This is a genomic window from Spirosoma harenae (genome assembly GCF_054776975.1).
In genome coordinates this window covers 1-115,343 of record NZ_BAAHBD010000003.1, presented here as the reverse complement: position 1 = coordinate 115,343, position 115,343 = coordinate 1, and the positions used below count along the sequence as shown (strand labels likewise).

Here is a 115,343-nt window from a genome sequence, read left to right as displayed (position 1 = left end):
GGTAAAAACAGATCAACACTGCGCTCCGGCGCGTTCGCTCGTTGGGTTTGATGCCCAGCCGATACCGAGCTGTCGACGCCATTTTCTGGTGCGCAACTTCCCCCGGCAACGGTTGCTGCAGCCGCTGGCGAAGGTGTTCGGTAAAGGTATGAAACGAGGTGTCGATCATTAATGAGGTTGATGTTTGAAGGTCGATGTTTGAAGTCAGAATAGCATGTACAACTTCAAACCTCAAACTATAAACTTCGGACTTATTTATACAACTTAACTAATTCTTCTGCGCAACGTTCACCATCCATGGCGGCTGAAACAATACCACCTGCATAACCGGCTCCTTCGCCACAAGGAAACAGTCGCCGAACCTCCACATGCTCACACGTATCTCTATGACGTGGAATTCGCACGGGCGATGATGTACGACTTTCAACGCCGATCAACTGACCTTCATTGCTTAAATAGCCTTGCATCTTTCGCCCGAAATCCCGCAACCCCTGTCTTAAAGGCTGAGCAATGTGATCGGGTAACACCTCCATCATATCGACTGACGCTAAACCCGGCTGATACGATGTTGGCAATAACTCGTTTGACGTGCGGCCATCCACAAAGTCGGCAATACGCTGTGCAGGAGCTATCTGCGAAGGTTTGTCAGGATGTTCGGTTCCCATTCGGCAGGCCCAGCGTTCCAAATCCTGTTGGAGTGCTAAACCAGCCAGTGGTCCTTCGTCGGTGTAAGGTAGCAAATCTGTATCGGTAACGGCAACCACTAAGCCCGAATTAGCATATTGCGAGTCGCGCCGAGAGGGCGACATGCCATTCACAACCAACTCCCCCGGAGCGGTAGCCGCTGGAACAATAAAGCCCCCCGGACACATACAAAACGAAAAGACTCCTCGTTCTACCCCCTTAAACCGAGTTTGAGTAACCAAACTGTAAGAGGCCGCAGGCAAATAATCTCCCCGATCTGGCCGATGGTATTGGAACTGGTCAATCAATTGCTGCTGGTGCTCAATACGAACACCCATGGCAAAGGGTTTGGCTTCGACGCGAATAGTACGGTCGCGCAGAAGGTGGAAAATGTCGCGGGCGGAATGACCCGTTGCCAGAATAACACCAATGCCAGTTAGAGCATTTCCGTTAGCTAATACAACCCCTTTTAGTTGGTGGCCTTCTTGAATCAGGTCAACTACTTTAGTATCGAAGTGGACCTCCCCGCCGGCACGCAGAATGCTTTCGCGCAGAGCAGCTACCACGTTTGGAAGTTTGTTTGTCCCGATATGAGGGTGAGCGTCAACTAAGATCTGGTCAGTGGCTCCGTGTGCAACGAATATTTCCAGAATCCGCCGGACATCTCCTCGTTTGGTTGAGCGAGTGTAAAGTTTACCGTCGGAATAAGTTCCGGCCCCTCCTTCACCAAAACAGTAATTCGACTCTGGGTTAACAATATGATCTTTATTAATGGCGGCCAAATCGCGTCGACGGGTGCGAACATCACTTCCTCGTTCGAGAACAATTGGTTTAATACCTAATTCGATCAGCCGAAGGGCGGCAAACAAACCGGCTGGGCCAGCACCTACCACAATAGCCTGTGGTGCCTTGCTGACGTCAATCTGCGGCTTTTGATATTGGATAAGCGAGGGAGGAGTTTCGCCAATAAATACATCTGTTTCGACCTGTACCCGAACCTGTCGATTCCGCGCATCGATCGATTGCCGTTTTTTTCGAATGGTAACTTCTTCAGAGTCAGGTAACGAAAGTTGCCGCAATACCTGTGCCCGAAACGCTTCATCATCGAAAGCCTGTTCAGGGAGAAGGGTTAAAGAAAGTTGACGAATCATGATTGATTGGGCCGGTTTTTATCCGGCAGTATCATCTATAGTGTGTAACAGGTGTTGTTAACTTTGGGTTCGCTTGCTTGATCAACTGCTATTTTTCGTTTTAATTAAGGAGTATAGACGGGCGAAAAATGACTATTTCTTTAATCAGGATGAGCAAATTAGCCTGAGTTGACTCCCGTGTCTGTATCCTCACAGACACCTATGCGTCAGCAGAGCCTAACCTACCGGACAGGTGTCTGTGAGGATACAGACACGGGGATTTTTAATTATTAAAACGAAGATGAAGAAATTTAGCCTTTTCGGTTGTCTACTGGTAATCAGTCATGTGCTGTGGGCACAGTCGCCTACCAATATTCCTTGGTCGCAGCGTATGGTGGCGTCCATTATGGCCAATAATCCTGATTCCATCTCGTATAAACGGGAAGACGGTACTAAAGGAGTTGCTCACTGGGAGTATGAAACGGGCGTTCTGCTGGAGGGCGTTAAGCAGGTCTGGTATCGGACTGCCGATGATAAGTACTTCAGTTACATCCAGAAAAATATGGATCGCTATGTAAAGGCTGATGGCGACATCCGTACATATAAACTCGAGGATTACAATCTTGATTTTATCACTCCCGGCCGGTCATTGCTTCTATTAGCGCAGCAGACGTTACCTGGTAGAGAAAAATATAAAAAAGCGGCTGATTTGCTTCGGAAACAATTGGCTGAGCAACCCCGCACGAAGGAAGGCGGCTACTGGCATAAAAAACGGTATCCTTACCAAATGTGGCTCGATGGTTTATACATGGCCGAACCGTTCTATGCCGAGTATACGTCTCTGTACGGGGACGCAAAACAGTTCGACGATATTATCAACGAATTTGTGTGGATGGAAAAGCACGCTCGTGATCCCAAAACCGGCCTGATTTACCACGGTTGGGACGAAAGTCGCGAACAGAAATGGGCTAATAAAGAAACGGGTAATTCGCCCAATTTCTGGAGCCGGGCGATGGGTTGGTATGCGATGGCGCTGGTCGATGTGCTGGATTTTATTCCGAAAACACACCCTCGGCGAGGTGAACTGGTTGCCATTCTGAACCGGTTTATGCCCGCCATTGCGAAATATCAGGACCCAAAATCAGGCTGTTGGTGGCAGGTGACTGATCGGGCAGGTGACAAAGGCAATTACCTTGAAGCATCGGGCTCAAGTATGTTTGTGTATGCACTGGCGAAAGGTGTACGTATGGGTTATCTGCCCGCATCACTCATGGCAAATGCGCGTAAAGGCTACGATGGCTTACTGAAACAATTCATCACGACCGACGAAAAAGGGCTCATTCACCTCGAAAAAACGGTGGTCGTGGGTGGTCTGGGTGGTTCGCCTTATCGGGATGGCAGCTACGAATATTACTTAAGCGAACCCATTCGTCAGGATGATTTAAAAGGCGTTGGACCATTTATTATGGCCAGCGTCGAAATGGAAATTGCAGCCGAAGAAACGGGAAAAGGAAAAACAGTCGCTGTAGATAACTATTTCAACCACGAATCGCGAAAAGGGTATAATGGCGAACAGGAGCCTTTCCATTACACCTGGGACGATCACCAACATTCGGGTTTCTTCTGGTGGGGAACTATATTCCGCAATCTGGGTGCAAAAACGACAACGATCACGGGGGCTCCAACAACCGCATCGCTCAAGGGGGTAGACGTATATATTATCGTAGACCCCGATACGCCGAAAGAAACGCCCAAGCCAAATTACGTAAGCGAGAGCGATATAAACGCTATTGCCAATTGGGTGCAAGCCGGTGGTACGCTGGTGCTTATGGCTAACGATACCTCTAACTGTGAACATCTGCATTTCAATCAGTTAGCCGCCCGATTTGGGTTGCAGTTTTTGCCGAAAAACCGTAACATGGTACAGGGAAATCAATTCGAACAAGGAAAAATTAGTGTGCCGGCTGGAAATGCAATTTTCCCGAAGACCCGAATGGTATACATTAAAGAGCTATCGCCATTACGTATAAAATCGCCCGCCAAAACTGCTGTGACCGACGCTGGGGATGTGATTATGGGCGTTGCGAAAGTGGGTAAAGGAACTGTGTTTGCTGTGGGTGATCCGTGGCTGTATAACGAATATGTTGATGGTCGGAAGATTCCGGCGCAATACGAAAATTTTCTGGCGGCAAAAGAATTAGCAACTTGGTTAGTAAGTCAGGGCACAGTAGCTGCGCCAAGTTCCGCTACGAGCAAGCGATAGATTCAAGCCTTGTTTGTCATGCTGACGAAGGAAGCATCTCAAAGCTCCCCAACCTCTGAATAAGGATATATTAAGAGGCTTCCTTCGTCAGCATGACAAAAAACTACAGTGCCAGTGCTTTCATCTGTTTCACGGCATAATTGGCCGCTCTGGCGGTAAGGGCCATGTAGGTGAGCGAAGGATTTTGCGTGCTGGTTGAGACCATGCAGGCACCGTCAGTCACGAAGACGTTTTTGCAGTGATGCAACTGATTCCATTGATTCAACAATGATGTTTTCGGATCGCGGCCCATGCGGACTCCACCCATTTCGTGGTTTTCGCTGCCTGGTAGTCGCCCTGTATCCTGCATACGAATGTTTTTAAAACCGGCCTTGGTGTACATCTCCGTAAACTGCTCGAAAAAATCGCGAAGAATTTTCTCGTCGTTTTCATCGTAACCGACAGAAACCCGTAATTGAGGAATACCAAAATTATCTTTCAGAATCGGATCAAGACGAACCGTACTGCTGGCTTTCGGAATCGTTTCAGCCATCATCGCCGAACCCACCTGCCACTCGCCCAACGAGGGATTTACTAGTTGGTTTTTTAACGATTGGCCAATGCTTTCCTGATTCTGAACCTCTGCTCTTGACGAATAGAACGTAGCGGCATATCCACGCAGAAAATCTGTTTCCTGTTTTGTTACATTCCGAAACCGAGGAATATAGCTGCTGTTTGGTCGGCGACCGTCGGTTGTGGATTCTAGTAGCCCATCATACGTCGCTGTAACCCGACCCCGGTAGCTATGAAACGCCATGTGAGTTCCCAGCAATCCGCTATCGTTACCAAGCCCATTTGGAAATCGGCTGGACGTTGAATTCAGGAGAATCAGATTGGTATGTAGAGCGGACGCATTGACGAAAATAATCTGGGCATAATACTCCGTCATCTGGCCGGATTGTGTATCAATGACTCGAACGCCTGTAGCCTTGCGTTTTGACTCGTCGTAACTAATCGAGTGTACAACAGAATTAGGTTGAAGCGTCAATTTGCCCGTTCGCATGGCCCACGGAATGGTCGATGCATTACTACTATAATACCCACCATACGGACATCCTCGTTCGCAAAGCGTACGGTGTTGGCATCGCGCCCGACCTTGTTGGGTATGAATGGCTTTAGGCTCAGTAATATGGGCTGCCCGACCAATAATCACGTGGCGATTTGGATAATGCGTAGCAACCTGTTTCTTGAAATACGTTTCTACACAAGACATTTCGTGCGGAGGCAGAAACTCACCATCGGGCAGAGTGGCTAGTCCATCTTTGTTCCCTGTGATACCCACAAATTTCTCTACATGGCTGTACCAGGGCGCAAGATCAGCGTACCGAATTGGCCAATCGATGGCAAAACCGTCGCGGGCGGGGCCTTCAAAATCAAAGTCACTCCAGCGTTGCGTTTGTCTACCCCAAGTCAAAGACCGCCCACCAACCTGATAGCCGTGTATCCAATCATAGGGTTTTTCCTGCACGTACGGTTGTTCGCTATCCTTCGCAAAAAAGTGCATGGTATCTTCGCGAAAGGCATAGTTTCGGCTGGCAATGGAATATTCCTCCCGAATGTGGAGCGGCACCTGTCCGCGATGCGCCAACTCCCACGGATTGAGCGTCGCGGTAGGGTAGTCTGTTACGTGACTGACGGGCCGACCGCGTTCCAGCAAAAGTGTGCGAAGTCCTTTTTCGGTAAGCTCTTTCGCGGCCCAGCCTCCACTGATACCAGAACCAATAACAATGGCGTCGTAGGTACGGGCTTTTAGGCTGTCGATATTTAGATTAGACATGCTTCATAAAGAACACGCGTGAGGATTCTTAACTATGATTGCTGGATCGCTAATTGATTCAGAATGATTGCCAAACGCTCATCTACCGAATGTTCTCCGCGTATTTCGATAAGTGGGCAGGTAAGTTGTTGCATCCAGCTTTCATGCGCTTGTAGCGTTCGACCGCTGGCTGAACCGTCGTCGTAACCGGATGCCCAGTCGATGAATTCTTCGTAATGGGTATTTCGATCGTTGTTGGTGAAAATAATATCGCCATATCGGTCAAATTCCCGTTTCCTTAATCGATTTAGGCGAATTTTGGGAGGAACCCAAAGGAATACGGCCAAATCAAACTGATGGAGCCAATCCATTCCCCAGTTCAGCAACGAACCACCAACAATACAATCAGTATAGGTAACAAATTCATTGACGATCATTTTATGTCGTTCGTCAATGGCTCTGCGTACGGTAAATGGTGGATTAGAGGGTTCCCAATAGAAGCTGTCGGTGTCGAGATAAGCAAAACCCGTTTGGACCGATAAGCGAGTTCCTAAGGTGGTTACGCCCGATCCCGAAGCTCCGAAGATGTGGATTTTCATACTTCTTTTTGACAACACCCAATCGATCGCAGATCGATTCCTATGAGCCTAATTATTTGTCGTGTAAATTGACAAAAAATACCCTATTCCTGCAACAAGCCAACTTTTTTTCGGTTAACCCCCTATGCAATCTCCCTCCCTGACTCCGCCCCGAAACAAGGTTGATTCGTTTGAATCGCCGGATTTCTATTGCATTGATGATCTGCTAACAGCTGAACATAAACTGGTTCGGTCGGCGGTGCGCGATTTCGTCAAACGCGAGATCACGCCCATTGCCGAAGAATATGCGCAACGGGCTGAATTTCCAAGACATCTCGTACGAAAGTTCGGTCAGATTGGTGTCTTTGGAGCAACGATTCCGACTGAATACGGTGGTGGTGGCCTGGATCAGATTTCGTATGGATTGATGACGCAGGAGATCGAGCGAGGTGATTCGGGCATGCGTTCTTGTGTATCGGTTCAGAATTCGCTGGTGATGTATCCAATTCTGACCTTTGGTTCGGAGAAACAAAAGAAAAAATACTTGCCGAAATTGGCCAAAGGAGAGATTATAGGCTGTTTTGGCCTAACAGAGCCGAATCACGGTTCAGACCCTGGAGGCATGGAAGCGAACTTCATTGAGCGTAGTGATTATTATTTGCTCAACGGCTCCAAACTTTGGATCACCAACGCCGATATTGCCGATATCGCTATCGTTTGGGCTAGAAATGATCAGGGAAAAGTTCGTGGACTGATTCTGGAGCGAGGAATGGAGGGCTTTACCACGGCCGAAATCAAAAATAAATGGTCGTTGCGGGCCAGCAATACAGGCGAACTGATTTTTCAGGATGTACAGGTACCGAAGGAAAATATGCTGCCCGAAGCGTACGGATTAAAGAGTGCGTTGAAATGTCTGGAACAGGCTCGTTATGGCATCTCTTGGGGTTCGTTGGGAGCCGCTATGGAATGCTACGAAATCGCCCGTCGATACGCCCTCGAACGGATTCAGTTTAATAAACCCATTGCCAGTTTTCAGCTAGTGCAGAAAAAACTGGCCGAAATGCTGACCGACATTACCCAGGCCCAACTCCTTTGCTGGCGATTAGGTACGCTTAAAAACGAAGATCGGGCGACAGTAGCGCAGATTTCGCTGGCCAAACGCAATAATGTCGAAATCGCATTACGAATCGCTCGGGAAGCCCGCCAGATTCTGGGAGCCATGGGCATTTCAGGCGAGTATCCCATTATGCGACACCTGATGAATCTCGAATCGGTCAGTACGTACGAAGGTACTCATGATATTCAGTTACTGATTCTAGGCGCTGAAATCACCGGCATTCCAGCGTTTAAATAGCAGATAATTAATCTACTATGTTTTGTCCCGCGTCAGCATGACAAAATAGATTTATCGTTCCGCTATTTCCTTTATTTGCTTGAGCAGTCCTTCCATACCATTTATCGAATGGTTATAACCCGCTTCGGTCGCATAGCCTTGTTGCGTCCAGGTGAATTCGGTTTGAGTATCGTCTTTCGGAGTGATTGTATACGTAATCGTAGAATAATTTTCGGGTTTGTCTTCGGTACCTGAAAAGCCGCTCCAATAGCTATAGCTCAACAATCGATTCGGTACATTTTCCAAAATAACGCCTTTATCCCGATAGGACTGATCTTGGTATTCCCCTTGAAAAATGATTTCGTTGCCAATTTTCCAGTCGGTTACGGTTTCTGTGCCAAACAGGTATTCCTTAATGAGTTCAGGCATAGTCATTACTGCCCACACTCGTTCTGGACTGGCGTTGATGTCGATGGATTGGGATACAATAAGGTCGTGTCGCATAAGCCTAGGTATTAATTTACAACAAAGATCGCACCCGTCACTGACAACCCTATGTCAGTAGTCATTCAGCCAATAACAGGGTGCGTAGTGTAATGCGCGTTTAATTCGTCGACCAGATTTTGTACCATCGTTCGCAGTAAATCAGGGTGCTCGATATGGGCTACATTGCCAAACATGAGTAACCAGCGAGCCAGCCCTTCGGGATAGGGCGTTTGAAAAAACATGCGAATCTGATCGCCAATCTCTTCTTCCCGGTGATAGCCATAAGCATATTTTTGCTCCTGCATATACCGAACGGAAGATTTAGGAAACAGAACAATGGCTTCAGTAATCGGCCAATCTTGCCCCATTCGGTCAAGGTATTCGCGTAAAGAAAGTCGTTCGGGCCGGGAAAAACGCTGCCCTGTGTTCGTCAACTGGCGAATGCGATCCACCCGGAAATCACGGTAATCCTGGCGTGTCCGGCAAAACGCAATTAAGTGCCAGCCCATGCGGTAGTGATGAAGCCCCAATGGTTCAACTTCGCGCTGCGTTTCGGCATCATTATATTGCGAATGATACTGAAGTTCAAGTACATGGTTTTGCGCGATGGCGTGCTGAATATGCGTCAACAATCCGTCGGAATAGGGTTGGCGACTTCTGGGAGCAGCAACGGCAATATGCGCATCCAAGTCATTTAGATGCTCCTGATCCGTACGTTTCAATACCGATTTTATTTTAAAAAGTGCCGACTCAAATTCGGTTCGTACGGATGCATCGGCCCATTGTTCGATCAATTTACCGCCCAGTAAAAGCGCACTAGCTTCTGCGCTGGTGAACATAACGGGCGGAAGGTGGTAATCCGTCAGAAAATAGCCGACTCCGGCTTCGGCCCCGATGGGAACGCCCGCTTCTTCCAGCGATCGTACGTCGCGGTACACGGTGCGAAGGCTGATTCCAAAGCGGTCAGCTAGTTCCTGAGCGCGGACAACACGCTTCGTTTGCAAGTGAATCAGGATAGCCGTTAGTCGGTCAAGGCGGTTCATGGCGTAGGTTCGATAAAGAGATTGGCAAATTACAACGCTTCGGTTGAACAAGTATGCCTTTTTTTGCGTAGTGCTACTGACAAAACCCTAAAACACGTACGCATGAGTGCCATTCACAACAACATCCACCGACAACGCTTCGAATTAGAAACCGACGGTAAACTATCCATTGTTGAATACCAGATGGTAAGCGATGATACACTCGCGCTGGTTCATACAGAAGTCGATCCAAGTTTGGAGGGACATGGGATTGGATCGAAGTTAGTAGAGGGCGTTCTGGAATACATCGAACAGAAAGACCTCAAAATTGTGCCGCTTTGTCCATTTGTTAGCGCCTACCTAAAACGCCACCCTGATTGGAACCGGGTTGTATCAACAGACTATACAGCAACGGGTTTCTAGATAGGTCAATAACTTCCTTCCTTTTGGTTGTCAATAGCGTATAAACATCCGTTACGCTTACTAGTTAGTGCGTAAATCTCCCCATAGAGAGTAGTAAAGCTGAATTTTTTCGGCCTTTATGGGTGTATGAAAAATTTAAAGAAACGACTTCAACAGGGAGAGACACTCAATGGGTGTTGGCTAAACCTGGGAAGTTCGATCACTGCTGAAATTGTTGGGCAGGCGGGTTTTGATTGGGTATTGATTGACCTCGAACACGGTGCTGGTTCGGAGAAAGATGTACTGTATCAACTACAGGCGCTTGAACATACATCGGCAGGAGCTATCGTACGCGTCGAAAGCGCAGAAAGCCAGCGTATTCACCGGGTATTGGATATGGGTGCAGAAGGCATTATGTGCCCCAAAATTGGCAATCCCGACGATGCGAAAAAAGTCGTTCACGGATTGCATTATCCCCCTCATGGAGGTCGGGGAGTTGCCAAAATGGTTCGGGCAACCAGCTTCGCGCAATCCTTCGATCAATATTATCAGGAAGCCAGAGAAACTATTCTTGGCGTCGTTCAGATTGAAACCGTTGAGGTGTTGAATCACCTGGATGAAGTTGCTAACATAGATGGCGTCGATGTGATGTTCATTGGACCCGCTGATCTGTCGATGGAACTGGGTATTTTCGGCCAATTCAATCATCCTCGTTTCAAAGAAGCCGTCAAAGCAACGGTCGATGCTGCCGAGAAAGCCGGAAAAGCGACGGGTATTCTGTTCTTCAATCCCGATGATTATCAGAGGTATCAAGACCTCGGCATACGCCTGATTGCCTGCGGAGCCGACGCTACCTTCGTTGCCGATGGTGCTCGAAATCTGGCAAAAAAACTAGATAGTTTTCGAACTAGTAATAAGTAGTTTCAAGTACCAAACCCTTCCTCCATGACTGATCCTTTATTGATTCTATCCGCCGGTGTGATTATCGTCGTCGGTGGTATTATTGGGCTGAAACTGCATCCCTTTCTGGCGTTGTTATTAGGTGCGTTTGTCGTTGCCCTGATGACACCAGCTTCGGCTATCGAACAGTTTGCCCTTGCTAAAGGTACGGCTCCAGCCGCTGCGGCAGCTTTAGCGAAAAAGAATATCGGCGAACGAATTGCTACTGAGTTTGGGGCTACCTGTGGCAAAATTGGTATCCTCATAGCGATGGCCGCTATTATTGGCAAATGTATGCTGGAAAGCGGGGCTGCTGAGCGAATTATCCGATCCATGCTTCGCCTGACGGGCGTTGAGCGAGCCCCCATCGCGTTTCTGATCAGCAGCTTCTTTATCGGTATTCCCGTGTTCTTCGATACGGTTATTTTCCTGATGATGCCGTTAGCCAAAGCCATGACGTTGCGCATTGGGAAAAATTACCTGTTGCTGGTTCTCTGTATCATGGCCGGTGCCGCTATGGCGAACTCCTTGGTGCCGCCCGCACCCGGCCCCCTGTTTCTGATCGGCGAGATGCACATTCCAATTGGCATGATGATGATTGCGGGCACGATTGTAGGCCTGATGACCATCACGAGCGGCTATTTCTTTGCGCTTTGGGCGAACCGAAAATGGCCAACTCCTCTACGCGATGCGCTAGACGCTCGTATCGAAGACATCAAGGCTATTGCGGCTAAAGAAGATAAACACCTGCCAGGTCTGGGCGTATCCTTACTGCCGGTTTTGATTCCACTCATTTTTATCTGTGCCGATACCGCTTTCACGGCTATGGCTAAACCCGGCGTTCCTCTAACCGATTCGCCATTTTTAGCCAAGTTGATCAGCCTAGTTAAGTTTTTTGGTGATAAAAATATTGCTGTGGTATCGGGTGGAATTGCCGCTTTACTGATTCTGGCAAGCCAAAAGAAGGACAACAAAGAAGGATTAACGCCTTTTGTTCAGGCCGCCTTAATGAGCGGTGGAGGCATTATTTTGATCACCGCAGCCGGTGGTGCTTTTGGCGGTATGCTGCAGCAAACGGGAATCAGTGCCCGCATCGCCGACCTGACAAAAGACTATCAGATGGCCCTTATCCCGATGGCTTTCTTTATCGCGGCCGTTGTCCGGACGGCGCAAGGTTCCGCTACAGTTGCGTTGATTACAGCATCGGGAATCCTTTCCGGTATGGCCAGCAATGCCAACCTGGGCTTCCATCCGTTATACCTGGGACTAGCTATTGGCTGCGGGTCAAAACTGGTTCCCTGGATGAATGATGCTGGTTTCTGGATCGTCTGTAAACTCAGTAATTTAACCGAAAAAGAAGCCCTCAAAACCATTTCACCGTTATTGGTTGTGATGGGATTAACAGGTCTGATTGTCATTATGATTGCCGCGCAGTTGTTTCCTTTAGTATAAAATGTCAGTGAGCGAAAGATGGAAAAAGTAGGATTTATAGGATTAGGGATCATGGGAAAACCCATGGCGTTGAATTTGATTAAAGCCGGTTATTCGGTTTCGGTGCTGAGCCAAAGCAAAGCTGCCGCTGATTTAGTGGGAGCTGGTGCTCAGACGTTTTCCACTAGCAAAGCCTTAGCTGAGCAATCGGATATCATTATCACGATGCTGCCCGATTCGCCCGATGTTAATCAGGTGGTGAATGGGCCGGATGGTGTGTTGGAAGGCATTCAGTCGGGTGCTTTGTTTATTGATATGTCTACGATTGCACCAGGTACGGCTCGAGCTATTTATGATGGCATGCAGGCTAAAGGTGTCGATGCGCTGGATGCACCTGTATCGGGTGGTCAGGTTGGAGCTGAATCGGCTTCCTTGTCGATTATGGTCGGTGGGAGCGAGGCTGCTTTTAATCGAGCATTGCCGCTGTTTCAGGCGATGGGCAAAAATATTGTTCACATTGGCGAACCAGGTGCTGGACAAACCACGAAAGCCTGCAATCAGATGATTGTTGGTATGACCATTCAGGCCGTTGCTGAAGCGTTTGCACTAGCGTCAAAAGCAGGTGTTGATCTGGAGAAAATGCGGGAGGTTTTACTGGGGGGATTTGCCCAAAGTCGCATTCTGGATCTGCATGGTAAACGCATGATCGACCGAAATTTCAAGCCCGGCTTCAAGATTAAACTGCATCGAAAAGATATGGGTATTGCATTGCAGACAGGCGAAGAACTATCAGTACCACTTGTCGGAACGGCTCAGGTTGCGAAACAGATGCAACAGGCTGTTGATCAGGGTAATGGTGAGTTAGATCATAGCTCTCTGCTGTTACTGCTGGAATAGTTTATCTACTCTTCTGGTATCTACACCGAAATACCTATTCAATAGTTTGCTTTACATAGTACTATCTTATACATTTAACCGTACTAAACCTTTAGCAAGCAGATGAATAGTTGGATACAATGGTTTGAAATTCCGGTTTACAAATTCGACCAGGCAAAGCTATTTTATGAAACACTGTTCGATATTCAGCTGGAAATAATGGATTTGGGGGCGTTGACAATGGCGATGTTCCCGCCCAGTATGGCCTCAGGAGCACTTTGTCAGGGAGAATGGTATCATCCCTCCGAACAGGGTGTAACGCTTCATCTCAAAGTAGATAATCTGGAGCGAGCGCTTAGCCATGTAGAACCGTTGGGAGGCAGCATCGTACAACCTAAAAAGCAAATCTCAGCTGAATTGGGCTATATGGCGCTGATCAACGATTGCGAAGGAAATCGATTGGTTTTACGAGCCAGTTCATAAATAGGAAATAACCTACTAGTCTCTTAACCAACCATGAAACGGAAGCATTTTATTCGTGTTATGGCGGCTGGTTCGGTCGGATCAGCAGCTTGGGTGCCTGAGTCGGCGAAGGCAGAATCGATTATTAATCCGAAGAAAGTGCTGATGAAAGTCGGCTGCCAGTCGGGTGGGACAACGAAGGAAAATCTGGAGTTTAAAGCGCGTCACGGCGTATACAATATCGACGGCGGTGCGCCGAAAACGATTCCCGGAAAAGGGTGGGACCTGGACGATTCGCTGGCCAAACGGGAGGCTTGTGAACAGTACGGAATCAGTCTGGACGCCTATCATTTTCCGCTCGAATCATCGGGAATCGACAAGGCTCAGTATCCGAATATTATGCTCGGCAAAAGTCCGGAGCGGGATCGCGAGATTGAGATTCTTCAGCAGATGATTCAGGTGGCCGGAAAAACGGGGATAAAAGTGCTGAATTATAATACAACTATTCTGCCCGTTTTACGAACTGGCAAAACCATTGATCCAAAGCGGGGAAATGCAGCTTACAGTACCTGGAATTACGAAGAAGCCCTCAAACGGGCTGATCCCAAAACAATAGCGGGCGATGTATCGATCGACCAAATGTTTGAGCGAATTACATATTTGCTGGATCGACTGTTGCCCGTAGCGAAAGAGTATAAAGTGAAGTTAGCCAATCACATTGCCGACCCGCCGACACCTGCTGGCTATCGGGGTATTACGCGCTGGAATAGCCCCAACGTTTTTGCGGGTATTCAGCGGTTTGCAAAATTATATGACAGCGAATACCACGGTTTCAATTTCTGCATTGGATCGATTGCCGAGGGGTTGAAAGATCCTAAGACTGAAATCATTCCGATCATCAAATGGGTCGGCGAGCGGGGGCAGATTTTTAATGTGCATCTGCGAAATATCAAAGGCGGCTGGAATAATTTTCAGGAAGTATATCCCGATAACGGCGATATGAATTTCCTGCATGTTGTCAGAGCGTTGCGCGACGTTGGCTATTCGGGAATGGTGATGCCCGATCACGTACCATTCCATGCCGACCCCGCCAGCAGTTTGCAAGCCTTTTCATTTTGCTACGGTTACATAAAAGGCTTGCTCCAAACCTTAAACGACGAAGCACAGTAAACTCGGTCAGGAGTCTCCAGAAGCTCTCCCGTGTCTGTGTCCTCACAGACACCTCTCCGGAAGGTCAATCTTTGCTGACGCACAGGTGTCTGTGTCTTCACAGACACGGGAAGTTGCCCACTTCGTAAATCATCCATCGTAAATCGTAATTGATAGTATATGCCCTATAAAATTGGTCCCCGAATTCAGGAAATCCATATTACACCCATTGCCGTTGTTGATCCGCCACTATTGAATGCGGCTGGTTTGCACGCCCCTTATGCGTTACGCACGATTGTCGAACTGGTTACCGATGATGGTATTTCTGGCATCAGCGAAATTCCAGGAAATAAAGACATTGATGCTGCGCTGGCTGAATCCAGAGATTTACTAATTGGTAAAGATGTATTCCAACTCGCTGAAATTCAGCAGGCGCTAGTTAACCGATTCGGGACGGAAACGACGGCACAACGGGGCGAAACGCCTTGGGATCAGCGAAAACTTGTCCATATTTTCAGTTCAATTGAAGTAGCTTGTTTAGATATTATTGGCAAAGTAACCGGAAGACCTGTCGTTGATCTGTTGGGCGGCAAGATGCGAGATCGGGTACCGTTTTCGGCGTATTTGTTTTACAAATATGAAGGAGCCGGTGGCGAACTAGGTTTTGGTCTTGACCCAAATGCCACTGGTTGGGCGGCTGGTCGGCAAGCGGCTGCGCTTGATCCCGCTGGGATTGTTGCACAGGCAAAAGCGATGTGCGCTGAATTTGGGTTTCAGTCGATTAAGTTGAAAGGCGGTGTGTTTGAACCCCAGCAGGAAGTCGATGCCATGTTTGCGTTGTATGAAGCCTTTGGTCCCGATGTGCCGTTGCGTGTTGACCCGAATGCTATCTGGAAAGTAGACACAGCCATTCATTACGGCAAGATGATGGAGCCAATTCTGGAATACCTGGAAGACCCGGTCCGTGGACAGGCTAACATGGCGACGGTGCGGAAAGTATTGAAAACGCCACTGGCGACCAATATGTGTACAACTTCGTTTGGTGATATTCCCAATAGTATTGCCGTTGGGTCGGAAGATATTATTCTGAGCGATCACCATTTCTGGGGTGGACTTCGTTCATCTATGATGCTATCTGCCATTTGCGACACGTTCGGACGAGGTCTATCAATGCACTCTAATAGCCATTTAGGTATTTCATTGGCCGCGATGGTTCATTTGGGCGCGGCTTTGCCCAAAGCGCCGTATGCGCTGGATACGCACTATCCCTGGCAGTCGGATGAGGTCATTGTTGGTGGTCGATTGGCATTCGAAGAAGGGTCGGTAGCTGTTCCTCAAGAACCTGGATTGGGTGTCGAACTGGACCGCCAAGCGTTGGCTAAATTGCATCAAAACTATCTGGATTGCGGACTGACCAAACGCGACGATGAAATTGAAATGCAAAAAGTACAACCCGGCTGGACATTTCAATCAGTAAGGTGGTGAAAATAAACCTAAAAGGTCTGTGAGACCTTTTAGGTTTGCTATCGAACCTTCTTCGCCTGTGCCTCCAGAATTAATTGTAGATTGGCGTTTTCCCGCGTGATGTGCGTGTAACTGCCTTTTCCTGTTTGCGCTAATTTTTTGAGGTTCTGACCGTTGATTTCGTTTTTGCCGAAGGTGAAAATCGTTAAATAAATATCCTGATTGGTGGATTTCCCAACTAGTTGATAGACTTCCTCGCTGACCGGAAATTCACCATCAGTTGCCAGAATGATTCGGTTGTTACCAGCCCGGATGTAGTTTTTGTCGGCAACTTTATAAGCTAACTTAAGGCCGCCATTCCCATCAGTATCACCATCAGATTGCAGTTGATCGATCACACGGGCAATTTCGTTGGCATCGCTGCCCGATGTTGATTTTAATGCCACTTTGGCCTTTCCTGAATAAACCACAATAGAGAGTTGATCTTCGGGCCGTACGATTTTAAGCAGCGATTTAATGGACGTTTTTAACAACGGTAATTTATACGGCGAATCCATCGAACCCGATACATCTAACAGCAGCACCATGTTATTGGCCGCAAATCCGTCTAATGACGTAGGGACAGTAAGAGGTCTTGATCGATCAATATAAACGGTATCCGTTTTCGACTGGCTAATGTAAACTGTATCGTGCTGGATAACGGTTTGCCCAGCCGATGTCGTAACACTACTTGTCGGAGTTGATTTGGGTGTTGTAGATGGATCAATGGTGGCTTTGGTAGCTATCGAATTAACCCCTGGTTTGGTATCTGTTTCTACGACAGCTGGCGGGGGAGAGGTTGGCGCGGATCGGCGCAAAATCAAAACGTTAGGCTGATTGATGTTTTTTAGAACGTTGGTTTTTGCCAGTTCGCTGAATTGATTGTAGCTGTATACCAGCTCATTATAGAAATAGTAAAACGGCTCGTACGCATCCGCTGCCGATTTCCCCGATACGTGTTCAGCCATCTCGCCAAGCCTGATCGATTTCTCAGAAAGATCCTCATACGGCGTATAGGGGCATAATCCATTACTACGCCCATATCGTTGGAGACCTTTCATGTTTTTGAACTCATTGATAATCAGGTTTCGAGCTTCGGTTTCTAATGAGTCGGTTGCTGGAAGATGACGCGTTTCCTGTTTTAGATAAGCGCGTACACCGAATAGAACTTTTTTGTTGGCATCCATCATGTCGAGCAGCGCTTTACCGGCCACATTCCAGGAATCCGATGGTTTTTTTAGCGGATAACTTTCATGAATTCGACGGACATCGTGGTAGAGCTGTTCTTTTTTCTGATCGAACGTATCGAACAGATAAGCATATCGTTCCAGAATAGCGTCGGAGCGTTTTAGATTGTCCTGCTCGTATTGTTTGCCATTCGTGTAGTTGATCAGTTCAATGCTCAGCGCATCCATTTCTTTTAACATACTCAGCAGCACATCGGCTTGCCCGTTGATAGAGGCCCGGTAAGCTTGCGGAATTTGGGTAGCGTTGATTTGCAGGAGCTGATGCTCGGAAACGGGGACTTTATACGAGTCGTGATTATAGGTCAGATTGGCCCGACGGCTGGTAGTTGGTCGATTCCGAAAATAGTCTGCTGATGACTGATAATTGCGGAGCAGCACTTGCAACTGATTCATCTGCCGCAAGGATTCGTTGATGAAATCGATATAGCCCGTCAGCGCTTCGAACGTAGCTGGGCTCGCTGGAGATAGGGCGGGTTTTACAGTAAACGCAATGGGTTTGGCATCTTTGAACGCTGCTGTTGGGGACGATTGCTGGCTTTGCGCCTGGGGAACATCGACCGAAAAAACGGGTGCGTATTTCGGGTAGTTCAGCAGGTGTTTGGCCGATGTACTGTAGTTGACAAATTGCTCATACCAGCTCAATAAATCGCCGTTGTAGTAATTGATAAAGCTTTTATAAAATGCATTACTGTGCTGCGACGACTGCCGGGCGGCAAAATTATAATCATCAACAGCCTGCTTTTTCAGCGACTGAATCGATCGTAAACCGGATTTAAACGATGCCATCATATCAGATGCCGGATAGGCAATATAAGATTTGGCCTGACCTAAATTGGCGATCAGTTTTTCATCCGCCAGAATACTTTGTTGAACCAGTTCGACTGGCCAATTTGATGGACTTTTTTGATTGAGGTAATACTTTAATGTATCGAGCAACTGCTGCTGACTGGCCAGGATCTGTTCCATTTCCTTTTCGGTGTAGAGGTAAGGATCATTGGGCAGATAAGGCTGATATCGCCGGTAAACGCGCTGGATCTGTTTGTAAAACGCATCTTTATCCTGACTGAATTGTGTGGTTAATTTCTGAAAGTCAGCTACTAAACTATGCGCTTTTTTGAAATCGTCACGCTGATAATCTTTGAGCCGGTCGTAGGTTTCGATCGCTTTGACCGTTGAGTCGATTTTATTCAGGAGTTTCCAAAGTGCCTGTGCACGGGTTTTTAGACGCTCTTTCTCCGCTTCGGTAAAGGCGTCGCTGGCAATTGCTTTTTTGTAATAATACTCTTCGACATTCCTCGACGGAGTAATTCGAATGGGGAAAAGCCCCTGCGGTCTATACGAACCGATGGCTTCATGATATACCTGTATGGTCTGAAAACGGTCGCTGACTTCATCGACAGACTGGTTCAGGAACGCAACATAACGGTTGAGCGCCTGTTGAGGAGTGTCGCGTAGGGATTGGCCGGTTGCAAAAAAGGCGGAGAAGATTAGAAAAAAACAGAGGGACGTCTGCATAGCCGACATAACGAAAAAATAAGTCGTAATAGACTCAATTTTAGTATTTTATATTGAGTTGTGTAGTGCTGGATAAAAGACAAAAGAATGGAGAAGTCCCATTCGAATCGAGAGAAACTTTTTTTACGGTTTTACTTTTTCGTTCGATACCTGTTGATCCGGAACGAGTTGATACCTGGCACGAACTCGAATGCCCTGAGCAACACCTTCTGGTTCTGGAGAGCCATTATTCGCAAAGGTTGGCTTGATCCAGTCTGACCAATTTCCCACTGGGCGAACTGAGTTTAATGTGTTAGGTGACGGAAGCCAGAAATACATGGATTTCTGGCCACATTCAAGAACAATGTACCAGGAGTTTGCCGCGAGCGGAATAATTTTCCAAGGCAAAATGACCGCTGTCTGATCGTTTCGTATTGCGTTGGCTTGAGCTACATTCGTATCCGTTCGTCCACCCATGAAACGGACGCGAACCAGTGAGTCGATTCGGGCTCCAGCCAATAAGGATTTTTCGATGCGGACCTCCAGATCAAGATTCAGTTGATAACCTGTGTAAGTTACAGTCTTAATAGCCGGATCAATAGCCCGACTTTCGTAATTGGAATACATTAGCCAACCAACAAGGGATAAACCTACGACAGCGCCATCGACCAATTTTAGGTAATTCAATTGGTTGGGTTGTACATAACGGCCAGCTATATAGAGAACCAGAAAAAATTCTACACCGACCAATATTAGTCCTGCCAAAATGCTCAAATAACCATTGGCCATTCGATCGTCGGAGCCACCAATACTGTTGCTGGTAAGCCACCAGACTAGTCCGTAGCCCACCAGGAAAAATAGGGGTAGAAAAGCGACCCAGGTAAATACTAGAGTCAATGTACGTTCCATGACGTTATTCAGCGCTGAGGTTCAGAATCTCATCAATAAACCAGCTATTATACTGTTTTACCAATTTGAATTCGTAATCCTCCACCAAGAAAAGTTTTACTGAAGCGTTGTCCTTATTTATATCCACTGAATTGATCTTCAGGGTATTGAGTGAGTCCATCTGTTTGGCGACATCCTGCGTGAGCGTAAGCATCACCAGGTCGTAATCAAAACCAGTGGGAATGCCTTCGGTCTGATGAGTCAGTTCAAATCCTTCCTGTCGCTCTTTAAAAAAGGTATTCCATTCATCCACAAAATGATCTGTTAGCATTTCGCTGCTTCTCAGGTAAGTCAGGTATCGATCGGCATTCCTGGCATTAACTGCATACGGTTTACCCGGTTCTTGATCCACAAGATCAATCTGACTGATGTAAGGAAGGTTGTCTTTATACCAGATTAGAAAATCCTCTACTCGTTGTTTGGCAAGGTCTTCATCCGTAACCGGAATGGCTGTTGCCGCTTGCAGGGCATCTTCTTTTTCGCGCCGTTTTTCAGCTTGAGCCTCGACAATCAAGTTCGTCGAAATAAGTAAGAGTGGCACTCCGCCGAGAACCGTCATCGTAATTTTCGCTGCTCGGGAATCCCGCATATTTAAAAAGACCAGGCCACCGACAAAAACGAGTAAAACGAAGATAAATCCACTGAGCATACTCCGCCCTGCAGCATCGTTATTGGGGCCGTTGTTCGCGAAAAGTAGATACAAAATTACCAGGCCGTACAGACCAACCAGCACCCAGTTGATCGTTGTGAGAGTTTTCATGAAGCGAAGTTGGCAGGACGACAATCGGGAAACTATACGGAATAAATAACCAGCCGTTTTGGGCTAACAATACGTAGATTTACCGGAACAATCAGCTAAACCCCGACCAATCATGAAATCAGGAAAATACGTCTGTTTTGGCACGCTTGTGCTATTTATTAGCCTATCAACCGCTTTTCGATTTAGTCAGACCGGGAAACCAGAAGGCGCCTGGCGATTAGTGCGGCCTTCCAGTAACACGACGGTTATGTTGACGCTTGTTGATAATTATCTGATTCAGACAACGTATGAACCTAATCTCTATATCAGTACGCGCGGTGGTAGCTATCGGCAGGAGGGCGATAAACTGGAGTTGCTGGTTGAATTCGATACGCAGGATAGCAGTCGGGTTGGGCAAACTATACCCTATTCGATGACGATACGCAATAACCAGTTGACCATAAACGGGCTAGGTGGTAATCAGGTATTTACTCGTGTCGATGAGTCACCAACTCCGCTGACGGGACTCTGGCGCATAACAGGCCGGGCAAACGATGCCGGGCAAATTACGACCATGCAACGAGGAGCTCGCAAAACACTCAAATTACTGACGGGAAGCCGATTTCAATGGGTAGCGATCAATCCGCAGACCAAGCAATTTTTTGGAACAGGTGGGGGAACCTATATATTGAAAGATGGCAAATACACTGAAACGATTGATCTATTCTCTCGTGATAACAGTCGTGTTGGCAATTCGCTGACATTCAATGCGGAAATAAGTGGGGCTGAATGGCATCACAGCGGCCAAAGTTCGACAGGTGGAAAGGTGGCCGAAATATGGAGTCGGGAGAAATAATAAAATTTTATATGGTATTGATGAATAAAAAAGGCTTTAGGCAGCCATAAATTCAAGGGTATGCCTAATTTTGTACTAAATTTAATATCATTTAAGTAACGCTCAATTACACCTCAAATACAACCTAAAACTACGTAATGTATGTTTTCAAACCGCTTTACTAGTCGCTCAGGCCGATGGCTCTTACTGAGTTTCGGCCTTGCGTTTTCCGTTGCTGGACAGGCTCAGGATGCCGCTTCGTATCAAACCCCACCCAAACCATTAGCTGATCTGGTAACCGTGCCAGCTACTCCCAGCGTGAGTATGTCGGCAAAAGGGGACATGATGATTATGCTGGAACAGGCCGAAGTTCCGACCATTGCCGAACTGTCGCAGCCTGAACTCAAACTGGCTGGTCTTCGCCTGAATCCTGCGAATACCGGGCCTAGCCGGGCGCGGTATATTACGGGTCTTAAGCTTAGAAAACTAACCGATAAAGACGAAAAAGCAATTACAGGCTTGCCCGCTTCGCCGATGATCAGTTTCGTTCATTGGTCGCCCGATGATTCAAAAATTGCCTTCGCCAATTCGACCGATAGTCGGATTGATCTGTATGTGATTGATGTCGCTACCGCAACGGCTCAGAAAGTTGGTTCGCTGGCCTTGAACGCAACATTGGGTATGCCTTATCGGTGGCTGTCGGATAACAAAAGTCTGATTTTGAAAGCCGTTCCGGCCGGCCGTGGTCCAGCTCCCGAAGTAAGCCGTGTTCCGGTTGGCCCAACCACACAGGAAAACGTGAAAGGTACTCGTGGTCAGGCACCTACCTATCAGGATTTGCTCAAAAGCCCATCTGACGAAAAGCAATTTGCCTATTATACGACTTCGCAGGTTGTTCGGTTAGGACTGGATGGCTCAGTTACCAACATCGGTCAGCCAGGGGTTATCCTCTCCGCTGATCCGTCGCCGGACGGGAAGTATGTGATGATCGAAACCATTCATACACCGTTCTCTTATCTGGTGCCAGTGTATCGCTTTCCACTCAAAACGGAAATCTACGCAACGAGCGGTTCGCTGGTAAAAACACTGAATGATAGTCCATTGCAGGAAACCGTAGCGTATACGGATGGGGTAGCAACTGGCCCGCGCGACTATACCTGGCGTGCCGATGTACCAGCCTCGGCTTATTACATTGTTGCCCAGGATAACGGTGATCCGAAGGTGAAAGCCGATATTCGGGATAAGGTTTATTTGATCGATGCCCCATTTACGGCTGAGCCTAAAGAAATTTATGCATCCCAATACCGTTTCGGTGGTTTCGAATGGGGAAATGAATCAATAGCTTTTGCGAATGAACGTTGGAGACAGAGTCGCAAATCCGTTACTAAGCTGTTAAATCCAACTACCTGGCAAGCGACGGTTCTGTTTGATCGGTCGTCTGAAGATCGCTACAATAACCCTGGCCAGCCTGATACGAAGCAGAATCAGTATGGTCGCGAAGTGTTAAATATTTTACCATCTGGTGAAATTCTGATGCTAAATGGACAAGGTTCATCGCCCGAGGGAGATCGCCCGTTTGTAAGCAGCCTAAATCTGAAGACCAAGCAAACGAAAGAACTCTGGCGATCGGCGGCTCCCTATTTCGAACGACCTATTGCCATATTGGACGCTACTAAACAAGTCATTCTGACCACGCGTGAAACGCCTGACGAGAATCCAAACTATTTCGTTCGCAACCTAAAAGCGCGTATTGCTCCAGTGCAAGTTACCTTCTTCCCGCATCCGTATCCGCAGCTGAAAGGCGTTCAGAAACAGCAGCTTCGGTACAAACGGAACGATGGCGTCGATCTAACGGCTACGCTTTATTTGCCAGTAGGTTATAAGAAAGAGCAAGGCCCGTTGCCAACGTTCCTTTGGGCGTATCCGGCTGAGTTTAAGAGTAAAGATGCGGCTGGTCAGGTATCGGGTTCGCCGTATCAGTTCAACCGGATTAGCTACTGGGGTGCCGCTGCCTTCGTTACGATGGGTTACGCCATTCTGGATAATGCCAGCATCCCTATTATTGGTGAGGGCGACAAAGAACCGAACGATACATACGTAGAACAATTAGTAGCCAGCGCCAAAGCTGCTATTGATGAAGGTGTTCGGTTGGGCGTTGTCGATTCAACGAAAGTTGGTGTGGGTGGTCACTCATACGGTGCATTCATGACGGCTAACCTGCTTACCCACAGTAAAATGTTTAAAGCGGGGATTGCCCGAAGTGGTGCGTACAACCGTACGTTAACGCCGTTTGGTTTTCAAAATGAACAACGTAGCTACTGGCAGGCTCCCGAAGTCTACAGCAAAATGTCGCCGTTTATGAATGCCGACAAGATGAAAACGCCGTTGTTGCTGGTGCATGGTGAAGCCGATAATAACACGGGTACCTTCCCGATTCAGTCAGAGCGCTATTACAATGCCCTGAAAGGTTTCGGTGCCACAACCCGATTGGTCTTCCTACCCTACGAAAGCCACCATTACGATTCAAAAGAATCGCTGCTGCACATGCTGTGGGAAATGAACGGCTGGCTGGATAAATACGTGAAAAACCCAACAACCGCTGCGCAGCCTAACAAAGCTGGAAAAGTAGGCGGAGGGAAATCGGAGAAGTAAAAGTTAATTTACGAATTAGGGGTTACGATTTTGAGTATCAACTCAAAATCGTAACCCCTAATTTTTTATTCCCGTTGCTGTGTCCTCACAGCAACCTGTCTGGAAGTAGACCATTGCTGACGCATAGGTCGCTGTGAGGACACAGCAACGGGGAGTATCTCAAATCGTATTTCGTCAAATCCTTATATTTTCTCCAGCAAACTCAGAAACTCCTGTTTTTTATTCCGGGAAACGGGCAATGCTTTGTTGTTGGCCATGACGACTTCGCCACCATCACCCCGGATGTATCGCTGTACGTAGCGCAAATTGATTAAATAGCTGTGGTGTACCCGGCAAAATCCTTTTGTTTCCAGTACGTCTTCAACTTCTTTTAGCGTCTTGGAAATCAGGATGATCTGCCCATTTTTCAAGGCAAAGCGCGTGTATCCCCCATCCGATTCGCAGTAATAAATTTCTTCACTATGAATAATTTGCAGTCCTTCCATCGTTGGGAGCGCTATCCGATCGCCACCGCGTTGGCTTTGTAAATACCCTAACAATTGCTCCACGTTGCTCGGTACCTGGGCGGTTTGCTCCTGTTCTGCTTTGATAACAGCCCGTATCAGTTCATCTTTATCAACTGGTTTCAGGATATAGTCCAGTGCGTTGTGTCGAATGGCCTTGATGGCATATTCGTTGAAAGCCGTCGTGAAAATGACCCGAAACCCGTTGTAACGACAAGCTTCCAGCATTTCGAAACCACTCATGCCGGGCATTTCGATGTCCAGAAAAATCAGATCGGGCTGCATCGACTCAATCGCAGTCACGCCTTCAAATCCGCTGGCGCAGTTCGCCAGAATCTGAACAGTTGGACAGTAGCGTTTCAGAAGCAGCGTCAGAACGTCGCGGCAGTGTTTTTCATCGTCAATTAGTAGAGCAGTCATGGTTGTTTGAGTTTCATGGTAAAAGTAACATGGGTTCCGCCCGGTTCGCCATTCGCTTTTGTTAAATCAGTAAAGTAAACACCGGCATTCACGCCATACATTTCATTCATTATCTGTAAGCGCTCTTCGGTAAAGGTATGCCCATACGATTTATGGGCCGTCAGACCACGCAATTGGGATTTGGCAGAAGCTGCCCGACCAATGCCATTGTCCGTAATTTCAATGAGTAAATAGCCGTTTTGTTGCCAGCAATCAATGTGTAGAGTGGGCTTGTCGACGGTTGGGTGGAGTAATCCATGACGAATCGCATTTTCGATATACGGATAGGTTACCATTGGCGGAATGCATACCTTTTCCGGATTCAGCGATTCACTTACGTTCAGTACAAAATCAAATTGATGGTCGCAACGCAGCAGTTCAAGTTCTACATAAAGTTTTAAAGCCGCTAACTCATGACTCAGCGAGATCCATTCGGTCGTTGTATTCGCCATGATTTGCCGCATCAATCTGGAGAACTTGGTCAGGTATAAGGATGCCTGTTCGGATTCATTTTCCAGAACAAACTTATTGATGGCATTTAGGCTATTGAACACAAAATGCGGATTCATCTGCAGCCGCATGGCCAGCAGCTTGGTTTCAGCAATTCGCCGGTTATTGACGGCTAATTGCTGTTGCACCTGTTGATAAGCAAGTTCTGTTTCGACCCGCCGAATTTTCTGGGCACAAAGTGCGGCAACTTTGGTCAGAATAGTCAGGTGATGGGGACGAAAGAAATTCCGTTTGGGATGCTCAGCGTCGATAACGCCCCAAACTTTCCCATTAAGCCAGATGGGCACCGTTATTTCGGAGTAACGGATCGCATCATCGGCAACGTATCGGCTATCGAGGGCGGTATTTCCAATTCGTTCGGGCTGGCCGGTTTGGGCAACGCTGCCCACAATTCCCTGACCAACAGTTAGTTCGATAGGATGATGGATGATGCCAATAGCCGGTCCTTTGGGCCCATGTGCTGCCTGCTGAACTAATACGTTTCGGGTTTCGTCGAGCCGGTAAATCACACAGTCAACAAATTTCAGACGGGCAATGCAGTTTTTGACCACGTCCCATAATACTTCGTTCACGGTACTCTGCTCCAGCAGCGACATCGCGAAGAAGTTAATAGTCCGTTCTACCTCCAGTTCTTCTTTTAAAGACTGGAGATGGGCTGGTCTCGAAACTGTTTTTTTATCATTTGCCACGCGTAATACTTCCACTAGTTGATGAATGAACAAAAGAACGAATACGCTCTAAAACAACATAGCCCCAACTAATACTGAGTGGATTTGGACGCATAACTGGTTATCTGAGTGAATAACTATCAGACCTAACCCAGTTTTTAGGGGCATTTTGGCGGTTATCTGGCGCTTTCTACCAGTTATTTCCCAATTGCTACCTGTTATTGATTCAGCCTAGTCCAGAGCTCGCCTTTCAGGGTATTTTAGTGGATTAGACCGACTTATGAAATCGGATTTCTTGAGCTGTACTAGCTTCTTACTATCTTTCGTTCTACTTTCCTCTGCCGTATGACGCGTCGTTGTGATTGCGATAGTAAGTCGAATCGTATTGACTTTTGGATGACCAGATGGCGTTTCCACTGGCAAAACTATGTTTCTGTCCTACTTCTGATTATCAATTCGGGGCTCGTTTCGGCTCAGGCACCCGCTGTATCATTTCAACGATTGAATTTACAGCAGGGACTAGCAACCAATTTTACGAATTCCATTGCCCAGGATAAATCAGGTTTTATCTGGATTTCTACCGTAAATGGCTTATGCCGTTTTGATGGGCAACGGTGCGTTACGTTTTCCCGCGTGTCGGGTAATCCCCGGTCATTATCCCACCGAATCATGCGGTCTGTATTTACGTCCCGAAACGGTACGCTCTGGGTGGGTACTCAGGAAGGCCTGAACCGGTATGAACCCGCTACACAGTCGTTTCAGCGGTATTCGTTTGCCGATGTAGGGGCTGGGTGTAATTTTATCCGGCAAATTCTCGAATGTCAGGATGGGAAATTATGGTTGGCAACCAAAGGGGGCGTGGTACGCTTCGATCCGGCTACAGGTAAGGTAGATCGGCTGGATATGCCGATTGGAAATGCTTCACCAGTCGATGTGAAATCTGTTCGCCGGATACTGCTCGATGGAAATACGCTCTGGATCGGCACTCAGGATGGGTTGTTTACGTATGACATTAAAACGAAACAGATTCGCTCCTTTCGTCAGAATGAAGCCGTTTTGGCTTCGCTTCCCGATGGATACATTACTGCCCTGGCTCGTGATCCAAAAACAGGTAAGATTCTGATTGGTACCAAGCGGGGTTATTTAACCCGGCTGAATCCAAAAACGGGTGTATTTCGGCCTGTATCGCAGTTAGCCATGACCGATCAGGCTATTTCAGCCCTTCTGTTTACCCGGTCTGGCGATTTATGGGTGGGTGTCAATCGAACCGGTCTCTATCATTTCAATGGAGTAACCAATCAGTTTCTTCTCTATCAGAACAACGAAAACAACCCGCGAAGTCTGATTTCCAATTCCATTAGTGGTCTTTTCGAAGATCAGTCGGGCGTCATATGGGTATTAACCGACGATTCGGGCGTTTGCTGGTTTAATGCCGGAGTCGATAAGCTGCACTCGCTTTATGATGAGATCGATTATCAGCCCAGCAATACGCAGGGGTTCGACGCGGCTGGCTTAGCCATTGATCCGGCCGATAATTCGGTATGGGTTGCAACGAGGGATGGCGCTGTCCATATTCATCCGCAAACGAAAGCCTACCGAATGTATAAGCACGATCCGAAAAATAGCAATAGTTTATCCGACAACTTAACTTATTCGGTTTTGGCAGATGGCCGCCAACGTACTTGGGTGGGTACAAATAGTGGTTTGGATTGGCTGGATCCGATAACTGGTCGAGTAGAGCACATCCCTGGACTGATTGCTAACGAAGACTCTGGAAAGACTCCCGCTGTATTGGCAAAAAGCATAGCGGGGAATCAGGTATTTGGTCTTCTTCGGCTCCCCGATGGGCGGGTGTTGATGGGCACGAACGAAAAACTGAATGTCTACGATCCCAGAACGGGTCGGTTCAGTCACCAGTATAATGATGCACGTATTGCGAAACTGCCGGGTAGAAATTACAATACCCTCTATCTTGATCGTCAGCAGAATTTATGGGTAGGTGGTCTGGGACCTGTGTTTAAGATTAGCCCTGATTTTCGGTTGTTGGCAGAATATGTCCATAGCGATGATCCACAGAGTTTGCCAGATGAAGGCGCAACCGGGTTTGCTGAGGATCGATTCGGGCGAATGTGGATCAGTACCGATAATGGATTAGCCTGCCTTAACCAGAAGACAGGTAAGTTTAAGGTATTTACAACTCTTCATGGCCTACCCCACGATGATATTTCGGCCGTGCTGTCAATTGGCGATACGCTCTGGATCAGTACAAGCCGTGGGCTGGCGTATACCGATATAAAAAATCCTCGATTTATTGTTTTCAACGAAGCCGACGGATTTTCGTCCTCTGAATTTGAATCGGGCTCCGCTATTCGCGACGCCACTGGACGGTTGTATTTCGGGGCTATGCGTAGTCTGGTTTATACCAATCCCAATCGGATTAAGCAAAACAAGTTCGTACCGCCTGTGTATCTGACATCGTTTCGGGTAAATACGCAGGAGCTTGTGCGGGATCCGTCTGTTGCACCCGATAAACTGGAGCTACGGTATACACAGAATATGTTTACGTTTGAAATGGCTGCGCTGAATTATGATAATCCGGCGGATAATCAATATGCGTACCGACTCGAGAACTTTGATACAGACTGGAATCGGGAAGGAAACCGGCCGTTTGCCAGCTATACCAATATCCCGCCCGGCGAGTATGTACTACACATTATTGCGGCCAATAACGATGGTGTCTGGAACAAAAAGGGCTATCGATTACCGATCACGATTCTGGCTCCATTCTGGCAAACCTGGTGGTTTCGGATCACAACGCTGGTGTCGTTGCTTGCCTTGACGGGTTTTATCGCCCGCTGGAGGGAAAAGGGACGGGCCGCTGTAGAACGGGAAAAAGTCGAACTTCGCGAACGCATTGCCGCATCAGAAATGAAGGCGTTACGCTCACAGATGAATCCGCATTTTCTATATAATTCGTTGAACGCCATACGGTTATTTATCCTGCAAAACGATAGCGATAACGCTGATAAATACCTGGTGAAATTTGCCCGATTGATGCGACTGATTCTCGATAACTCGCGGCTGGAATGGGTAACATTGGATAGCGAACTCGAACAACTAACCCTGTATCTGGAACTCGAACAACTTCGTTTCGATGATCTATTCGATTTTTCAGTCAAAGCTGATCCGGAATTAGCACTGGAAAAAACGGCGATTCCGCCTATGATCATTCAGCCCTATATCGAGAATGCGATCCTGCATGGAATGGCGCACAAAAAATCCAAAGGATGCATCCGAGTGACGATTGAGCCGAAAGAAACTCATTTAGAATGTACGGTCGATGACAATGGGGTTGGCCGAGTACGGGCGCAATCACTTAAAAAAACGACCTCCAAACATCAAAGCGTCGGTCTGCGCGTAACCGAAGATCGGCTTCAATTAATTGGCCAACGGAGTGGCCAGGTGGCGGGTGTTCAGATTATTGACAAATACGACGATCAGCAACAGTCCACGGGCACCCGCGTTGTGATTCAGTTGCCGTTTCTGAGTCAATAGGCCCATTTATTTCGTCAGAATATCCGGTTATTAGCCAGAAACAACCTGTTATGAATTTAGCCTGTTTCGTCCTGAACAGGCATACTACTTTTACGTTCAAGTAAACAACAGGGAAATAAGCATGAAGGCAATAATTAATCAGGACAAATACATACCAACGCCCAGCGTACTTTGGGTACTGATTACCTGGGTGATTTGTAGCTGGTCGCGGGTGAATTCGTTTCTGTATCCCTGCAATTTTTAAAAGAAAAACAACCGCTTGTCCCGTGTCTGTGTCCTCACAGACACCTTTCCGGTAGGTCAATCTTTGCTGACGCACAGGTGTCTGTGGGGACACAGACACGGGGAGTTTTAAGTTCTAGTGTTGCTCTAAAATCCAGTGCATTAACGAAGCGCAAATAAATCATTGACTCCCAGCATCCGTCGGCTAATGAACCCTTCGCCAAATTCGGCACCAATCATGTGGCCGTGTTCGCGGGTGCGGGCTTCCAGAAACTTCATAAACGGCTCGCCCGAAATATAGCTTTGCGGCTCATTACTGTTGGGGTTGAAAAACTGACTTTGGTAGGCTTTGATCGCATCCAGTTTCTGGTCCCAGTAGGGGGTTACATCAACCACAAAATCAGGTTTTAGCGAACGATCCTGAATAAAGTTATAAACCAATATTGGCCGATGTGCTTCCTGCGGCTGACCATCTTTTCCAACCGTTTTGATTTGCCGTAAACCCGAATAAAAACAGGCATCGTTAACCAATTCAGACGCCCGACCATGATCAGGATGGCGATCATCGGGAGTGTTCGTCAGTACGATCGTTGGACGAAACTGACGAATGAGTGGAATCAGGGCTAGTTGGTGTTCTTCGTCATTTCGGAAGAAACCATCCCGAAAACCCATGTTCTCGCGGGCACTCAGCTTCATGATTCGAGCTCCTTCGGCGGCTTCCTGTGCTCGGATTTCGGGTGTTCCCCGGGTACCAAGTTCTCCCCGCGTCAGGTCGACGACGGCTACCGTTTTTCCTTGGGCAACTAACGAAAGAACGGTGCCAGCGCAGGTCATTTCAATATCATCAGGGTGAGCCGCAATGGCTAGTACATCAACAGTCATGGTAGGCGTATAGTGAATTGGGTAATCAGTTGATTCATTGACGGAATGGACTCCATTAATCAACAAATCAACTAGCTTGTCGATTTGTTCCATTCATTCTTGAAAATGGTGTGTGACTATTTTTCCATTCAAACATATTATTTTGGCAAACCAACCACGAACTACCTGAAACGTTAACCCATGTCCTACAAAGCACTTGCCCTCCAATTAACCTGCCAAACAGTAAATGCCTGCCAGACCCGCGACGAAGCCGAAGCGATTATGCTTCAGACGATTCAACGTATTGAAAATCAGATTGCTGCATCAATTGGTTTTCTTGGTCGCGAAACATTGCTAATCGCTGTTCCGGAATATTTTCTGTCGGGACCGCCCATCAACGAAACGGTAGAGCAATGGCTTGATAAAGCTGTTCTGGAGATTGACGGGCGGATTTATGAAGCCCTAAGTGCGATGGTGCAGCGGCAGCAGATTTATTTTTCGGGCAATGTATACGAACAGGACGCTTTTTTTCCCGAGCTCTATTTTCAGACGAGTTTCATTATGGGTCCGAACGGGGATATCCTGTTACGTTACCGGCGACTGAACTCGATGTTTACGCCCACACCGCATGATGTTTGGGAATTGTATCTGGATGCATACGGCTATGATTCACTGTTTCCTGTTGCCAAAACCAATATTGGCAATCTGGCCTGTATTGCGTCGGAAGATATTTTGTTTCCGGAAGTAGCCCGTTGTCTGGCCATGCAGGGAGCCGAAGTGCTGATTCACTCGACATCCGACATCGGTAGTCCGCTGAACACATCGAAAGCAATAGCCAAGCAGGCACGGGCGATTGAGAACATGGCTTACGTCGTTTCGGCGAATTCAGCTGGACTATCGGGCAGTCCGATTCCTGGTAATACAGTCGATGGCAGTTCCAAAATTATTGACCCCAAAGGGATCATTCTGGCTGAAGCTGGCTATGGCGAAAGTATAGTAGCCAATGCCGATATTGATTTAGCCGCACTGCGCGAGTTCCGTCAACGACCTGCTATTGGTAATTTACTGGCTCGACAACGGTACGAGCTCTACACAGATAGTTATGCCAAACATAGTGTTTATCCGTCCGGTACATTGCTAAGTCAACCGGCAGAACGACAGCATTTTATGCGAACACAACAGGAAGTGATCAAAAAGTTGTACAGCTAGACAGCAATTTTTTACCGTTCAATTTTAATATCAAACGTAAACGAAGCAGTACCGCTGCCTTTGGTGGCCTGCCCCTGCGTGAACCGGATCAGGCCTTTTTTACCCTGTTGTGTTTTAAACGACCACAGATATTGCGTGAGCGGTGCCGACGTATTGAGGTCGATAAGCGTCTGAACCAGTTCCGTTTTTTCATCGGCTCCATTGTCGAACGTCCAGGCACGGCGTAAATCGGCCGCATTGTTGAAGCTGCTCCACTGAGTAGTTGGAATGTTCGTATAGCGTAGGAACGTGTTTGGAAAATACGGCCATTTCTGCTGATCGATGTGGGGCCAGATGGTGTAGGCTCCGCACGAAACGCCACAGTTTTTGACGGCTCGCGGCCCGGCAAACCACGGTCCCGAATAATAGTCGAATACAACATCGATGTCGAAAGCAACCGATGCTCCTTTGGCGAATGAATAGAAGGTACCGTTGTCGAGATCAAGCAAATTTTTCGTCTGGGCATCGTTCGATTGGCCTTCTTTCAAATCGACTTTGAGATTGCTGAATGTGACTACGTCGGTGCTGGCTAGCAATTCCCGCTGACTTAGTAACGCTGACTGCGCCAACCGCGTATCGCCCGTAATGCCAACGTCGAAAGTGCACTGGCCCAGTTCGGGTTGGCGCGTTACACCAGCCGCTATACAAACACCTTCGGCCCAGGCCAATTTGTCGGGATCGACTACTGGAAACGTTTTTGGGAAATTCCGATCTGTGTAGGAATCGGTGTTCTTACCCGACTCATAGACGAACAACGATGTTGTATTTGTGACGCGCCAGCTATCGGCAAAAGCGCTATGGATAGCCGAAAAATTGGGTTCTACCAGTGTGCCATTACTCAAAAGCAGGTCATTCCCGGAAACTCCATCGTAATTGCCCATCAAACCCGTGACCTGCTTTTTTCGGGCATCACTCAGCATAACCGAATAATCCAGATAGGGCGTGTTCCAGTAAATAATGACACCTTCGTTCTGGGCATTGCTGAAAATCAATTTGTCGGTTCCGGCAAACTGAAGTTTGTTTCCTCCGCTAAGCGAAACCTGCGCGAGTGCTGAAAGTGCGGTTTCTTTCTTATTGACAAATAAGCGCGGAGCTTTAAGGTCTGCTGGATTCGCCAGAAAGCAGATTTCATCGCTCCCCAATTTGGCCGCTACACCCGTATTGACCGCAGCCCGCCCCGTTTTATAGGCATCTTCCTGTCGCGCCTGTATTTCCAGATTTGCGCCCTTGGTCGCTACAAACTCACCAATCGCCTGAAAACTGTAGGTTCCCCCATCATCGTGCATCCGAAGGTGCGGATCACCCGACGAACCACCCTGACCAGTTGCCCGGTTAAATGCATCCCCCAGCCGGTCGAAAATGCCACTGAAAATATCGCCAATATCACGTGGCCCCCGATTGGTTCGTCCAGCCTGTGCCGCCTGACGGGCGGCTTCTTCACGCGCAGCTCGCTGGGCATCCGTTTCTCCCTGCGAGTTGCGCTGTGTGGGTGACGCATTCGAGGGCATCGGGGCCGTTACCGTTTCTGGTAGATTCATTTTGTACTCGGGCAACGGACTACCAGGCTGGGGAGGAGGGCTGTAGAAATAGGAACTGTGGTATCTTCCGTCGGTATAACCAGGTGACGATAGTTTTTGTGCATGCGCGGGCGTAGCAACGATTGCAGCCAGAAACTTGCCAAAATCAAACGGCTTGTACTTGTCGTGCAGTTTGGCAAGGGTCGTTTCTTCACCAGCCAGAATTCCCCAAATAGCATCGGCGCTCAAGCTTTTTGTCGTCGTATAACCTGCTACTTTCGTCAGCTTACTGACCATAAAATCGGTTAGGGTCGGAAACGTTTTCACGTCGGCGGTTTTGTTGGCGATATCAATAGTAGCTGCCTGAATTGCGCTATTGATGGTACCTCCATTCGTTATTGTAAAAGCCAGGTATTTACCTGCTCCGTATCCAACTACACCTCCATCGGCATACGTATCGAATCGAAAATCGAGAATAGCTACGCCTTTATTCCGCGTTGCCGTTTCTGTGCATTCGATAATCAGTTGGTGATACCGAATTTCCTTCGGCCCGTCGGAAGTAACAGCTGGCGTATCTTCGGACTTTTTACACGAGAAAGGCAGCAAAAAAAATAACGTGTATGAAAGAAAAAGAATGAAGCGTTTCATGGTGTTCGTGTTTAAAAAGAATGGCTATTTCCCGGTTGTTGCAACCTGATTTACTGACGACTGCGATTCTAAAGCCGTCAGCCGTTTCATAACCTGTTCTAATTGAGCCTGTAAAGTCTGATTTTCGATACGCAGTGTCTGCAAGGTTTTGTCGGCAGATGTTTTCAACTCTTTCACCGCTTCCACCAGATGAGGAATGAAACCGATGTAGTTTACGCTCAGAAATCCTTTATCGTCGGTTTGCACCAGTTCCGGGAAAATCTGCTGAATTTCCTGCGCAACGAATCCCGTTTGAAGGTCTGGTATATGGTCGTTCTGCCAGAAATAATGCTTTCCCTGTAGTTGCATAAGATGAGTGAGCGAAGCCGTCAGTGGGCTAAAATCGCGTTTCAGCCGTTGGTCGGAGCAAAGAGCGATGGCCGACCGGGAGCAAATACTCCCGCTGCGGATATTGAACCGAAGCAGCCAGTCACCAATGGGAAAGCCAAAAATGCCCAGCTCGTTATCATCCCTCATGCCAACGTATGCCTGAGGATCGGGCACTCGAAATGATTCGAGATTTGCGAACTCAATACCACCGGAGCGGGAACCGTCACTACCTCCTTCAACCAGAATACGCCCTCCCTGAAAATGCCCGCTATATCGCCCATACATCGTCTTGGCCAATATAGCGGGAGCACCATAGAAACTGGTGCGGGTATTCGTAGCCCGAATAGTGCCGTAGTAGTCCTGGCTTCTCACACTCAAAGCCGCTCCCGTTGACTCATCAGCGGTATTAGTAATATTGACTAATGCGTTAACAGCACTGCCCCGAATACCAACTATCCCATCAAACGCGGTCCCTTCAAACAAGGTCGTTCCGGCAATATTCGTGACGCCCTCTATCCGGTTATTTCCTATTATCCGTACATCACCCGCCACATCTAATTTGTATCCTGGATTAGTCGTGCCAATTCCAACGTTCCCGTTGTTCAGAATTGTCATCCGCAATGCGTAGTTGGTTGAGAACATGAGGTGTTTGGGCAACTGCCCCGGCGATTGCGATGGTACGCCGATTTCAAGCCCATGATACCCCGCCGGATTGAATGGGGAGGTAGTCCAGGCCCGCAGAAAACCAGCTTCGCGGGGGGATGCATCGTACGCGTCGCGGAACAGTAGGTACGGATTGACACCAACGATTCGCATGGCATTTTCGCCTGTTGTTGTTATGTCTAATCGAGAGCCCGGATTTTGCGTACCAATTCCTACATCGCCTGTCTGATTCAGATACAGGTTTTGAGCAAACAGGTTCGTTGAAACCACCAGACTCAGCAACAAAGGCAATCTATACAAGTGGTGTTTCATGATTTTATTCGCGAAAAATGAACGGTTACTTTTCTATCGTAGCGCGGATCGGCACTGTTCCAATAGCTTGCACCCGTATTGGTCGTGAATGTGAAGGATAGGGTAAGCGTTAGTTCGTCGGTCTGCCATTTTCCACCTTCGAGCGCCGACAGTACATTGAAGTTGTTGCGCAGGGGACCGGTTTCATCGATTCCCTGAAAGTGAATTGCATTCAGTCGATGCCCATCATCAGTCTGTACATGGCCGCTCAGATCATAGACTTCGTTGCCCATCTTGCTCGTTACGTTGGCCGTTCCGTTGAAACGGGATTTATCGGTTCGGGAACCTAATCCACTCCGTTTGTGCCTCCGTCGGCTTGCTTTTTTTGCCCGTTCCTCGTCGGTCATCGGCTCCGCGATGGTAAGCCGGATGGTTTTCGCTACGTTGTTCGGATCGTGGAATTCGCCTTGCCACGTACCGACCAGCAATTTCGCATGTTCGTCGCGACTGTAAGCCCACGGGCGATCTTTCAGGTCGGAGTAGTAGCTGACATAGTATTTGCATTCGTAGATACCCCAGCTAATACCTGCCAACACCGCTAGAGTCAGCAAGATTTTGTTGGCGCTCTGTTTCATTTCCCGACCTGATAAATGGCGTACAGAAGTGCTTTGCTAATCCGTAAGCTTGCTTTTTTGCCCAAATGACCTTGACCGTCGCTATCGACGCCGTTTACGTCGGAAGGGTCGGTGTTACTGGCTCGATTTTCCTGGCAGATGCGCGGTACGTTGCTCTGCTGGCAAGCTCCATCGTTGGTTTCTACGGCCTGTAAATCGAAAATTACGTCGGTGCTTTTGAATGTATCTTTCATCCATTGGCCCACGTTTGCTTTAGCCGCATTGCCCTCTTCAGCCGTGGTTGAATACACCAGCGGGGGCGTTATGTGTACGAATCGAAGCCCCGGAATTTGCTGCCGAAGTTCATCGACAAACGCTTTGTAGGCCGTTTTTACCTGGTCGCGATTGTTGTCTAGCACATCGGCATAACCGAATTTGAACACAGCGATTTTTAGTGTAGTCTTGCTACGGAGCGCAGCTTCTTTAAACACCCGAATTTTTTCGTACGGATTGCCATTCGCAATGCCACCCACATCAACGAAAATTCCACCCCGAAGTCCTTTCCCTTCAGCCCCTTTATCGACCAGGTCTTTCGGACCGAAGTATTCAAACGAAATGCCGTTGGCTTTGGCACCTTCTTCCAAATCCTGCCCAACGGATTGATGCAGAAAAAGCGTATTCCAGCTTTTAATACGTTCCTTCTCGGTCGATGCCAATTTATCCCACGCATCGATACCAGCAATACCGACTACGCCCGGCTGACCAGTGCCCAGATTCGTAGAACCCGGTGTCGATGGATTGGATGGGTTTGAAGGATTACCATTGTTTGGGTCGGGTTGAAGATCGGTAGACGGACTGCTGCAACCGACTGCCAGAAATAAGAGAAACAGGGCCTTTTTCATACGAGAGATTCGACATTGACGGGTCGAAACTGCTCAAGCTGCGATCATTGAACAAGAGCAACTCGACCAACAACAGTTTGAATCGACTAACAACCGATCTGTTTGAGCCAACGGTTGATTTTGTACTCGCAAAGCCTATATCTTTGATTGCGAACTATTCGGTAAGCCAATGCCCACCAATACTCATGCCTGCGTTATTGTTGATGACAATGAGATTGACCGACTAACGGCACAAGCTCATGCCCGGCAGTATCCGATTCTCGATGTTGTGGGCGTATTTTCGTCGGCTACGGAAGCTTTACCTTTTCTGCAAAATCGGCCTGTTGACGTCTTATTGCTCGATATTGACATGCCCGACCTAAGCGGGCTGGAACTACGGACGAATCTGATGAAAGTGCCGATTTGCGTGTTTATCACGTCTTATCCCGACTACGCGGCCGAGAGTTTCGCCGTCGATGCGTTCGATTATCTGGTCAAACCGATCCGACGTGAACGCTTTGCCCATACGATGAGTCGTATCGAAGCGTTTTTTGAATTAACTCGCAAAGCTCAACTGTTTGATCTGAGTCTTGGAGCCGATACAGTGTATATCAAAGACGGTCATGAGCAGATCAAGCTAAGTCTGCATGAAATTCTGTATCTGGAAGGGCTAAAAGATTACACGCGTATCGTTACATCAACGCACCAATACACGGTGCTATCGTCGATCGGGAATCTATTGCAGACTTCGCCGTTTGGTTCATTTTTGCGGATTCATCGGAGCTATGCAGTACAACGCCATTATATTAACCGGGTTAGCGCCCAGCAGGTGCAGGTGCAGCAATATACATTGCCGGTTGGTCGGAGTTATAAATCGGTGTTGAACGGGATCGAATGAAGCGGCTACTCATCGTTTTCCTATTTCTGTCGATCCCTGTTCAGGCGCAAAAACAGGGCCGCGCCCTTATTGACTCTCTGGTAGCAGAACTTCCCAAAACAGTGAACGACACAGCTAAGGGCCGTCTGTATCGGGTTATTGCGGAAGAGTGGTCGTTTACCAACGTTGATCAGTCACTGTATTATAGTCGATTAGGACTACAGCACACGACCCGCATGAAGTGGCAACGGGGAATCGGTGTATTCAATGCCTACATTGGCCGATCGTACAGCGACAAAGGCAATTATGATTCCTGCCGATATTATTTGCTGAAAGCCATTGCGATTTACAAAAGTCTGAACGATACGTGGAATCTGGCGAGTACGACCAATAACCTAGGTGTGGCCGAACAGAACATTCGATCTGATTATCCGGCGGCTACCCGCTATTATTTCGAAGGGCTGAAACAGGCTGAAGTGACGGGCGACAGTTACCTCATTGGGCTGTGTTTAGACAATATCTCGGAAATTTACCGCATTCAGAAAAACTGGGAGAAGGCCCTCTTATTTGGTCAGCGGGCGCTGGAGCACCGGCAAAAACAGCGTAATCCGGACATCAACACCCGGCGCGAACTGGCTGGAGCGTTAAGCAGTATGGCGGCTCTTTACACCCAGATGGAGGATTGGCCTAAAGCCCGACAATACGGTTTTCGGGCGTTGGCCGAGCAGCAGAAAGTGGATAACCGGCAGGGTTTGGCTAAAACATACGGCAATCTGTCTGTTGCGATACAACAGGACTATCTCAAAAAAATTGATTACGCACTAAAAGCCAAACGGTTGTGGGATGAAATAAACTCCCGGCATCTGGATGCTGTTTCTAACCTTGCTAATCTTGGCGTGGCCTATTTCGATCTGGTACGTTACCCTGGCAAAAATACAGCTACGATTCAGCCAGTTAATCGAGTCGCCCGATTGCAATTGGCAGAACGCTATTTGACCGAAGCTATTCAGCTTAGTGCCGATAAAGGGGAAGTCGGAGATCAGGCTCATTTTCGGGGGAATCTGGCCGAGTTGCAGGCATTGACGGGGAACTATAAAGGCGCTTACGAGAACTTTCGGGCGTATCAGGCCGTACAGGATTCATTGTATTCGCAGGAAGCCAAGAACAAGATTGCCGGACTGGAAGGAAAACGCGAAATCGAGCTGCGCGATAAACAGCTCGAAATCAATAACCTAACGATTGCTGCACAAGGCCGTCAGCAACTGGCCTTGCTTGTGGGATTGGGATTGCTGTTGGTAATCGGGGGATTGCTTTACTGGCAAAATCAAATCCGCAAACGAACCAACATAACTCTCCTTCATCTGAATCAGGAACTTGACGAGGCTAATCGCGTGAAAGCCCGATTCTTTGCCATTTTGAGCCACGATCTACGCAGTCCCATTGCCAACCTGATTAACTTTCTGCACCTACAGCGCGAAAACCCCGACTTGCTCCCGCCCGATCAGGTGGCACGCCACGAGCAGAATATCACGGAAGCCGCCGAGGGAGTACTCGAAACGATGGAGTCGATGTTGTTATGGAGTAAAGGGCAAATGCAACAGTTCAAACCAGAACAAAAAATCATCCCCGTTGCGACATTATTTGGCTACCTGCAACGGTTTTTCGCGGGTGTCTCCAACGTCCAGATCAGTTTCGATGCGTCCGATGGAGTACAGGTTGCCACTGACGAAGATTATCTGCGTACGATCATGCAGAATCTGACTAGCAACGCCATTAATGCCTTGAAAAACAGGCCTGATGCCCGCATTCTTTGGCAAGCGTATTCCGACAATGGGCAAACTGTACTCATCATTACGGATAACGGCCTTGGCCTATCGGAGAGCCAATTAACCACACTGTATAATAATGACGCAGCCATTAGTGGAAAAAGTGGGCTAGGGCTGCACCTGATTCGTGATTTAGCTCGTGCGATTGCCTGTCAGATCAATGTCCGCTCAACGCCGGGGTCTGGTACAGAATTTCGGCTGGCCTTTTCCTGATTTGTTGGGGTGGTCCAGCCGTTTTCTACTCCTCAACTTCTTTGGGCTTTCGTTTCTTCCTGGGGAGTTTTAGCAAATTCCCGCCAGACTCTTCGGGTGTCTGATCGCCCAGCAGAATACCCCAGGCATGCAGGCTATCAACACGGTCGAAAATAACTTTCATGATGGCAATGGCAGGAATCGACAGAAACATACCCGAAACACCCGCTAAAGCCCCGCCAATCAATACGCCCACAATGGAGACTAATGCATTAACTTTAACTTTAGAGGCAACAATCAGCGGCACAAAGACATTATTATCAATGAATTGCACCAGTAGGAAAATGCCAATGACGCCAAGAATTACGGATAATTCCGGGTTATTGCTGAACGTAACGAGTACCGTCAGAAACGTAGCAACTAACCCGCCTATGTAAGGAATCAGGTTAAGAATAGCCGCCATCACACCCAGTAAAATCGCGTATTGAACACCCAAAATAAGCAAACCCAGAGAATTGAGGGCAGCTACGCAGGCCGTCTCAATTAATAGTCCTACCATATAACTCTGGACAACAGCCTTTACTTCGCCCAACACTTCGCGCACTCGTTCTGTATGCTTTTCGGCAAACAGAGAAATGATAAAATGAAGAAGCATGGTGCGGTAATAAAGTAGCAAAAACACATAGATAGGAATTACGATTAAAGTACCTAATGGACCTGTAATCACACCAAGTGCATCAGTAGTTTGAAACGTATCAAGAGTTTGTGCCTGGGCTTTCTTTAGGTACTGATTCTGTTGCCGATAGCTTACATTGTACTCCTGACGAACCCACTGCTGAACTTTGTGAAACGTATCGTTCAGGTTTTGCCGAATTTTGGGAAGATCTTCGGCAAAATTCGATATCTGCATAGATAGTAATACGGTCACTCCCGATACAACGATGATGGCTATCAGCAAGGCCAGGCTAATGGCAATTACCTTATGCATTCCCCATTTAATAAATCGACTTTCGATGGGGCGCAGGAGCACCGCAATGAGCCCCGACATAGCTAGTGGCACTATAATATCCTGACCTAAATAAATGGCGGCTGTTAGGATGGCTAATGCCAGTAGTGAATGGGAAAACTGGTGATAATGAGGCTGTACAGATTTGACGGACATAGGTTTATAGTAGGTGAAAGGTAGGCGAGTCAGGCGAAGATCGCACTGAATCAGAGACTCAACATTCCATTACAGATTTTGTTCATTGATCGGGTCTGGAAGGCATATTCAGCCATATTGGTCGGCATTTGGGAAACTTGCCGTATTTTTGTGGATTCATTCTGCCATGACGCCAAGTATTCGAGATATTGCCTATCAACTTCGACAAGGACAGCTTATCGGCCTTGCCGATGAAACAGGGTGGTCGATAGCTGCTGATCCCGTTAGTGATGCCGCTGTTGAGCAGCTCCTGTCGCTTCGGTCAGTAATGCCGACCGGATTGCAGCCAACGGTGCTGATTCAAAACGCCAATCAGCTAAGCTTATACGTGGTCAAAATGCCTGATGTTGCCTTTGATCTGGTCGAATTTGCCGAAAATCCATTGACAGTCGTATACGATCAGGGTAAGAACTTGTCCTCACTGGTCTGGAAATCAGATGACTCATCGGATCAGCAAACAACGGGCGAAGTAGCCATTCGTCGGACATTAAATACCGATATTCAGCGGTTAATTGGCAGTTTTGGACGGGGTTTACTTGCGATTCCGTTTGAGGCTCTGCAATTACCACCGACAGCAGAATCCCTTATCTCCGTACGGTTCGGAACCCTTCCCGGCATGCCCAAGCGCCCACGAATTATGCGGCTAAAAGCAAACGGCGAAGTAAGTTTTATAAGAAAATGAGTCAATCATCAGCAGTCAATAGTTCTAGGGAGTAATAACTACTCACTATTGCCTGTCGACGATCGACGACCGACTAAATCATGAATTTCAGCGACACACTCCATAAGAATCCTATTTTCGAAACCATTGCCCGTCAGGCTGATGCACTTGGCGTACGGGCGTATGTGATCGGTGGATTCGTGCGCGATTTGGTCATGGGCCGCCCGTCGAAAGATATTGATGTGGTCTGTATCGGGAGTGGTATTGCGCTGGCAGAAGCCGTTGGTAAATCGCTGCAAGTGCATGTAGCTGTGTTTCCCAATTTCGGTACGGCTATGCTGCGGAGTGGGGGAGAACAAGATTGGGAAGTTGAATTTGTGGGTGCTCGAAAAGAATCATACCGGGCTGATTCGCGCAAGCCGATTGTAGAAGATGGTACGCTCGAAGATGATCAGAACCGGCGTGATTTTACGATCAACGCAATGGGCATTAGCTTAAGCAAAGAAGACTTTGGCGAGCTGATTGATCCGTTCGACGGTTTGAAAGATATCAAGCGGAAGCTTATCCGAACTCCGCTCAATCCGGATATTACATTCTCCGACGATCCGTTGCGGATGATGCGCGCGATTCGATTTGCCTCACAATTGACATTTGATATTGAACCCGATACGTTCGACGCAATTATCCGTATGAACGAGCGAATTACGATTGTTTCGCGGGAGCGGGTTACGGATGAGCTGAACAAGATTATTCTGTCGCCTACGCCGTCGTATGGATTTAAATTGCTGTATCATGCGGGTTTACTGGAGCGTATTTTTCCTGAATTGGTGGCGTTAAAAGGTGTTGAAACCATTGAAGGAAAAGGGCATAAGGATAATTTTTACCATACGCTACAGGTACTGGATAACATTGCGCATCGAACTCAATCGAATCCGCCCAGAATTAATCCGGACGATGAGCTTTGGCTTCGCTGGGCGGCTTTGCTGCACGACATCGCCAAACCCGCTACCAAGCGTTTTGACGCGAAAGTAGGCTGGACATTTCATGGGCACGAAGACTTGGGAGCCCGTTGGGTGCCAGGTATTTTCCGTACGATGAAATTGCCGCTCAACGAGCATATGCGCTTCGTCCAGAAACTCGTTCGGCTGCACCTGCGTCCGATTGCACTCACGAAGGAGCAAATCACCGATTCTGCCCTCCGCCGACTTTTATTCGATGCAGGTGATGATCTGGAAGGGTTAATGGCGCTTTGCCGGGCCGATATTACTTCGAAAAATTACGAGAAAGTGCAGAAACACCTCCGCAACTTCGATAAAGTGGAGCAAAAACTGCATGATCTTGAAGAACGCGATAAAGTCCGTAATTTTCAGCCAGTTATCACGGGTGAGTTGATTATGGAAACGTTTGGTGTACCGCCTTCGAAAGTAGTTGGCGAGATTAAAACCATTCTGCGCGAAGCCATTTTAGACGGACTGATCCCGAACACGCTCGATGAAGCCTTTCCTTTTTTGCTTGAAGAGGGGCGCAAGCGTGGACTAACACCTATAACAGCGATAAGTGATGAGTGATGACCGATGAGTAGCTAAGTAGATTATTACAATTTGCTCATGCGCTAAAACTCATCATTCATCACTTATCGTTCATCACTACAACTTATTATGGATAATAACAATACGAACTTTCGGCGCTTTTTCGGCGCATCGCTCACCATCCTGGGTGTTGTTGTAGTACTTTTTGCCTTGATTGCTTTCCTGACTGACGAAGGCAAACCAACGCTGGGCATGCATATCTCAAAAGCAGAAGCTGCGGCTCCTTTTATTGTTGGTATGATCTTTCTGGTTACCGGGGTAAACCTCGTTCGCGAATCGTAAGGCAGATAAAAGTCAAATAGGCCATCCGTGCAACGAAACGCCCGTTTCCAGGTCTTTTACACAAAGATTTGTTTTGCAGAAGCTTGGTATGGAGACTGGAAGTCATCGGTCGATTTGGCTCGATTATTTACGTTCGTTTGTCACGTTGCTGGTCGTTGCCCACCATGCAGCCCTGGCTTATTCCACCTTTGCCTACTTCGACCCTGGCCATTACATTTATTCGACAGCCCCGATTGTTGATACCAGTCGCTGGGTAGGAATGGATCGGTTGATTGGGTTTAACGATCTATTTTTCATGCCGCTGATGTTTTTGATCAGCGGTCTGTTTGTTTACCGAGGACTTCGTAAAAAAGGGCCGAAAGCCTATTTGAGAGATCGAGCTATCCGGCTGGGGATTCCGTTCATTATGGCCGAGCTGATTATCATTCCACTGGCTTACGTACCTTCCTTTTACATCGCTACGCATTCCATTGATCCAATTCGTTTTCTTACCGATTACATAGTCAATCAGGGTTGGCCGGTAGGACCTCCCTGGTTTCTTTGGCTTCTGCTGGTATTTGATGCGTTGGCGGTACTGTTTTTCAGGCTAACTCCGTCCTTTTTTCAGATTTCAGGTCAGAAACTAGCTGTATTCAGTAAACGGCCCTTAATGTTTGAAGTGATAATATATTGTCTAACAGCGTTTTCGTTGATTCCACTGAGTTTGTGGGTGGGCCAATATACCTGGATCGGAAATTGGGGGCCTTTTGATTTTCAGCTAAATCGGATATTATTTTATCTACTATTTTTCTTTCTGGGCACCTGCCTGGGAAGTACCGACTGGCAAGCGTTTCTATTCCAGAACGGGAAACTATTTAATCGGCATTGGCGCATCTGGGTTCTGCTGAGCTTGGGTTGTTATTGGCTAGTCCTGTTTGTTGCAGGGCTTGGTGAAGATTTGGTAAAACAAGGTAAACTGACTTCACTGGAAGGTTATTTTCTCTACGACCTGGCTTTTATTGCAAGTTGTCTGGCAAGTATGGGTGCCTGTTTGAGCATTTTTAAACAGACAGTAGTTCAGAAAAACGCATTTTGGTCTAATGCCGCAGTAAATGCATACGGGATTTACATTGTGCATTATCCAGTTGTTACCTGGTTCCAGTTTGCTCTGTTGAGTGTCGATTTACCCGTGATTGTTAAATTCCTATTTGTGTTTTTCGGAGCTATAAGCGCGAGTTGGCTTATCAGTAGCCTTGCTCGAAGAAGCTCGTTTGCGACGCAAATTCTATAAGAAATCAACTTATTTCGATAATCGTGCCGTTAACAGCCATTCGTACAGATTAAGTGGCTGGGGCAAGCCATCGGGTTGAATTTGCAGGTACATCAGGTGTAAGTGCGTTGGCGAGCGAGCCATGTAGGCATTGTATCCGGTTCGGCCCATTTCGGCCAATTTCTGACCAGCTTGCACCCATTCGCCCGGTTTTACATCGACCTGACTATTATGGGCGTAATAAAATAAGCCATGCAGCGTCGGATCGTAGACCCAGATCCAGTTGCCGCCCCGATACTCAGACCCTGGTTTCCAGGCTGTTTCAATGCCGATAACCAATCCCGATGTCATTGCCAGGATATCAGCCGGACTTCCGGTATGGTCATCGATATTATCCTGATTGCGGTCAACAATAAAAATGTCCTGCGCTGGGTGGCTCCCCCGGACATTGTAATCGAACAGATCGAAACCATTGCCACGATACCCCTCCCCGCGTTTGCCACCAATAGCGCTGGTTGTGTAGCCTCGAATTGGAAAATAGAAGTACTGACCAGTTTTGCGAAGACTGTCGCGTTGCAGCGAATCCTGCTGGAAGCTTTCCAGGCTATGAAACCGTTCCTTCAATCCGTGCATAATGGCGCTGAACTGCATCCGGGCGGAGTCGGGCGTTACGCTTTGTTCGCGAATCTGGGTATATAAGATTTGAAATTTCTGGCAATACGTATAAAGGGTTGGCTCGTCGGAGTTGCTGATTACGGTTTGTGAAGAAGCCGCGTTTAGTCCACCGATCAATAAAGCTCCCATAATACCCAGTACACGCATGAAGAGAATGAGGTCAAGCTTCAACGGATTATCGATTAATTGGCCAAAATTACGGAAAGAGCGTTAATGGTATACTATCGGATGGAATTGGCCGTATCAGGAGTCAACAAATGGTGGATAGACTTTCCAAAAACTCAAATAATCAACGAAAAATCAAAAATACATTTGGAAATCAATTTTATTGTGTCGTTATTCGCCCAAATTTAAAACAAGCAATGCAAACAGGAACTGTAAAATTCTTTAATGAGACCAAAGGGTTTGGCTTCATTAAACCAGATGAAGGTGGCGAAGATATTTTTGTACACGCTACTGGCCTCATCGACCAAATCCGCGAAAACGACAAAGTGAAATTCAACGTCGAACGCGGTAAAAAAGGCCTAAACGCCGTTAACGTCGAAATAGCTTAATTGTAAGATATAAAGACACCCCGTTGTTAAAAACATGCCAGATGGCATGTTTTTTTTTGCCCTATTCATTCCCTACCCCATTTTTGTGATCTAAATAAATGGTCAGGTAGTAGTCAGAAAATAACTGCTGATTACTGTTTGGCGAGTATGTACTATGACCCAATCCATTGAACAACGGGTAGCTGCCCGACTCGGCCTGAATCATCGGTCGGTGATCGCTACTATTGAATTACTCAACGGTGGAGCTACTGTTCCTTTTATTGCCCGTTATCGTAAAGAAGCCACCGCATCATCCGATCGTGGTCCACTTGATGAAATCCAGATTGGTCAGATTAAGGAGACTTATCAGAAACTACAGGAACTCGATAAGCGTCGGGAAGCCATTCTGAAATCCATCGACGAACAAGGAAAACTCACGCCCGAACTCCGCCGAAAAATTGAATCGACCGACTCGCTCACTGATCTCGAAGACCTGTATTTGCCCTACAAACAAAAGCGAAAAACTCGGGCCGTTCTGGCGATAGAGCGCGGTCTGGAGCCACTTGCGAATGTACTTTTCAATCAGCGTGAATCTGATCCTGAGCGAGTTGCACAACGATATCTATCAGATGCGGTACCCACTGTGGGTGATGCTTTACAGGGCGCTCGCGATATTCTGGCTGAACGTATTAGCGAAGACGCCGATGCTCGTCAGCGGGTTCGGAATCTGTTTGAACGAGAGGCAATTATTCGGTCAACGGTGAAAAAAGATAAGCAGCTAGAAGGTATCAAATACAAAGACTACTTCGATTTTGCCGAACCCCTTCGCCGAGTGCCTTCGCACCGATTACTGGCTATTCGACGGGGTGAGACCGAGGGCTTTTTAAGCGTTAGCGTTGGCCCCGATGAGGATGCCGCTCTTGATCGACTGGAACGGCAGTTTGTCGCTGAACGATCGGGGACCTCGGCCTGTAAAGAACAGATGTACTTAGCTATCCGGGATGGCTACAAACGATTGCTGAAACCGTCGCTCGAAACCGAATTTTCCAATAGCTCAAAAGAAAAAGCGGATACGGAAGCAATTCAGATTTTTGCTGATAATCTACGCCAACTGCTGCTCAGTCCACCGCTTGGTCAGCAACGAGTACTGGCTATTGATCCCGGTTATCGAACGGGATGCAAAACGGTTTGTCTGGACGCACAGGGAAATTTGCTCACAGATACTGTTTTGTACCTGGCTCAATCGGAAGCGCAGCGACAGCAGGCGGCCCAAACGGTTCAAAAATTAGTAGTGCAGTACAAGGTAGATGCCATTGCGATCGGCAACGGAACGGCTGGTCGTGAAACGGAGGAATTTATTCAAAGCCTTAACCTGGCCAATACCGTGGGTAAAGCGATTCCTGTTTTCATGGTAAGTGAGCAGGGGGCGTCAATTTATTCGGCCTCAGAAGTAGCGCGCAGTGAATTTCCGAATCATGACGTAACTGTACGGGGAGCCGTCAGTATTGGCCGTCGCTTGATGGACCCGCTGGCTGAATTGGTGAAAATCGATCCGAAATCTATTGGTGTTGGACAGTATCAGCATGATGTCGATCAACCGGCTTTGAAAGATAGCTTGGATACAGTAGTTGAAAGCTGTGTAAATCAGGTTGGTGTATCGCTTAATACGGCTAGCGCTTATTTGCTGCGGTATGTGTCGGGCCTGGGACCGCAACTAGCCAACAATATTGTGTCGTATCGAGCTGAACATGGCGCATTTACATCTCGTGAACAACTCAAAAAAGTACCTCGGTTGGGGGCAAAAGCGTTTGAACAATGTGCCGGATTTTTACGGATCGATGAAGCCAGGAATCCGCTGGATAATAGCGCCGTTCATCCCGAACGCTACACGATTGTTGAACGGATGGCTGCCGATGTGGGTAGTACGGTTAGTGATCTGATTCGTCGGCCTGAATTGCGCCAACAAATCAAACCGGAACGCTACATTACTGATACCGCTGGTTTACCCACCTTGCTTGATATTCTGGCTGAGCTTGCCAAACCCGGCCGCGATCCTCGCGAACAACTCTCAGTATTTGAGTACGATACACGCATTCGATCAGTCGATGATTTGCATGAAGGAATGGTGTTGCCGGGTGTTGTGACGAATATTACGGCTTTTGGGGCCTTTGTCGATATTGGTGTCAAACAGGATGGGTTGGTACACGTATCGCAACTCGCGAATCACTACGTTTCCGATCCGAAAACTGTTGTAAAAGTGTTCCAGAAGGTAAAAGTGAAGGTCATGGAAGTCGATAAAGCCCGCAAACGCATTGCATTATCCATGAAATTTTGATAGGTTGCACATGTTACTATGTGCTTTTACGTTAAATAAACGCACCTATCACCTAACCCTTCCTCGTATGCAACAACGCTGGCTCCGGGAAATGCTCCGTCCTGTACTGTTGAGTACCTGCCTTATTTCAACTCTTACGGCCTGTGAAGTTCTTCGTTCTTCAGGCCCTTCCGTCAGTCGAAGTTCATCGTCTTCACGGTCGGTTGCTCGCCGAACACCCACTGGTAAAGCCCCAGCTCGTCCGCCAGCAGTTCCGGCCAAACCTACTGGAAAAGTGGTCGACACGCGCACGTACGAAGATCGCTATGTGCCTGAAGTAGTAAAGATTGCGCGTACCTATACGGGAACTCCTTATCGCTCAGGAGGAAATACAACAGATGGTATCGATTGCTCAGGCCTTGTTTATGCTGTGTTTAGTACGGTAGGATTGAAAATGCCACGCATCTCGTGGCAGCAATCGGAAGTTGGCCGTGAAGTAGAAGTAAATGAGATTATGCCCGGCGATTTAATTTTTTTCGTACCGGATAAAGGGCAGGCTGGTTACGTTTCGCACACAGGAATCGTAACGGAAGTAAATGGTACGCAGAATATCCGGTTTATTCATGCCTCATCGTCGCGCGGGGTTCGTGAGGATAATCTATACGCCGATTATTTCAAAGGTCGTTTCGTGAAAGCATTGCGACCGTTTTAGAAGCCTACTCTCCCGTGTCTGTGTCCTCACAGACACCTTTCCGGAGGGATAGCGTTGCTGACGCATAGGTGTCTGTGAGGACACGGGCAACAAACTTAATGTAATTCATAAGAATAAATTGGATATGTACTTATCAAAACAAAAAGCCGCCCTTCACAAGGCGGCTTTTCTGTTGAACGATAGCTGTCTAATCTAATCCTTCAGCTTCTATAGGCTTCATCCGCTCGCGGGCAATTTCAGCCTGATGCGGTTCTTCGTTCCCGATTGGCCCTGGTAGCACTTCGACATCCGCATCGTAAACGACTACTTGATCGTAGTCATAGAATTTACCTTTGGGAAGCCAATACGCTAATAAGCCAACGTAAGCGGCTGCCAACGTAGCAGCTGTCCAGCCGACAATCGATTGCTTTTTCCATTGACGAGTAGCAATGCCCGAAAAGCCAGCCACAAATGGAACCATATACCAAGGGTCGTTTAGCCAGCGGCCAATGGCGTAACCGGCTGCAGCCGTTGCACTTAAAATTCCGGATGCAATCAATTCATCGCGCTCACCTTTAGGCCTCCAGGCGCCCAATGCCAGTAATGTATTGGGTGTACCAACCACCGTTGCAGTTGTTAACCAGCCAGCATATAGGCTCACTGGAATTCGCAGGTATTTTTCGGGGGCAGGTGCATCTACTTTTCCAATCTCCAGACTATCATGTAAGGCCAATGCAGCCCCTAAATTTAGCTTTGTCGTGAGATCAGAGATGACGATGCTTTGGGAATCATTTTCGGCGAAAAACCGTCCAAAAATGGCATTCAAGGCCCAGCTAGCCCACCACCATGGCAAAGCTCGGGTGTAGCGCGGATTCGACTCCTGTGATGGCAACGCTTGATGAATCGAGAGCGCTGTCAGGCCAGAATAAATCGTTGACCAGACAACGCCAAACGCCCAACCTGCCGGAACAAGGCTATTTTTCTCGAATACGTGCTGATATTCAGGAGGAACATCATACTCATATTCCGAGCCACCCTGCTCATCAGACTCCTCGTCATTTTTCTTGATATTGGCTTCGTTGCTAAGTATCGTTGTATAGATAATGCTACCAACGGCAATCGCGGCTGTAGCGATTCGCCAGAAAGATGAATTTTTCATAATTAACGGCAATTCCTAAGAGTCTGTACAACCTTAAGAGACGATTTTATAAGTTTAGGCGGCTACTTCCTCTTCAATTTCTTCCTTTTTGGCGAGCACATCTTCGGCTTTCGCCTTCGTGTTTTGATACGCATCGATAACCGTATCGACTACCGAATCAATAACTGAAGAAACAGTATCCGAAATAAAATCACCTGCTGATTTGGCTTTATATCGATAGCGGGCTTTCTTGAAATCGCTGGTATTTTTATAACCAATGGTTAACGCAATGCCCGCAATAACGGCCAATCCGAAACCAATTCCCCAGGCAAGCGGAATAGTCGTTTCTTTCTCGGTTTCTGGTTCGGGTTTAGGCGACATTTTGTCCCGCATCATAGACGCTACCGCTTCCTGAGGAGCTACATACGACAGGATTTCATACGATTTGTTTTTAATGCCACCTGGCACAATTTTGTGTTTACCGGCCATAAGTGCATTGTAGCCATCCTGCGCAACCATTACAGGGTCCTGCAATTCATCCGTTACTTTCGTATTCTGCGCTCCCGCTTTATGGAAAAAATCGGTGTCGGTAGCATTAGGCAAGAGCGCCGTAACCGTTACATTTGTGTCCTTCAGTTCATTAATGAGTGATTGGGTAAAGCTGTACACATACGCCTTAGTACCCGCATAAACGGCCATTAATGGTGATGGGGCAATGGAAAGCAACGATGCCAGATTCAATATTTTCCCCTCATTTCGCGACAGCATGTCATAGAGGAATAGTTTGGTCATCTGGGTGAGCGTCAGAATGTTGAGATGAATCATCGCTTTCTCACGTTCCCAATCCGTATCCGTTGCAAACAGGCCATATAATCCGACCCCGGCATCATTGACCAGCACATCAACTTGGATTCCCTGGGCTTTCACCTGATCGTAGACATCCTGAGCCGCGTCTTCGGTCGACAGATCTTTCCCGATAACAGTTATTTTCTGGGTACCGTAGTTATTTTTAAAGACATCCGCTAGTCGATCCAGTTTGTCGTCACTTCGGGCTACCAGTACTAAATTATAGCCATCCTGCGCGAACAGTTTAGCGAGTTCCTGACCGATGCCACTCGATGCACCTGTAATCAGAGCGGTTTTTCCTGTTTCTGAGTTCATAACGATTAATTAGTTAGTCACTTTCGTTATGAACTGACACTGGCAGAAGTTGTTTAGAGAAACTATTCAGATGATCTTACCAATGGAGGGAATAGAATAAAGACAAAAACGCCTTTCTGACTAGTCAGAAAGGCGTTTTTGTCGCAATGCTGATGAGGTTAAAATTTATTTAACAACAACCTTCAGATCTATTTTTCGCAGAGTTGGCCGTGGTATACCCGACGTATCATTTTTAGGTACACCCGTACCTCGGCCAATGGCATCGACGCGAATAAAGTTGATACCCGCCGTTACCAGCTGTTGCTTGATTTGATTGACACGCTTGAAAGACAGACTCTTATTCGTAATATCCCCCTGAGCATCATTCGCATAGCCAACCAACTGAATCTGAAGCTGCGGATACGTTTTGAGTATGGTTGCTAATTCATTAATGGTAGCCTGCCCCCCGCTGGTCATAGAAAGCGAACCGGGTTGAAATGTAACGGCCGTCAAAGGAAATACACGCCCTTTAGGTAGCGTAGGATTCGACACATACGGTGTCATCTGACTAGTTAGATTTCCTGAAGCTGTCGGCGCAATGGAGGTAGAAGCCACGAGTGTTGTCGTAGTCGCTATAGAAGTAGATTTCGGTGCCACGGATTTTGCCGTCGTATCTACCGGAACCGCCAATGAACGGGTAACCGTATCCGCTTGAGCTGTGTCAGTCACGATTGTTGTTTCGTCGCCTACTTCGTCTTGCCCGTTTGAATAACGTTGCGTATTCTGATACAAATAATAGCCGCCAATACTCAGTGCAACCGCAATCAAGGCACCAACGCCCCATTTGGTCAACGTTTCATTCTCTGCTTCACCATCCTCGACGGGCTCATAACTAACTGGCGGACGCGTAGTCGTTGTGGTGGATCGACCAGACGATTCGCTGGAGGATCGACGGGCAGGCAGCGCCAAACCCGCAACAACCTGATGAAGGCCAACTTTCTCGACTAACTGAGGCATAAAATCATCTGGAACTGTGTTGACAAAGGTTTCGCGCTCTCCGAATAACGAAGCTGCTAGGCCATCAGCATCCAGTTTTTGATCTTTTACCTGCTTACCCAGAACCTGAAGAACGATGTTTGTGGTGAGCCCAAGTAAGGCAATTGCCGATGAGTTCCGAATCCCGGCATACAGCGAGATCATATTCCCAATCGAGCTTTTCATCGCAGGCAGCAAGTGACTAATCACGTCATTGCCCTGCATAATAAGTGTATTCGTCAGGTTTGGATCGCGTAAGGTAGCGGGTAGATTTTCGACGACGCTCCCGTCAAAACGACCTTTCTGAATATGGTTATACAGTTGATTAACACCTATTTCGCTGGTGGTACGCTTCATCAGGCCGCCAACAATTGTATAGACAAGGCCATTGACAGCTTTGCTGGTTTTTGCGGGTGGTTCGTCGATATACGTAGCAATACGTGACAAAACATCCGAATTTAATGCATTCGTTATATTAGTGAATAAATTCATAGAGACAATAACTCAATCAGGCAGTACACTCGTGATTCGTCCTTTCACCACAATCAAACCCTCTTCGATAAATACCATTGGACACTCACAGGGGATAAAAATAGGCAAGGTTTGGCAAAGGTTATCTATAACCGTCTAATAAAAATCCTAATTCATCGCTTAGGTAACTTTTCGATAACTTCCTGATACTCCGTTTCAACAGCCCGAAGTCGTTCCTGACAGAATGTAATCAACTCCGTCGCTAATCGTATTTTGGCTGGCAGTTCATCTAAGGGAACCTGCTCATTTTCAATTTCGTCAACTAAAGTTGTCAGTTGGTCGTAGGCATCCTGATAAGTCATTCGTTTTGGGAGTTGTAGCGTTGTAAAGTTATAGAGTTACATGGCTGTAAAGTAAATGCGTAAAACATTACAACTCTATAACTTTAGTATCTATCGTTCCATCATGCATTTGTACCTGAAGTTGGTCGTTGGGTTGGATACCCCGAACCTGCGTCAGTATTCGGCCATTACGAAGTAAGAGAGCATAGCCACGGCGGAGCACATTTGACGGATCGAGATGGCGGAGAGTAACAGCTTTCTCGGCTAGATTTGTGTGTCGCTCACGGAAATAAGTATAACCCACAAAGCGCAATCGTTCGGTTTCCCGGTCCAGATTTTCGCGAGCCGACAGCATAGCGTCGCGGGCAGCGACAAGCAATCGCTCGCGGAGGTACAGGCAGGATTCTTCGAATTGCCGATTATGCTCGATCAGAAATGCGGCCGCCTTGGTGGGCGTTTTGACACTCTGATGGCATAGCAAGTCGGTGATACTCACGTTGCGCTCATGCCCAATTCCGGCAATAATCGGGATGCCAAAACCGGCTACCGTCTGGCCCATCAGATAGGTATCAAACGAACCAAAATCCAATTGCGAGCCTCCACCACGCACAATTACAACGGCATCGTAGGCTACACCATTGGTTCGGATGCGTTCCAATTGTCCACAAATTGCTCGTTCGGCACCCTGACCCTGCACTTGCGTCAGAAACTCATCGACTATGAAATCATAGCCAAACGGATTTTGCGCTAATTCATGACGAAAATCCCGCCAGCCATCTGAATTAGGTGCCGCAATCAACGCCAGCCGCTGTATAACAGGAGAGCGGGGAATAAGTTGATTGGCCGTAATGTAATGCCCGGCTTCGATCCAGATTAAATCTGGGTGATCGCGTACGAGTGCGTCAAGCACGGCCTGGCGTTCCCGTTCGAGATTTCCGAGCGTGTACGACGGGTCAATCTTCAGAATTTCCAGCCTTAATCCATACACTGGGCTGTAACTGACCGATACTAGTAAAAGCAACTGAATATTTCGGGCAAAGGCTACGCCCGTTTCCCGTTCAAAATCGCCAATCGTATGGTAGTTTCGACGCCAGATGCAGGCTTCAAGTTTCGCCAGCGTTTCACGGCTGGCAGAATCGCGTTCCACCAAGGTTAGGAAGCAATAACCTCGATCCGGATAATTCTTAATATCACTCGTTTCGGCCACCACCCACATGGCCTTCTGTCCGAAAGCTTCGTCCAGGACGGCCTCGAGCGTAAAAGCCAAATCAGAAAGTCGAATTGGAGACATGGATAAAGAGTGAAAGAGTGAAATCGGACCGCTGAAGCGGAGCGAAAGAGTGTTGGTTCGGTAGCCCGACTGGCGAATTAGTATTCGCTCATTCACTCTTTCGTTCCGCTTCGGCGGTCCGATTTCACTCATTGATTAAAGTCCTTCAAACTGGCGGAGGAAACGGACGTCGTTTTCGGTGTATAGACGCAGATCGTTTACGACGTATTTCAGCTGTGTAATCCGTTCGATACCCATACCAAACGCGAAACCAGTGTATTCTTCGGGATCGATACCACAATTGGCAATTACCTGAGGATCAACCATACCCGATCCCGCAATTTCGACCCAGCCTGAATGTTTGCAGATGTTACAGCCTTTGCCGCCACAGATCTGGCACGAAATATCAATTTCAGCGCTGGGTTCTGTAAAAGGGAAGTAGGAGGGCCGGAAACGGATCTGCGTACCGGGCTCAAACATTTCCTTTACGAAATGATATAGCGTATCCTTCAGGTCTTTAAATCCGACATTGCGATCAATATAAATGCCTTCAACCTGGTGGAACATGCAGTGTGCCCGCGCCGAAATGGTTTCATTTCGGTATACACGCCCTGGCATAATCGACCGGATAGGTGGCTTCTGACGCTCCATCAGGCGGATTTGTACGTTCGAAGTATGTGTCCGTAGCAGTACATCCGTTGGAGAGTCTTCTTCCGAATTGCTGTTTCGCTTTTCGACGAAAAACGTGTCCTGCATATCCCGAGCCGGGTGGTTGTCGGGGAAGTTCAGAGCCCCGAAGTTATACCAGTCTGATTCGATTTCTGGACCATCGGCCACGTTGAAGCCAATCCGTTCGAAAATCTGAATGATACGCTGACGAACCAGACTCAATGGATGCTGTGTTCCGGTTAGATTGGGTATTGTCGGTAATGTCAGATCAACGGGGGGAGCGTTGTTGGCGGATGCACGCTGCTCATCAATAAGTTGGCTAAATGACTCGAAACGTTCCTGCGCCAGATTTTTTAAGCCGTTCAATTCCTGACCAACCGCTCGCCGGTCAGATTGGGGTACGCTTTTCAGTTGGTCAAATAACTCCGTAACGACACCTTTTCGGCTAATAAATCGCATTCGGAACTGCTCTAATTGTTCCGGCGATGTAACCGTATATTGATCAATTTCCTGATGGAGTTCTCTTACTTTATCCAGCATAAACTACTCTTTAAGCGATTCGCAGCCACAAAGGTAGGCAAAATGAGAAGAGCATACGAACTGAGTTGGACTTGTGACAAGATAGATAGTAAAATATAGGTCTCTGCGACCATATCAGATTGACATTTTTACGTAAAAACCTGGGCATCCTTGTAGGCTTTCGCTTTTATAGTCAAACTAGTTACTGGTAAGAAAAATAGAATAATAATAAGAAAAACTTTACCTGAAAGAAGTTGATAATAATGTTGATTGAGTGGCAAATTAGCCCTGAATATTAATTAGTTATAACGATATTGAAGAAATGGAGACATATTTTAATAAGTAGGACTGATTCTTGTACGACTATTGGCTGTGCATTGTCAATTTCTACGGGTAATTATCCAGATAAATGGGCAAGTAAGTTTCTGAGTTTCAATCTCTAATTTCAATTCATCAAATACCTTATCAGACGGTTATGACTGCATTCACTAACGACTCTCTTTTTGACACGGCGTCCAGAACTTTCCACAATAGTGTGGAAAAAATTGCCGATTCGGCTTGCCTCCAGAAACTACTCATCCCTTTTTACGACCGGAAACGCACAATATCTGTTGATGAAATTGTTCGTTTAGAAGGATGCGGAAATTACACGAAATTCTTTTTGCGAGATGGTACAAAAATGCTGGTATCTCGTACGCTGAAAGAATACGAATTGATGCTCGAAGGACAGCCATTTGTTCGAGTGCATAAATCATGTATTGTTAACCTTGGTTTTGTACGCAAATTTTTTGTGAAAAAAGAAGGAGAGCTCGAATTAACCGACGGGCAGCAAGTGAAAATTTCACGTCGTCGTGCACAAATGTTTGTAGATCGAATTCGAAGTTTTCAGCCATTGGCTTTAGTGTAGGATAAAGCATGGGATTTCCCGAAAATAGTAGCGAAGATTTACATAGTTCGTCACTACGTAGTTTTACGCAATAGGAAGAGTACAATCACCCAAAGAATATACGAATTCTATTCGTAACGTCCTGATAAGCAATTGGTTGAATGAGTTTTTCGGCCCTTGTTCATCAGGACGTTTTTTTTGATCCAATGGTCATCAGGTAGTTTTGCTTCATCAAGAAACCAAACCAAAACTACTCTATTCCCATGGATGCTACTATCTTTTCTTCTATTCAGCCGATTTCAATCGTTCCCCAATTTCCATCTTCCTATCAGCGTAGCAGTCAACGGATTGCCTTACCTTATTTGAACCGAACAATTTTTATTTCTGTAGACGATATTTTGTGTCTTCAGGGAGAAGGAAATTATACGTTTCTGCACACTCGCGATCGTAAGCGGTTTTTAGTATCAAAAACCCTTAAAGAATTTGAGAAAACGCTGGACGTAACCATGTTCCTGAGAATCCATAAATCGTATATAGTTAATCTGGCTTATGTTCAGCGGAATATTTTTAATCGTGATCGTCAGATTCGTCTGGCGGATGGTCGCGAAGTCGCCATCTCGCGTCGGCGGATGAAAGATATTTCGCAACAACTGGCTCAATACTGGCACCGGCTTTACAACTAGAACCGAGAGGCAGTAAGTAAAAAAGCAATATTTAGTGGGTTAATAAACCAAACAACCGTTGCCGCAAACTCCTTTGGAGTGGACAGCAACGGTTTGTTTTTTACGCTTCAGTGAGGTTAACCCTTAAAAAATCTTGTAAGCCAATGTAATTTGCCAGGTTCTCATGCCCTGGTTAAATTGACCAGAATTGCCCTGAATCTGAGCGACTTCCGTGATGTTGCCCTGATAACGAACATCGAGGCCAAGCGAGCCGATATCCAGTCCACCACCCACCTGATAGCCATAATACGCTTGCGACCAGGCATCGTTTAGGCTTCCATTTGTGTACTGCTGAACCGCCTGCCCCAACGTTTGATTGTCACTAATTCGGAATGACGCCACTGGCCCCGCAACAATCCGAATCGGTCCACCTTTGATTCCTAACAGTACAGGAACGTCGAAGCTAGTCGTTTTTACCGTTACCGTTTCCGTTTGCCCATTTCTAATCACATCGAAGGAGCCTGCGCGAGTTGAATAAAGGAGTTCGGGCTGTATAAACAGATTCCGGCCAAAACGCGTATAGATCCCAAACGATGTACCCGTTCTGGTATTAAGGCTGGCACTCAGATTATCCCGAAACGTTTGCCCATCAACATTCACATTAGGTGATCCATTGGAGTTAGTACCTGTCGAAACGAAATTGCCAAAACTTAATCTGGAGAGATTGATTCCTCCTTTTATGCCAATTTGAAAGCCCTGCGCAAATACAAAAGAGGGCAGTAACGTCAATGAAACGAAAACCAGGATTTTGTTCATAGCTAGTTGTAAATAAGAATACAATTTGATAAACGGAAATTGGACGATTAGGGTACAGAAAGCCAACTAATTTTGAGTGAATGGCGTTATTTCAGTATCCCGTAAATAGCATTAGTGAACGTTCAGAGGCTTTGACAGACTACTTGTATGCAGGTTTAAAGGCTGGGAACGATTTATTGAAAAATCACTGATTGCTAACGGCTAGCTACTCCAATATGGCCAAAGTAAAAACCACCTATTTCTGTCAAAATTGCGGAATGCAGTCCGCCAAATGGTTGGGCCGCTGCCCGTCGTGTGGCGAATGGAATACGTTCGTTGAAGAGCTTGTTCAGAAAGACGAACCTGAAAAAGGAAGTTGGCGAAGCCCCTCATCGGGCGGGCTCGGTAGTCTGAAAGTCGCAGCAAAACCCAAGGCGATTCATGCAATTAATTACGAAGAGCAACCCCGCGTTCGAACAACCGATGGCGAATTAAATCGGGTGTTGGGCGGGGGCATTGTTCCCGGCTCGCTGGTGCTTATTGGGGGAGAGCCTGGTATTGGTAAATCGACTTTGCTTTTACAGATTGCCCTGAGTTTGGCCGGAATGCGGGTGTTATATGTGTCGGGTGAAGAGAGCGAACAGCAAATAAAAATGCGTGCCGAACGACTTGATGCACCTACCAGCGATTGCCATGTCATGACGGAAACCTCCACACAGAATATTTTCCGGGTAGTCGAGCATTTCGAACCGGAAATTCTGATTGTCGATTCGATTCAAACCATGCAATCGTCGTTGGTCGAATCGGGGGCGGGGAGTGTTTCGCAGGTGCGTGAGTGTACGGCTGAATTCATGAAATATGCCAAGGAAAGCGCGGTTCCGGTCTTTATGATTGGTCATATCACCAAAGAGGGCTCACTGGCCGGTCCGAAAGTACTGGAACACATGGTCGATACAGTATTGACGTTTGAAGGTGACCGTCATACTACCTACCGAATTCTGCGAACGACGAAAAATCGTTTCGGCAGTACCGACGAACTCGGTATTTACGAAATGCTCGGTACGGGTTTGCGTCAGGTAACGAATCCTTCCGAAATTCTAATCTCTCAGCGTGATGAAGCGTTGAGTGGAGTAACAATCGGTTCTATGCTGGAAGGGAATCGGCCATTAATGATCGAAACTCAGGCACTGGTTAGCGTGGCTACTTACGGTACACCGCAGCGAAGTAGTACGGGCTTCGATGCCAAACGATTAAATATGCTATTGGCCGTACTGGAAAAGCGTGGAGGTTTTCGATTAGGTCAGCAGGATGTGTTTCTGAATATTGCCGGTGGCTTGCGCGTCGAAGATCCGGCGATTGATTTGGCTGTATGTGCGGCTGTCGTGTCGAGTTATGAGGATATTGCCATTCCGCCATCGGTGGCTTTTGCTGCTGAAGTAGGACTAGGTGGGGAAGTACGGGCTGTCAGTCGAATTGAGTCGCGAATTGCGGAAGCTGAAAAACTGGGTTTCAAAAAGATTTTTATTTCTAAATACAATATGAAAGGTTTGGATACGAAAGGCTACAAAATCAGTATCAAGCCTGTATCCCGACTGGATGAGGTTTTTCAGGGTGTTTTGATGTGATCGTTGGCATGCTGGCTAAGTCCCTAAAGAGAATTTCGGTTTTGAGAGATTCTCTTCTGGGCAATCTGGATGTTACAGCAACAAAAAGTGACAATCACGGATTGGCTGCACTGGCTTCTTCGAAAAGACGCATAGCCAGCAGGCCGGTGCCAACAGCACCACCCGCCCGAAGTGCAGCTGCAATGAAAACGGTTTCGGCAATCTCTTCTCGAGTAGCACCGGCCTCAACCGCATTGTTGATATGGGATTCAATACAATAAGCGCATTGGGTTGTCAGGGCAACCGCTATCGACATTAACTCCCGATACTTTATTGGAATGACGCCATCCTTTCGTTCAGCGGTATGCTTAAGATTTAAAAATGCTTTAGCCTCTTTTGAGGCAGCATTGATGAGCATATCCGTGTATGCCCGGTCTTTCGGGGATTGATAATCGGCCATAAAAGTTTGTAAACTCATTTTGTTACTAATGGCCAACAAGAATCTAAAACCGTTAATTTACTTATATAAAATCAAAAAGGTCACCTAAATCAGGGTGACCTTTTTTGCAAATGGAGGAAGAAAAACTCAATCGGGCAGATTATACGCTTTTTTAACGGCTGCGTAATCCTTGTAATTAATCGCTGCTACTCGACCGCCGACAACACTGCCAGTAACGACTACAATGCGATATTGTGGCAAATCTTTAACCATATCCCGGAAATCTGCAGCCGTTTTGCCAAGCAAGTCAGGAATAGCGACCTGTTTTTGAGTTGCCTGATCGTAGCTATTGGTGTTAAGGTTGACATTGAAGCGTAAGTAATTGACTCCCAGGTAATCGTGGTTCACATTATAGGAGATATAATCTTCGTATTTTGTTCCCGTTCGCCCCGGAATTTTAGTATTTCCATAGGTGCTACTAGCCTCAATAAATTCCGTTAATTTAACAGACGCGTTTGCATTGTCATAAATTGTCCGGCCAACTTTAAAATATACGTAGACAAGCGATTTGTCCAACGTCTCGGCGGTAAGAAGCGTATTCGCTGTTTTCTGATCATTCCCTAGATCAACGCGAAAGTTATCCGGCGTTCGAAAGTAATTGCCACTGACATCAACTTGTTTCCAGGCGGTGTAAACGACATTGGCATTCCCAGGTGCCCCTTGAGCACCTGTTGCACCAGCAACTCCGCTAGCCCCCTGTGGGCCCGTTGCGCCAGTAACCCCACTAGCTCCTTGTGGGCCCGTTGCGCCAGCAGCTCCGGTTGCCCCAGTCGGGCCAGTTGGTCCTACTGGACCTTCGGGTCCCTTACAGGAAATAATAAATAGAAAGAGCAGAGCAATTAACCCAAGACTAGTCTGGGTTAAGGCCGAAATATATGTTTTCATGCTGTATTGCTTAAGTGGTGAATAGAAATAAATTAAATGTGCAGATAAGTCGTAAGCCGTCACTGACTCAGCGCGTCAAAATGGCTTCGGAGCTAGTTATCATCTTAGGCGAATCGTTCACAGGGCATACAAATCACCCAACGCACAGAATTGGAGATCAGTCAGGCAAATTGTAGGCCTGTTTAACAGCCGCATAGTCTTTATAATCAATCGAGGCTGCCCGGCCACCTGCAACATTACCGTTCACAATGACAATACGGTATTGCGGCATGTCTTTAACCATAGCCCGGAAATCTGTAGCCGTTTTGTTAAGCAAATCAGGGATAGGAACTTGTTTTTGGGTTGCCTGGTCGTACTGCTGAGGATAGAGCCAAATGTAAAAGTGAAGATTGTTGACAGCCATCTGATCCTGAGCTACATAATACTGGATATAGTCTTCAGCTTTGTTAGTCGTACGCCCAGTTATTTTAACATTACCATAGGCATAATTTGGCTGGATTCTCTCCACAAGCTTATACTCGCCGGTAGCGTTGTCATACAATTGCTGGCCAAATTTAAAGTAGACATAAACAATTGATTTATTAATAACATCAGTTGTGAGAAGCGGGCTGGTTGCATTACCATCATTCCCCAGATATACCTGTGTATTGTCGGATGTTCGGAAATAGTTTGTGCTGACATCAACAGGTTTCCAGGCAGTATAAACCACATTGGCATTCCCCATTGGACCTTGCGCTCCTGTCGCTCCGGTAGCACCACTGACCCCCTGTGGTCCTGTTGCTCCAGTAGAACCGCTGACCCCCTGTGGGCCCGTTGCCCCTGTCGCTCCAGCAGCCCCTGTTGCTCCCGTTGGACCGGCTGGCCCCTGCGGCCCTTCTGGACCTTTGCAGGAAAAGACTATAAAAAACATGAAGGAAATTAATCCTAAGCTAAGTTGGGCAAGCAACGAAAAACGTGTCTTCATTTTTTTACTAATTAGATGTGAATAGATATATTAAATGCGTGGATAAGTAGTAAACCCTGTTTCCACTTGTGCAAAAGTGAGTTAAATGCTAACACGTGGTAATGGGAAATTCCCCCTTTTTAGAGGCTATAGAGACTCAATCAGGCAATGAAAGAAAGGGATCAGGGGAAGTAGCTAATAGATTGTAGCCCTGGAATTGATTAAAGGCAAGGATTTTGCACAAGCCTTTTCGTTGCTCAACTCTACTTTTATGCTCCTTCAAGACTTAATAGAATTAACACTACTCTTTGCCGTAATCATTGCGCTGATGGCGTTACTGATATATAGTTACCGGCGGATTGCATTGGTTCGTCGATGTCCCTCCTGTGGAGATTCTGATGTGGAGCGTGGCCCTCGAAAAGGGTGGCTTCGGCGGATATCTTTTGTTAAATCTTATACCTGTCAAGAATGTGGATTTAAGTTTGTTCGGCTTAGTCACAACCATTCAACTTCTCGCAGGCGTGTAAAACGTCAACCAGTTGATATTTAGGTAACAAAATTGTATAATATTGTTGATTATTTTGATTGTTTAGTTAATATCTAATTGAAAGTTGACGTTGATTGGTTTTTTTATTATTTTCCAAAACTCAACCAACTTTATTCTATCTGGATTAGTAATGCTTCATAAACTACTCCATTATCTTTTCCCTATTCTGTGCGTTAAAGCGCTAGCTCTATTGCTGATCAGTATGCATCTAGTTTACACGGGGAGCTATTTATTCGGGACAATTGCCTTTCTATTATCAATCTTCTCCACGATCCTGCTTCTGATTGTTAATCATGCTATGCAGAAATAAAGTAATCTAACAATATACCATAGTACTTATAAAGAGTACGGTAATAGTTATATTGTACTATACTATTCTTAGTATAGATTAAATATGCATTAAAATGTGATTTAATTACCTACAAAGTATTATAGGTAATTATACTTGATATAGATTTGTGCATCACTATAACTTGAACTACCATGAATCGTATTTTGAATTCACTTTCTGCTCTCTCTGCTAGTCGTACCTATTCCGTTAACTTTCGCCAGCTTATTCCCGGCCCCTGGACAATAGTGTTTGCCATTTCGTTCTATCTGTTTTGCCAAGCCATTGTGATGTTCGGTGCTTTTCTGGGTTGGTTACTAGGCGTGTAAAGTATCTTCAAGTAGATCTATTCGGGCCTATCCTTGCCATTAAGAGTCGATTAACGAATACAAAAAATCTGTGGGATTACTAAGCGTTTTTACTTAGTAATCCCACAGATTTTTTGTGCCCTGGGCCAAACCAACAATAACTGATACCAGACTGAAGGAAGATAATAATTATGCTTCGGCCAGTAGTTTATTGGGGGATGGCATGAGGCCTATCGAGAAAAATTGATATGCCGGTTAAAAAAGCGAATACCGAAGGAAGTGTAAATCAGTAAGGCTATTGTTTGTAGAACAACCCCCGTAGAATTGAGAGTGTTGTTAGTATCCGTAGTCTCATTTATACAGTTTAGCAGCAGTGAAAAATACCCGATCGGGGCAACTGCAGCCGCTAGCAGAATCAATATAACAAACAATTTTCTATTCATATTTGGGCATTAGTTATAACATGAACGACTGATTATTTAATAACGACATATACCCTTGCCTAAGGTTTAATTCATTTTTATTTTTTTAGTATGCGGTAAAAGAAATTCAGAATAATCGGAAGGATTCTGTAAGGACTAAATCTGCTTATAAATCGAGCAAAATGGCTGCCAATCAAAAAGTTACGGTATTTTCTGTAGGAATCATGAATTTATGTGGCGTAATGAACGTAAAAGACAAAACAAATAGTAATACTTTTGGCGAAAATGTACCGTTTTGAACGAACAACTTTTAGCCGCCATTTTGATGCCAATATGATTGCTGTTATTCAACGGGTTACGCATGCTTCTGTTACAATTGATAACCAGATTAAAGGAGAAATTAACACGGGGTTTTTAGTTCTGCTCGGTATAACACATACCGATACCCGCGAAGATGTAGACTGGCTTAGTCGAAAAATTGTTGGTATGCGAATTTTCAACGACGCCGACGCGAAAATGAATCTGGATTTGGCGGCTGTCGATGGCAATATTTTGCTAATCAGTCAGTTTACACTTCATGCCAGTACAAAAAAAGGGAATCGTCCCAGTTTTATTGACGCTGCCCGACCTGAGGTGGCTATCCCACTTTACGAAGCGATGATTACCCAATTAACCACTGATTTAGGCAAACCAATTCAAACGGGGCAATTCGGAGCTGATATGAAAATTTCGTTACTGAACGATGGTCCAGTTACTATTTTAATTGACTCAAAGAATCGGATTTAACCAGATAGTTTATTGATTTAGCTTATCTATCCATTATTTTTACTGAAACCAGCCCTTACCTGTCTATATTTTTGCCCGTACAGGTAAATAGCCGAATGGATTTTTTGCCCGCCAACATAGCTGAATATGCTGAAATATGCACCTCGCCCGAAAGCGAGTTATTACATCGGCTAAACCGAAATACCCGCGCGCATATTATGGCCCCCCGCATGTTGTCGGGGCATCTCCAAGGCCGCTTTCTGTCAATGATTTCGTGGATGATTCGCCCTCGCCGGATTCTCGAATTGGGCACCTATACGGGCTATTCGGCATTGTGCCTGGCCGAAGGATTGACAGACGATGGGAAGCTCATTACAATCGATCAGAACGAAGAACTCGAAGACTTCGCGCGGTCGTATTGGAAGCAGTCTTCCTGGGGCGATAAAATTGATTTTCGATTGGGTTTGGCTTCGGATATAATTCCAACCCTTACTGAATCGTTTGATTTGGTATTCATCGATGCTGACAAACGAGCTAATTCAACCTATTTTGAGCTAATTTTTGACAAAATCAGACCAGGAGGCTTCGTATTGATCGATAATGTCTTATGGAGTGGCAAGGTTGTTGAACCAGTAAAACAATCGGACCTTGATACGGCGGCTGTACTAGCTTTTAACCGTAAAATTCAGGATGATCCCCGCGTGGAAAATGTGTTGTTGCCCGTACGAGACGGGATTATGATGGTGCGTAAGCGATAACGACAATTGACAAAATGAGCCGTTACAACGGTGTGAGTATATGAAAAAAACAAACTATGCCTTAACCCTACTTTTTTTACTGACTGGCCTTATGGTATCGGCACAGGTGAGCGTGCCGACTGTACCGGAACAACTTTCCTTTGCGGATATTTCGGTACGGCTTGACCCCGATGCCCGACGTATCGTGCAGCAGGATGTGAACGCGCTATTGTCGAACCGGCAATATTGGATAGCTAAACTGGACCGGGTTGTCCTGTATTTTCCCATGATAGAGGCTATCCTGATCGATGAAGACGTCCCCACCGATTTTAAATACCTTGCCGTTCAGGAGAGCTCGCTGACCCCCGATGCCGTTTCCTCGTCGACGGCTGTCGGATATTGGCAATTCAAGCGAGAAACGGCCCTGGATAATGGGATGCGTGTTGATGACGAAATTGATGAACGGAAAAGTATCACCGCATCTACGCATGGAGCAGCCAAATACCTGAAAAGAAGCAATGGCCAGTTCAACAACTGGATAGCCTCCCTCTATTCTTATTATTTGGGAGCCGGCGGCATTGCCAAACTGATTCCGCCCGATTGGTCTTACGCCCGTGAAGTCGCCCTCGATGGTCGTACAGATCGCTATATCCTCCGTTTTTTCGCCCACAAAATTGCCATTGAGAACGCGCTCCAAACGCATCAGACAAACAATCGGTTTGCACTGATCGAATACCCGAACGGTGGTGGTAAAACCATGCGTGGAATTGCCGAAGAATTGAGCGTCGATGAATTTGAGCTTCGTAAATATAATCGCTGGGTACTGGGCGATGCCGTTCCAACCGATAAAGCGTATGTATTGGCGGTGCCTGTTGTGAGCAACCAGATCAATGATGTTCGGCAGAAAATCGTTAATGTCAGCGCGAAAAAAACGCCCGATTTTGTACAGAACGATGTAGGTTTCCCTGTTTTACGCCGGGTAACAACAGGATTGAGCAGCAAGAATGATCCCGTTCTATACGAAATCAACGGATTGCCGGGTATTCAGGCGCAGGCAGGCGACAATGCCGCTTCTCTGTCGAGGAAGGCAAAAATTAGCCTGTCGAGTTTCCTGCGTTATAACGACATGAGTGATCGAGATCTTGTGATCGCAAATGATGTATATTATCTGGCTAAGAAACGAAAGAAAGCGCTCGTGCCTTTCCATACCGTTCGGGATGGGGAAACTGCCCGGAGCATTTCGCAGCGATATGGTCTTCGGCTCAAAAAACTGATGCGCTACAACCGTCTGGATCGAGTGCAGAAACTGGTAACAGGGCGAGTGATGTGGCTGCGCGATCGTCGCCCAAGTGATAAGCCTGTTGAAATCATTAATTCGCCAACGCCACCCGTTTACGATCCGACGCCCACCCCGCCTAGCCGGACGGAGGTCATTGCTGCGGCCCCTGCTGGCACTAATCGTCCAGTAACTGGTATGTCGGATGTTCCCCGTAATCCATCGGAACGAAAATTATATCAGCCAAAGCTGGTAGGAGGGGGCGTTACACCGAATGACGGTACGTCGGACCCCGCCACTCCGCCACGAACAGAGCCAATGAAGCCAGTATCGCAACCGACAACGAGCCGATCGGTGCCCGTTACAAATCCTACAACGGGTAACAACGAAGGTTCTCAACGAGTCGTTATTGTCAGAACGCCCGACGAATCGCAGCCCGTAAAAGCTGTTCCCGTAGCAACTACACCTGAGCGCGCGAAACCAACGGAAACGCCTGCTAAATCAACTGAGCCGGTTGCCCAAACGCAGCGGCCTAAGCAAACTCCGGTTTCGGATATGGATATGGGTCGACCTGAAAACGACAAATACAATGGTCCACAGGAGCAACAGGCAGATGGATCGTTCACTCCTGTAACAGCAACATCCACAAAAGCACCGGCCCGACCTGCTGCGACCCCAGCCGTTGCCAAAGCTGAAACCCGGCCTGAAGTGACTACGAAACCGATGCCAGATAAAACAGTATCGGAACCGAAACCCGTTTCGCCCTCGCCTTCGGTAATGAATCGGCCATCAACGCCAACAACAACAGCGAGTCCGGCGAATCGTTCGGCCACAATACATACGGTTGAAGCTGGGCAAACCTATTTCAGCATCTCAAGGCAATATGGATTAACGGTCGACGAATTACTGTCAATGAATAATCTGACGCGGGATAATGTGCTGGAAGCAGGACAGCAATTGACGGTAAAACTGGCACCTGGTAGCCGAGAGGTAAAACCTAGTGTTGGGACAACAACCACGAAAATACCCTCCACTGAACCCTCAACCACGCAGCCCGCTATTACGTATCATACGGTTGCCAAAGGAGAAACCATGTTCCGTATTACCCAAATCTACGGCGTAAGCATTGAGCAAATTCAGTCTTGGAATAACCTGACGGATGTTGGGGTGAAAGTGGGACAGAAAATTAAAATCATTAAAAATTAACGAATTGACGAAATCCAACGGGCAAAGGCTAAAACAGGGTGTTAACTTTGTTTAGTCTTTGCCCGTTGGATTTTTATAGATTATGATTCTACTTGATCATACATGCATTAGCGATGATGTTGCCGAGAAATTCTTCGTCTGCAACCTGGATAAATGTAAAGGTGCCTGCTGCGTAGAAGGCGACATGGGGGCACCGCTGGAAGGCGACGAACATGTCATCCTCGACGAAATTTATGACGATATAAAACCCTATCTCTCACCAGAAGGTATTCGAGTAATCGAGGAGCAGGGCGGCTACGAACCAGATGGAGCGGGTGGCTACGTGACCAACACGGTTGGCGGACGCGAGTGCGTATACGCGACCTGGGATGAGCGGGGAATTTTAAAGTGCGGGATTGAAGAAGCCTATAACGACGGTAAAGTCGCCTGGAAAAAACCGATCTCGTGCCATTTATATCCGATTCGCGTAACGAAATACGAGTCGTTTCATGCGCTCAACTATGACCGATGGCCCATTTGTAGCCCCGCCTGTGGCTTGGGCGAACAATTGAATGTTCCCATTTACAAATTTGTTCGCGAAGCCCTGATTCGCGCCTATGGCGAAGATTGGTATAGCCGTTTATCGAAAGCAATCGAGGAAAAGCAAAGTAGCTAAACACATTGCTACGCAGAAGGCACGCAATTTACCAATATGGAACAACGTGACTATTTTGAAGAAGTCTATGAGGTCGTGCGATTAGTACCGAAAGGCCGCGTAACGACCTATGGTACCATTGCCCGTTATCTGAGCCTGCGTGCAGGAGCGCGAATGGTGGGCTGGGCTATGAACGGTTGTCATAACCGCCCGGATGTACCCGCCCATCGAGTGGTGAATAGCGTCGGCTTATTATCAGGAAAGCATTTTTTTGGTGGCCCTACCATCATGCAGCAACTGCTGGAAGATGAAGGGGTTCAGGTAGAAAATGACCGGGTTGTGGCATTCAAAACTGTGTATTGGGACCCAGCTCTGGAACTGGCTATTTAACGAATAAAACCTTTTTAATTAACAAAAAAGCACGACTCAAGGAGTCGTGCTTTTTTGTTAATTTTCTTCTGAGATAGGATTCGCTGATTCCTTTTTTATCGCTTCCGGGCTTATGAAAGCAGCTACCAGCATGAATGCCGATGAGAGAAGATGAACTAAGGGCCATGCAGACCAATACTCAGACGCAGGGCTAATAACTGGATTATAAAAAATAACAACTGTGATTGTACCTATTATCCAAAAGATAAGCTTTTGAATAGGATTCTGGCGGTAAAGGCGAATCATATTGCCCAGGTACATGCACGTCATCGTGACAATAAAGATATGTGCGTAGCTGAACAGACCGTAAAAGGGAGGTATTAAAGTGGTGAAAAACAGCAGAGCTGCTGCAGCGAATAAAAATGGATGTCGGAGTTGCATACGATTGTCGGTTTGTTTTGTGTAGCACAAAGTTCCGGCATGATCGCTCGGTGGGAAATCCATGAAAACCTGTAAATCCGCCCAGGGAAATCTACAATTTGTGATCTATACAAACCTGGACAACCACGAAATATTCCTCAAAACGCCCCAACAATCAATTCAAAACCTGGTTTTCAATGAACCAATTGCTTATCGATCAATCACGTAAATAGATGACAATAAGCACAGTAGGATCTCAGTGTTTCATAATTGCTTTTTCTTTTACGTTTTACGTCACCTTTTAAGAGCGAATGGGGTTATAACCAAGCTATGTTATTTAAATAGGATGTCTTCTGCCGACGGCGTTCGGATGCGTAAGTACGCGGTAGTGGTCAGAAGATGATTGGGAAAAGCACTAAATGAAAATTTTGCACGCCGTTTCTGGAATATGTGCCGGAGAGCCCCATGGCTTGTTTGTAACAAGCTATAAAGTAAATGTTAAAAAGAAGAACAGTTCACAAGGGCTGATTGATGATTCACGATTACGATGGATTTTATTTGTTTCTCTACTTGTTCAGCTCGTTTTCTGTACGGCTCAGGTAGGCTTTTTTCACCCCGATCAACACTTTCAACTAATTGAGTTTTCATCCTGGCAATTGGGCGAACCATCCGGTGCTAGTAGTGTATGGGAACTGAACAGCCATATCCGGCCAACCTTACAAGTTTATTTGTTTTCAGGATTTATTAAAATCTGTCGCTTTTTCCAGGTAAATGATGTTTACACACAACTAACAATTCTACAGTTAATTTTTGGATTAATAAGTTTTGTCCTTTTTAATGCAATCGCTATCTATTATTTCAAAGCCAATAGAAATATATTATATATCGTATTGCTGTTGCTTAATTTGTCTTGGACACTGCCGTTTATCCGTACTTTATTTACGTCTGAAATGGCTTCATCCGTTACATTTTTTGGCGCTATTTTATTATATGAGCTAAAGAAAGAAAAACTTTTATATGTCTTTCTAACAGGCTTTCTATTTAGTCTGGCATTTTATTTTCGGTTTCAATTGGCATTTGGCCTGTTAGGCTTCGGTTTATGGCTCGTGTTTATTGAGAAAAAATACACGCATTTATTACCTATTGCCGTTAGTTTTTTGATTGGTGTCGGTATAAACGTAGGGTTGGATTATCTGTTTTATCATCAGTTTGTTTTTACGCCGTACGATTATTTCCGGGTGAACATTCTAGAAGGTAAAGCGGCTTCCTTTGGTACATCTAGTCCTGTGTGGTATATATTAATGCTAACCTTGGTTATTGGTGCGCCACCCCTCAGTATTTTCTTATTTTACTATAGTTTAAAGGGCGCAATAAAGCATTATCGGCAGCCAATAGGCTTCGCCGTAGTGTTTTTTGTATTGGGTCATTCGCTGGTAGGACACAAGGAAGAACGCTTTCTTTTCCCAATTCTAAATGTGCTACCCGTGATAGCCGGATGGGGATTAGCGTCATTCATCGATTATTATCGGCAGACAAATATGCCTATCAGGAATGGCATTAAAGGAGTCTTTTACGTAAGTGTTGCACTCAATACATTCGTATTGATTTTATTACCAATCTTAAATCCATATTATCAAACAATTGCATTTGGCCGAAAACTGACCGATGCAATTAAGCAAGATAATCCGACAATTTATTGTCTAACGCGCACCCCATTTGAAACAGAAAATCACCTTCCATTAACGTTTTATCGTAGAAACGCAGCACGTATAAATCTCGTAAGAATTACGAATGCTGATTCTGCGCGCTATTTAAAAAATGCCTGGCTTGCCACTACCTATAATGATGCAAAAAATAAATTACCACTTTTTACTAAACTAGGGTTTAAACCCCAGTTTTATTCCTCTACTATTCTATGGAACGTAAACAAATATTTAGCCTCAAAAAAGGTAAATACTATTAATGAAATATGGGTATTGTATAAAAAAGAATAAACCTCGTAGAGCAGCTTGATTGCTCCCGAGTAAATAGCAGAAGGGAATGATTGAGATAAACAGGGGAAAAAATAACGAGTATTTTCATAGCGAATCTAAGGGGAAACACTATGGAAATACTCGAAACGTGCTATTAAAATCAGAAATAAACGGATTAGCTAAATAACCGCTCCAAAAGCATCGCAATGCCTACCGACACGCCAACTATGGACGTAAGCATACCGATCAGGACAAGCATCCAGAAGAAGTTATTAAAGCCAGAATAGAATGGGATTGGAGTAATGATTTGGCGATTCATGGTTTCTCAAGTTACAGATATACCACAAACCTAATATGCGTAAAATTACTTAGCAATATTGATGAGTAATTGCTAAGTAATTTAATCGGAATTTAATCGGAATTGAACGAGTGTATCCTGTTCACGTTTAAAAGGTTTATTCATCAGTTCGGTACAAGCCTTCCCTGGGCATCTTCCACGTGGGGGCGATTCAAATCTAGTCCATCCAGAACCAATACACCTTGTATGGATGATTGTTGTTTAGGGTCCTGCTTCCATGACCAGACCAGTTTTCCTGCTGGAGTGTATTCTAATACCTGTGTTCCACTAGTCCCCTGCTCAGCCCCGTGGCCTTGCCAGTTAGCCACTACCCAATTGCCATTTTTTAGTATCTGAAACCCCGCATAAAAATGGGGATGTATGGCGGGTGGTCCACTGACACTATCCACAAGAGCGCCTTTTCGATCGAATCGCTGGAAATTGGCTGAATAACCGCCACTCACCAACGTTTGGCCATTTGCCAGACGCTGAGCCTGCCAGGCATGTTGCGCTTTTTCCTGTTTGGTTAGCTGTGCTTTCCAGACGATAGACCCATCGGGTTTACCCTCGAATACCTGATCATTGGAGGTGATTAGGAAATTGCCATCGACTGTTTCCCGGATTAGTCGGACATACGTGAAATCAGGGAAGTTGATCGTTCGTTGCACCGTGTGGTTTTGGTCTAGTTCTAGCAATACGATGCCTTTCTTTCCCTGCCAATTCAGCCCTACAAGTAAAATATGGCCGTTGCGTAAGCGTCGGGCGGCAATGGTGCCATCGAATGTGGTTAGTTCAGCTACTTTAGTGCCTGTTTTAATGTCTCGCTCTTCATACCCTTTGCCCGTACCAATCATTACCCGCCCCTGGCCTACCAGTTGCAAATCACGTCCAGCCGGAACGGATACGTAGTAATTTCGCTCCGGATGAGCCAAGTCAATGTAATTCAACTTGGAAAGGCCTTCATCGCGCAACAGCATTTGTCGGGATTTGTAAAGATCCGAAGAGGGTTGCGACATACCGTTCAACTGGAACAGTAGAAAAATGACAGAGAATAAGGCGATAATCAATTCTTTTTTCATGCGTTACGAGCGTTGGTTAAGGGTAGGCTAAACGCGAAGTCAACAAAGCTACTATCAATAGAAGAATAAATTCCGTTATGGTAGTGGTTCTACACGAAACCAGTCGAAATCGGCGTAGCCTGAATCGTTGATTTGGTTTGTTCGCGTGCAGAAAATACCCATTTTGGAGCCTATCCAGCGACCAACTTCGGCTTTGAAACTATCGCCGGTATCCGTGAAACTTTGGCCATCCAGGCTATAGCTGAATTGACAAGTGGCACTTTTTTTTACTTTTACCCGTAAATAAATCGGTGTATTGGCATTGATCCGAGTGATCACAGATTCATCCTCTGGTTTTCCTTCCGATGCTTTTTTACAAACTCCATACACGAGTGCCAAGCCATCTTTGCCACTTTTTAAGGATAGACTGGCGTAGCTCTGCCCCATGATAATCAGGCCAGTTTTCTCATTTTCCAACTTAGGGTTGGGTTTGAAAATGAGTTTAGTCGTGACCTGGAATGTCTCAGCCGGAAACTTTTGAAGGAGCAAATTAGGAACATCCCAGGCGTTTTTGACCTCATCTGGTGCTTTATACGAGTAAAGTCGTAGGAATCCCTGATTGCTGGTGGTGTGCCAAATTCCTTTCGGATTGGCCTGCCACTGCCATTGCAAGCCGAGGTCGGTTGTATTGAACTCATCCGATTCGGGAGGAGTCGATAAGGGAGAGGCTTTGCCAGTAGCTGGTTTCTTATAGGTCAATACGGGTTCGCCTTTGCCATCGCCATCGGTGTCAACACCAATAACTGGCCAGTCGGCCACCCATTTCATAGGTTGCAGATGCACAACCCGGCCATACGCTTCTTTATCCTGAAAATGCAGAAACCAGTCTTCGCCGGGCTTGCCATTAGCTGGTTTTGTATCGACCCACGCGCCCTGATGCGGGCCGTTGATAGCCGTTTTCCCCTGATCCATAACAACTTTTCGTTCGTAAGGACCGTAGATGTTTTTAGATCGTAAGACCAGTTGCCAACCCGTTGGTACGCCACCCGCTGGAGCAAAAATGTAATAATAGCCGTTGCGTTTGTAGATCTTTGGCCCTTCAATGGTGGGGTCTTTTTCGTGACCGTCATACACTATGACGCCTTCATCCAATACCTTCGTTCCTTCATTATTCAACCTCTTAACGGTGATAATACTCTTGATACCCGCTCGGCTACCGGCCCAACCGTGAACCAGATATACCTGACCATTATCATCCCACAGTGGACAAGGATCAATCAGCCCTTTGCCGCCTTCAACCAATATTGGCGTGGACCAGGGACCGGCCGGATTTTTAGCTTTGATAACATATATACCAAAATCGGGGTCAGGGTAATAAATGTAAAATTCGCCTTTCTGGTAACGAATAGCCGGAGCCCACACGCCATTGCCATGCTGCGTTTTCTCAAAATGGTCGAACGGTGGCTGGCGCTTCAACGCGTGGCCGATCAGTGTCCAGTTGACCAGGTCTTTGGAATGCAGAATCGGTAAGCCAGGAATGGCATCAAAGCTAGAGGCTACCAAATAATAATCGTCGCCCGCGCGGCAGGCATCCGGGTCGGAATAGTCGGCGTTTAAAACAGGGTTTTTATAGGTGCCATTACCCAGATCCGATACCCATACTTTCGATACTGACGAAGAGGTAACACCGTTTGATGCTGGTTTTTGTCGAGCTGGTTGCGCCGTGGCGAAAACCGTTGACAGAGCAAATAAAATAGCGAGGTGAGATGTATTCATTAATGTAGTAATTCCTGCGTCTGTGAGGGCACAGATGCTCTTCCAGATAGTAAACGTTGCTGACGCATGGGTGTCTGTGAGGCACAGACACGGGGATTCGGTACTCATCACTCATAATTCAGCACTTATCACTTTTTAGGTGACCAGATCGATTGTGCTGAAAAGATATTTGCCAGCGTATATTGAGTCGCTTCTTTAGCCGACAATTGCTTCGACCAACTAGCCCGTTTTGAGGTGTCTCCTCCAGGGCCAGCACTGCCAGATTCAGCGTAGAAAACGGTTTTTTCGTTGACGGCATTTCCCCAATTATCCCATCCTACAGGCACAATGTGGCTGCCCATTTCAGTACGTATAAAAATGGTTTTGGCATCTGGACGCCAGGGACGGCCTAGAAAGACTTTAGTTGCGGCTGGATCAGCAATGAGTTTACAGTCGAAAAAAACGAAACCGTAGCGTTGATAGCCGGGCGTAGCGGCTGCCGTAATAAAGGAGTCAGATAAACTCTTAATCGTGCAGGACTGAAAAACAGAAATTGATTTGCCGAAAATGAAATCCGTCGTTCCTTCGATATAGCAGTTTTCGTAGTACTGCCGACTGCATTCCGCTGCGGCATACAGCGTGTCCTGATTGCCCAGTAGAATGCAATTTTTGCAGACAAACCGATCCGAATCAACATGCAGTGCAACAGCCTGCCCCACACGACCCGCCGTATTTCGAATGGTCAGATTTTCCAGAATAATATCGGGCGCATCGACCAGCACCGTGTAGGACGTATACGTACTGAATTTGCTGTTTCCCGTCCAGTCTTTTCCACCCGGATAGTCTTTCCCTGAAAAATCAGCGCCCGTGATGATAACGCCCTCTTTACTTTCCCCGAGAACATGAATATTGGGTTTCCAGGACGGAATGACGAGTTTTTCGGTATAAATACCATTCTTCACGAACAGCATTACTCGGACCTGCATATGATCGCGGAAGCTGTTGACGGCTTCCTGAATCGTCTTGTAATTACCACTTCCGTCCTGAGCAACGGTAAATGTTATCGAAGTGGTAGGGGAGAGGGTTGCTTGACTCCATCCTATATGACTGCAGACGATTAAGCAGAAAAGTAAAATCAGTTTTTTCATTTAGAGGGAAATGGAAAGTTCGGCAGGGGCTAAGTGGGATTGATTTCACTAATAGAGATTGGGTTGTTACTTGCTTATTTTACCCCTAAATCCCCTGAAGAGGACGTTATTAGAGTATCGGGGAAAGTCCCCTTCAGGGGATTTAGGGGTTAGGGAGAGCTGAATAGGTTCGCTATTGCCTTCAGTGGCTACAAGCGAACCACTGCTATTTCACTTTTTCCGGTTTAACGATGCGGTCGGCTAAATCCAGCTTTAGAGATTTAATATTGGCTAATACAATTTCAGCCATTCGACGACCGCCGAGTTCGCTGAAATGGGTATTGTCTTCTTTCCCTTCCGGATAATTAGGATGCTCACCTGGAGCAAGTTGAAGAAATAAAAGTTTCGAATTTTCAACGCCGAATTGCTGCAAAAGCTGCTGGCTCTGGGTGTCTAAATCAATCAAGGGAGTTTTTGTGTCGGTGGCTACTTTGCGTACTAGTTCAGAGTAAACCGTATGGGTACTTTCAATTTTTCCGGCCTCGTCGAACTTCCGACGAGCAACGGGTGTGATGAGCACGGGCGTTGCTTTCTTCGCGCGACTTTCAGTAATGAATCGGTTTAAATTCTTCTTGAATTCGTCTTCAGTTGTGTAGCTTTTCTTGGTTGGCACTTCGTCGTTATGACCAAACTGAACAAACACATAATCGCCTTCCTGTAACTTATCTGCAACGGGTTGCCAGCGATTTTCCTCGATAAATGTTCGGGTACTACGCCCATTCTGAGCCCGATTGTCAACAGTGACGGTTTCATCGAAAAAATAAGCAAATGGCATTCCCCAGCCCGTTTCGGGGTACGCTTTTACCTGCTTGATCGACATGGTCGAATCACCGATCAGATAGACCGTAATTTTGTTGGGTGGTGCCGTAAACGCGGACAACACCAATAGGAGAAAGAATGCCGTAAGTTTCGGAAAGAGACGCAGATACATAGCTTTATTTGGTTGACGACAGAATCAGATTTTTTTCCAGAGCGCCCTTGCTGAATTCTGCTTTGTGCAGCGCTTTCCCCAGATCGGTATGCATCACCTGAATGCCCTGACTCCGTTCGCCGTTTATGGAAAATAAAAGAGTAGCCTGAGCGTCGTATTGAATACCGTCGAAGGTCAGATTGCTGCTGTTATCAACCAGAATAACCGGCTTCGTTTCCTTCGTAATCAACTGAACATTTTTAAACCGAATGCCACTAGCGTCGACTAACTCCACACCTTTGTCGGCCTGAAGAATCAGGTTGTTCATCGTGATATTTTTGACCGCCATTTCGGGCAAGCCCCGAATGAAAACGCCTTTTTTCGCACCGTTGCAGATAATGTTTTCAAACGTCATATTTTGGAATACGGGCGTGCCTTCGTTCACAACCGGACGTTCGTCGCGCTCGCTATCCGTTGCGAACTTCACGAAATAATACATATCGAAGAAGATCGCTTCCTGCGCGATGTCTTTCATGTAAATGTCTTTCGCATAGATATGCTCAACAACGCCCCCCCGCCCTCGTACTGATTTGAAACGCAGGCCTTTATCGGTTCCCATGAAGGTGCAGTTATAGACGAAAATATTCCGCGCTCCACCGCTCATTTCGCTACCAACCACAAACCCGCCGTGACCATTATAGACCGTATTGTTTCGGATGATACCGTTTTCGGTTGGCATACCGCGCTTACGGCCTTCTTCGTCTTTGCCCGATTTAATGCAAATCGCATCGTCGCCTACATCGAGTGTACAGCCTTCGATGAGGAAGTTTTTGCAGGATTCTATATCCATCCCATCGCCGTTATGAGCATACTCTGGATTCTTAGTGGTTACATTTCGGATAGTCAGATCCTGACACATGAGCGGATGAAGGCACCAGGCGGGTGAGTTCTGAAACGTGACTCCTTCTAGTAAAACCTTTTTACAGCTTGTCAGTACCAGCAGATTCGGTCGTAGAAAGTCTTTCATGTCGGCAAAATCCTGCGGGCTTTTTCCTGCTGTCAGCAGCATACTTTTGTTTTCTGTACTGGCCCGTTTGAACTGCTCACTCGGATACCAAACTTTGCCATCTTCTTTCAAAACCCCACCCGAAGCGACTTTTTCATGCCATTGGGGTTCAGTTAGTTGGTTTTTGTTCACAGCCCGCCAGACATCGCCATTCCCATCGACAATTCCCTGACCCGTGATTGCCACATTTTCCAGATTCGTACCTGAAATGGGTGATTGATTTCGAGCTGCTTTCTTGCCCTCATACGTTCCCTCGACTAGAGCATATTGGCTTTTATCGGTCGTTAACAGCAGCGTCGCGGATTTCTTCAGATGCAGATTCACGTTGCTTTTCAGCTCGATAGGTCCGGTCAGCCATAAACCGCTTGGTACCAGCACAACACCACCGCCTTTTTGGCTACAGGTCGCAATAGCCGTGTTGATCGCTTTGGTATTCAGCGTAACGCCGTCGGGCTTAGCGCCGTGAGCCAGAATGCTAATTGTATCCTTGCGGAATGTGGGCTGGGTTATTTTCGGCAGGTTCGTCCAGCTGTAGGTTTGCGCTGAGGCCACGAATGGTGCCAGGGTGACGAGAATAACGTTGAGAAATGGGCGGCTTTTTATCATGGTTGATAAGAGTTCTTATTCGTGGGCGTTGACCTCACCCCCGACCCCTCTCCTGTTTTAGGAGAGGGGCTAGGGGTGAGGTCAACGCCCAATCCTATTGATACCCTGCATTTTGGGTAAATTCTGTTTTATTCGTTACCGCATCCAACTGCGTTTGCGGAATCGGTCGCAATACATGATAGTCTTGTAAGTTAACGGCATTATCAGGGGCATCGAGACGTGTGCGCTCCAGCAATTTACCCGTACGCTTCAGATCGAACCAGCGAATTTGCTCGCCAGCCAGTTCGCGAGCGCGCTCATCCAGAATGAAATCGAGCGTCATCTGCGTTGAGGTTACCTGCATGGCTGCTGCTTTGCCAGATTTAGCAGCGCGTGTCCGTAAAACGTTAATGTTGTCGGCTGCAGCTTGCAGATTGCCTAACTTCATTTGCGCTTCAGCGGCAATCAGATAGACTTCCGCCAGACGAATCACAAACACGTCACGGGCACTCTGCGCTTCGTTCAGGCTAGCCCGCGTTGGGTCCATAAACTTCGATAGGGTGGGGTAGCGCAGGTTATCTTTTACCGTTCCGTTGGCATTGTAAATTTTGCTACGGTCGTAAGTCTGGTACTTGCGTGTTGCTTCAAACGCATCTGGGATTTCTTTCCGCGTGCAATACACCGCTGTATCGCCCAGGTTCATACCGGCGGGGCGCGAAGTAGAATTGGCGAGCCACACTTCCTGGAATGAACCTTCGTAGCGAGCATCGTTATCGCTATACAAATCCATAAGATAACGAGTGGGCATGTAGCGGTTAAAAGGCCGACCGTTTAGAATATCGCGCGTCATGCCGGGCCGATCGTCGTACTTCATCAAAAACAAGAGGTGACCGTTGTTGCTGCCCCGGCTGTGTCCGTACGGGTTGAAGGTGGAGTTAGCCAAATCATTGAGCGCCAGATTTGTGGAGTAATCGACAACGTAAATCGCTTCTTTAGTTTTCAGATTGCTCATCTTCCAGAGATCAGCGTAGTTGGCTTCCAACTTATAGGTATTACTCGCGATTACGGCTTGCGCCATTTCCAGCGCTTCTTTGTTTAGGCCACGGGTCAGGTACATACGCGCCAGAAATGCCTGGGCCGCTCCCTTCGTCACTTTGCCATACTGTGGTTGCGTAACGGGTAAGTTCGCAACGGCAAACTTTAAATCCTCGAAAATCTGATTGTAAAACGTTTCGACCGGGGTACGATTGGCGGTCGATACAATGCCGTTTGTCTCTTCCGTCGTGAAGTGAACGCCACCCCAGGTTTCGACAATATGCCAGTAATAAAACGCCCGCAGGAACCGAAGTTCTCCTTCCCGAATGGGTCGCAATGTTGCTGAAAGACCGGCCTTATCGATCCGGCTAATTCCACCGTTGCACAGGTTGACAGCCGCGTAGAACTCCCGCCATTCGCTTACGAGAGCTGCGTTGCTTCCTTGCAAGTTAAGATATTGTGTCAGATCGCGATACACTTCGCCCGATCCGCTCGTCCAAATGTCGGTTCCGGTTTCGGCAATGTTATAGCCTTCCTCTTTACCGTACCACCAGCGTTGATAGGTATAGGCCGCATTCACCAGCGTTTCAAAACCTTCGGGGGTAGTATATACGGTTTCGGAGGTCAGGCCGCTGGGGTTATATTCGTCCAATACATCCTTACACGAGACAAGAGCAAGCAGTGATAGCGCCACTAATCCCGTCTTTTTTAAAAATAATGATTTCATGTTCAATACCAGAGTTAGGGATTATAGACTGACGTTTAGGCCAAATACATAGAGCTTGGTCATCGGGAAGTTTTCGGAACCACCGCGCTCCGGATCGTAGTTCAACTTGGTGAAGGTGAACAGGTTCTTACCCGTTACATACAGCCGAACGCTCCGAACTACTTTCGATTTCAGGAACGTGGCGGGTACATTGTAGCCCAGCGTAATATTCCGAATCCGGGCATAGGTACCATCAACATACCCAAGCGTTGAGAGGTATTTCAAGCCACCATTTTTGTTTGGACGAGGATACGCATTCGTCGGATTTTCGGGCGTCCAGTAATCGAGTCCGGCAGTGCTGTTACCCACGCCCTGCTGATCGAAACGAGCTGACCGATCGGAGTTAATCATCTGACCGACACGAGCATACAGGAATACGTTCAGGTCGAAGCCTTTGAACTTGATGGTATTATCAAAACCGCCACTCCATTTCGGACGGGGATTACCCAGAATGATCCGATCGTTTACGGCATCAATTTTACCGTCGCCATTCTGGTCTTTTACTTTGATTTCGCCAGGCAATTGCGTGGGGGAGAGTCGCGCTGCCTGATCCGCTTCTGAGGTTTGCCAGATACCTAGCTTTTCGTAATCGTAAAAGACGTTGATGGGATTACCGATAAACCAGCCGTTGCCGATGTCATTACCGCCGGTTACCAGTTCGGTAATTTCTTCCTTGTTTTTGGTGAAAGTCAGATTGCTGCTCCAACTGAAATTGTTCGTGCGGATGTTGGTGCTTCCCAGCGTAACCTCAAAGCCTCGGTTCCGGGTTTTGCCGATGTTCTGTTTTACGGTCGTTACACCCGTTGTTGGTGGCAAGCCACGGTCCAGAAGTAGGTCTTCTGTTCGGGTGTCGTAATAGTCAATCGATGTGTTGATCCGACCGTTGAACAGGCCGAAATCAATACCGAGGTTTTTGGTGTACGACAATTCCCAGCCCAATTCCGCATTGCCTACATTTCGGGAAAACGTGTAGGCTGGTGCGGCTACTTCGTCGTACCCAAAGGCAATTCGGGTTAGTGTGGTTTGTGTGGCATATGGGCCTGATGGGTCGTTTCCAGCCACACCATAACTTGCCCGCAATTTCAGGTCGCTAAGCCCCTTCACACCCTGCATGAATTTTTCTTCGATGATCCGCCACGCAAAAGCTGCTGATGGAAAGAACGTCCATTTGTTGCCCGTTGCCAGTTTTGACGAACCATCTTCACGGGCAGTCAAGGTCAGCAGATACCGATCCCGAAACGAATAATTCAATCGACCGGCGAACGATACCAGGTCGTTTTTTGAATAGGCTGAGTTGATCTTGATTTCTTCCGTGGCGCTTCCAAGCGAATAAAATAATTGCGATGGCAGCAACTGATTCACCCCCGAAGCCGACACATTATCCGATGAGTTGCCGATGTAACTGGCGATTCCCGTAAACGTAAACGCGTGTTGCCCTACCGTCCGCTGATAGGTCAGCACGTTTTCCCAGTTGATGCTCCGGCTGTTGCTGGCATCGTACGTAGCCAACGATTTACCTGTTAAGGACCGATCAATCGATTTAGGCGATGAATAGGCACCATTCCGAATCGAAGCCAGGTTAACGCCTATCGTACTTCGAACCGTCAAGCCTTTTAGGGGCGTCAATTCGACATAACCATTGGTCAGAATACGCGTAGTCAATATCGAGTTGTTGAACACATTCGGCTGCTCGTCAGATAACGGGTTCGCCGTTTGACCATCGAGCATGATATAATTGAAATTGCCGTTGGCATCGTAGAGTGAACCCAGTGGACTGATTTTGTTGGCCTGGTTCAGTGGGTCACGGCGTACGCTTTGATTGTAATACGTAAGCTGGCTCGATAACCCGATTTTCATCCAATCGTTAATCGTATAATCGACATTCAGGCGACCCGTATAGCGTTTGATTTCATCCAGTTTCAGGATGCCTTTTTCATTGTAATAATCGACTGACACATACGACTTCAGACGATCCGTGCCCGACCGAAATCCCACCTGATAATCCTGTTGCAAACCATTGTGAATCAACGCATCCTGATAATCCGTCCAGGTGCCGTTCTGTAATGCGTTGTATTCGGCTACGTTGGTAAAAATAGCTGCATCGTCGGCTGGGCTTTTCCAGACACCAGCCGCCCGCCAGGCTTCGCGCTTGAAATCCCGAAACGCATTGATGTCCATTGCTTTCGGATACATGGTCACCTGAGAAATACCCGAATACGCATTGAACGAAATATCAGGCTTACCCAATTTCCCTTTTTTCGTCGTAATCAGAATAACGCCGTTAGCACCGCGTGATCCGTAAATAGCAATCGACGACGCATCTTTCAACACATCCATCGTTTCGATATCGTTTGCATTGATATCTTCGAGATTACTATACTGGATTCCATCGACAATGATCAGCGGAGCGTTGTTGCCCCCAATGGAACGGTTTCCGCGAATCCGAATGCTGACACCTGCACCTGCCTGACCGCTGTTGCGGGTAATATCGGCCCCGGCAATTTTACCTTGGGCAGCTTCCAGAACGTTAGCCGTTGGCACTTCCTTCAATTGCTCACTTTTGAGTTGAACAACCGAACCCGTCAAATCTTTTTTGCGAACGGCCCCGTAGCCAATCACCACCACTTCATCGAGCGAACTGACATCAGGTACCATCGAGACATTAATGGTCGTTTGATTACCTACCTCAACATCCTTGCTTTGGTAGCCGACAAAGGAGAATGTCAACGTGGCCCCATTTCCATCGGGAATGTTAATTCGGTATTTACCAGTGGCATCCGTTGTCGCTCCCCGGTTCGATCCTTTCACTACAACACTTACGCCCGGTAGTGGCGCATTCTTTTCATCCGAAACGGTACCGGCAATTCCGCGATCTGCTGATTCGGTCGTTAGATTCAGCAATTGGGAATGAGCATCTTCTTCAGTATCCAGTACAATTTGCCCGCCCACGAGTCGGTAAGTGAGTTTTAGCGGTTTTAGGAGTTCGTGCAAGGCTTCCGTCAACGGTCTGTCTTTCAGGGAAAGCGTGATCGGCTGATTGGCATTGACAGTTTTGGAACTGTATACAAACCGAGCGGATGTTTGTTGCTCGATCTGTGTAAGCACCGTTCGAAGTCGCTGACCGTCTACTTTCAGCGTAACGGGGCGATTCATCAACTCCTGCGCATGACCATCAAACGCAAGCGAAAGGCTTGTGCAGGCAATCATCAGGAAGAGTTGAATAAGCGATAAATTCATGATCCGTATAATTGGGTGAGCACGGAGGCTCATGGAACCGCCTGTTAGTACAGGTTCTCTTTTTTTCATACCTTGGGTTTGTTAAATGGGAATTTGACAACTAATCCCTGTTAACGGAGCACGATTCGCAGTCAAGTCCGTTTGGGGAGTACATCGGCGCTGGTACATGTTAGCCGCATGACCAGCGTCTTTTTTTTGAGAAGCTTGGGGTCAGGAAATTGTCAGTTCATAGGCTTGTTAGGTTAAGGTAAATACAGTGTTAGGAAGCCAGTTAGCTACACCCTTTGCCACTGATCAGGATGGTGGTTCCCTGGATTTTATAGCTTGATTTCAGGGCCGCGCAGATAATATCCAACTGCGTATATAAAGTCTGATTGCTCAGATCGGCCGTTAGCGGGCAGTTGTTCTGTTGTTCGTTTTCAACTTCGATGGCAATACCATAAGCTTGCTCCAACTGCGCCAACACATCTGATAAGGGGGCATCATCAAACTGAAAAGAGACTGGTTTGGTCTCAACTTCAGATTTCTGGATTATGACAGGTTTATCGACCAACCCAGTGACAAAATGCTGTTGTTCGTTAAAAAATGTAGCCGCCTGATTGGGCCTGAGTACGACGCCATTTGCTCTCTTTTGTTTGGGTGACGTTTCTTCATACACCGCAACCCGACCCGTTACCACTTCAACCCGTACTTGTTCTGATGGACCCTGGCTTCGGACAAAGAAACTCGTGCCAAGCACCTTCGTTACGATACGTCCAGCATGTACATAAAAAGGCCGGGAAGGCATTTTCTGAATGTCGAAAAAGGCATCGCCTGTCAGGTAAACCGTTCGATTGGATGCGGCAAATTTTTTCGGAAATCGCAACGAACTTTTGGCTGCTAATTGAACAGTACTGCCGTCTTCCAGATGGATCGGTACTGCTTTTGATGTTGTATTGGTCTGCTCAATCAAATTCCCGTCAACCTGTGTAGTCAGTAAACCGGGAGAAGAAACGACAGCACCGGGACGCTTTATGAAAAACCATGCGCCAACCAGTAAGACAGCAGCGGCAATACTTAGCCAGCGATAGCGAGTAGTCAGTGGAACAACGCGGGCCTCTTCCATCGGCTCAGGCCGATCCATTTTTTGCTGCATTTGATTCCACATTCTGGCTTCCAGTTCAGTCCAGTCGAGTTCTTGTCCGGGATCGATGGTGTCGTTTTCCAGCAAGCCATACCAGTGTTCTACGAACGCTTTTTCCTCCGGTGTACATTCGTTCCGCAGGTATTTTTGTAACAGTTGTCCGAACGATTTTCGGCTCATGAGCTATCCTGATAGTGTTCTATGAGATAAGTCAGGAAACTTGTTTGTAAACCGCAATCAATCCTGTTAATTCATTGAAAAATGATGCGAATGTGGCTGAGTAGTATAATAATTCTTGGTATAATTATACGGTGCTCGTTTTAGCTATTATTGTAGAAAAAACTGTGTATACGCTCGGGAAATAGCATTAGTAAAAATCTTTGTCATTCTGAACGTAGAGGAGAATCTCAGGCTTTCCAGGCTCAACAATGAGGATAAGTTAAGATTCTTCCTATTGTCGGAATGACAAAAAGACGGCAGGCCTTAACAAAATAGCTGTGATCAGTTAGCTTACAGACCAGAAAGAAAGAAGTACGTAAACGAAAGAGGGGAGAAAGTCACGGAGGTAGATGCGTAAGGATTTGATGGCCTGACTGAGGTGATATTCGACCGTTCGTTCAGGCATTTTTAAGCGTGCCGAAATCTCTTTGACGGAATGGTGTTCCAGACGGTTCAATCGGAAAATTTGGCGGGTTTTGTCGGGGAAATCGTTCAGTTGTTGTTCAACGGCATTCATCAGATCGGCCAAATGCAGTTGCTCATCCGTTGTATAGACGATTTCTGAAAACGAGTCGATGGCATATTCAGCATATTTTTCATGCACCATCGCCGATTTGATGTGGTTGATTGCAGCATACCGAACGGCAGTTATCAGATAAGCGTCTAACTGCTCGATTCGTAACGTATTGCGACGCTCCCAGAGTTTTAGAAAGATATCCTGAACAATCTCTTCGACGGTTTCAGCAGACTCAATTTTTCGCCGGGCGATGCAATAAAGCTTTTTCCAATAGCGCTGGTAAATCACCCGAAAAGCTTCCTCATCGCCTGTTCGCAAATAGAGTAGCAACATCTCGTCCGGTAATGATCTGTAATTCACAAGCGTAGTAAAATTGAGTCTATTGATAATCCTGGCCGACGTTAAAAGAGCACCTTAGTAGGTAATTATATAATCGCTGTTTTTGTATTTTTAAAAGAATGTTGACTAAATCAAACGGTCTTTCGAATAGCATACAGGCTTGGAAATTGATCGTGTAATTTAATTTTTGCAAGTAATTACTTAACTTTTTTTATGCAATCGTTCCCGGTAACGTTATCAATAGATGGAACGTACCATGAACGTTCAACTTCACCCATAGGAATTTACTAATAGGTTAGTTGAACGTTATATCCAGAAGTATACCTTATTTAGGCTGAATGTACAGTGAAGATATATCGTTCTAATCCTCTGATAACTGTGTCGGGTAGCCCGTTACTTTCTGTTGAATAGATAAGTAAGGCCAAGCTGAGGCTGACCAATATATTCGCCCCAAAAGCCGGAGCCAGATTGGAATATCCATTGGAAATGATAGTTCAGTTCTGCCCGAAGGAAACGAGTTACCCCAACACTCACGCCGGGACTAATCTGGGCAGATTGTATACCTATACTTGAGAACGTAAACGCATCATCCCAGGAAGATCGTCGGCCTATCTGGTAGGATACGTCAACGAAAGGAGATATCCGGGTAGACGTAAACTGATACCGCGCATAAGGCCCCAACGTGATATCGTGGAAAGCGCCCCAACTTGTTCCCTCTCTACCCCAGGTACCACTTATGCCTACAGCCAGCTGGTTAGCCAGATAATAACCGGCATGCAATTGCAGCGTATTCCGGATACCAATGAGATTGCCACCTTGACGCCAATCGCGCACGCCAATCTGCCAGCTTTTCTTCTTAAAGCTCGATAGAGACGATGGTTGATCTACTGTTTGGGAAAATGATTGGTTAATTAAAAGAGTAAAAACAACGGGAAGTAGGAGAGGTTTCATAAGGCTGAATAGTTATTTCTGCGATAACGGATAAGTCTATAAATCAGTATGCTATCTACCGTTTACACCATAATTTTGTCTTGTTCCTATCATAGATTCTGCCAATTGTAGGATACTTTTCGTGATCGATAGTCTATAGACTTTAGGCATAATCTGTACCTTTGGTCTTGAAAAAACATATCACGATTACTTTCATCATTTCACCATCATGAAGAGTTTGTATCTCTCAAGAATTGCCGTAGCTAGTCTATTTACGCTGAGTTCACTTTCCATTGCTCAGGCTCAACTCAAAGTGCCAGCCGCCAGCCCGGCCCAAACCACCAAACAAAGTTTCGCCTTAGGGGAGATTACACTTGAATACTCCAGACCAGCGATAAAAGGACGGACTATTTTCGGCGATTTAGTCCCTTATGATAAAGTATGGCGTACGGGCGCTAACGCAACCTCAAAAATCACGTTTTCGTCGGATGTGAAACTGGAAGGTAAAGACGTGAAAGCCGGGACCTATGGCCTGTTTACAATTCCAGGCAAAACCAGCTGGGAAGTAATGCTCTCCAAGGACCTGAATCTGGGTGCTAATGTGGGTGATTACAAAAAAGAAAACGAAGTGGTACGTGTTCAGGTGAAACCAACTTCGTTGCCTAACAAAGTTGAAACCTTTACCATTAATATCGCTGATATTCTGCCGACCTCAGCCGTTTTAGAAATTATGTGGGATAAAACCCGCGTTCCGGTTGCCATTACCGCCGATATCGATCAAACGATTGTAAAAAATATTGAGGCTTCGATGGCTTCCGATAAGCCCGCTTATTTTGAGGCTGCCAGCTATTACTACGAGACAAATCGCGATTTGAAACAAGCGCTTAGTTGGGTGACTAAAGCTACTGAGCAAAATCCCAAAGCATTCTGGATAATGCTATTAAAAGCTCGTATTGAATTGAAATTAAAAGAAAAAGCCAACGCAATTGCCAGCGCCGAGAAAACGGTTGCCTTAGCGACCGAAGCCAAAAATGCCGATTACGTAAAAATGGCAAACGACCTGATTGCATCTGCTAAAAAATAATCACTGTCCTTTACACCCGAAACGGCCGATTCCAAAAGGGTTGGCCGTTTTTGTTTATATAAAAAAATCCGATCAGCAAGTTGGCTAATCGGATTTCACACTATTAAAATTAGGCAACCAGTTCAAAATGCCTAACTACTTTCCACAATCAAATTATCTATTTAGGCAGCCATCCGCAGGTAAGAGTCCTGATCGGAGGCTGGCGAAATTAACATGGGTGCAATGATGGTGTTCATTCGGTCGCGCACAAAACTTTCCTGCAAATAGGAAGGTAATTTGGCAACCAATTGTCGATAAGCCTGTATCCCAATGGCTTTGGCAATGTAGGCCTCGTGTACCGAATTCACATGCGATACAATATTCACTAAACTCTGGTGAAATAACTTCACATCAATTTCCGAATCCACAAACCGTTCGATTTCCCGGTTCGTTGACGAAATTCGTAAACGACTCAGCATATCGAAATACGTCGTATAGCCAATCTGCTTAGCCAATTGCTTGTATTGCTCCACACTAAATTTCTGCAAAATCTCTCCTGTTTTCGGGCTACGTAAGGCTGTTTTTGGGTTGTTCTGGATAGCATTTCGCAGCGCTTTTACCCGTTGATCACGAGTTGTTTTCAGGAACTGCGCCAATTCTGCCTGAACTGATCCTTCGCGCGAAGGCAACAGCAAATCAGACTTAGCGGCTACACTAAATCGCTTGGCCATCGGCAGCCGTTGAATCCGATAATTATTGATCGGCCCAAGCGCGTAATAGCCAATCGAAGCGGGATAATAGCCACGGACAACCATGTTACCAATTCGCTTACGAATCAGCTCTTCATTGCTCACATTAATACCCTGAACAGCCAGGAAAGCTCTGGCGCTAAATAAAGCGCTGTAATAGGCTTGCGGAAACGTCCAATGTAATGAGCTTTGCAGGTATTGCTCATCGTTGACGACGGGCGTAATTCGAAGCGCATATTCAGCACTCCAACTGTTCAGTAAGAGTTTTTCTAAAGCCTTTCGAGTCCCGTCTGTAACTTGCCCATAGAATTGCTGAAAAATGGGAAATTTAGCGACATCGAAAAGGTCATTCTGGTGATGGATATGGTAATCCATTGCGAAGAAATGGTTCAGAAATACCTGCGCCGGAATTGATTTCCGCCAGCTATCGTCGAGCGGCAAATTGCCCGTCGAGGCCGGTGCAAGGGGTGCCTGAGCGTTCGGAGAATGCATCGTTGCGTTAGTTTTCTGTGTCATACTTTACTAACGAAAATCAGCACTTTCACGTTCATTTTTTGGTGATTATTTTAGCTATGTAATATACTGAAAATCAGAATTTTATCTCTAAAAAATGGGCTTAAAAAACTGGCCTGAAATTCGGCAGTTGCTGGAGCCATCAATAGCTTGATTTTAGCGCGTTTGACGTACTTTTGCACTACGTTTCAACGTTGCCTTTATAACATGAAGTGGATAAAGCTTATAGTTACTATCAAGTACCAGTTTCTGTGCAATCTGATCGCAATAACGGTTTGGGCACAACCCGCACAGCGAGTAGCTCCAACTACCAGTAGCACAGCGGTTGTTAGAGGAATTGTACAGGATGGACAGACTAAGACTCCTATTGCTGGTGCCATTGTGCTGGTGAAAAATCAGACTGGAGCTATTCGAGCGCAGCAAACGACGAATGCCCAAGGTGCTTATCAGCTTATTCTTGACCCGAAACTGTCTTATATTTTTACGGCTAAAGCAGAAGGTTATGCTAGTCTGGATGAGCAATTAGCCTTTACTAATCCGGCCGTAACTGAGCTTACCAGAACGATACCAACGTTTCTCTATCGTTCTGGAACAAAACCTGTTAACCAAACAACCGTAACAGCCTCAACAACACCAGCAAGTCAGCAAGCTCGGACGGCCAATGCTAATGCGCCAGTTGAGCTTCCTGAAATCACGGCTCGGGGAACGCCTACTCCTCTGTCGTCGACTGCGAACGGTTCTCGCGTAACGCCCCCTAAAACGTTGGACGCGAAAGTGATGTACACACCACCGCCCCTGGTCGTGGCACCCGGTAAAACGACGCAATTAAAGGCACTTCAATTTGTGCAGAGTAAAGCCGAACTCCTGCCCGAAGCGCAACCTGCTTTGGATCAGCTTTTGGCCTACATGAATGAGCATCCAACGACTGAAATCGAACTGGCTGGTCATACAGATAATCAGGGCGATTTCGATGAAAACGTAAAGCTGTCTAAACAGCGAGTTGATCTCGTAAAAGACTATCTGGTAAAAAACGGTATTGCCGCCAACCGAATCACGACCCGTGGTTTCGGCCCGACGCGTCCCATCGCCAACAATCGAAATGAGAACACCCGTCAGCTGAATCGACGCGTCGAAATGACGGTGATAAAGCAGTGACCTTATGCTTTTCTCCCTAGCCAAAGCCCGCCCAAAACGGCTGCGGTACCAACAAGTGTGTAGAGTGTAATGGGCTCATCCATAAGTAAGTAAGAATAGACAAAGCCAAAAATCGGGGAAAGAAACAGCCACAACGACGCCCGAACGGGGTCTTGCTTAACGAGGAAAAACCATAACTGCAACGCAACAACGGATACAGGTATAATTAGCCAAAAAAGCGACGTCCAGAAACGTGTGTCGTAGTGAGCTGTGCTGAAATCGGCAAAGAGCAAGGTAAACGGTAATAACTGAATCCCGCCTAGCAGCACTTGCCATCCATTGATAACCAGGTTGGGAAGTCGCCAGTCGAAGCGGGCGTAGTAGACGGTTGCGGCCGATACGGATATTGACCCTACAGCTAAAATAAGTAACCCTTCAATGGTTGCGTAACTGTTTTGCAACAGCGGATAGGTTGCAATGGCTACTCCCGAAAGCCCTAGCAGTAATCCTCCAATTTCATTCCAGCGCGGTTTTCTTCGTAGCCACAATGCCGATATCAGCGTAATAATCAACGGATTCGTTGCGGTGGATAAACTACCAATTCCGGCCGATACCTGTTTCATAGCCAACACAAATGCAGCCAAATAAATCGTCGTGTTCAGCAACGAAAAAATCAGTAATCGTCCCCATTCGGTGCGAGTCGGGCAGGCATTTTGCGCACGCTGTATTGTATACGCAAACAAAAGCATCCCACTACCAGCAATAAAAAACCGAACATTGGCTAAGATAAGTGGATGTACCGACTGTACACCAAACTTTGTTGTTACCGAAGCCGACGCCCAAAGAGCTGCGAATAAAATACCGGGGATAATTGATTTCATTAGTTCTTATTCCACCTGATAACTTACCTTAAATAGGTGAAAACAGTTCGCTAGCCGTACACAAAATCCTTAGAAAATAGCGTAAGTAGAATAAAAAAGGAGACAGATTGATTAATCCGTCTCCAAGAAAAGAAGTCCTTCTGATTCATCCTAAAACCCAATTTTTCCTTTTCGGGTATTGGGTTTTTGTTCGGCGGCCCAGTCGCGCATTTCGGCGAGTTCTTTGTCGAAACCACCTGATAGAATCGGGAAACGACACCACGAACGAGGATCGAGGTTGTGATCGTCCAGGTGGAAGCTAGGCGCGTAACGTTCTCGTTTCCATTGGTTTCGGCTCCATAATTTGAAGAACCGTTCGACCCACAACTGCAATTTTTCACGAGTATGAACACCGGCATACCGTACCTCTACGAGTCGCAATACATCGACGGGCGCTTGCTTGTCGCGGATGGCGGCTTCTTCGATGGAGTTCAATACGTCGTAGGGCATCAGGTCGTCTTCGTCGGTTTGTTTTTTGTCCAATGGGCGAAGTTCTGCGGTGGGTTGCAGGTTGTTGACTGCACTTAACCCTTTTACTTTTATCAGTTGGTCTGAAGAAGTAGAGTCTGATACAGAACCGGTTCGGTCGGCGGGTGTCCATTCGTTTTTCACGTTCAGACCAACCGTTTCGAGCCAGCGTAGCCAGCCGCGTAGAAAATGCTTATCGATGCCGGTAATTGGCGAAATACTGCCCGCCGTGTCGCCATCCATCGTAGCGTATCCTACGGCTGCTTCCGAACGATTCGATGTGGTGAGTAATAGGGCGTTATTGATATTCGCCAGCATCCAGATACTTGGAGCCCGAACACGTGCCTGAATATTCTGTAAGGCCAGGTCATCGGTATTCCAGGAGAGTTTCCGGCCAAGTTGTTCTTCAATCAGTCCACGGTACGTTTCGACCAAACCATTGATGTTAATACTCAGGAACGTAGCTCCAATATCATCGGCCAAGGTTTTAGCGGAGTTGAATGTGTCGTCCGACGAATTTTCGGTCCCTTGGTACATGACTGTCAAGAGTTTACCGACCATTTCTTCAGAAGTTTTACAAGTCTGAATATCCTTAATGTAGCTCAGTTTTTTCTTCACTCCATCCAGGCCAATATTCTCGATTGCCATACGGATCATCAGAAAGACCAGAGCAGCAATGGCCGATGAGTCAGCGCCACCGCTCAATGACAATACATATCCTTGTGAGCGGCTTTTACGTAAGTAATCAAATAGACCTAACGCGACAGCTCGGGCAAATTCTTCTTCTTTTAGATAACCACCGCGTTCCCAGGCTTCGAGCTCGGCTTTCTGAATAACGGGCGCAATATCAGGCCAGTCGAATGTAGTCGTTACACGCAGATTTGGGTAAGCCAGCGCTAGATTGGCCCGGCTTTGGGTTTGATTCAGGCGAGTGGCATCCACATCAACAACGGCGGATACGATCAGGAAATCTTCGTAACTCAGCCGAGGACCCGACACGAGTAATTCTCCATTAGACGCGACCATCGCATCTCCATCGAAAATAATGCGTCCTGACTCATTTCCAAGCATATTGGCGTATACGTAACTAACACCAAATGCTCGTGACGCATCGACCACAAACCGTTCGCGAACCTGCGATTTGAGGAAAGCAAAGTGGCTGGCGGTCGGGTTCAGAATAATGTCGATACCCCGCTCATACAGCATCCGACCGGGGCGATTGGATACCCAGGCATCTTCGCAAATTTCGAAACCGATTCGTACGCCCGACAGGTCGAAAACAACATCACCAAACGGATATGTAAAATCACCAATTTTGATTTCATCACGGATATACGGCAACCAGGGTTGAAACCATCGTGTTTCGTAATGGACGCCGTTGTTGGCCAGATTTTGCTTCACCGCAAATCCCAGAATCCGCTTATTGGCTATCAGGCAGGCCGTGTCGTAGGTACGATTATTATGTTTCAGCGGAAGCCCAACTGCCACCGCAATATCATTCGTATGTTCGACAATCTCCAGCAACGAAGCAATCGACTGATCGACTGTATTCTGCGCGAAAAAAGCATCTTCGCAACCATAGCCTGAAATGCACAACTCGGTCAGACACAGCAGACTAACGTTCTGTCGCTGCGCTTCTTCGATGGCGTTGATAATGTTTTGTTTATTCTGTTCCCAGGCAAGCGGGGTTTGATTCAGGACACCAGCGGCAATTTTCAGGAGTTTCATTTTTTAATGAGCTATTGAGTAATTGAGTGAATAGGGGATCGCCTATCACTTCACCCTGCATGAACTATACTTCTGCAAGGATAACAAAGTTGCGGGGAAAATGGATTGTTAGGAAGTAGAGAATACGCTGGATTGTATGAATCGTGTCTGAGAAAATTATAGCCTCCTTCTCCCGTGTGTGTCCTCACAGACACCCTTCGGGATGGTAGACGTTGCTGACGCATAGGTGTCTGTGTCTTCACAGACACGGGGAGATTTCGCTAAAATGTATCTTGAAAAGTGCCAATCCTTATTTAGAACGTTTAGCCAGGATGACTAAAAATAAAGAAACCGCTTATTCTCTTAGATTGGCCATCGCCTGAGCGAATTGTCTCAGAAGACCGATTGCGGAGTTGGCGACTTGGCAGTAAATCGTCCCTTGAAATACAAGTAGGAAGCCGCAACGAGTACAGCGTAGAGAATGGCTAACGTGTAGGCACCGTAGATGAAAAACTCCCGGTAGCTAATGTTTCCATAGCCGAAGTTTTTATATAACAGAACCGCTACGCTTCCAAGATATCCATACCAATCCGCTAACGTTACAATGAAGCCTACAGTACTGACGTATCGAAACGAGGCAATTAAGCGCTCAAAATAAAGGCCATTGCAGGGTACGTAGGCCATGTATAAGCCTAGGCCTGTCAGCAAAAACCAGTTACCAGCGGAAAGAGCACCGATTGTATACGTGTATGTGCTAACGCCTACCAATGTGCCACCCAATAACATGAGTATGTTGAGAAAGGTAAAGGCTCGGAAATTGTCGGTTACGCGCTGCAATAACGCCATGACGATCAGGATGCCGACAGCAACCATCGTTTCGGTTTTGGCGAAAATGCCGGGATTCTCAACACCCGCGTCTTTCAAAATTTCGGGACCGAAATTGTCGCGGAAATCCCGGAAGGCAGAGAGGAGGACGTAGGATAAAATCAACAAAATCAGGCCCGGACGGAAGTTTTGAACGAAGGCTCTACGTTCGTCGGCATCCATTGGTTTGCGGGCTGTACGAAGATCGCGATCTTCCTCGGTAGGAGGGGGGAGCAAGGTCAGGCCGTAAATAGATAAAAGCATGGGGAGCACGAACAAACTGCCCGTTACGAACGGTAGCCAGAACTCAGAAATGTCCCACGCACTTTTGATCGTCAATGCAACGGTTTTGACGAAACCCGACGCGAAAATAAAGGAAGCGGTTAAGCCTGCGACCAGTGCATCGGTTTGTTTACGACCTTCCAGGAAACCTAACATAGTCCCGTAAATCAGACCGAGGGGTAGGCCATTCAGGAATAAAAAGACAATATTCCAGGGAGCCGGTACGACCGCAAACGCGAGCAAAGCCGTCAACGCGATGGCGACAAAGATGAGAATATTGCGCGCCCGTTTGCCCGGCGACATTTCGGAAACGACCTTTACGCCAATGCCTTTGGAAACGGCATAACCAAACACCTGCGCCGTGACGAGCCAGATTTTATAGCTAATACCGGCAAAATACATGCCCTCAAAGGTTACCGCCGTGATACCCCGGCGAAAGGCGTACATGCAGGCATAGGTGCAAAACGCAACGACGGCACCATAAATAACAAAAAGGGTAGGGTTACGGAGAAAAGCGGGTGAACGCATAGTTTGTTGAATAGGCTGCCGAAGCGGATCATTGACAGAAGCCTGACAAAATAGCAAATAATGACCAATACGCCAACCGGCCTTTCTCGACTAATACCCCGCGCATCGCCGACAGATCGCCATATAATGCTCCACATCGGGTGTGGGTAGGGCTGGAATTTTGGCCTGTTCGTCCCAGGTACGGAGCAGCAAAATGCCTTTGAAATAGGGGTTGGTTTCAAAGGCTACAGCTTCGCTGGCTTTCATTGGGCCGCCCTGAAATTCCAGCGTTTTCAGGCTGGCTTCCGATAATTGAGCAAAGTATCTCGGATTCTTGAAAACCAGGTAGCGTTTCGCATTGACGTGGTTTTCAATTAATTGAGCTGTCTTTTCAGAGAAACCCATTTCGCGCAGATAATCCGCGCCGAGTCGCTCATGATCGATGGTGCCGTAGCCATCCATGTAGCCGCCTGCCAGTTCGGGCGGTAGTAGGTGTCCAATGTCGTGCAGGAAAGCAGCAGCTATGGTTTCTTCGTCGGCCTCGGCTTGTTCGGCCAGATAGGCGCATTGCAAGGCGTGTTCGAGTTGGGTGACGGGTTCCCCGAAATAAGCGTCCTGCCCACTTTGGGCGAAGAGACGAACAATGGTTTCCATGAATTATGAATACTGTAAATAAGTTCGTTCGAGTGTACCGTCGTCGTATAGATCGATGAGGGCGTAGCCGGCTTTGGTTTGCTGATACGTATCACTTTTCCACCAGTTACCACTTACAGCGCCATTGCAGAGGTACGTCACGCCATTGTAATCGACCCGGTCGAGTAGGTGCATGTGGCCGCTTAGGGCCGCTTTTACATTCGGATATTGGTAGAATAATTTCAGCAATTCAGGTGTATTCGATAGCACCAGTCCTCCCGAAATTGTCCAGTTGCCGTTCTTTACATTTTGCTCACTGAAAAATCCGGTTGGACTAAAAATCGGGATATGCGATAGAATCAATATGGGTGTTTTTGGGTTGGTTTTCGCTAGGTCACCTTTCAGCCAATCGAGTTGTTCTTGGTCGATGAACCCTGTGTACCAGTTGGATTCCGGGGTCATCTGCACGCTATCCAGAATGATAAAATGCCAGCCGTTTCGGTCAAAGCTTCGATAGCGATTGCCGATTTTCATCAGATCGACCGCCCATTTTTTGCCATACATCGGATCGCTTTTTGCCTGGTCATAACCCCAGACATCATGATTCCCGATGCAGTATTCAATTGGCAGCGAGTTATTAGCCTTGGTAACCGTATGCCAGGCATCCCATTGTTTTTGAACCTCTGCCCGATCTGCTTTCAAGGCATCCATAATCACATCGCCCCCGTGGAGAATAAACGCGGGTTTGTCGGACTGATTCTGCGCGTGATGAAAGCATTTGGCTACGCTTTCCATCGGTTTCGCTTCGGGCGTAAGGTGCGTATCGCCCAGGTAAGCGAAACGAACGCTACGTTTACGAGCATTTTTTTCGGGCGAAGAAACAGGGCTCAGTTCTGGGACAAAAGGCAGCAAGCCAGCCGCTTTCAGTATGGTTCGACGATTCATTGCGTAGAGTCAGGTTAATAGGGGAGGGGATTCGGTTTTTGTAGGAAAAATACGGTAATCCGTAGGAACGCCCAATTATGATTATGGTTTTTTACCGATTACTGTATCAATCGGTTGCCCAACGGGATGATCAGCTTTAAACTCGAATCCCATTAGTCGGGCCATGGTAGCGGCAAACTGATTTTGGAACAAGACAGGCCCTTCCTTTTGCTCGCCTGATGCCGCAATGCCTGGTCCCATAGTCGCCATCCAGATTTGATACGAGTCAGCGACTTTAGTGCCGTGATCTTTCCAACGCGCTTTTGGTGTATGCCCTCGGCCGTGGTCGGTTGTGATAAGAATCGCCGTTTTGCCAGTGTATTGCGGCATTTGCTGAATCAGTTTCCACAAATCAGCCAGATAGCTATCAATGGACTGCACCATACGCAGGTGATCATGGTATCGTCCGGCATGCGCCAGATCGTCGGTTTCATCGAACGACAGAAACAGCACACGCGGCTGCTTTTGTTTGACGTATTGACGGGCTGAAAAATATGTCAGAAAATCAGCCCGAACACCGTCGCCAAATTCTCTTGGATACAATGTTGTCAAGTCCGTTAGTAGCGAATCAGTGGCCGTGTGTGGTTGCGTTGGTTCGTTGGCCGAACTCGCGTAAATGCCCGTTTTCTTCTCGTTGACAGCGGCTTCGATCACATCCCAGGATGAAAATGCGGCCACTTTTCCCTTCAGGCCCGGCTGTTGATTCAGAAATTCAAACACCGTAACGTTCGGATTATCAATCTTATCGTTCGACTTGATCCGTTCGTCGGCATAGCCACTCAGAATTTCGTTATAACCCGGATAGCTGAACCAGTGCGGATTCGACACATTGATCTTACTGCCTACTTGGCGATTGCCGTATAATTGTCCTTGTTGCACAATGGTATTCCACAGAAACGGCGTTAGTCGTTTCCGGCGTTCGGCAACTGTGGTCGCCCAAAACTGTTTTCTGGCGCTGGCTGTATCGCGGCTAAATGCCGGATCGAATAGGAGGGTAGAGTCGGCACCGTTGAAGATTTCCTGCCAGCGTACGCCATCAAGCGTGACCAGAATCAGGTTCTGTGCTGGCTGGGCAAGTGCTGAATAGCTTATCAAAAGACAAAAAAGCAAACAAACTAATCGCATAGGCAAATGCTCGAAAAAAGACCTATAAGGTTTCAAAAACCTTATAGGTCTGGGATAAATCTAGACAATTATTTCAATATCCACATCGCGGCATTAATGTCGTCGTTCCCACCAAACTGGCTCGTTACGGCTGCACTGTTATTCGCTTGATTGTACGAACGTTCCGTAGCTGGATATTGCCAGCGTAAGGGGATGCGCTGACTGTTCCCCGTACCAGGTCCAACCTGAAAGGTAGGTACGCCAGTCCGGCGCTGATTGTAGAATGCTTCCAGACCCGATTGCTGGAAAAACGCCAGGTATTTCTGATTCAGAATCTGCGCCAGACCAGTTGCGTTATTACCCGCATATTTTACGGCTGTCTGAGCGTAATAGTCAGCGTAGTTCACGTTTACGGTGTACGTATTAAAAACTTTATACCCACCATCGGCTGAGAAATAGACCGTATTGGTGCCATCTGTCAAACCATAAAAAGCCCACGATGCTTTAATGCCGTTTTGGTAGTAGGTCTCTGCATTGCCGGTGCTCCACCCGCGATTAATGCCTTCGGCAATCGTAAACTGCAATTCGGGATAGCCAATAATGATGTAAGGCTCTGCCGTGTACGTGCTGTAATAGCGTTTTCGATTCTGAAATGAATAAAGCCCCTGATTCGCATTTGATGACATAATCGCCAAGTCTTCGCCCGACGAAGCACCGACAAAGGCGGCAAAATCCGTGGGTTTAACGCCAGCGTTCACTTTGGCCGTAGCAGGTTCAGCCACCACAAACGTCCGGGGATCTTTCAACGATGTAAGTAGGCCCAGATAGGTAGCCGCCATGTTCTCGCGTGTGGCATTTTGCCCGAAGTTGTCAGGATTCCGGTTGTACTTATTGTACTGGCTATTATAGATGTATTGCAAATTGTCGTCCATCGACGCCATGACCGGATACTTGGTTGGGTTGTTGAGTACATCCGCAAAACGCGCTTTCACATTCAGATCGGCATCCGACTCTTTTTTAGATAAACTTACCAGTACACGAAGTTTATACGTATTGACCACTTTCTGCCATTTGGCGAGACTATTGCCCAGGTAAATGTCGCCCGAAAGATTATTGTCATTCTTGGCGATCAGCGCAGTTAGGTCTGTATTAGCGTCGTCGAGCCATTTCAGAATCTGTACGTACACATCCTTTTGGGTATTGTATTTTGGTGTCTGATTATCCAGTCCCAGCAAAGCATCGGTCATCGGAACATCGCCCAACCGTTTGGTCATCTGTTCGAAGTAATACGCCCGGAAGAATTTACCCAATGCCGAATACGCGTTCACGTCGGGCAAACCTGCTTTTTTAGCTTCCTGCTCCATTTTAACGACATTCTTCAACGTCGTGTAATACAACCCGGTTGAGGTCCAGGTGTATTCGTTGGTTGCGTAGTAGTTGTAGTTACTGGCATAGAACTGGTTGTACCGCTGGGAATCATTCCAGGCTCCACCGCCAGCAATATTGTACATATCGTTTACGACGCCATTGAAAACCAGCGAAGCAGGGGCGCTGGTTGGGCGGTTAGGATCTTGCTCAAGCTGATCGAACGGTTTCTCGCATCCGCTCAGTGTCAGACTTAGGCCAAGAAAAGAAAGTGCTATATAGTTGATGACTTTCATGATAATTATAGCGAAGATCGTTTTTTAAAATACCAGATTGAGGTTGATACCGTAGCGTCGGGTAGTTGGGGTTTGCAGACCAGAAATCCCACCGGTCAGGTATTGATCGAGATCGATGTCTTTGTATTTGGCGAAATACAGCAGGTTACGACCCACGAGCGATACGCTGGCTTGCTTCACACCCAATCGTCGCAAGGCGGTCTGTGGGAATGTATAGCCAATGATGACCTCGCGCAGTTTGGCGTAACTGCGGCTCATCAGAAACGCTTCCGTCTGGCCGTAGACACGGGCAATGTAATCCTGCTCAAACGTTTTCGTCGTGTTTGGCGCGTATTTCAATTCGCCGTAATTCAGGATATTTCCGTTTACGTCGTAGTTGATGGTTCCACTGGTTAGGACAACCCCGTCGCCAACGTAGGATTTAATATTCTGCACATCGTTTTTACGCGCTTCGCCAAAAGCGCCCTGAACGGTTTCGATGTTACGTCCGCCCTGGAACGTTTTCTGACGAACGTAATCGCCAATAACACCACCCACTCTGCCATCGAACTGGAAGCTGAAATTGATATTCTTGTAGCTGAATCGGTTGTTAATTCCCCAGACGAATTTTGGGTTTACGTAGCCCAGAAACTGCGATACTGGATTCACGATTGGACGTCCACCGGCATCGTTGATGAGTTGACCATCGGGCGTACGAATAAAGGCGCCCGAGTAAAATCCGTCGGTCCGGTCGCCGATGTTAATAAAGCGTGAACTGCTACTGCTACCCACGAAATAACTCGATGCCAGCGTATTAATGCCTCCTTCCGGATACACCTCTTTCAGCCGCTCCGTAAATGTCGAGTAGTTCGCTACGATATCCCAGTTAAGGCCTTTTTTAGTCCGAATCGCCTGACCCGTTAGCGAGATTTCTCCCCCTTTTTTCTGGGTCATAATCCCGTTTACCAATCGACCTGTGTAGCCAGTGGCTTCGGAAGAAGGCAGGGTGAAAATACGAGGGCCATCATTGCTCACGTAGTACGCACCATCCAACGCGATCCGGTTATTCAGGAAGCGAATATCAAGCCCTACTTCGGTCTGCGAGGTCGAGTTTGGTTTCAGATTCGGATTGTTGAGCGTGTTGGTATAATAGGCCGCCGGCTTGTTGTTGTACAGCAACGGAAGGTTATACACCGCTGAGTTCTGATAGGTCGGCCCGCCGTAGGATGAGTTATAATCAACCCCATATCCCAGCGGGAACGTTGCGCCCGGTGTCATACCAATCGTCGATTGTGTCAGGCCATCTTTTACGTTCGCGTAGGAAGCCCGTAGTTTCAGGAACGAAATACCCAGATTGGTTGGCAGATTGATGTAATCCGACAAAACCGTGCTCAGGGCTACCGACGGATAGAAATACGCATTGTTCCCTTTGGGCAGCGTAGAGAGTTTATCCATTCGGCCAGTAGTGGTCAGGGTTAGATAATCCCGGAACGTGAAATCCGCTGAGTAATAAGCGGATAGCACCCGCATATCAGCCTGGAAATTATTGGCTATAACCGTGTTTGAGGAGTTGGCAAAATTGTACACGCCCGGCACGTTCAGGTAATTGGTGCTGGCGAAGTCGGAATTGTAATTGAAAATACGGGCTTCACCACCGACCAACGCATTGATTCCCAAATCAGGTGTCACTTTTTTGTTGTACTGGAGCAGAACCTGATTGATGTTGTCGAACAGATTCCGGCGATCCTCGCGGTAATCACCCCGCGCTTCCTCCCGACCATAGGTTGTTGCCGAGTAGGGGAGTTTTTCCGTCCGTAGTAAACCGTATGTTGTCAACTGGGTTTTGCCGGTTAATTGTAAACCATCTGCCAATTGATAGCGTAACGATGTATAGCCGTACACGTTGTTGTTGTAATGGCCTCGTAACCAGTATTTAGCCAAAAACCAGGGGTTGTTGTACCGTTGGTATTCAGCATAAATCTGCTGCGTACCTTCTTTGCCAGGCTGCCAGATTTGCTTCATATCGTCGATATTCCAGTCGGCACCGCCCCAGGCAATAATATTATAAATCAGCGAGTTAGGGCCGTAGTTTACGTCAGGGAAATTCGGTGTAAACTGCCGGTTGAAATTCAGGCTCGATTCAAAGCGCAGTTTTGGCGAGAAATTATAGCCACCCGTAATGTTGAAGTTTACCACATTTAGTTTGGTATTCGGCACCAAACCGCGTTGGTTGTTGTAGGAAAGCGAAAAACGCATATCGTATTTCTCGCCCGTTGCCGCCACTGCTACGTTGTTATTCGAGAGAATACCCGTTTGAATAAATCGGCGAAGGTTATCTTTTCCGCGAGGGGTAAACGGCGTCGGCTGACGGTCGCTGGTGAACGTAGCACCGTTCGGGAATTTGGTGGTAAACGTCTGGCCAGGCATTACTGGACTGTCGTATTGCGGAATAAGCTGACCGTTTAAAGCTGGTCCCCAGATGTCGTAATCGCCGTCGTTCAGGCCATTTCCTTTTCCATCGCCAAACGCGTAAACGCCGTGGTCGCCGGGGCCGTATTCATCCTGTACTTTCGGAATCGCCAGAAAGCCCTGATCGAACATCTGACTCGTGTTGACTTCGACTGAAAAACCGCGCTTGTCTTTCGTACCGCGTTTCGTAGTGATCAGAATCGCTCCGTTTTTACCCCGGAATCCATACAGCGCAGAAGCCGATGCACCTTTTAATACGGTGTAGGTCTCGATGTCGTCAGAACTGATGTTCCACGTATCCGACGTAATCGGAATACCGTCGACAACAAACAGAACGTCCGAATTTCCCCGCAGTGAAATATTAGGTCGACCCAATAACTCGGAGGATGCACCAATCGTCAGACCCGCTACTTTTCCCGTCAGCGAGTTGATTGGGTTCGGTTCGCGGGCTTTCAGCAATTGCGACCCATCGACCGATTGAATGGCAACCCCCGTCTGGCGAATGTCTTTCTTAATACCTAGCGCCGTAACAACGACCTCGCTTAAGGTCGATGCCCCTTCGGCCAGCTTTACATCGATGGTCGTGCGATTCCCAATCGCGATTTCCTGACTCTGATAGCCAATAAATGAAAACGTTAACGTCGCATTCGCTGGATTATTAACATTGATGGTATAGGTTCCATCGGCGCGGGTGGTCGTACCGGATGTCGTTCCTTTTACTAGGATCGATACGCCCGGAAGCGGTTGATTATCATCACTCGACGTAACCAAACCCGTGATGGTTTGGGCCATTGCCGAAAGGGTCGGCAGCAGATAAAGCAACGCAATCAGGACGGCAACCGGCTGGAAGCGCGCGCAAAAGGCGAAAGTCCTGAGTGATTGTTGCTTAGAAAATGAGGAAGGTAAATGAAGCGTCATAGATTTACAGGTTGATCTACTTAAGTAGTTTCCTGCAAAAGTACTTTTTCAGTATTACCTCAATATATTCTGATTGTCAATGGTTTATAAACAGAGATTGAGAATTGTTAATGGAAGTTTAACATGATTTGGTTGGGTTTATTGGCGTGAATTAAGTACTGGAGGTACAGATAGATCTATCAGCAGATAGCTAATTGATTTGGCTCAATTAACTGTCGACCCCGTGTCTGTGTCCCCACAGACACCTGTGCGTCAGCCAGCGCTGCCATCCGGTTAGAGGTCTGTGAGGACACAGACCTTGGGAATGGGTTAATATATGGTTTATGGCAGGCAATCAGCATTTGCCAATCAATTAGCTATTTAGCCATGTCCGAATGTTGGCTTCGGCATAACCTGCACCGGATGTCATGCCTTTTCCGCCGATTCCTGTAATGATTCGGATTGCTGGATCGACGTCATATTCGAAAATTTCGGCGGGTGTCTGGCTGTAGAAACCAGCCCACGTTTTTTTGATGGTTAACGGAAAGGTAACAATGCGTCGGGCTTCGGCCAGCATTAACTCATTGATAAAATCCTGCGTATGATAGCCTAAGTCTTCAGCTTGGGTTGCATCGGCGTATTCGTGCGAATCGCCTACGATGATCGAACCGTCGACGGCTTGTTTGAACAAGATGTGAATGCCCCACTTTTTCAGTTCGGCCAGATGATCGGGCGTTTTGAGAGTTGCGTAGGAGGGGCATTCCTGAAAAGCTTCGTACCGACGAATGGTTAATCCGGTGAGGATATTGCCCGGTAATTGTAATCCGGTTACCGGCTCGGCCAGTAGCATCTGTAATTTACTAACTACTAAACCGGCTTTCGCTAAAATGTCCGGGAATAAAAGCCGCACTTCGTGACCGCTGCACATCAGGAGTTTAGTACCCCAGAATCGCTCCCGATTGCTTAGCGTCACCGTAACACCATTGGCATTCGCCTGCGCATCAACGACTACAGAACCTGGCCGATAATCGACGCTATGTTTTTCCTGAACAAACGCCAGTAATCGGTGAATCATCTGTTCTGGCTCTACACTTACCTCCTGCGGAAAGAAGATACCGCCTGCCACATAGTCCGGTTGCAACGATGGATATTTATCCAGGCATTGTGCTTTGGTCAGTAGCTCGCTCTCGTAGCCAATCTGTTGATACCGATCATGTAATTCATTGGCTAATGTCCATTCGTCGGCATCCGAGGCAATATAAATCGTGCCATTCCGGCGAACGGTCAAATCGGTTTCCTGCTGAATAGACTGATAAATTTCCAGACTTCGGCGCCCAAAATCGAACCATCTACCGGCCAATCCTGACGGGACAACCTGTCCAAAATTTCGGACAGTCGCTCCAATTGGATAGCGGTCTTTTTCGAGCAGTAATACCCGCTTTCCCGCTTTAGCGGCATGGTAGGCATGAAATGTTCCCAGAGTGCCAGCCCCAATTACAATCAAATCGTACATAACAAAGAGTCGGTAGTCAATAGTAAGTTAGTGTAAAGGCCCCGGCGCGCCAATCTGACAGGTAGATTACCCCTCCCGCAATTTTAAAATCAAGGCTGTTTTGTGCTGGTGTAAGCCTTTTTCCAGTCCAACCGGATAAATGTGTGGGTTTACAAACCGCTTTACGCCTGGATGCAGACCGGCCAGTTGCTCCTGTACACGAGATCGTACGGCATGAATATCGGGAAGGCTATACACATAACGACCGTCCTCAAAAATTGGCACTAACAAATCTTCATACGGTTGATCCGAATCAAAACGTCTGCGTTTTGTAAAATCGAGTGGGTCAATCATGGTTCGGGTGCCCGATAAGTCTGGCGTTTCTTCCAGGTCATAAATCATATCGGCCAGAAAACCGCGTTCATCGCGGAACCGCCGTACCTGTTGAATGCCTGGGGTTGAAATCTTAATCGCCTGTTCCGATAATTTCATTTTATACGACCACGGACTGGCCGCATTATCCCGCAGAGCGGCCAGTTTATAAACGCCCCCAAGGGCCGGCTGATCGTAGGCCGTTACGAGCTTTGTTCCGACTCCCCAGATATTTATTTTAGCTCCTTGCTGCTTTAAGCTACTGATAATGGTTTCGTCTAGATCGTTGCTTGCCACAATGTCGGTATCCTGAAAACCAGCTGCATCCAGCAATTTGCGAGCTTCGATACTTAAATACGCCAAATCGCCCGAATCGAGCCGGATCGCTGACAGCTTGTAGCCCTGTTGTTCGAGTTTCCGTCCGGTTTCGATGGCATGACGAACACCCTGCAACGTATCGTACGTATCGACCAGCAGCGTCACATTATTCGGGAGTACTTCAGCATACGTATCAAACGCATTCTGCTCGTCATCAAACGACATCACCCAACTGTGCGCGTGCGTTCCCCGAACCGGAATATCATATAATTTACCCGCCAGCACATTTGAAGTGGCATCGCATCCGCCGATATACGCGGCCCGGCTGGCGGTCATGCCTCCATCCACGCCCTGTGCCCTGCGTAAACCGAATTCTAATAATTTGTCATTCTCCGCTACCAGCCGCAATCGGGCGGCTTTCGTAGCAATCAGCGACTCGAAGTTGACGAGGTTCAGCAGTGGTGTTTCGAGCAATTGGCATTGCAGAATTGGTCCCTGTATTCGAATTAATGGTTCATTCGGGAAAACGGCTGTTCCTTCTGGAATGGCCGAAACGCTGCAGGTAATGGTCAAATTGGCAAGATAATCGAGGAATTCTTCCTCAAACAGGAGCTTTCCGTCATGCCCTGTCAGCGATCGGAGATAGCGTAAATCTTTTTTTGAGAAACCGAAATTCTTGATATATCCGATTACGTTAGCGAGTCCACAAGCAACTGTAAATCCGCCACCAAACGGGTTTTTTCGAAAATATAGATTGAAAACAGCCTCTTTCTCAGCCGTTTTCGATTTCCAGTATCCATAGGCCATCGTGACCTGATATAAATCCGTTAGTAGGCTTAGCGAGGTGTCGTATAGCTTGTTCGTCATGACCGCGAAAGTACGACATGAGAACTTCTCAGAAAATTTATAGGGCTAAAAACAAAAAACTGATTAATTTGGTCTGATAATTGTAAGGGGCTGTTTTGCTAACAACTCGAACGCTCAACTAACGAATAAACTCTACAGCCCATAGCACCACCATGCAGAAGTTAAGCCTGTCCCAATCGCTTCAGCAAAAGCTATCTCCTCAGCAGATACAATTTATTAAACTTCTGCAGATTCCGACCGCCGAGCTAGACACCCGGATTGAAGAAGAACTGGAAATTAATCCAGCACTGGAAGAAGGTATGGATGAAGAGTACGAACAGAAAGACGATGATGACCCGTATGACGAACTTGATGATTACAAAGAGCGGGACGACGACCTGGACATAGATAGTTATATTAAGGACGAAGACTATGCCGGGTACAAAATGCAGGGCGATGGCAATTACGCGGAAGAAGACCGGGACATGCCGCTGGCCACTAGTTCGAGTTTGACGGATTCACTACTTCAACAGTTTGGTTATCTGAGTCTTACAGAACAAGAACGGATTGTAGGGCAACAACTGATTGGAAGTATTGAAGCCGACGGATACATTCGGCGTTCGTTGCAGGCCATTGTCAACGACCTGGCTTTTGGTCAGAATGTATTCACCAGCGCCGAGGAGGTTGAAGATATACTACAGAAAATTCAGTCGTTCGATCCGCCGGGAATTGGAGCCAGAACGTTGCAGGAATGTCTGATTTTGCAACTGAAACGAAAAGATCAATCGGACCCCTACAACATACTGGCGATTAAAATCATCGAAAGCTTCTTCGATGAATTCTCCAAAAAGCACTACGATAAAATTCAGCGTCGACTGAATATCAGTGATGATTCGCTCAAAAAAGTCATTGATATCATTATCAAACTCAATCCAAAACCGGGGTCTGTTGAAGGCGAAACCGGTACGGCGCAATATCTCGTTCCCGATTTTATTCTGACCAACAATAATGGCAAACTTGAACTGACGCTCAATTCGAAAAATGCCCCTGAGCTTCGAATTAGCCGGTCGTTTGCCGATATGCTCGACACGTATGACAAGAGCAAAAAGCAGAATAAATCCCTCAAGGAAACGGTAACGTTTGTCAAGCAGAAACTGGATGCGGCCAAGTGGTTTATTGATGCCATTAAGCAACGCCAGCAAACCCTGCTCAAAACGATGAATGCGATCGTTCGGTTTCAGTACGACTTCTTCCTGACAGGCGACGAATCCCGGCTTAAGCCCATGATTCTGAAGGACATCGCTACCTTGATCGACATGGACGTGTCAACGGTATCTCGAGTTGCCAACAGTAAAGCCGTGCAAACCGAATTCGGAATTTATCCGCTCAAATATTTCTTCTCCGAAGGAATATCGACTGAAACGGGTGAGGATGTCAGCAGTCGCGAGGTGAAAAATATTCTGAAAGATTTGATCGACGCGGAGCCTAAACTGCACCCCTTATCTGACGATAAGCTCGAAAAAATCCTGAACGATCGTGGTTATAATATCGCCCGTCGTACGGTGGCCAAATACCGTGAACAACTGAACATCCCCGTTGCTCGATTGCGAAAACAGCTTTAACTAGTGATGAGAGATAAGCGATGAGTGATGAGTTATCAAGGCTTTAGTTAATACGATTAACTTTGTAGCCTATAATACTGCGTTCTGGCATTATCACTCATCATTTATCATTCATCATTGAATACGTTTTTCGCTCGTTTCCTTTCGGTCGTTTTTCATCCGTTGCTGATGCCGACGCTCCTGTTTGGCATCTTGTTGTTTAAGGTGCCCAGTGTGCTGAGTATGGATGCATTTTCCAATTCGCTGCGACTTAGCCTCCTCGTGCTGATTTTTGTTGGTACGTTTGCTGTTCCAGCCTTACTCATTTATTATCTTTTTCGGAGCGGCTACGTTAAAAGTTTACAGCTTAACACGCTGGACGACCGTCGTTTACCGTATTTTCTGACCGGCTTTATTTACGTATTTACGGCTTACCTGTTTGCGTTCCGTATGGAAGTTGTCTCTTCAGTGGCGCCGGAGATCGGTATCTTATTGGGGAGTATCGCTATTTCGATTCTGCTGGTAGGGTTGATCAGTTTATCGTGGCAAATCAGTGCTCACAGCGTCGGAATTAGCGGTGTTATAGGGACAATTGGCGGTATTATGCTCAAATTCAGCATAAACGAATTATTTATCCCATTGCTTCTGCTTATTCTCCTGGCTGGTTTTGTAGCCAGCGCCAGGCTCAAACTTAACGCACATTCGCTGGCTCAAATTAATGCTGGATTGGCGTTGGGACTGATTGTGAGTGGATTGTCTGTATTCTGGCTTATTTAGTTTGTTCTATCGGACAACTGTAAGCGACAAGTCATTCTTCACAATCTGACTAATTATTTCGTCTTTTGCTTTCTATCTTTTCCAGCTGCAGCTATGTACGAAACTATTCTTTACGAAATCAATGGTGCGGTTTGTCGAATTACGTTAAATCGTCCGCAGGTTTATAACGCCTTGAATGCAGGACTGATTCGTGATATTACTACAGCTCTTGAATCGGCTGGTGCTGATGAACGGGTACGAGTAGTGGTCCTGACTGGTGCGGGCGACAAAGCGTTTTCATCCGGTGCTGATCTAAAAGAAGGATTTTCTCAGGCAGCTTCGTCGGGAGGTTCCCTAAATTTAGGCGATTCACTTCGGAACACCTATCACCCGATGATTCGGACGATTCGCCATCTTCCCAAGCCCATTGTTGGCCGGATCAATGGCGTAGCGGCTGGTGCCGGTTGTTCGTTGGCATTGGCGTGCGATGTAGTAATCTGTGCAGACGAAGCCTATTTCAGCCAAATCTTTGTGAATATTGGCCTGATGCCAGATGCTGGTTCTACCTTTTTTCTTCCGCGACTTATTGGGCCACAGCGCGCTTTTGACTTGTGTAGTACAGGTCGACGGGTTTACGGGCCAGAAGCCGCTCAGATTGGATTAGTGAGTCGGTCCGTACCTGCGATTGATTTGGATCAGACGGTAGATGAAGTGCTTGCCTATTATGCATCGGCGCCTACCCGTGCAATTGGTGCAATGAAACAAGTACTGAATCAATCACTCTACTCAAACCTCGATCATCAGCTCGAACAAGAGGCTGACAATCAGGATTTACTAGGAAAGTCAATGGATACAGCAGAAGGAATTAGTGCTTTTTTTATGAAGCGAAAAGCAAATTTTTCAGGCAAATAGATTGACATAGCTATTTTTTCTACCTACTTTTGCACTCCCAATTCACGGGAATGCCATGGTGCAATGCATTCGTAGCTCAATTGGATAGAGCACCTGACTACGGATCAGGAGGTTTGGGGTTCGAATCCCTACGAGTGCACAGAAATGTAGTTAATTGAGACAAAAACCCGCCCCAGACAGCGGGTTTTGTGTTTTTAATCCCTATCCTCCTCAGCCACAAAGGGATGCAATGGGTCAAAAAATGGGGTACACTTCGAAATTTCTGGGTACACCTTTTTCAACTTTAAATACTGGAAAAACACCCTTTTTTATATGGGAAATTTCCCCTTCCCCTTACCGGAAAAACACGGATTTTTATTTACTAAACGGCTGATTAAAAACCTCTTAAAAGGAAACGAGTTAAACCAATCCCTTATTGATGAACAACAGATCATATTAGGTTTTAACTCAAATCCCATAAGAGCAATGTTCCGTAAAAAATGCGCATCCTCTTCAAACTGCGCCGAAACAAACGCGATGGAGCTGCCAAAGCTACTATCTACTGCCGTATCAAAGTAGACGGCCAAAACTCCAACGACTTCTCCACCTTTATTTCCCTCATGCCCGACCAATGGGATTCGGATGCCCAGCGCATTAAGGGAAAAAGTCTCAAGGTCCACGACAACAACCTGCGATTAGCCCAAATCCACTCCGATCTAACTAGGCTATTTCTCCAGCTCCAGCAGGAAGATGAGAACCTGACGGCTCAGGAGCTTGCCGACATCTTCACTAAAAAGAAAAAGGTCATTTATACCTTTTGGGAACTGGTGGATCTCTTTGAGCAGCACGTCTACGCCACGTATAAGAATAAGGGTACCAGGCGCAATTACCAGACCCGGATCGATAATATCCGACTGTTCTTGGAGGAATCGAATCTCAAAAAATTAACGGCCGACAAGTTCAACCTGGGCAAAGCCGACGAGTTTGTCCGCTGGGCGAAGTCTCGAGGCCTGGATCATCAGTACATCGTGCGCCACACCCAGGTCTTAAAAAATATAACGGAAGACGCGGTTCGCCGGAAAATCATGAAAGTCGATAAACTCGCTGTTTTCAAGTTGAAGAAAAAAGAAAAAATCAATACCGCCCATTTGTCGATACAAGAAATAGAGCTGCTCGACGCGTACGACTGGCGGCCCCCATGCGGAGAATGGTCGATCTGTTTCTGTTTTCTATTTATACCGGCCTCCACTATCAGGATGCCCAGACGATCAAACCATCCGAAGTACGGGAAGGCATCGACGGCCGCCCCTGGCTGTTTAAACCCAGGGGTAAATATGCCGAGTCTGAGTTTTTCGTCAGTGAGCCGGTTCAAATTGTGCCCTTAAGTCCCAAAGCTCTGGCAATCATCGAGAAATACGGGGGAGTCGAGCACCTGCCCAAAATCAGTAATTCCGGCTTTAACGACTGGCTCAAGCAGATCCAGCATATGGCGGGTATTGAGGTACACTTATCGGTGAAAGTAGCCAGAAAGACGTTTACCGATGTGATGCTCAATGAACTGGGTATATCCGAGGAAAGTGTGGCCGCCATGTTAGGCCACAACACGACTAGGCACGTTCGCTACTACGGGAAGGCCAGCGAACGAAGAGTGGCCAAAGAGGTGATCTTTAAAGATCAATAACGAAGCCCGGTCAGCGTTGATCGGGCTTTTTTGTTTTCTACCGTTAAATTAAATCGAATTAACGCGGTTTTACCATCGCCTGCGCGTACACCAAAGTCCCGTTCATGTCCTGAACCGTCGAAATTCCGCCCTGCACGACCCATCCTTGGGATAGCATCTCATTAATGTTGCGAATAAGGTCCTGGGGAATCGATGAAATAACCAGTTGATACTGCATAAACGTATGTGTGTTGAGGTGAACGATGATAAAGGTATGGATATTCGTTTTATTTGACACGAAAAATGCCTGATCCAGTAAGGCCAGGCATTTTCATTGTACCTAAAAACGTATAAACCCAGTGGGGACTCTCACCCTTATTGCTGAAGCATTTGCTTAAGCTGTTTAATCTCCTCTTGCAACTTGACCGTTATATCCTGTTGCTGACGGACGGCCCCCATTCGAAGTTGATTTTCTTTTTCCAGTTTTATGCGTTGCTGGGTCAAGACATTTATTTTTTCTAGTAGAACTAGATTGACCAATGCTAGATCAACTGGATTTCCCTTACCTGAGTCAATTGATGGAATAACTTTAGCTGAATCACTAGGCTGGTAATAAAGACGTGCACTAAGCTTAATACCATTACCGATTGAGGCATTCTCACTCCTGATAAGCGGAGAATAGGGGCCGTAGTCGGTTTTAATTGAGTCGATCTTAGCCAGTAGCAAAAGCGAGTGAGGTAAAGACGCCTTGGCACTCGACTGCGCTACCGACACAACCGGTACGAACAGGGGGATGATAAGGTGTATTGCTTTCATTGATATAGATTATCTTATGATGGTTAGACTATATATAATCGTGCAAAGATCATACCAGTGACCCCAAACGCCTGTCGCCAAACTACCGTTTACTCAACAATTGAAGGCTGAGTAAATACGATGTTACCAAGTCGGTTAATAGCTTTACTATTTGTTTGTTTTTTGCTTGAATCTCGGCTTTGCAGGAGCCGGGTTATTTTTTTGTTTTGCCTTTCACACCAGCATTGCTTTACCTGATTGCAAAAAACAGGATTTACTGAACGGTAGGTGACTCGGGCTAGGCATGTCTGTCTATTTATTAATACGTTGATTAACGACCTGACCATTCATGAGCTCCCAGAAAACAGTTTTAGCCGTCTTAAATTATCTTTTGTATTTCCTAATCGCCTTATTGGGTAATACTCTTTATGTAGTAGTCACTGTTGAGCTATTTATAAGGTCGTTGGGGAGTCGGCTCCTGAAAAAAAAGAATCGCTGGTTCTACTGGAGCCAGCGATTACGGATAATAAAAGTTAACCTGCAAGCTGTCTACACCGCTTGCAACCAGCAGTATACCATCCTAAAAACTCGCTACTTTTTTAATTGATTATACTGTTGGTTTGCATGACAGAAAAAAACCAGATTTACTAAACGGTAGGTGACTGAGACTAGGTATTTCTGTCTAAGTAGTAATTCGCTTACTTACGACCTGACCATTCATGAACTCCCAGAAAAAACAGTCGACGATTTTAAATTATATTTTTTATACCCTAATGCTTGTTACCGCTGGGGCGATTTGGATACTAACCACTAATCACCTATAAGGTCGTTGGTGAGCGGGCTCCTTATACAAGAATCGCTGGCCCCAGCAGAGCCAGCGATTACTAAGTAAACTTGAACTAGCAGGCTTACCTGCCGTATAACTATACACGCTTAGTGCCGTTTCTGTTAAGTTATTGACTAGACGGTAGTATCTCGTTCTATGTCAAAAAAGCCCAGTAATCCTGGCTTTTTGTTTTAATCTACCTCACTCTCCTCACTCTTCTGCCACTTGCTCTTTTCAGCCTGGGCGACCAGGTAGATTTTATCCAGTAGGTCGTGACGTTCAGCTACTCTGAGGAGGGATTCGTTGCGGCCTCGAGGCAGGCCTGGCAGGTAACTGTCATAGAGAGCGTGCACCTGGTCATAGATCCATTTCCAGACTTCACATTCGGGCTGGCCGGATAGTCGGGCGATGATCACTATCCGGTTACACTGACGGGCGATTCATTTACTATTCCCAAGTTTATAACAAAAGCCAATGTAAGTGATGCCGAACTTGACGTTGATTGTAGTGGAGATGGTACCTTTTATGGTAGTACGATGACGTATTCGCAAACTATATCCGGGAACGGGTATGTAATTACCATAACCAATACGGCAGCCAGGAAATAGCAATTCGTCCCTTATTAACCCTCATTTTGCTTGACCTAACAAAGCCAGGAATACAGATTAATCCATTTCGCTTTCTTCCCTCTTTTGTCAAGTATACTATTCGTCCCAGACTACATATTCGGACTGGCCGAATATTTGAGCAGTGCCTACGACTAGCAGATAAACCTGTGTTGTAGTAAAAGTACTTACATATCTTTAAGTAAATACTGCCCACCCCCTTCGTGAATTTGAAGTTTACCTATATCTAATATAAATTTTACTTGTATTTGGTAATCTATTCATTTTAAGGTACTTAATTTGTGTGAACAGTGATGAAATAAACGAATACGTCACGCATACCCAGTTTATTTCATCATTGTATCGCCCGCCCGTTTGTACTTGATTATTCATTACCGTACCAATGTATTCTTTTTTATTGCAGTCCCTTCGGGATTTCCAATCGTGTTATTTATACCTAATCTTATACCTAGTATTGTTTCAGTCTAATTGTGCTACTGCCCAGGAATACAGGTGGGCTAAAGGCATGGGCGGCTCAGGTAGTAGTCGAAGTCAATCCTTAATGGTGGACAATGCAGGTAATGTCTATTCGACAGGAAGTTTTACCGAGACCGTTGATTTTGATCCTGGACCTGGAACTTACTCCCTCACCGCAGCTGGTGGAAAAGATAGCTATATCAGCAAAGTGGACGCATCGGGTAATTTCTTATGGGCCAAACGCATAGGTGGTACGGGGAGCGATATTAGTTACGGTATAACTGTGGATGCGGCAGGTAATGTCTACTCGACAGGAAGTTTTACCGAGACCGTTGATTTTGATCCTGGACCTGGAACTTACTCCCTCACCGCAACAGGTGGAAAAGATAGCTATATCAGTAAACTGGATGCATCAGGTAACTTCCTATGGGCGAAGCAGATTGGGGGTGCTGGCTATGATGAAGGCTATTCCATCGCAGTAGATGGGATGGGCAATGTTTATACGACAGGATATTTTACCGAGACCGCTGATTTTAACCCCGGACCTGGGATAAATGCCTTTACCACCAGGGGGGGCACTAACGGCTACATCAGTAAATTGGATGGATCGGGTGACTTTCTTTGGGCCAAACGTATAGAGGGAGCAGGTAGTAATGCGACTTGCTCAATTGCGCTGGATCAGGTGGGCAATGCGTATATTACCGGCTCATTTACTGAGACAGCTTATTTTCCTGATTTTGGGGCTTTGACCCTCACCGCATCCGGTGCAAAGGATAGCTACATCAGTAAACTGGATGGATCGGGGAACTTCCTCTGGGTGAAGCAGATTGGGGGAACTGGCGATGATGCGGGCTGCTCCATTGCCGTAGATGGGACGGGTAATGTCTTTACGACAGGATATTTTACCGAGACCGTTGATTTTGACCCAGGGCCTGGGACATATTCTTTTACGTCTATCCGGGGAGCTAGTAGCTATATCAGTAAGTTGGATGCCGCTGGTAACTTTCTTTGGGCCAAACACATGGCTTCTCAGTTGGGTAATTTAGGGAGTCTAGGTAGCTCGATTAGCGTCGATGCGTCAGGGAACGTTTATTCAACCGGATTCTTCCAAGAAACCGCTGATTTTGATCCGGGTCCTGCTCTATATAACCTGACTTCGGCGGGGGGGCTTGACGGGTATATCAGTAAATTGGATGCGTCAGGTAATTTTGTCTGGGCCACAAGTTTAGGGAGTACTGGTTACGACGAGGGAATGGCAATAATAGCCAATAAACAGGGTGTATACATTACTGGTGTGTTTACCGGGATAGTTGATTTTGATTCAGGACCGAATCCAATTACCCTTACTTCGCAAAGCACGCAACAGGACGTTTTTGTGAGTAAGCTAGATGTGAGCAGACCCACTTTACTGCTTAAAGCTTCGGCCAAAAGGGCTTGTGTTGGCGATGTGGTCAGCCTGGTGGCCACTATAGCCGATGCTGACAATGTCACTTGGTCGTTTCCTGTTGGTACTGTTCTGCGTAGCGATGCCAATAAGTTAAGTGTATCGGCGAGTATCCTTACATCGGGTGTAAAAACATTCACGGCCACGAATACCATCTCCCAGGTTAGTTCTACAGTTACTGTCACGGCAATCGGTATGAGTTCGACCCGGGATGGCGTTTGGACGGACTTGAGCACCTGGTCCTGTGGTCGACTACCGACGCTAACCGATGTGGTCACAATAGCTCACTCAGTTAGGTTGCCAGCCGGTGCGCAACCAGCGCGCCAGCTACTTTATGCCGCTAACGGCCGTTTAGATTTTACTGCAGGAGCCCAGTTGACGCTATTTCCATAAAGCCATCGAAAGGCTATTTCAATGGGCAAAACGACCTGCGACGTATATACTCGCTGAGGAAGCGATGAGTGATTTTGATCGGGAGGTGATGGTTGATCGGCAGACGATGACAGTAAAGGAGTAACCAAGATGACTGTCTGTTCTCATGGAATTAGGAGAAAAAAAACCGGAGGTTAAGCCCGCACCTGTAAGGGCTTTATTTTGGGATCTATTTGTCCGGACAGGTTTTAACTCAATACTGTCTTTTATTGTAATCAGGACTACTGTTGTGCTTTATGAATACCTGACTTTTCTTTTCATGATTTATATTCTTTTCTATTCACGTTCGACAGAAAACTCGTGGCCGTATTTTTTATATACTCTGGGGACTATTTACTATTTGTATTTAAAAAAATCAGCAGTACTGGTATGGGATTACTGAAAGCCTTTTCGCTTTGGTCAGCGCTTTTATAGCAATTGAGAAGATACAGGCGGAATTAACCCAAAGACAGGCAACACCTTTTATTTTGGTTACTATCCTAACGACCGTTTATATTATTGTAAGAGGGTTTTCAAATGTAGATGACGGCAGCGAAAAATCCTTCTTAAAGAGTACGCTAACGCGATAGGTATCCAAAATAGAGAAGAGGAAAGATAAGTACAGATCCAGGTAGACAGACTGGTCATAAGCTTCTATAATAATCTAATTGTAACGCCTTAGCTACCTAAGCTAGACGGTGACTTTGTTTGGTTCGTTAAAACGGTCGGTTGTCTGGACCATTCGGCGCACCGCCCAAACCTCCGTTTGTCTTTCTTTTCTGGTTCGATTAACCGGTTCGATTAATTTGTCCAGAATTTTGTATCTTGTAGTCAGTTGATCGAACCAAAATCAATGTCAAATCACGATCCATTAGACCAATCACAAGACTATGACGATTGGTTTGATGAAGTGCTCAAGGAGTTAGGGGAATTAGGCCATAC

94 protein-coding genes and 1 tRNA gene (1 of these 95 running past the window's edge) are annotated in these 115,343 nt (G+C 46.8%); 42 read left to right on the top strand and 53 right to left on the bottom strand.

Features of this window, described 5'->3' with window-relative positions; translation table 11 throughout:
* Nucleotides 1-169: the start of an NUDIX hydrolase gene (locus ACYVE4_RS02275; RefSeq protein ID WP_460995280.1), read on the bottom strand. Its footprint begins 461 nt before the window's first position; 169 of the gene's 630 nt are visible here — the first part of the coding sequence; the start codon lies at nt 167-169; its stop codon lies beyond the left edge, outside the window.
* Nucleotides 170-251: 82 nt separating this feature from the next.
* Nucleotides 252-1,835: an NAD(P)/FAD-dependent oxidoreductase gene (locus ACYVE4_RS02270; protein WP_460995279.1), complete on the bottom strand. Its 1,584-nt coding sequence runs from the start codon at nt 1,833-1,835 to the stop codon at nt 252-254.
* Between the two features lie 280 nt (nt 1,836-2,115).
* Between ACYVE4_RS02270 and ACYVE4_RS02265 the strand changes: the two genes are divergently transcribed.
* Nucleotides 2,116-4,077 carry a DUF4350 domain-containing protein gene (locus tag ACYVE4_RS02265; protein ID WP_460995278.1) on the top strand — a complete coding sequence of 654 codons (1,962 nt, stop codon included), beginning with the start codon at nt 2,116-2,118 and terminating at the stop codon, nt 4,075-4,077.
* A 103-nt stretch (nt 4,078-4,180) separates the two neighbouring features.
* On the opposite strand, the gene ACYVE4_RS02260 is transcribed toward ACYVE4_RS02265, so the two are convergent.
* Nucleotides 4,181-5,893, bottom strand: coding sequence for an FAD-dependent oxidoreductase (locus ACYVE4_RS02260; RefSeq protein ID WP_460995277.1), 1,713 nt, complete (start codon nt 5,891-5,893; stop codon nt 4,181-4,183).
* Between the two features lie 32 nt (nt 5,894-5,925).
* Nucleotides 5,926-6,471, bottom strand: coding sequence for a P-loop NTPase family protein (locus ACYVE4_RS02255; RefSeq protein ID WP_460995276.1), 546 nt, complete (start codon nt 6,469-6,471; stop codon nt 5,926-5,928).
* Between the two features lie 124 nt (nt 6,472-6,595).
* On the opposite strand from ACYVE4_RS02255, the gene ACYVE4_RS02250 reads away from it, so the two are divergent.
* Nucleotides 6,596-7,804: an acyl-CoA dehydrogenase family protein gene (locus tag ACYVE4_RS02250; protein WP_460995275.1), complete on the top strand. Its 1,209-nt coding sequence runs from the start codon at nt 6,596-6,598 to the stop codon at nt 7,802-7,804.
* Between the two features lie 51 nt (nt 7,805-7,855).
* Here the strand turns inward: ACYVE4_RS02250 and ACYVE4_RS02245 are convergent, their stop codons facing one another.
* Entirely contained in the window at nt 7,856-8,287 is a 432-nt protein-coding gene (locus tag ACYVE4_RS02245; RefSeq protein ID WP_460995274.1) for an SRPBCC family protein, read from the bottom strand.
* A gap of 65 nt (nt 8,288-8,352) precedes the next feature.
* A complete protein-coding gene (locus tag ACYVE4_RS02240; protein WP_460995273.1) occupies nt 8,353-9,312 on the bottom strand; it encodes a helix-turn-helix transcriptional regulator in 960 nt (319 codons plus the stop codon).
* 102 nt (nt 9,313-9,414) lie between these two features.
* Here ACYVE4_RS02240 and ACYVE4_RS02235 point away from each other — a divergent pair, with 102 nt between their 5' ends.
* The 7 genes from ACYVE4_RS02235 (at nt 9,415) to ACYVE4_RS02205 (ending at nt 16,035) form a co-directional block, all read left to right on the top strand.
* Nucleotides 9,415-9,714 carry a GNAT family N-acetyltransferase gene (locus tag ACYVE4_RS02235; RefSeq protein ID WP_460995272.1) on the top strand — a complete coding sequence of 100 codons (300 nt, stop codon included), beginning with the start codon at nt 9,415-9,417 and terminating at the stop codon, nt 9,712-9,714.
* A 126-nt stretch (nt 9,715-9,840) separates the two neighbouring features.
* The gene (locus ACYVE4_RS02230) at nt 9,841-10,614 is read left to right on the top strand and encodes an HpcH/HpaI aldolase family protein (RefSeq protein ID WP_460995271.1); all 774 of its coding nucleotides are present in this window, start codon (nt 9,841-9,843) and stop codon (nt 10,612-10,614) included.
* Nucleotides 10,615-10,638: 24 nt separating this feature from the next.
* On the top strand, nt 10,639-12,084 hold the full coding sequence (locus ACYVE4_RS02225; RefSeq protein WP_460995270.1) for a GntP family permease: 1,446 nt from the start codon (nt 10,639-10,641) through the stop codon (nt 12,082-12,084).
* A gap of 18 nt (nt 12,085-12,102) precedes the next feature.
* Nucleotides 12,103-12,960 (top strand): 2-hydroxy-3-oxopropionate reductase, encoded by an 858-nt coding sequence (locus ACYVE4_RS02220; protein WP_460995269.1) that lies wholly within the window; start codon nt 12,103-12,105, stop codon nt 12,958-12,960.
* A gap of 102 nt (nt 12,961-13,062) precedes the next feature.
* Nucleotides 13,063-13,422, top strand: coding sequence for a VOC family protein (locus ACYVE4_RS02215; protein WP_460995268.1), 360 nt, complete (start codon nt 13,063-13,065; stop codon nt 13,420-13,422).
* Between the two features lie 33 nt (nt 13,423-13,455).
* Complete coding sequence (locus tag ACYVE4_RS02210) at nt 13,456-14,571, top strand: mannonate dehydratase (RefSeq protein ID WP_460995267.1); 1,116 nt, start codon at nt 13,456-13,458, stop codon at nt 14,569-14,571.
* A 159-nt stretch (nt 14,572-14,730) separates the two neighbouring features.
* A complete protein-coding gene (locus ACYVE4_RS02205; protein WP_460995266.1) occupies nt 14,731-16,035 on the top strand; it encodes an enolase C-terminal domain-like protein in 1,305 nt (434 codons plus the stop codon).
* A 38-nt stretch (nt 16,036-16,073) separates the two neighbouring features.
* Here the strand turns inward: ACYVE4_RS02205 and ACYVE4_RS02200 are convergent, their stop codons facing one another.
* From ACYVE4_RS02200 to ACYVE4_RS02190, 3 genes are all read right to left on the bottom strand, one after another.
* Nucleotides 16,074-18,815, bottom strand: coding sequence for a VWA domain-containing protein (locus tag ACYVE4_RS02200; protein ID WP_460995265.1), 2,742 nt, complete (start codon nt 18,813-18,815; stop codon nt 16,074-16,076).
* Nucleotides 18,816-18,938: 123 nt separating this feature from the next.
* Nucleotides 18,939-19,703, bottom strand: coding sequence for a hypothetical protein (locus ACYVE4_RS02195; RefSeq protein ID WP_460995264.1), 765 nt, complete (start codon nt 19,701-19,703; stop codon nt 18,939-18,941).
* A gap of 4 nt (nt 19,704-19,707) precedes the next feature.
* On the bottom strand, nt 19,708-20,502 hold the full coding sequence (locus ACYVE4_RS02190) for a hypothetical protein (protein WP_460995263.1): 795 nt from the start codon (nt 20,500-20,502) through the stop codon (nt 19,708-19,710).
* A gap of 112 nt (nt 20,503-20,614) precedes the next feature.
* Between ACYVE4_RS02190 and ACYVE4_RS02185 the strand changes: the two genes are divergently transcribed.
* Together ACYVE4_RS02185 and ACYVE4_RS02180 are read left to right on the top strand one after the other, a co-directional pair.
* A complete protein-coding gene (locus tag ACYVE4_RS02185) occupies nt 20,615-21,337 on the top strand; it encodes a membrane or secreted protein (RefSeq protein ID WP_460995262.1) in 723 nt (240 codons plus the stop codon).
* A gap of 141 nt (nt 21,338-21,478) precedes the next feature.
* On the top strand, nt 21,479-23,968 hold the full coding sequence (locus tag ACYVE4_RS02180; protein ID WP_460995261.1) for a S9 family peptidase: 2,490 nt from the start codon (nt 21,479-21,481) through the stop codon (nt 23,966-23,968).
* Between the two features lie 182 nt (nt 23,969-24,150).
* Here ACYVE4_RS02180 and ACYVE4_RS02175 read toward each other — a convergent pair whose 3' ends face one another.
* Both ACYVE4_RS02175 and ACYVE4_RS02170 read right to left on the bottom strand, forming a co-directional pair.
* Nucleotides 24,151-24,891 (bottom strand): LytR/AlgR family response regulator transcription factor, encoded by a 741-nt coding sequence (locus ACYVE4_RS02175; protein WP_460995260.1) that lies wholly within the window; start codon nt 24,889-24,891, stop codon nt 24,151-24,153.
* Nucleotides 24,888-26,144 carry a histidine kinase gene (locus ACYVE4_RS02170; protein WP_460995259.1) on the bottom strand — a complete coding sequence of 419 codons (1,257 nt, stop codon included), beginning with the start codon at nt 26,142-26,144 and terminating at the stop codon, nt 24,888-24,890. The genes ACYVE4_RS02175 and ACYVE4_RS02170 overlap by 4 nt, the downstream gene beginning before the upstream one ends.
* Nucleotides 26,145-26,453: 309 nt before the next feature.
* Between ACYVE4_RS02170 and ACYVE4_RS02165 the strand changes: the two genes are divergently transcribed.
* Both ACYVE4_RS02165 and ACYVE4_RS02160 read left to right on the top strand, forming a co-directional pair.
* The gene (locus tag ACYVE4_RS02165; protein WP_460995258.1) at nt 26,454-29,663 is read left to right on the top strand and encodes a ligand-binding sensor domain-containing protein; all 3,210 of its coding nucleotides are present in this window, start codon (nt 26,454-26,456) and stop codon (nt 29,661-29,663) included.
* 121 nt (nt 29,664-29,784) lie between these two features.
* The gene (locus ACYVE4_RS02160; protein ID WP_460995257.1) at nt 29,785-29,907 is read left to right on the top strand and encodes a hypothetical protein; all 123 of its coding nucleotides are present in this window, start codon (nt 29,785-29,787) and stop codon (nt 29,905-29,907) included.
* 140 nt (nt 29,908-30,047) lie between these two features.
* Here the strand turns inward: ACYVE4_RS02160 and bshB1 are convergent, their stop codons facing one another.
* Nucleotides 30,048-30,767 (bottom strand): bacillithiol biosynthesis deacetylase BshB1, encoded by a 720-nt coding sequence (gene bshB1 / locus ACYVE4_RS02155; RefSeq protein WP_460995302.1) that lies wholly within the window; start codon nt 30,765-30,767, stop codon nt 30,048-30,050.
* 180 nt (nt 30,768-30,947) lie between these two features.
* On the opposite strand from bshB1, the gene ACYVE4_RS02150 reads away from it, so the two are divergent.
* On the top strand, nt 30,948-31,955 hold the full coding sequence (locus ACYVE4_RS02150; protein WP_460995256.1) for a nitrilase-related carbon-nitrogen hydrolase: 1,008 nt from the start codon (nt 30,948-30,950) through the stop codon (nt 31,953-31,955).
* Between the two features lie 11 nt (nt 31,956-31,966).
* Here the strand turns inward: ACYVE4_RS02150 and ACYVE4_RS02145 are convergent, their stop codons facing one another.
* From ACYVE4_RS02145 to ACYVE4_RS02130, 4 genes are read right to left on the bottom strand one after another with little or no spacing between them, the layout of a single operon-like run.
* Complete coding sequence (locus ACYVE4_RS02145) at nt 31,967-34,159, bottom strand: VWD domain-containing protein (protein WP_460995255.1); 2,193 nt, start codon at nt 34,157-34,159, stop codon at nt 31,967-31,969.
* Nucleotides 34,160-34,183: 24 nt separating this feature from the next.
* Nucleotides 34,184-35,503 carry a tail fiber domain-containing protein gene (locus tag ACYVE4_RS02140; protein WP_460995254.1) on the bottom strand — a complete coding sequence of 440 codons (1,320 nt, stop codon included), beginning with the start codon at nt 35,501-35,503 and terminating at the stop codon, nt 34,184-34,186.
* Entirely contained in the window at nt 35,500-36,117 is a 618-nt protein-coding gene (locus ACYVE4_RS02135; RefSeq protein WP_460995253.1) for a hypothetical protein, read from the bottom strand. The genes ACYVE4_RS02140 and ACYVE4_RS02135 overlap by 4 nt, the downstream gene beginning before the upstream one ends.
* On the bottom strand, nt 36,114-36,998 hold the full coding sequence (locus ACYVE4_RS02130) for an SGNH/GDSL hydrolase family protein (protein WP_460995252.1): 885 nt from the start codon (nt 36,996-36,998) through the stop codon (nt 36,114-36,116). The genes ACYVE4_RS02135 and ACYVE4_RS02130 overlap by 4 nt, the downstream gene beginning before the upstream one ends.
* Before the next feature lie 169 nt (nt 36,999-37,167).
* Between ACYVE4_RS02130 and ACYVE4_RS02125 the strand changes: the two genes are divergently transcribed.
* Together ACYVE4_RS02125 and ACYVE4_RS02120 are read left to right on the top strand one after the other, a co-directional pair.
* Complete coding sequence (locus tag ACYVE4_RS02125) at nt 37,168-37,875, top strand: LytR/AlgR family response regulator transcription factor (RefSeq protein WP_460995251.1); 708 nt, start codon at nt 37,168-37,170, stop codon at nt 37,873-37,875.
* On the top strand, nt 37,872-39,893 hold the full coding sequence (locus ACYVE4_RS02120) for an ATP-binding protein (protein ID WP_460995250.1): 2,022 nt from the start codon (nt 37,872-37,874) through the stop codon (nt 39,891-39,893). Before ACYVE4_RS02125 ends, ACYVE4_RS02120 begins: the two co-directional genes overlap by 4 nt.
* A 25-nt stretch (nt 39,894-39,918) precedes the next feature.
* Here the strand turns inward: ACYVE4_RS02120 and ACYVE4_RS02115 are convergent, their stop codons facing one another.
* Complete coding sequence (locus ACYVE4_RS02115) at nt 39,919-41,034, bottom strand: AI-2E family transporter (RefSeq protein WP_460995249.1); 1,116 nt, start codon at nt 41,032-41,034, stop codon at nt 39,919-39,921.
* A 166-nt stretch (nt 41,035-41,200) separates the two neighbouring features.
* Here ACYVE4_RS02115 and ACYVE4_RS02110 point away from each other — a divergent pair, with 166 nt between their 5' ends.
* The 4 genes from ACYVE4_RS02110 (at nt 41,201) to ACYVE4_RS02095 (ending at nt 44,875) form a co-directional block, all read left to right on the top strand.
* Nucleotides 41,201-41,755, top strand: coding sequence for an L-threonylcarbamoyladenylate synthase (locus tag ACYVE4_RS02110; protein WP_460995248.1), 555 nt, complete (start codon nt 41,201-41,203; stop codon nt 41,753-41,755).
* Nucleotides 41,756-41,835: 80 nt separating this feature from the next.
* Complete coding sequence (locus tag ACYVE4_RS02105; RefSeq protein WP_460995247.1) at nt 41,836-43,302, top strand: CCA tRNA nucleotidyltransferase; 1,467 nt, start codon at nt 41,836-41,838, stop codon at nt 43,300-43,302.
* A gap of 90 nt (nt 43,303-43,392) precedes the next feature.
* Nucleotides 43,393-43,605: a hypothetical protein gene (locus ACYVE4_RS02100; protein WP_460995246.1), complete on the top strand. Its 213-nt coding sequence runs from the start codon at nt 43,393-43,395 to the stop codon at nt 43,603-43,605.
* Nucleotides 43,606-43,693: 88 nt separating this feature from the next.
* The gene (locus ACYVE4_RS02095) at nt 43,694-44,875 is read left to right on the top strand and encodes an acyltransferase family protein (RefSeq protein ID WP_460995245.1); all 1,182 of its coding nucleotides are present in this window, start codon (nt 43,694-43,696) and stop codon (nt 44,873-44,875) included.
* Between the two features lie 9 nt (nt 44,876-44,884).
* Here the strand turns inward: ACYVE4_RS02095 and ACYVE4_RS02090 are convergent, their stop codons facing one another.
* The gene (locus ACYVE4_RS02090) at nt 44,885-45,676 is read right to left on the bottom strand and encodes a M23 family metallopeptidase (RefSeq protein ID WP_460995301.1); all 792 of its coding nucleotides are present in this window, start codon (nt 45,674-45,676) and stop codon (nt 44,885-44,887) included.
* A gap of 215 nt (nt 45,677-45,891) precedes the next feature.
* Between ACYVE4_RS02090 and ACYVE4_RS02085 the strand changes: the two genes are divergently transcribed.
* The 3 genes from ACYVE4_RS02085 to ACYVE4_RS02075 all read left to right on the top strand — a co-directional run bounded on the left by ACYVE4_RS02085 (nt 45,892) and on the right by ACYVE4_RS02075 (nt 49,088).
* Nucleotides 45,892-46,083 (top strand): cold-shock protein, encoded by a 192-nt coding sequence (locus tag ACYVE4_RS02085; RefSeq protein ID WP_460995244.1) that lies wholly within the window; start codon nt 45,892-45,894, stop codon nt 46,081-46,083.
* A gap of 154 nt (nt 46,084-46,237) precedes the next feature.
* A complete protein-coding gene (locus ACYVE4_RS02080) occupies nt 46,238-48,397 on the top strand; it encodes a Tex family protein (RefSeq protein WP_460995243.1) in 2,160 nt (719 codons plus the stop codon).
* Nucleotides 48,398-48,464: 67 nt separating this feature from the next.
* Complete coding sequence (locus tag ACYVE4_RS02075) at nt 48,465-49,088, top strand: C40 family peptidase (protein WP_460995242.1); 624 nt, start codon at nt 48,465-48,467, stop codon at nt 49,086-49,088.
* 187 nt (nt 49,089-49,275) lie between these two features.
* On the opposite strand, the gene ACYVE4_RS02070 is transcribed toward ACYVE4_RS02075, so the two are convergent.
* The 6 genes from ACYVE4_RS02070 to pheS all read right to left on the bottom strand — a co-directional run bounded on the left by ACYVE4_RS02070 (nt 49,276) and on the right by pheS (nt 55,671).
* Nucleotides 49,276-50,226, bottom strand: coding sequence for a tryptophan-rich sensory protein (locus ACYVE4_RS02070; RefSeq protein WP_460995241.1), 951 nt, complete (start codon nt 50,224-50,226; stop codon nt 49,276-49,278).
* 54 nt (nt 50,227-50,280) lie between these two features.
* Nucleotides 50,281-51,366, bottom strand: coding sequence for an SDR family NAD(P)-dependent oxidoreductase (locus tag ACYVE4_RS02065; protein WP_460995240.1), 1,086 nt, complete (start codon nt 51,364-51,366; stop codon nt 50,281-50,283).
* Between the two features lie 165 nt (nt 51,367-51,531).
* Nucleotides 51,532-52,872, bottom strand: a complete 1,341-nt coding sequence (locus ACYVE4_RS02060; RefSeq protein ID WP_460995238.1) for a DUF937 domain-containing protein — start codon at nt 52,870-52,872, stop codon at nt 51,532-51,534.
* Between the two features lie 152 nt (nt 52,873-53,024).
* The gene (gene xseB / locus ACYVE4_RS02055) at nt 53,025-53,213 is read right to left on the bottom strand and encodes an exodeoxyribonuclease VII small subunit (protein WP_460995236.1); all 189 of its coding nucleotides are present in this window, start codon (nt 53,211-53,213) and stop codon (nt 53,025-53,027) included.
* 67 nt (nt 53,214-53,280) lie between these two features.
* Nucleotides 53,281-54,483 carry an exodeoxyribonuclease VII large subunit gene (locus tag ACYVE4_RS02050; RefSeq protein ID WP_460995300.1) on the bottom strand — a complete coding sequence of 401 codons (1,203 nt, stop codon included), beginning with the start codon at nt 54,481-54,483 and terminating at the stop codon, nt 53,281-53,283.
* Nucleotides 54,484-54,618: 135 nt separating this feature from the next.
* On the bottom strand, nt 54,619-55,671 hold the full coding sequence (pheS, locus tag ACYVE4_RS02045; protein WP_460995234.1) for a phenylalanine--tRNA ligase subunit alpha: 1,053 nt from the start codon (nt 55,669-55,671) through the stop codon (nt 54,619-54,621).
* Between the two features lie 454 nt (nt 55,672-56,125).
* On the opposite strand from pheS, the gene ACYVE4_RS02040 reads away from it, so the two are divergent.
* Together ACYVE4_RS02040 and ACYVE4_RS02035 are read left to right on the top strand one after the other, a co-directional pair.
* Nucleotides 56,126-56,557 carry a LytR/AlgR family response regulator transcription factor gene (locus ACYVE4_RS02040; protein WP_460995232.1) on the top strand — a complete coding sequence of 144 codons (432 nt, stop codon included), beginning with the start codon at nt 56,126-56,128 and terminating at the stop codon, nt 56,555-56,557.
* A 242-nt stretch (nt 56,558-56,799) separates the two neighbouring features.
* Nucleotides 56,800-57,219, top strand: a complete 420-nt coding sequence (locus tag ACYVE4_RS02035) for a LytR/AlgR family response regulator transcription factor (protein ID WP_460995230.1) — start codon at nt 56,800-56,802, stop codon at nt 57,217-57,219.
* A 123-nt stretch (nt 57,220-57,342) separates the two neighbouring features.
* Here the strand turns inward: ACYVE4_RS02035 and ACYVE4_RS02030 are convergent, their stop codons facing one another.
* Nucleotides 57,343-58,014, bottom strand: coding sequence for a porin family protein (locus tag ACYVE4_RS02030; RefSeq protein ID WP_460995228.1), 672 nt, complete (start codon nt 58,012-58,014; stop codon nt 57,343-57,345).
* A gap of 215 nt (nt 58,015-58,229) precedes the next feature.
* Here ACYVE4_RS02030 and radA point away from each other — a divergent pair, with 215 nt between their 5' ends.
* Nucleotides 58,230-59,618, top strand: coding sequence for a DNA repair protein RadA (gene radA / locus ACYVE4_RS02025; RefSeq protein ID WP_460995226.1), 1,389 nt, complete (start codon nt 58,230-58,232; stop codon nt 59,616-59,618).
* 94 nt (nt 59,619-59,712) lie between these two features.
* On the opposite strand, the gene ACYVE4_RS02020 is transcribed toward radA, so the two are convergent.
* The 3 genes from ACYVE4_RS02020 to ACYVE4_RS02010 form a co-directional block, all read right to left on the bottom strand.
* On the bottom strand, nt 59,713-60,075 hold the full coding sequence (locus ACYVE4_RS02020) for a carboxymuconolactone decarboxylase family protein (RefSeq protein WP_460995224.1): 363 nt from the start codon (nt 60,073-60,075) through the stop codon (nt 59,713-59,715).
* Between the two features lie 108 nt (nt 60,076-60,183).
* Nucleotides 60,184-60,981 carry a collagen-like triple helix repeat-containing protein gene (locus ACYVE4_RS02015; protein WP_460995222.1) on the bottom strand — a complete coding sequence of 266 codons (798 nt, stop codon included), beginning with the start codon at nt 60,979-60,981 and terminating at the stop codon, nt 60,184-60,186.
* Between the two features lie 157 nt (nt 60,982-61,138).
* Nucleotides 61,139-61,945 carry a hypothetical protein gene (locus ACYVE4_RS02010; protein WP_460995220.1) on the bottom strand — a complete coding sequence of 269 codons (807 nt, stop codon included), beginning with the start codon at nt 61,943-61,945 and terminating at the stop codon, nt 61,139-61,141.
* A gap of 1,009 nt (nt 61,946-62,954) precedes the next feature.
* Between ACYVE4_RS02010 and ACYVE4_RS02005 the strand changes: the two genes are divergently transcribed.
* The 6 genes from ACYVE4_RS02005 to ACYVE4_RS01980 all read left to right on the top strand — a co-directional run bounded on the left by ACYVE4_RS02005 (nt 62,955) and on the right by ACYVE4_RS01980 (nt 68,537).
* Nucleotides 62,955-63,128 carry a hypothetical protein gene (locus ACYVE4_RS02005; protein ID WP_460995218.1) on the top strand — a complete coding sequence of 58 codons (174 nt, stop codon included), beginning with the start codon at nt 62,955-62,957 and terminating at the stop codon, nt 63,126-63,128.
* A 734-nt stretch (nt 63,129-63,862) separates the two neighbouring features.
* Nucleotides 63,863-64,315: a D-aminoacyl-tRNA deacylase gene (gene dtd, locus ACYVE4_RS02000; protein ID WP_460995299.1), complete on the top strand. Its 453-nt coding sequence runs from the start codon at nt 63,863-63,865 to the stop codon at nt 64,313-64,315.
* A 95-nt stretch (nt 64,316-64,410) separates the two neighbouring features.
* Complete coding sequence (locus ACYVE4_RS01995; protein WP_460995216.1) at nt 64,411-65,052, top strand: O-methyltransferase; 642 nt, start codon at nt 64,411-64,413, stop codon at nt 65,050-65,052.
* A gap of 40 nt (nt 65,053-65,092) precedes the next feature.
* Nucleotides 65,093-67,513 carry a lytic transglycosylase domain-containing protein gene (locus ACYVE4_RS01990; protein WP_460995214.1) on the top strand — a complete coding sequence of 807 codons (2,421 nt, stop codon included), beginning with the start codon at nt 65,093-65,095 and terminating at the stop codon, nt 67,511-67,513.
* A gap of 82 nt (nt 67,514-67,595) precedes the next feature.
* Nucleotides 67,596-68,168 carry a DUF3109 family protein gene (locus ACYVE4_RS01985; protein ID WP_460995212.1) on the top strand — a complete coding sequence of 191 codons (573 nt, stop codon included), beginning with the start codon at nt 67,596-67,598 and terminating at the stop codon, nt 68,166-68,168.
* Between the two features lie 36 nt (nt 68,169-68,204).
* Nucleotides 68,205-68,537, top strand: coding sequence for an MGMT family protein (locus tag ACYVE4_RS01980; protein WP_460995210.1), 333 nt, complete (start codon nt 68,205-68,207; stop codon nt 68,535-68,537).
* A 57-nt stretch (nt 68,538-68,594) separates the two neighbouring features.
* On the opposite strand, the gene ACYVE4_RS01975 is transcribed toward ACYVE4_RS01980, so the two are convergent.
* Complete coding sequence (locus ACYVE4_RS01975; RefSeq protein ID WP_460995208.1) at nt 68,595-68,957, bottom strand: hypothetical protein; 363 nt, start codon at nt 68,955-68,957, stop codon at nt 68,595-68,597.
* A 398-nt stretch (nt 68,958-69,355) separates the two neighbouring features.
* Between ACYVE4_RS01975 and ACYVE4_RS01970 the strand changes: the two genes are divergently transcribed.
* Nucleotides 69,356-70,930, top strand: coding sequence for a glycosyltransferase family protein (locus ACYVE4_RS01970; protein ID WP_460995206.1), 1,575 nt, complete (start codon nt 69,356-69,358; stop codon nt 70,928-70,930).
* A gap of 154 nt (nt 70,931-71,084) precedes the next feature.
* On the opposite strand, the gene ACYVE4_RS01965 is transcribed toward ACYVE4_RS01970, so the two are convergent.
* The 11 genes from ACYVE4_RS01965 to ACYVE4_RS01915 all read right to left on the bottom strand — a co-directional run bounded on the left by ACYVE4_RS01965 (nt 71,085) and on the right by ACYVE4_RS01915 (nt 85,994).
* The gene (locus ACYVE4_RS01965; RefSeq protein ID WP_460995204.1) at nt 71,085-71,228 is read right to left on the bottom strand and encodes a hypothetical protein; all 144 of its coding nucleotides are present in this window, start codon (nt 71,226-71,228) and stop codon (nt 71,085-71,087) included.
* 143 nt (nt 71,229-71,371) lie between these two features.
* Nucleotides 71,372-72,325, bottom strand: coding sequence for a hypothetical protein (locus ACYVE4_RS01960; RefSeq protein ID WP_460995202.1), 954 nt, complete (start codon nt 72,323-72,325; stop codon nt 71,372-71,374).
* A 75-nt stretch (nt 72,326-72,400) separates the two neighbouring features.
* Entirely contained in the window at nt 72,401-74,080 is a 1,680-nt protein-coding gene (locus ACYVE4_RS01955) for a glycoside hydrolase family 43 protein (RefSeq protein WP_460995200.1), read from the bottom strand.
* A 128-nt stretch (nt 74,081-74,208) separates the two neighbouring features.
* Entirely contained in the window at nt 74,209-75,207 is a 999-nt protein-coding gene (locus tag ACYVE4_RS01950) for a pectinesterase family protein (protein WP_460995198.1), read from the bottom strand.
* A gap of 205 nt (nt 75,208-75,412) precedes the next feature.
* A complete protein-coding gene (locus ACYVE4_RS01945; RefSeq protein WP_460995196.1) occupies nt 75,413-76,177 on the bottom strand; it encodes a rhamnogalacturonan acetylesterase in 765 nt (254 codons plus the stop codon).
* Between the two features lie 4 nt (nt 76,178-76,181).
* The gene (locus ACYVE4_RS01940) at nt 76,182-77,828 is read right to left on the bottom strand and encodes a glycoside hydrolase family 28 protein (RefSeq protein ID WP_460995194.1); all 1,647 of its coding nucleotides are present in this window, start codon (nt 77,826-77,828) and stop codon (nt 76,182-76,184) included.
* A 94-nt stretch (nt 77,829-77,922) separates the two neighbouring features.
* Nucleotides 77,923-79,569 carry a RagB/SusD family nutrient uptake outer membrane protein gene (locus tag ACYVE4_RS01935; protein ID WP_460995192.1) on the bottom strand — a complete coding sequence of 549 codons (1,647 nt, stop codon included), beginning with the start codon at nt 79,567-79,569 and terminating at the stop codon, nt 77,923-77,925.
* Nucleotides 79,570-79,590: 21 nt separating this feature from the next.
* Entirely contained in the window at nt 79,591-82,914 is a 3,324-nt protein-coding gene (locus tag ACYVE4_RS01930) for a TonB-dependent receptor (protein ID WP_460995190.1), read from the bottom strand.
* A gap of 202 nt (nt 82,915-83,116) precedes the next feature.
* Entirely contained in the window at nt 83,117-84,148 is a 1,032-nt protein-coding gene (locus ACYVE4_RS01925) for a FecR family protein (RefSeq protein WP_460995188.1), read from the bottom strand.
* A 325-nt stretch (nt 84,149-84,473) separates the two neighbouring features.
* On the bottom strand, nt 84,474-85,037 hold the full coding sequence (locus tag ACYVE4_RS01920; protein ID WP_460995186.1) for an RNA polymerase sigma-70 factor: 564 nt from the start codon (nt 85,035-85,037) through the stop codon (nt 84,474-84,476).
* Nucleotides 85,038-85,436: 399 nt separating this feature from the next.
* Nucleotides 85,437-85,994, bottom strand: coding sequence for a hypothetical protein (locus tag ACYVE4_RS01915; protein WP_460995184.1), 558 nt, complete (start codon nt 85,992-85,994; stop codon nt 85,437-85,439).
* 208 nt (nt 85,995-86,202) lie between these two features.
* Between ACYVE4_RS01915 and ACYVE4_RS01910 the strand changes: the two genes are divergently transcribed.
* Nucleotides 86,203-87,057, top strand: a complete 855-nt coding sequence (locus ACYVE4_RS01910) for a DUF2911 domain-containing protein (RefSeq protein WP_460995182.1) — start codon at nt 86,203-86,205, stop codon at nt 87,055-87,057.
* 161 nt (nt 87,058-87,218) lie between these two features.
* On the opposite strand, the gene ACYVE4_RS01905 is transcribed toward ACYVE4_RS01910, so the two are convergent.
* Nucleotides 87,219-88,301, bottom strand: coding sequence for a hypothetical protein (locus ACYVE4_RS01905; RefSeq protein WP_460995180.1), 1,083 nt, complete (start codon nt 88,299-88,301; stop codon nt 87,219-87,221).
* A 204-nt stretch (nt 88,302-88,505) separates the two neighbouring features.
* Between ACYVE4_RS01905 and ACYVE4_RS01900 the strand changes: the two genes are divergently transcribed.
* On the top strand, nt 88,506-89,453 hold the full coding sequence (locus tag ACYVE4_RS01900) for an OmpA family protein (protein WP_460995178.1): 948 nt from the start codon (nt 88,506-88,508) through the stop codon (nt 89,451-89,453).
* A 2-nt stretch (nt 89,454-89,455) separates the two neighbouring features.
* Here the strand turns inward: ACYVE4_RS01900 and ACYVE4_RS01895 are convergent, their stop codons facing one another.
* The 10 genes from ACYVE4_RS01895 to ACYVE4_RS01850 form a co-directional block, all read right to left on the bottom strand.
* The gene (locus tag ACYVE4_RS01895; RefSeq protein ID WP_460995176.1) at nt 89,456-90,313 is read right to left on the bottom strand and encodes a DMT family transporter; all 858 of its coding nucleotides are present in this window, start codon (nt 90,311-90,313) and stop codon (nt 89,456-89,458) included.
* 150 nt (nt 90,314-90,463) lie between these two features.
* Nucleotides 90,464-92,548, bottom strand: coding sequence for an NAD(+) synthase (gene nadE, locus ACYVE4_RS01890; protein WP_460995174.1), 2,085 nt, complete (start codon nt 92,546-92,548; stop codon nt 90,464-90,466).
* A gap of 372 nt (nt 92,549-92,920) precedes the next feature.
* The gene (locus ACYVE4_RS01885) at nt 92,921-94,201 is read right to left on the bottom strand and encodes a DUF5690 family protein (RefSeq protein ID WP_460995172.1); all 1,281 of its coding nucleotides are present in this window, start codon (nt 94,199-94,201) and stop codon (nt 92,921-92,923) included.
* 90 nt (nt 94,202-94,291) lie between these two features.
* The gene (locus ACYVE4_RS01880; RefSeq protein ID WP_460995170.1) at nt 94,292-94,834 is read right to left on the bottom strand and encodes an HD domain-containing protein; all 543 of its coding nucleotides are present in this window, start codon (nt 94,832-94,834) and stop codon (nt 94,292-94,294) included.
* Nucleotides 94,835-94,837: 3 nt separating this feature from the next.
* Nucleotides 94,838-95,758, bottom strand: coding sequence for a metallophosphoesterase family protein (locus ACYVE4_RS01875; protein ID WP_460995168.1), 921 nt, complete (start codon nt 95,756-95,758; stop codon nt 94,838-94,840).
* 81 nt (nt 95,759-95,839) lie between these two features.
* Nucleotides 95,840-96,922 (bottom strand): alkaline phosphatase family protein, encoded by a 1,083-nt coding sequence (locus ACYVE4_RS01870; protein WP_460995166.1) that lies wholly within the window; start codon nt 96,920-96,922, stop codon nt 95,840-95,842.
* Between the two features lie 68 nt (nt 96,923-96,990).
* Nucleotides 96,991-98,562, bottom strand: a complete 1,572-nt coding sequence (locus tag ACYVE4_RS01865; RefSeq protein ID WP_460995164.1) for a SusD/RagB family nutrient-binding outer membrane lipoprotein — start codon at nt 98,560-98,562, stop codon at nt 96,991-96,993.
* 24 nt (nt 98,563-98,586) lie between these two features.
* The gene (locus ACYVE4_RS01860; RefSeq protein ID WP_460995298.1) at nt 98,587-101,802 is read right to left on the bottom strand and encodes a SusC/RagA family TonB-linked outer membrane protein; all 3,216 of its coding nucleotides are present in this window, start codon (nt 101,800-101,802) and stop codon (nt 98,587-98,589) included.
* A 478-nt stretch (nt 101,803-102,280) separates the two neighbouring features.
* A complete protein-coding gene (locus tag ACYVE4_RS01855) occupies nt 102,281-103,420 on the bottom strand; it encodes a TIGR03364 family FAD-dependent oxidoreductase (protein ID WP_460995162.1) in 1,140 nt (379 codons plus the stop codon).
* A gap of 66 nt (nt 103,421-103,486) precedes the next feature.
* Complete coding sequence (locus ACYVE4_RS01850; RefSeq protein ID WP_460995160.1) at nt 103,487-104,956, bottom strand: nicotinate phosphoribosyltransferase; 1,470 nt, start codon at nt 104,954-104,956, stop codon at nt 103,487-103,489.
* A gap of 152 nt (nt 104,957-105,108) precedes the next feature.
* Here ACYVE4_RS01850 and rpoN point away from each other — a divergent pair, with 152 nt between their 5' ends.
* The 6 genes from rpoN (at nt 105,109) to ACYVE4_RS01820 (ending at nt 109,864) form a co-directional block, all read left to right on the top strand.
* Complete coding sequence (gene rpoN, locus ACYVE4_RS01845) at nt 105,109-106,557, top strand: RNA polymerase factor sigma-54 (protein WP_460995158.1); 1,449 nt, start codon at nt 105,109-105,111, stop codon at nt 106,555-106,557.
* A 168-nt stretch (nt 106,558-106,725) separates the two neighbouring features.
* Nucleotides 106,726-107,313 (top strand): hypothetical protein, encoded by a 588-nt coding sequence (locus ACYVE4_RS01840; protein ID WP_460995297.1) that lies wholly within the window; start codon nt 106,726-106,728, stop codon nt 107,311-107,313.
* Nucleotides 107,314-107,406: 93 nt separating this feature from the next.
* Complete coding sequence (locus ACYVE4_RS01835; RefSeq protein ID WP_460995156.1) at nt 107,407-108,204, top strand: enoyl-CoA hydratase/isomerase family protein; 798 nt, start codon at nt 107,407-107,409, stop codon at nt 108,202-108,204.
* A 65-nt stretch (nt 108,205-108,269) separates the two neighbouring features.
* Nucleotides 108,270-108,343, top strand: a tRNA-Arg gene (locus ACYVE4_RS01830).
* Between the two features lie 340 nt (nt 108,344-108,683).
* Nucleotides 108,684-109,568, top strand: a complete 885-nt coding sequence (locus ACYVE4_RS01825) for a phage integrase SAM-like domain-containing protein (protein ID WP_460995154.1) — start codon at nt 108,684-108,686, stop codon at nt 109,566-109,568.
* Nucleotides 109,559-109,864 carry a tyrosine-type recombinase/integrase gene (locus ACYVE4_RS01820; protein ID WP_460995152.1) on the top strand — a complete coding sequence of 102 codons (306 nt, stop codon included), beginning with the start codon at nt 109,559-109,561 and terminating at the stop codon, nt 109,862-109,864. The genes ACYVE4_RS01825 and ACYVE4_RS01820 overlap by 10 nt, the downstream gene beginning before the upstream one ends.
* Nucleotides 109,865-109,922: 58 nt before the next feature.
* On the opposite strand, the gene ACYVE4_RS01815 is transcribed toward ACYVE4_RS01820, so the two are convergent.
* Nucleotides 109,923-110,141: a DUF1737 domain-containing protein gene (locus tag ACYVE4_RS01815; protein ID WP_460995150.1), complete on the bottom strand. Its 219-nt coding sequence runs from the start codon at nt 110,139-110,141 to the stop codon at nt 109,923-109,925.
* A 77-nt stretch (nt 110,142-110,218) separates the two neighbouring features.
* Nucleotides 110,219-110,659, bottom strand: a complete 441-nt coding sequence (locus ACYVE4_RS01810) for a hypothetical protein (RefSeq protein ID WP_460995148.1) — start codon at nt 110,657-110,659, stop codon at nt 110,219-110,221.
* A gap of 1,885 nt (nt 110,660-112,544) precedes the next feature.
* On the opposite strand from ACYVE4_RS01810, the gene ACYVE4_RS01805 reads away from it, so the two are divergent.
* Nucleotides 112,545-114,383 carry an SBBP repeat-containing protein gene (locus ACYVE4_RS01805; RefSeq protein WP_460995146.1) on the top strand — a complete coding sequence of 613 codons (1,839 nt, stop codon included), beginning with the start codon at nt 112,545-112,547 and terminating at the stop codon, nt 114,381-114,383.
* Nucleotides 114,384-115,343: the final 960 nt, after the last annotated feature.

Bases quoted from the DNA above. Each gene is read 5' to 3' on its own strand.
- ACYVE4_RS02270 (WP_460995279.1), bottom strand. From the start codon at position 1,835: ATGATTCGTCAACTTTCTTTAACCCTTCTCCCTGAACAGGCTTTCGAT.
- ACYVE4_RS02265 (WP_460995278.1), top strand. From the start codon at position 2,116: ATGAAGAAATTTAGCCTTTTCGGTTGTCTACTGGTAATCAGTCATGTG.
- ACYVE4_RS02260 (WP_460995277.1), bottom strand. From the start codon at position 5,893: ATGTCTAATCTAAATATCGACAGCCTAAAAGCCCGTACCTACGACGCC.
- ACYVE4_RS02255 (WP_460995276.1), bottom strand. From the start codon at position 6,471: ATGAAAATCCACATCTTCGGAGCTTCGGGATCGGGCGTAACCACCTTA.
- ACYVE4_RS02250 (WP_460995275.1), top strand. From the start codon at position 6,596: ATGCAATCTCCCTCCCTGACTCCGCCCCGAAACAAGGTTGATTCGTTT.
- ACYVE4_RS02245 (WP_460995274.1), bottom strand. From the start codon at position 8,287: ATGCGACACGACCTTATTGTATCCCAATCCATCGACATCAACGCCAGT.
- ACYVE4_RS02240 (WP_460995273.1), bottom strand. From the start codon at position 9,312: ATGAACCGCCTTGACCGACTAACGGCTATCCTGATTCACTTGCAAACG.
- ACYVE4_RS02235 (WP_460995272.1), top strand. From the start codon at position 9,415: ATGAGTGCCATTCACAACAACATCCACCGACAACGCTTCGAATTAGAA.
- ACYVE4_RS02230 (WP_460995271.1), top strand. From the start codon at position 9,841: ATGAAAAATTTAAAGAAACGACTTCAACAGGGAGAGACACTCAATGGG.
- ACYVE4_RS02225 (WP_460995270.1), top strand. From the start codon at position 10,639: ATGACTGATCCTTTATTGATTCTATCCGCCGGTGTGATTATCGTCGTC.
- ACYVE4_RS02220 (WP_460995269.1), top strand. From the start codon at position 12,103: ATGGAAAAAGTAGGATTTATAGGATTAGGGATCATGGGAAAACCCATG.
- ACYVE4_RS02215 (WP_460995268.1), top strand. From the start codon at position 13,063: ATGAATAGTTGGATACAATGGTTTGAAATTCCGGTTTACAAATTCGAC.
- ACYVE4_RS02210 (WP_460995267.1), top strand. From the start codon at position 13,456: ATGAAACGGAAGCATTTTATTCGTGTTATGGCGGCTGGTTCGGTCGGA.
- ACYVE4_RS02205 (WP_460995266.1), top strand. From the start codon at position 14,731: ATGCCCTATAAAATTGGTCCCCGAATTCAGGAAATCCATATTACACCC.
- ACYVE4_RS02200 (WP_460995265.1), bottom strand. From the start codon at position 18,815: ATGCAGACGTCCCTCTGTTTTTTTCTAATCTTCTCCGCCTTTTTTGCA.
- ACYVE4_RS02195 (WP_460995264.1), bottom strand. From the start codon at position 19,703: ATGGAACGTACATTGACTCTAGTATTTACCTGGGTCGCTTTTCTACCC.
- ACYVE4_RS02190 (WP_460995263.1), bottom strand. From the start codon at position 20,502: ATGAAAACTCTCACAACGATCAACTGGGTGCTGGTTGGTCTGTACGGC.
- ACYVE4_RS02185 (WP_460995262.1), top strand. From the start codon at position 20,615: ATGAAATCAGGAAAATACGTCTGTTTTGGCACGCTTGTGCTATTTATT.
- ACYVE4_RS02180 (WP_460995261.1), top strand. From the start codon at position 21,479: ATGTTTTCAAACCGCTTTACTAGTCGCTCAGGCCGATGGCTCTTACTG.
- ACYVE4_RS02175 (WP_460995260.1), bottom strand. From the start codon at position 24,891: ATGACTGCTCTACTAATTGACGATGAAAAACACTGCCGCGACGTTCTG.
- ACYVE4_RS02165 (WP_460995258.1), top strand. From the start codon at position 26,454: ATGACGCGTCGTTGTGATTGCGATAGTAAGTCGAATCGTATTGACTTT.
- ACYVE4_RS02160 (WP_460995257.1), top strand. From the start codon at position 29,785: ATGAAGGCAATAATTAATCAGGACAAATACATACCAACGCCCAGCGTA.
- bshB1 (WP_460995302.1), bottom strand. From the start codon at position 30,767: ATGACTGTTGATGTACTAGCCATTGCGGCTCACCCTGATGATATTGAA.
- ACYVE4_RS02150 (WP_460995256.1), top strand. From the start codon at position 30,948: ATGTCCTACAAAGCACTTGCCCTCCAATTAACCTGCCAAACAGTAAAT.
- ACYVE4_RS02145 (WP_460995255.1), bottom strand. From the start codon at position 34,159: ATGAAACGCTTCATTCTTTTTCTTTCATACACGTTATTTTTTTTGCTG.
- ACYVE4_RS02140 (WP_460995254.1), bottom strand. From the start codon at position 35,503: ATGAAACACCACTTGTATAGATTGCCTTTGTTGCTGAGTCTGGTGGTT.
- ACYVE4_RS02135 (WP_460995253.1), bottom strand. From the start codon at position 36,117: ATGAAACAGAGCGCCAACAAAATCTTGCTGACTCTAGCGGTGTTGGCA.
- ACYVE4_RS02130 (WP_460995252.1), bottom strand. From the start codon at position 36,998: ATGAAAAAGGCCCTGTTTCTCTTATTTCTGGCAGTCGGTTGCAGCAGT.
- ACYVE4_RS02125 (WP_460995251.1), top strand. From the start codon at position 37,168: ATGCCCACCAATACTCATGCCTGCGTTATTGTTGATGACAATGAGATT.
- ACYVE4_RS02120 (WP_460995250.1), top strand. From the start codon at position 37,872: ATGAAGCGGCTACTCATCGTTTTCCTATTTCTGTCGATCCCTGTTCAG.
- ACYVE4_RS02115 (WP_460995249.1), bottom strand. From the start codon at position 41,034: ATGTCCGTCAAATCTGTACAGCCTCATTATCACCAGTTTTCCCATTCA.
- ACYVE4_RS02110 (WP_460995248.1), top strand. From the start codon at position 41,201: ATGACGCCAAGTATTCGAGATATTGCCTATCAACTTCGACAAGGACAG.
- ACYVE4_RS02105 (WP_460995247.1), top strand. From the start codon at position 41,836: ATGAATTTCAGCGACACACTCCATAAGAATCCTATTTTCGAAACCATT.
- ACYVE4_RS02100 (WP_460995246.1), top strand. From the start codon at position 43,393: ATGGATAATAACAATACGAACTTTCGGCGCTTTTTCGGCGCATCGCTC.
- ACYVE4_RS02095 (WP_460995245.1), top strand. From the start codon at position 43,694: ATGGAGACTGGAAGTCATCGGTCGATTTGGCTCGATTATTTACGTTCG.
- ACYVE4_RS02090 (WP_460995301.1), bottom strand. From the start codon at position 45,676: ATGCGTGTACTGGGTATTATGGGAGCTTTATTGATCGGTGGACTAAAC.
- ACYVE4_RS02085 (WP_460995244.1), top strand. From the start codon at position 45,892: ATGCAAACAGGAACTGTAAAATTCTTTAATGAGACCAAAGGGTTTGGC.
- ACYVE4_RS02080 (WP_460995243.1), top strand. From the start codon at position 46,238: ATGACCCAATCCATTGAACAACGGGTAGCTGCCCGACTCGGCCTGAAT.
- ACYVE4_RS02075 (WP_460995242.1), top strand. From the start codon at position 48,465: ATGCAACAACGCTGGCTCCGGGAAATGCTCCGTCCTGTACTGTTGAGT.
- ACYVE4_RS02070 (WP_460995241.1), bottom strand. From the start codon at position 50,226: ATGAAAAATTCATCTTTCTGGCGAATCGCTACAGCCGCGATTGCCGTT.
- ACYVE4_RS02065 (WP_460995240.1), bottom strand. From the start codon at position 51,366: ATGAACTCAGAAACAGGAAAAACCGCTCTGATTACAGGTGCATCGAGT.
- ACYVE4_RS02060 (WP_460995238.1), bottom strand. From the start codon at position 52,872: ATGAATTTATTCACTAATATAACGAATGCATTAAATTCGGATGTTTTG.
- xseB (WP_460995236.1), bottom strand. From the start codon at position 53,213: ATGACTTATCAGGATGCCTACGACCAACTGACAACTTTAGTTGACGAA.
- ACYVE4_RS02050 (WP_460995300.1), bottom strand. From the start codon at position 54,483: ATGTCTCCAATTCGACTTTCTGATTTGGCTTTTACGCTCGAGGCCGTC.
- pheS (WP_460995234.1), bottom strand. From the start codon at position 55,671: ATGCTGGATAAAGTAAGAGAACTCCATCAGGAAATTGATCAATATACG.
- ACYVE4_RS02040 (WP_460995232.1), top strand. From the start codon at position 56,126: ATGACTGCATTCACTAACGACTCTCTTTTTGACACGGCGTCCAGAACT.
- ACYVE4_RS02035 (WP_460995230.1), top strand. From the start codon at position 56,800: ATGGATGCTACTATCTTTTCTTCTATTCAGCCGATTTCAATCGTTCCC.
- ACYVE4_RS02030 (WP_460995228.1), bottom strand. From the start codon at position 58,014: ATGAACAAAATCCTGGTTTTCGTTTCATTGACGTTACTGCCCTCTTTT.
- radA (WP_460995226.1), top strand. From the start codon at position 58,230: ATGGCCAAAGTAAAAACCACCTATTTCTGTCAAAATTGCGGAATGCAG.
- ACYVE4_RS02020 (WP_460995224.1), bottom strand. From the start codon at position 60,075: ATGAGTTTACAAACTTTTATGGCCGATTATCAATCCCCGAAAGACCGG.
- ACYVE4_RS02015 (WP_460995222.1), bottom strand. From the start codon at position 60,981: ATGAAAACATATATTTCGGCCTTAACCCAGACTAGTCTTGGGTTAATT.
- ACYVE4_RS02010 (WP_460995220.1), bottom strand. From the start codon at position 61,945: ATGAAGACACGTTTTTCGTTGCTTGCCCAACTTAGCTTAGGATTAATT.
- ACYVE4_RS02005 (WP_460995218.1), top strand. From the start codon at position 62,955: ATGAATCGTATTTTGAATTCACTTTCTGCTCTCTCTGCTAGTCGTACC.
- dtd (WP_460995299.1), top strand. From the start codon at position 63,863: ATGATTGCTGTTATTCAACGGGTTACGCATGCTTCTGTTACAATTGAT.
- ACYVE4_RS01995 (WP_460995216.1), top strand. From the start codon at position 64,411: ATGGATTTTTTGCCCGCCAACATAGCTGAATATGCTGAAATATGCACC.
- ACYVE4_RS01990 (WP_460995214.1), top strand. From the start codon at position 65,093: ATGAAAAAAACAAACTATGCCTTAACCCTACTTTTTTTACTGACTGGC.
- ACYVE4_RS01985 (WP_460995212.1), top strand. From the start codon at position 67,596: ATGATTCTACTTGATCATACATGCATTAGCGATGATGTTGCCGAGAAA.
- ACYVE4_RS01980 (WP_460995210.1), top strand. From the start codon at position 68,205: ATGGAACAACGTGACTATTTTGAAGAAGTCTATGAGGTCGTGCGATTA.
- ACYVE4_RS01975 (WP_460995208.1), bottom strand. From the start codon at position 68,957: ATGCAACTCCGACATCCATTTTTATTCGCTGCAGCAGCTCTGCTGTTT.
- ACYVE4_RS01970 (WP_460995206.1), top strand. From the start codon at position 69,356: ATGAAAATTTTGCACGCCGTTTCTGGAATATGTGCCGGAGAGCCCCAT.
- ACYVE4_RS01965 (WP_460995204.1), bottom strand. From the start codon at position 71,228: ATGAATCGCCAAATCATTACTCCAATCCCATTCTATTCTGGCTTTAAT.
- ACYVE4_RS01960 (WP_460995202.1), bottom strand. From the start codon at position 72,325: ATGAAAAAAGAATTGATTATCGCCTTATTCTCTGTCATTTTTCTACTG.
- ACYVE4_RS01955 (WP_460995200.1), bottom strand. From the start codon at position 74,080: ATGAATACATCTCACCTCGCTATTTTATTTGCTCTGTCAACGGTTTTC.
- ACYVE4_RS01950 (WP_460995198.1), bottom strand. From the start codon at position 75,207: ATGAAAAAACTGATTTTACTTTTCTGCTTAATCGTCTGCAGTCATATA.
- ACYVE4_RS01945 (WP_460995196.1), bottom strand. From the start codon at position 76,177: ATGTATCTGCGTCTCTTTCCGAAACTTACGGCATTCTTTCTCCTATTG.
- ACYVE4_RS01940 (WP_460995194.1), bottom strand. From the start codon at position 77,828: ATGATAAAAAGCCGCCCATTTCTCAACGTTATTCTCGTCACCCTGGCA.
- ACYVE4_RS01935 (WP_460995192.1), bottom strand. From the start codon at position 79,569: ATGAAATCATTATTTTTAAAAAAGACGGGATTAGTGGCGCTATCACTG.
- ACYVE4_RS01930 (WP_460995190.1), bottom strand. From the start codon at position 82,914: ATGAAAAAAAGAGAACCTGTACTAACAGGCGGTTCCATGAGCCTCCGT.
- ACYVE4_RS01925 (WP_460995188.1), bottom strand. From the start codon at position 84,148: ATGAGCCGAAAATCGTTCGGACAACTGTTACAAAAATACCTGCGGAAC.
- ACYVE4_RS01920 (WP_460995186.1), bottom strand. From the start codon at position 85,037: ATGTTGCTACTCTATTTGCGAACAGGCGATGAGGAAGCTTTTCGGGTG.
- ACYVE4_RS01915 (WP_460995184.1), bottom strand. From the start codon at position 85,994: ATGAAACCTCTCCTACTTCCCGTTGTTTTTACTCTTTTAATTAACCAA.
- ACYVE4_RS01910 (WP_460995182.1), top strand. From the start codon at position 86,203: ATGAAGAGTTTGTATCTCTCAAGAATTGCCGTAGCTAGTCTATTTACG.
- ACYVE4_RS01905 (WP_460995180.1), bottom strand. From the start codon at position 88,301: ATGACACAGAAAACTAACGCAACGATGCATTCTCCGAACGCTCAGGCA.
- ACYVE4_RS01900 (WP_460995178.1), top strand. From the start codon at position 88,506: ATGAAGTGGATAAAGCTTATAGTTACTATCAAGTACCAGTTTCTGTGC.
- ACYVE4_RS01895 (WP_460995176.1), bottom strand. From the start codon at position 90,313: ATGAAATCAATTATCCCCGGTATTTTATTCGCAGCTCTTTGGGCGTCG.
- nadE (WP_460995174.1), bottom strand. From the start codon at position 92,548: ATGAAACTCCTGAAAATTGCCGCTGGTGTCCTGAATCAAACCCCGCTT.
- ACYVE4_RS01885 (WP_460995172.1), bottom strand. From the start codon at position 94,201: ATGCGTTCACCCGCTTTTCTCCGTAACCCTACCCTTTTTGTTATTTAT.
- ACYVE4_RS01880 (WP_460995170.1), bottom strand. From the start codon at position 94,834: ATGGAAACCATTGTTCGTCTCTTCGCCCAAAGTGGGCAGGACGCTTAT.
- ACYVE4_RS01875 (WP_460995168.1), bottom strand. From the start codon at position 95,758: ATGAATCGTCGAACCATACTGAAAGCGGCTGGCTTGCTGCCTTTTGTC.
- ACYVE4_RS01870 (WP_460995166.1), bottom strand. From the start codon at position 96,922: ATGCGATTAGTTTGTTTGCTTTTTTGTCTTTTGATAAGCTATTCAGCA.
- ACYVE4_RS01865 (WP_460995164.1), bottom strand. From the start codon at position 98,562: ATGAAAGTCATCAACTATATAGCACTTTCTTTTCTTGGCCTAAGTCTG.
- ACYVE4_RS01860 (WP_460995298.1), bottom strand. From the start codon at position 101,802: ATGGCCCAAACCATCACGGGTTTGGTTACGTCGAGTGATGATAATCAA.
- ACYVE4_RS01855 (WP_460995162.1), bottom strand. From the start codon at position 103,420: ATGTACGATTTGATTGTAATTGGGGCTGGCACTCTGGGAACATTTCAT.
- ACYVE4_RS01850 (WP_460995160.1), bottom strand. From the start codon at position 104,956: ATGACGAACAAGCTATACGACACCTCGCTAAGCCTACTAACGGATTTA.
- rpoN (WP_460995158.1), top strand. From the start codon at position 105,109: ATGCAGAAGTTAAGCCTGTCCCAATCGCTTCAGCAAAAGCTATCTCCT.
- ACYVE4_RS01840 (WP_460995297.1), top strand. From the start codon at position 106,726: ATGCCGACGCTCCTGTTTGGCATCTTGTTGTTTAAGGTGCCCAGTGTG.
- ACYVE4_RS01835 (WP_460995156.1), top strand. From the start codon at position 107,407: ATGTACGAAACTATTCTTTACGAAATCAATGGTGCGGTTTGTCGAATT.
- ACYVE4_RS01825 (WP_460995154.1), top strand. From the start codon at position 108,684: ATGCGCATCCTCTTCAAACTGCGCCGAAACAAACGCGATGGAGCTGCC.
- ACYVE4_RS01810 (WP_460995148.1), bottom strand. From the start codon at position 110,659: ATGAAAGCAATACACCTTATCATCCCCCTGTTCGTACCGGTTGTGTCG.